We start from the raw sequence: 115,343 nt of genomic DNA on the forward strand, positions 1-115,343 counted from the left end.
GTACGTTGAAAGACAAACTCAACACGCTTTGGTTAAAAAACAAATTACAAAAATTGACTATTAAGGAAATTTTCGAACAACCGGAGCAAACTACCCGAAAGCAACTGGCTGATTATGGTTTTAGTCCAAAAATGATTCAGCGTTTTTATGCTCCGTTCCTTTCGGGTATTTTTCTGGAAAATGAGTTAAGCACTTCTCGAAGAATGTTCGATTTTGTAATGAAGATGTTTTCGGATGGTGATGTGGCTGTTCCTGCTTTAGGAATGGAAGAAATACCAAAACAATTAGTCGCCATGCTTCCCGAAGACAGTTTTCAATACAATACAAAAGTGACCGCAATTGACGGAAATAAAGTAACCACTGCAGATGGAACCGTTTTAGAAGCAAACCAAATCCTTTTGGCTACGACAGCAAATAATCTTACCCAGAAATTCTTTCCGAAACAAAAAATGAATTCGCATCAGGTTACGAATATTTATTTTGAAGCCAATGAAGCGCCAACTAAAAAAGCAGTTGTTATTTTGAATGCTTCGATCACAAAGAAATGGGTAAATAATTTGACTGTGATGTCTAATGTTTCTAAAGCTTATGCTCCAAAAGGGAAAGTACTTATTTCCGTTTCCTATAATGGAATCCCAACTGTTGATGATGCTACTTTGGCCGAAAACATGAAACAAGAATTGAAGAAATGGTACGGCGAAAAAGTAACTTCGTGGAAAATGCTCAAGGCGTATCGCATTGAATATGCTTTGCCAAGTCAGGAAAGTGTAAAGAATGAAATTAATGCTTCTGAAATAAAAATCTCTGATTCTCTATTTATTTGTGGAGACCACTTGCTCAATGGTTCTATAAATGCGGCTTTAAAAACCGGGCGATTAGCTGCGGAAACCATGAAATTGTAATTCTTAGGCTTCTTTAAACGCAAATGCACTTATATTCCAATTTTGGTACAGATTTTAAGTAGAAGAAACATTCGAAAAATGGAATGCTTGATTTTTCGCACGGGCTGGAGAAATATTTTTTTAATCACTCCGTAATTTGGCAAAAATTAATGCTGATGTTTAAAAAAATAAGAGTTTTTGCACTAAATTTTTAAATTCAATCAAAAATATTCATCTTTGCGCAATTTTAATATTTTTAAATTCACAAAAAAAATAACAAACCAATTTGGTCATCACGAACAATTCCTTCAATAAAAAATATTCTATGAAATTATTTATCACCTTTTTTCTTTCCATCTTATTAAATGTTGGTTATTCACAATCCACCAATACCTATTTTGAAAAGATTAGAGACAATGAAGCGGCTTTGACCGCTTTCTTTTCTCAAATGCCAAAAGGAGGCGATTTGCACCACCATTATTCCGGATCAATTTACGCTGAACCTTTATTGGCGCATGCCATTGCTGATAATTTTTATCTCAACATCGAAACGATGGATGTTTTAAAGGAAAAACCATCAACTGGAAACTGGGAACAATTTTCAACCTTAAAAAGTAATGGAACGTTAGACGTTTACAAACAAAAAATCATGCAAAAATGGTCTGTTAAAGACTATAATCATGTTGATTATCCATCGGACAAATTGTTTTTTGAATCTTTTATGAAGTTTGAGCCAGCAATAAAAGGCAATTTTGGGCAAGGATTATTGGAACTGAAAAATAGAGCCATTACAGAAAATGTAAGTTATATTGAAACCCAATTATCTACGATTCCTTGTTCTATGAATACGGCTGATTTGACAAAATTCAATGCGCGATTGCGACAATTGGCGAAGGGAAAAGACGAAAAAGGGATTATGCAGTCTTTGGATTCCGTTTACAATGCATTTCAGCAAAAGAATGCCAAATCATATGCTGCCGATTTCAATACTAATTTTGTAACCAAACTTCACAACGACCTTAAAATTGATGATTCCCGTTTCACGATGCGCTATCAAAATTTTGTGTTGCGTTTTATGGAACCCGTAGATTTATTTAAAAATCTGGTGATTGCCTTTATATCGGCGGATAGCAGTCCGCTTATGGCTGGCGTAAATATCGTTTCTCCTGAAGATGGTGAAACCTCCATGAAAGATTACTGGCTGCACATGGTTATGTTTAAGTACTGTCATTCTCATTTTCCAGATGTGAAATACACGCTACACGCCGGTGAGCTTACTTTGGGACTAGTGCAACCGGAAGACCTGACTTGGCATATAAATGCTGCTGTACATATTGCCGGAGCTAATCGAATCGGTCATGGCGTTGATATGGCCTACGAGAAAGATTCGTATGATTTAATGCGATATATGGCTAAAAAAGACATCCCAATTGAAATAAACTTAGTGAGCAATGAGTTCATTTTAAAGGTTAAAGAAAACCGTCATCCTTTAACCTTGTATAAAGAATTTGGAGTTCCAATAGTGATTAGTACCGATGATGCGGGAATACTACGAACCAATATGACTGAGCAGTATGTTCTTTTAGCTAAAAGATACAAAAACATCACTTATGCGGATATCAAACAATTTGTTTACAATAGCATCAATTACAGTTTCATTCAAGAGAATTCAGTAAAGAAAGAGTTACTAAAAAATTTAGATTCTAGATTTAAAACTTTCGAATCTCATTTTCCAAAAGAATAATTATTTTACGATAATTTTTTTACAAATGCACTAATAAGCCCCAACTCGGGGCTTATTTTATTTTCCATTCAATATTAAAATAAAATAAAATTTCGTTTTTTAAAACTTTTAATTTATTATATTTGACACTACCTACTTAACTACTTGATAGTTACATTTCATAATAAATCCCAATAATTTAGAATTTCGAAGTTTTAATTGTTTACTAACAAGATAAATTATTGAAGATGAGTAGAGCTTTACTTTGGTATTTACGAAGACATCCAGTATTATTTAAAATCCGATTTAAATTAATATCTAAGAACGTCTCGAGTGATCGCGCTGATAGTTTTTGCTATAATGGATTAAATAAGAAAAAGGATATTCCCGCTATTTATTATCAACTAAACAATATCATTTTAGCCAAAAAGAAAGCTCCATTAAGCGATATCGAAAAGGTAAAAAAAATAGCAAAATGGCTGCGAAATAATATTAAAGGAGGACCTGGGCTGGGTAAATCTTCTGAAACTGCGTTACGTAAAATGATTAAAGGCGAAGGAGGAGTTTGTAGTGATTTCTCTCAAATTTTTAATAACTTCTGCGTCATAAATGATTTAAAAGTGAAAGAATGGGGACTAAAAATTAATACCGGAAAACCAAGGCTTTTAGGTGGCCATTCTTTCAACGAAGTGTATTGTAAAGAATTTCAAAAGTGGATTATTATTGATGTATCCAAATCTATTTTTTTTTATCACATCAGTCCAAAACTGCCCTTATCCGTTTGTGAATTAATTCACTTAAAACAAGAAAATAAAGAAATCTATTATTCCAAATTCAACAAAAATTTCACAATAGACAAAGAAAACATAAATGACCTATATCTCATTTCAAAATCCTCTCCTTTTATAATAACAAACTATCGAAACAAAACCTATGACTATTATTTAGACAAACTTGGATTTCTTCCGGAGTCAATTATTCATGGTTTAGTATATCTTACCGGAAATAGTTACGCTTATGAGTTTCCAAAATACAATTAAATAGATTCCTGAATCATTAATTTGATTATATTTGGAATACGTATTTATTTACAATTACTCATGGCAATGGCGAGACCTATTTTTAGAATTTTTGATTACGAAAAAGCCAAAGCATTTTATATCGATTGGCTTGGTTTTACAATTGACTGGGAAAACAAACCAGACAACTCTCCTATTTATTTGCAAATATCTCTTGATGGTATCGTTATTCATTTAACAGAACATCACGGCGATTGCAGTCCTGGCGCACGTATTCATATTACAAACTTCAGCAGCCTTGCAACCTATCACGAAAAACTACTCGCCAAAAACTACAAATTCAACAGACCTAGTTTAGACAAAGCTTCTTGGAGTCCAAATGCAATTTGTATGGAAGCCATTGATCCTTTTGGGAATAGATTGACTTTTACCGAGGAAATATAAAAATACAAAAACACACAAAATGATTCAAAATAATTCTCTTAAAATACAATTCCTTTTATTGGTTTTATCTCTACTTTCATTCAATGGTCATGCCCAAAAGAATATTTCAAAAATAGCTTTTGGATCTTGCGCCAATCAAAGTGATCGTTTACCAATTTTTGATATTGTGGTAAAGCACAAACCGGATTTGTTCGTGTTCCTTGGCGACAACATATACGGAGACACGGAAAATATGAATACTTTGCAATCCAAATACGATAGAATGGCAGCTAAACCTACATTTCAAAATTTGAAAAATAATGTGCCCATAATTGCCACTTGGGACGACCACGATTACGGACAAAATGATGCTGGCAGGCATTATCCTAAAAAAGAAGCTTCTAAAGAAATTTTCCTGAAGTTTTTTAATGAACCTGAAAATTCAAAAAGACGAAAACACGAAGGTGTTTACACTTCCTATATGTATGAAAACAAAGGAAAAAAAGTGCAGATTATCTTGCTAGACAACCGCACTTTCAGAGATAATTACAAGAAATACAACGGTGAAGTCGCTGATGACAAAAGGTATTTTTACAGCTTGGATTATGCCCCACAACAGAATCCGGACTCCACGTATTTAGGAGCGACGCAATGGAAATGGCTGGAAGACGAATTAAAGAAACCTGCTGATATACGGCTGATTGGCTCGGGTTCGCAGTTTGGGATTGAATACAACGGCTATGAAGGCTGGGCTAATTTTCCGCTGGAGCAAAAAAGGTTCTTAGATTTAATCAAAAAAACGAAAGCAAGCGGCGTTTTGTTTTTAAGCGGAGACGTGCATTATGCCGAAATCTCTAAACTTACCGAGCCTGGACTCTATCCTATTTACGATTTCACTTCCAGCGGACTTTCCTCGACCTGGCATTTTGCGACACCCAACAAAAACAGGATTGAAGGTCCTGTCATGGAAAACCATTTTGGCTTAGTAACGATAGACTGGAAAAAGAAAATCCCAGAGATAAAAATGGAGATTTGGGATGTAAATAACAATCAACGAGCGGAATACACGATTGGATTGGATGAAATTACTTTTAAGAAGTAGTTTTTTTGTGAAACCTCATTATTTGGCAGTAGTCTAGAACTATTTGCTTTATGCAAAAATCAACATCCAAATCTCAATCTTAAGCACTATTTCTTTACAAAACACGTATTGCTTTTACAAATCTACGAGTATAGCCCAGTTTTTTTAGACTTGTAATAACCACTTTCATTTCACGACCTGAGGAGGAGTGTATAAAATCACTTTCCATTCCTTTTGGATTTGTCACTATACCCAAATGGCCAATAACGTTTCTGGTAGGACTCATAAACAATAGAATATCACCTTTTTTCACACTGCCGATCGGGATTTCTTTTCCAAAATTCTTAAATTCTGAAGAGCTTCGCGGTACCTGAATTTTAAAATGATTAAAAACAAAGTAAACAAATCCTGAACAGTCAAATCCTTTCTTGCTGGAGCCGGCTGCAACATAAGGCGTCCCTAATAAACTCATTCCAAAGCTCACAATCTTATCTCCCAAGTACACATCACTTTCAGTTGGAATTATCACTGTGTTTTTGACTTTAGTTACATTCCCATGTGGTAAAAAGGTAGAAGCTCTCGACGAACCATACGCAAAGCCGCATAAAATAAGAAGGTATAAAACAGTGAAAGCAGCAGGTTTTAATAAATTTATCTTTTTAAATGTCATAATAGTAGAATTAAATTAACATACTTTACGTTATAAAATGCATGCAGCTACTTTCAGTATTTCATAATTAAAAAAGTAAGATGCTCACTTACTTACTCCATACAAATCTAGCTATTTTATATGATTTAAGGACACTGGAATCTAAAAAGCACATATTCTCAAAGATATACAATAAACATACCAAGAAACCAAACTTCCCAATCTGACAATCGTATGGACACAAAAAATTGGATAAGATATTAAACACTAATTTCACTAATTTCCACAAATTAATTTGTGGAAATTAGTGAAATTCATGTTTAACTTTTTAAAATCAGTGTAAATCTGCTTAATCAGTGTTATCTGTGTCCTATTTTAAACTTGTGACCAGACGGCACAACATAAAGCGAATTTTATATTTTAACTTTCTTCTTCTTCCGTGCTATGGGATTTTGAATACCCTCGCCATTTCTCGATACAATCCTGGAAATCCTGCGGAAGTTCCGTATCAAAACGCATCATTTCTCCAGTAGTAGGATGCACAAATCCCAAAGTTTTGGCGTGCAATGCCTGTCTTGGTAATGCTTTGAAGCAATTTTCTATAAACTGTTTGTATTTGGTAAACGTAGTCCCTTTCAAAATCAAGTGTCCACCATAACGCTCGTCATTAAATAAAGTGTGACCAATATGTTTTAAGTGAACACGGATTTGATGCGTTCTACCGGTTTCCAGTTGGCATGAAATCAAAGTCACATAACCAAAACGCTCCAACACTTTATAATGTGTCACAGCAGGTTTTCCTATTTCGGGATCAGCAAAAACCGCCATTTGCATACGGTCTTTTACGTGGCGCGCCACATTTCCTTCAATCGTACCTTGATCAGCAATTACATTTCCCCAAACCAAAGCGATATATTCCCTTTCAGAAGTCTTGGCTTCAAATTGTTTGGCAAGATGCGTCATCGCCGCTTCGGTTTTGGCAATAACCAGTAAACCCGAAGTGTCTTTGTCAATTCTATGAACGAGTCCTGGACGTTCGCTGCTGTTCATTGGCAAATTATCAAAATGATACGCCAAAGCATGCACTAAAGTCCCTGTATAATTACCATGCCCGGGATGAACCACCATTCCTGGTTCTTTGTTTATCAATAACAACGCATCGTCTTCATAAACAATATCAAGCGGGATATTCTCCGGAATGATATGATTTTCAAACGGTGGATGCGATAACATTACGCGCACCACATCATTGGCTTTTACTTTGTAATTAGACCTCACAATAACGTCATTTACAAAAATATTTCCTTCAGTGGCAGCTGTTTGTATTTTATTCCTCGTCGCATTTTGTATCAAACTCATCAAATATTTATCAATTCGCAAAGACGCTTGGCCCTTAGGAACTTCAAATCTGAAATGCTCAAATAACTCCTCTTCTAAATCTATTGTTTCTATATTATTGTTCATTTGCTGGTACTTGTTCTTCTACTGGTATTGCTACACTATCTACTACTACACTTTCATCTACATAACTCGCTTTTCCGTCTCCTAAAACCAAATCAATTTTGGATGATTTCAGTACTCGGTCCCCTACTTTCAAGTTTCTTCCTTTATAACGCATTTCAAGAACCATATCTTTTCCTAGATTTGGAATGTAAGTAATCGTCCCTTCTTCCAGTCCCAAAGCTTTCAATGTTGGAACCGCTTCACGGTACGTTTTCTCAATTAAATCGGGAATTTTCACTGATGAAAACCCTGACGCATTGATTTTAATATATACTTTCCTGCCCACTTTTACTTTAGCTCCAGGCAAAGGATCTTGCTCTACCACACTAAACTTAGGAAATTCACTTCTAAAATCTACACTATCCAAAAGCACATAGTCTAAATCCAGCTCATCCAGCTTCTCCTCTACTTGTTCCACGGTCAATTTTCTCAAATCTGGCACCATAATTTCATGACCATGATCAGTAGTAAATGTTAACCAATGCATAAACAAATAGCCCAAAACGGCAATAATAGCAAAAGCTGATAATAATTGTAGAAAAAATACACGGCTAGTAAGATACTTACGTAAACTCATAAATTTATTTTTATATGCGGCAAAGATAAACCTATTTCGTTCCAAAAAAAATGATAATTTTGTTTAATGCTTATTAGGAGCTATTTCCCGCTATACGCTATATCTTTTTCTGGTTTCGTCTCGTCTTTTGGGACGAGACGAAACCAGAAAAAGGATGCCGCTGCTATCGGGGCTAAAAACAAATCGTTATTACAACATATAATTTATAAAATGAAAAACATTGCAATTATCATGGGCGGCTATTCCAGCGAGTACAAAATCTCACTAATTAGCGGAAACGTCGTGTATCAGTTTCTGGACAAAAATAAATTCAACGGATTCCGAATCCATATTTTTAAAGAAAAATGGGTCTACGTCGATGCTAATGAAACCGAATTTCCTATTGATAAAAATGATTTTTCAGTAACAGTAGACGGAGCAAAAATCACTTTCGACTGCGTTTTTAATGCCATTCACGGTACTCCGGGCGAAGACGGATTGATGCAGGCTTATTTCGAATTGCTGAATGTTCCGCAATCGTCTTGTGATTATTACCAAGCCGCATTAACCTTCAACAAACGTGATTTATTATCCGTATTAAAACCATACGGAATCAAAACAGCTATTTCCTATTATTTAAATAAAGGCGATAAAATCAATATCGAAGAAATTGTAGGAAAAGTAGGTTTGCCTTGTTTTGTAAAACCAAATAAAGCTGGTTCAAGCTTCGGAATTTCAAAAGTGAAAACGGCCGCCGAATTGCCAATCGCCATAGAAGTCGCTTACAAAGAAGACAACGAAATCATCATAGAAAGCTTCCTTGATGGTACAGAAGTTTCCGTTGGTGTCATTAATTACAAAGGAACCATAACCGTTTTACCAATAACCGAAATAGTTTCCGACAATGATTTCTTCGATTATGAAGCCAAATATTTGGGGAAATCACAGGAAATCACACCTGCGAGAATCTCGGATGAAATGACCCAAAAAGTGAGCGAAATAGCCAAACGCGCGTACGAAGTACTAAAAATGAAAGGCTTCTCCAGAAGTGAGTTCATAATTGTAAATAACGAACCACACATGTTGGAAATGAACACCATTCCTGGATTAACTACTGAAAGTTTGATTCCCCAACAAGCAAAGGCGGCAGGAATTTCATTGGAAGATTTGTTTTCTAATGCGATAGATTTGGCTTTAAATAACTAAATTTCCAATATGACAGAAATCTTTGAATGGAACCGATTATTATACAATGATTTACCAGAATCCTTTCTTTTAGAAGTCATTTTCCGTTCCACCATAATGTTCACCGTTCTACTTTTGACATTAAAAGTAGCAGGCAAACGGGGTGTCAAGCAATTATCCGTTTTTGAAACGGTGATTATTATCGCTTTAGGTTCAGCAGCTGGAGATCCCATGTTTTATGAGGAAGTTGGAATAATTCCGCCCATAACCGTATTTCTGGTTATTATACTTTTATATCGATTAGTAACCTGGTTAACCGGAAAAAGCAAAAAATTTGAAGAGTTCATTGAAGGAAAAACAGAATGCATAATCAATGAAGGGAAATTTTCAATTGCTACTTTCAAGAAGGAAAGTTTGGCACAAGATGAATTCTTTTCGGAACTTCGCTTGAAATCAGTGGAACATTTAGGTCAGGTAAAAAATGCTTTCATGGAAACCAGTGGTGAAATCAGCGTTTTCTATTATGAAGATAATGAAGTGAAACCAGGATTGCCAATTCTTCCTTTTTTATTTAAACTAAAAAGTAATACTATACCTGTTGAAGGTATTTATTCCTGCACCTTTTGCGGAAATACGGAAAGCCATAAACCTGGAAATGCTGAATGCAGCGTTTGTGAAAAATTAGAATGGGTAGAAGCCATAAAAACACTCCGAAAAACGTAATTAAACATTTGAATAAAGCATCAGTTTGATGTAATTATATCTTATAAAATGAGAAAAGCCATATTTCCCGGATCATTCGATCCAATCACATTAGGTCATGAAGACATCATAAAAAGAAGTATTCCGCTATTTGATGAAATCGTAATTGCCATTGGAATCAATGCCGAAAAAAAATACATGTTTTCACTCGAAGAAAGAAAACGTTTCATTGAAGAGACCTTCAAAAACGAACCAAAAGTTTCGGTGATTACCTATGAAGGTTTGACGATCGATTTGTGTCATAGAATAAAAGCAGATTTCATACTTCGTGGTTTGCGTAATCCCGCCGATTTCGAATTTGAAAAAGCTATTGCGCATACCAATCGCCGTTTGTCAAAAATAGAAACCGTCTTTTTATTGACTGCAGCCAGGACTTCCTATATCAGTTCCAGTATTGTACGAGACGTTATTCGCAATGGCGGACAATACGAAATGCTGGTTCCCGATGCCGTAAGAGTAAAAAAATAGTAGTCCGAATAAATTTGTAAAATGAACTTTAATTCAATTTTATTTATTCACTACATTCAAAAAAGTTTGGGATGTATAAGTATTGTTATATCACAAAACTTTTGCATCCCAAACTTTTTGAAATTTACATAAAGCCAAATCCCTAAATTAATACGTGATTTTTCCAACAGCATTATGCGTAGACGTGCCGATTCCCGTATCTCCATTGATACTATATGCGCCATTAGCAATAGATAAATATCCTGTTGCTCCAACAAATCTTCCTGTGCCTCCTGCTACAGTAAAACCTCCAACATAGGTCGCTTCTAATGCCGAACTAAAGGTTAAAAAAACATTTGTTTGTGTATATAATTCATCTCGATTTGCAGCAACGAGAACATCATTGGATGCAAAATTAACAGTGCCGTCACCATTATCTACAAGAGCGGTGGCTGTAACAACACCATGAATTTTTCCAAGATGTGTCATTGTGCCTACGAATGTCGATCCAGTTGGAGTGTCAGTAGCAACAACTGAATTGGAAACATCCCTTTCCACCGGTTTGGCTTTTATACTTTTTGCATTTGTACTTAAAGAAGCAGCAGCTAGTTCAGACTCATCAATTGAAGATGAATCACAAGATCCGAAAATCATAAAAATGAAACTCGCGAATAGTAATGTTCTGTTTTTCACAATGTTATCCTTTTAATTATTAAAAAGATTAAATATAAATATAATAATTCACCAAAAAGCAAATTTACCAAATAAAGTGCTCTATTTCAGTTCTTTATGATATTTAACAAGGTTTTATATATAAATTATAATTGTTGTAAAAAACATTATTTAGCATTACTTTCACCAAAAATAAAAGCCTTTAATCATGAGTGTAGAAAGAGAATTAAATAAACGCAGCGGATCAAAATGTGAACTTTGTGGCGCAACGGAAAACCTAAAAGTTTATGAGGTGCTTCCCACAAAAAAAGGTGGACTCGATGAAAGCATCATGTCTTGCAGTACTTGTATTGATCAAATAGAAAATGCAGGGCATGAAGATTTAAACCACTGGAGATGTCTAAACGACAGCATGTGGAGCGAACATATTCCGGTACAGGTCGTTTCTTGGAGAATGTTAAGCCGATTACGTAAAAATGGATGGCCGCAAGAGTTGTTGGAGCAAATGTATTTTGACGAAGATACTTTAGCATGGGCTCAGGCAACTGGTGAAGGAGAAGATGATGAAAATAAAATTATACACCGCGATAGCAACGGAGTAATTTTGGAGCATGGTGATTCAGTAGTTTTAATCAAAGATTTGAAGGTAAAAGGATCGAGCATGGTTGCCAAACAAGGTACAGCAGTTCGTAACATTCGTTTAGATCATGAAAACGCTGAATATATAGAAGGAAAAGTAGATGGTCAGACTATTGTAATTATTACACAATACGTCAAAAAAACATAGTCAAATTAGTTTGCAGTCCCGATATTTCGGGATAAGTGATCAGTGACTTATTTATAATAAAAAATCGTTAACAGTAAATCAAATTTACTGTTAACGATTTTTTATTGGCATAATGTTTTTTTTACTGAGCACTAAAAACTTTATTAAATGTCTTCTTCCTTTTTAACCACTTTTCGAGCCACTTCAATTTTGAACTTCTTGCCTTTCATTTTTTCATCTTTAATGGCATGAAGCAAGTCTTTCACTTTGTTGAATTTCACGGCAGCAAAAGAGATAAAATCTTTTACTTCGATTAATCCTAAATCTCCTTTTTCCAGTTTTCCTTTTTGAGAAAAGAAACCTACAATATCAATTTTATTCAGTTTATTTTTCTTTCCGCCGCTGATGTAAATAGTCTGAAATTCTGGCGGTTTTGGCAATGATGTAGAATTTTCCACTTTCAAAGCTTCCATACCATAATCAATATAGTCCATCTTTTTCTCGCTTTCGTGAGCAATGATGTAAGCGGTTCCAGAAGCAAGCATACGCGCCGTTCTACCGTTTCTATGCGTAAATTCGTCTTCTTTTGATGGCAAATGATAATGAATTACATGATTCATTTCAGGGATATCAAGTCCACGAGCCGCTAAATCTGTTGTGATTAAATAACTAACACTTCCATTACGAAATTGGATTAGCGCCCGCTCTCTTTCGTCCTGATCCATTCCGCCATGATAGTAGGTAGAATAAATGCCTTTTTCGTTCAAAGTATCACTGATGCGTTCAGCAGCATCACGATGATTACAAAAAACAATAGCCGATTGTGATTTCAAAGAACAAATCAAGTTGAACAAACTTCCTATTTTGTCTTTTTCTTTCGAAACGACCATTTTCATGGACAGGTTCGATTCTTCCACGTTTTCTGGAATAAAGTCCAAAATTGTTGGATTTACCACTCTGGTATATCTTGGAATCTCAATATCAGAAGTTGCTGAAACCAAAACTCGTTTATTCAATTTCGTTAATTTCCCAATGATAAAAGACATTTGCTCATGGAAACCCAATTGCAATGATTTATCAAATTCATCCAGAATCAACGTTTGTATTTTATCCGTACGGAAAGTTCCTCTGTCAATATGATCTGCAATTCTTCCTGGCGTTCCTATTAAAACAGCTGGTGGATTGCTTAAATTCTTTATTTCAGTATCAATGGAATGTCCGCCGTAGCACACATTGACTTTATAATCAGTTCCCATTTTTTTCCATACTTGTTCAATCTGCAATCCTAATTCACGAGATGGAACTAAAATCAGACACTGAACCGATTGGAATTCCGGCTGTAACATTTCTAAAATAGGCAATAAAAAGGCCAGAGTTTTACCAGAACCTGTTGGCGAAAGCAATAAAACATTATTATCATTCAAGATAGCATCTTGGGCTACTTCCTGCATTTCGTTTAGGCTTTCAATACCTAAATTCAAAAGTATATTGTTGGAATGGTGTTTCTTATTCATTTTGCAAAGGTAATTTATAATTTTGAGTTATGAATTCTCATTTTTACTATTATTTTTTTTGAAATTGGTATTTACAGAGTCATCGAAAATATAGTATATTTGGTTTCCGTTTTTTAAAACTTAGCTATGAGATTTTTCACTATTCCATTATTGTTTCTTACCATTTCCCTATTTGCACAAAACACCAATAAATACGATACTTTTTTCGAAAAAGGAAACGGAAACCAATCGGCCACCTATCAAGAAACAATCGCGTATTACAAACTTTTGGCCAATGATTTCCCTACCATAAAAATGCAGGAAATGGGCCTGACTGACAGTGGAGAACGTTTGCACATAGTGACTTTCAACCCTGAAAAACAATTTGATTTTAAAGAAATTCAAAAAAACAAAGCTGTGATTCTCGTTAATAACGGAATTCATGCCGGCGAACCAGACGGAATTGATGCAAGCATGCAGTTGTTTCGTGATTTGGCTGTGGGAAAAATAAAAACGCCAAAAAACACGGTCATCGTTTGTATTCCCATTTATAACATTGGCGGAGCTTTAAATAGAAATTCCACTTCAAGAGTCAATCAGGATGGCCCTGAAGAATATGGTTTTCGCGGCAACGCCAGAAACTATGATTTGAATCGAGATTTCATCAAATCAGATACACGAAACACAAAAAGTTTTGTAGAAATTTTTCATAAAATAAATGCAGATGTTTTTATCGACAACCATGTCAGTAACGGTTCCGATTACCAATACAAACTAACATATATCATGACGCAACACAATAAATTAGGCACTATTTTAGGTAATTTTCTAAATACCGAAATGATGCCTGCGTTAGTCAAAGACTTGCAAAAAAAGAAAATAGAAATAACTCCCTATGTCAATTCTTTTTCAGATACGCCAGACAAAGGTTTTGGTCAGTTTTTTGAAAGCCCACGATTTGCAACGGGTTATACTTCCCTATTCAACACCATTGGATTTGTGGTAGAAACGCACATGCTGAAAAAATATGCAGATCGCGTGAAAGTAACTTACGAATATATGAGATCTGCCATTGATTATACGGATGCTAATTTTGAAAAAATCAAAGACTTGCGTTTGAAAAATGAGGAACAATACCAACCCAAAAAATCATACACCTTACAATGGGAAATTGACAGCACAAAAAAAACAACCTTTCCGTTTTTAGGATACGAAGCCATTTATAAAAAAAGTGATGTAACATCAGGAAACCGTTTGTTTTATGACCGAACAAAACCATACAAAAAAGACATTCCGTATATCAAGGAATTCAAATCTGTAAAAGAGATAATTATCCCGACTGCATATATTATTCCCAAAGGGTTCTGGCCCGTAATCGATTTATTAAAAAGTAATACAATAACATATACGCAACTAAAAAACGATACCATAATTGAAATAGAAAGTTATAAAATTGCCGATTTCAAAACAACAACATCGGCTTACGAAGGTCATTATTTACATCGAAATACAAAAATAACTTCTAAAATAGAAAAAGTAACTTTCGCCAAAGGGGATTATATTATTCCAACGCAACAAAAGGGAATTAAATACTTGCTAGAAACTATGGAGCCAGAAGGAATTGATTCTTTTTTTAATTGGAATTTTTTCGATACGATGCTACAGCAAAAAGAAGGATATTCCGACTATGTTTTTGAAGATACTGCGGCGAAAATTCTAGAAGAAAATCCAACGCTAAAATCCGAATTTGAACACCAAAAACAGACTGATAGTTCGCTTATCAATAAACCTGAAGAACAACTGGACTGGGTTTACAAGCATTCCGTTTATTATGAAAAGGCACATTTACAATATCCCATTTACCGTATTTTACAATAAAAACAATCCTTTTGGAACGTTAATTAAACACGAATTTCACGAATTCACACGAATAAATTTGTGATAATTCGTGAAATTCGTGTTTAACTTTAAATATCTACTTACAAAGCAATGTAAAACTGTTTAATCAGTGTTATTGGTGTCCAGAGCGTAACTCTTATCTCAGGAGTTTTTCTTCTTCAAATAATAATTTTATGTTTTCATAGGAGTTTTTTAAAGCCTCCGGGATTTGATCTGGATTTAACCAAGCCACTTTTTCAATTCCTTCTTCCAGTTGTCCCTGAGGCGTGCCTTCAAAATCAGAATGCATTTCGAACCAATGCGTAATTTTCAGTTTATATTTTCCATTACGTCTAAAAACGTGATACGTTTTTTGCAGTTTGTGTTTTATGGATAAGAGATTAACTCCGGTTTCTTCCTCTACTTCACGCATGGCCGTGTCTTCAATTTCTTCCCCTTTTTCAATTCCGCCTTTGGGTAAATCCCATTTTCCGTTTCTAAAAATAAATAAAACCTCTCCTTTTTTATTGTAAACCAAGCCTCCTCCAGCTTTAGTAACCGGAATTTTAGCTTTCAAAGTCTTCATAATCTCCCTTTCATCAGGATGATATAAGTAGGCTTTTTGAATTTTATTTTGAAATATTTTCACTATAAGTTGCTCTATGTCAATACTCTCTAACAAGAATAATTGAAAATCTGTCTCTTTAGAGATGTGATTTGTCAAAAAAAGTGGTTTGTCGTTAACAAAAACTTTATACATTTGTACTATGATTTTTAATAAAGAGACAGCCGAAAAAACAGCCGAATTGCTTTTGCAAATAAATGCAATTAAATTGAATCCAGGAAATCCTTTTACATGGGCTTCCGGATGGAAATCGCCAATATATTGCGATAACCGTTTAATCCTCTCATTTCCAGCCATAAGAAATTATGTCCGCGATGAATTTGCCAAAAATATTGAAAAACAATTTGGTAAACCTGATGTTATTGCTGGTGTTGCCACTGGAGCAATAGGAATTGGTATGCTAGTTGCAGAGAGTTTAGGATTACCGTTTGTGTATGTTCGCCCAGAAGCAAAAAAACACGGACGATTAAACCAAGTGGAAGGTTTTTTGCAAAAAGGACAAAATGTAGTCGTTGTAGAGGATTTGATAAGCACTGGAAATAGCAGTTTACTTGCCGTTGAAGCTTTACGCGCAGCAGGAGCAAACATAAAAGGGATGGCAGCAATATTCACTTATGGATTTGATGTTGCAGAACAAAATTTTAAAAATGCCAATATCGATTTATTGACATTGAGCAATTATCAAAATTTGTTGAATTTGGCCGTTGCCAAAAAATATATTACGGAACAAGAAGAACAAACTTTAAGAGAATGGAACGTGAGTCCATCAACTTGGAACATCTAAATAGAAATTCAATACTATAAAAACATATGAACTTAGAAAGTCCAAAAGTTACTGTCGAAAAATCAGCACAAGAATTATTTGATTTATTGAGCAATGTCCAAAATTTCGAAAAATTAATGCCTGAAAATATTGCGAAATTTGAAGTTATCGGTGACGATGCTTTTATTTTTGGATTGAAAGGTATGCCGGAAATAAAATTAAAAATGAAAGAAAAAGTAGCACCAAACAAAATTGTTTTGGGAGCTGCAAGTGATAAACTTCCATTTACATTAGTTGCTAATATTAATGCAATTACTGATAATTCGAGTGATGTTAAACTTGATTTTGAAGGAGATTTTAATCCTATGATGGCAATGATGATAAAAGGTCCAATTGGGAAATTTATTGAAACTTTAGCCACTAATATGGTAAAATTGTAGTCAATACAAAACCTGAAATGAAGATGTTTAAGATTGAAATCGAAATTCAATCTTAAACATTTTTTTTTAATACAGCATTTGAATTTCTTTAATATCAAATTCAGAAACACGATCATCTTCCAAGAGAATTTCGAGTTTACCAATTGAAGAAATGCCTTGAATAATTCCCATAAATTTTTGATTATTCGAATCTGAAAAAGGCATCGGAATTCCTTTTTTAAATAACTTATTGGTATAATCTGACCATAGCATTTCAGAATGTTGTTCCCATGATTTTAAATTATATTCAATTTTATCAATAATCGTAAATAGCAAGTCGTCCTTATTATATTTTGTGTCACAAATCACCGCCATTGATGACGCTTTAGGCAAATTTTCAAAATTAGTTTGGTTCACATTTAAGCCTAAACCGACAATAGAAATAATACTTCCGTCACTTTTGATGCTATTTTCAATCAAAATGCCACCTATTTTTTTATTGTATGACATTATGTCGTTTGGCCATTTGATACTAAGATCTGGAATCTTATAGTATTCAAGAGCCTCAATTACCGCAAGCGAGACTATAATATTGAGATTATAAATCTGACAAATATCTGATAAAAAGTCCTTTACCAAAACACTCAATATTAAGTTTTTACCTGTCTCAGAAGCCCATACGGCACCCATTTGTCCTTTTCCTTTTGTTTGACTCTCAGCTGTAACGACCGTAAGATTTTCAAGTTCTTGTTTGTTCGATAATCCTTTGAGAAACTCATTTGTTGAATCTATGGCATCGAGTTTGATTAGTTTCATATAACGTATTTTGTGAAACAGAATTTAATATTGTGTTAAGGTTCAAAAATAATCACAAAAAATGGTAACTTTACAAACTTATTTAAAAATAATTCATGGCGAAAAAGACTATAAATAATGATGACCTGTTGGCAAACATCATTAAGGGGATTGAAGAGGTAAAAGGAAATGATATCGATATTCTTGATTTAAGAGAAATAGACACGGCAGTTTGTGACTATTTTATCATCTGCAATGGTAATTCAAATACACAAGTTAACGCGATCGTTAACTCTATTCAAAAAACAGTATCAAAAGAATTGAAAGACAAGCCTTGGCATGTTGAGGGAACGGATAATGCTGAATGGGTACTGATGGATTACGTTAACATAGTGGTACATGTTTTCCAAAAACACATCCGTGAATATTACAATATTGAGAGCCTTTGGGGTGATGCAAAAATCACTACAATCCAAAACAAATACTAAAGAAATAACTTATAATGGCTAAAGATAATAATCCAAATTCGAATAAATTTAAAGTAAGTCCTTGGTTAATTTACACTGCAATATTATTAATTTTTCTGTTTATAAGTTTTATAACTGGGGGATCTAGCTTACAGGAACCCGCACAATTGACATCTTCTAAATTTAACACCTATTTAGAAAAAGGACAAATTGAAAAAGTTATCGTTTACAATAAAACAGAAGCCGAGGTATATCTTAACGCAGCAGCTTTAAAAGATGCTGTACATAAAAAAGTAGCAAAAGACGTTTTTGACAGGCCTAATAAAGGTCCGCATTACTCTTTTGATATCGGAAACGATCAAATATTCCAAACTAAGCTTGAAAAAGCAGTTGCGGAAGGAAAATTAAAAGACTTTAATTTCCTACCAAAAAACAACTGGACTGACATTCTTATAAGCTTATTACCAATTATTATAATTATTGGTGTATGGATTTTTATCATGAGAAAAATGTCAGGCGGCGGCGGTGGCGGTGGCGGACAAATTTTCAATATTGGAAAATCGAAAGCTAAACTTTTTGACGAAAAAACAGATATTAAAACAACATTTAAAGATGTTGCCGGACTTGAAGGAGCAAAAGAAGAGATACAAGAAATTGTTGAATTCCTTAAAAATCCTGAAAAATACACCAACCTTGGGGGAAAAATTCCAAAAGGAGCGTTATTGGTTGGACCTCCCGGAACTGGTAAAACTTTATTGGCAAAAGCCGTAGCAGGTGAAGCACAAGTTCCTTTTTTCTCATTATCAGGTTCTGATTTTGTTGAAATGTTTGTAGGAGTTGGTGCATCCCGTGTACGTGATTTATTTAAACAAGCAAAAGAAAAATCACCAGCAATCATTTTTATTGATGAAATTGATGCTGTAGGTAGAGCTCGGGGAAAAAGTAATATGTCAGGCGGAAATGACGAACGTGAGAATACATTAAACCAATTGCTAACAGAAATGGATGGTTTTGGTACTAATTCTAACGTTATTGTTTTGGCCGCTACAAACAGAGCCGATGTTCTTGACAAAGCCTTGATGCGTGCTGGTCGTTTTGATAGACAAATTTTCGTTGATTTACCGGACATTCGTGAACGTGCAGAGATTTTCAAAGTTCACTTAGCTCCTTTGAAAAAAATTGAAGGACTTGACACTGACTTTTTAGCAAAACAAACTCCTGGTTTTTCAGGTGCGGATATTGCTAATGTATGTAATGAAGCTGCATTGATTGCAGCAAGAAATAATAAAACAGCCGTAGACAAGCAAGATTTCTTAGATGCTGTTGACAGAATTGTTGGTGGTCTTGAAAAGAAAAATAAAATTGTAACTCCAGAAGAAAAGAAAGCAATTGCGATCCACGAAGCTGGTCACGCTACTGTAAGTTGGATGCTAGAGCACGCAGCACCATTAATCAAAGTCACTATTGTTCCTAGAGGACAAAGTCTTGGAGCGGCATGGTATCTACCAGAAGAGCGCTTAATTGTTCGTCCTGATCAAATGCTAGACGAAATGTGTGCTACAATGGGTGGAAGAGCTGCTGAAAAAGTAACTTTCAACAGAATTTCAACCGGAGCATTAAGCGATTTAGAAAAAGTAACCAAGCAAGCACGAGCTATGGTCACAATATATGGTTTGAATGAAAAAATTGGTAATGTTACCTATTATGATTCAACTGGACAAAGTGAGTACAGTTTCTCAAAACCATATTCTGAAGAAACGGCTAGAATTATAGATGAAGAAATTTCATTACTTATTGAAAGTCAATACCAAAGAGCTATTGAAATCTTAGAAGAAAATAAAGATAAGCTAAATCAGCTAGCCAATATTCTAATTGAAAAGGAAGTTATATTCAAAGATGATTTAGAAGCAATTTTTGGAAAAAGAACTTTTGATAAAAATCTAGAAGAAGTAGTATCTTAGAAAAACACATATAATTTAATTATTTTTAAAATCTTAATTCAAAAACCTCTTTTGAATTAAGATTTTTTTATCTTTGGACGTTTTCAAATAATAAATTAAGTAGTTTAAAAGTATATGAGTCTTTTTAGAAAATTTTTTGGTTCTATTAATCCAGCCTCTGACGAAGATAAAGAGAGTGAATTTAGTAAATCCTTTACTGACAATGCTACCTCTGTAGATGAAAAATTTATCTATAATTTTAAAAAAAATGGTGGTAAATTTTTATACTGTGAAAATTCAGAAGAAGTGAGCGAACATTTTGAAAATATACTCGAAGAAAATGACTGGTTTGAAAGTGCAGTAATGTGCTACGACCCCACTCTTTTCAAGATTCTTGATGATAATAAACTTACTTATGACAAATCCGTAAATCCAAAATTTCTTCTTGCAAGTTGTGAAAACTTAATTGCCGAAGAGGGTTCTATTTTATTTTCTTCAAAACAAATAAAACAACACAAACCAAACGAATTACCTGCTAACATTATAATTTTAGCTACCACAAGCCAGATTCTTGCTACAAAAAGCGATGGTCTTAGTGCTATAAAAAAGAAATACGAGAGAGACTACCCTACCAATATTACTACAATAAAATATTTCGAAAAAGCAAAAGAGGAAGATTTTACTCAATACGGAAGTTCAGCAAAAAATCTTTATTTATTGCTTTTAGAAGACCAGTAAGATGAATGAAACACTCAAGAGAGCAATATCTGGTGCTGTATACATAATATTATTAATAGCCTCTATATTATATTCTACTGAAAGCTTTTTCATATTATTTGGAGCTTTCCTAATTATAGCTGTTTATGAATTTTGCAATTTAGTTCAGATAAACAAAGTATTTCCAATTCTGCTCGGAACAGTTTTATACAGCGCAGTAACTTTAGTGAGTCATTACAATAAAATCACTGCAGATACTATCAATCAACTATTCAATACTGATTTAGAAATTTCAATTAACATACAGCAGTTAGACATCGTTCTATTAGTTGTAGCGTTGGTTGTATCCATAAAATGTATCCTTTTCTTATTTTATGATAACATTCAAAAAATAAGCACTTCGTCAAAATACTTGTATTTATTGGGGTACATTATTCTGCCATTTGTGTTTATTACTAAAATTTCTTTTGGTATAAATGACTATAATCCCAAAATTATAATTGGATTGTTCATTTTAATATGGACGAACGATACCTTTGCTTATATTGTAGGGAAATCTATAGGTCGCACTAAATTATTAGAAAAAATATCCCCTAAAAAAACAGTTGAAGGATTCTTAGGTGGAATTGTTTTTGCAATTTTAGCAGGCTACCTTATCTCAAAATATTATATCAGAGCCAATCCGCAGTTTAGCGAAAGATCTATCTTAATTTGGACCTCAATCGCTGTAATTGTTGGAGTTGTAGGTACAATAGGAGACTTAATAGAGTCAAAATTCAAACGTATTGCTGGCGTAAAAGATAGCGGCAGTATAATGCCTGGTCATGGAGGCATTCTAGATCGATTAGATAGTGTTATATTTGTAGCACCAATTATATTTTTATTTTACCAAATCTTAAACTATGTTTCATAAAGAAGGAACCCCGTCTATATTGCTAGGCATTATTTTCAGTACTACGGTACTTTTATTGTCTGATAAATTTATCGACACTAACTGGATTAAAATGTTAATTCAGATAAGTGCTTTTTTAGTGCTAATTATCATTTTGCAATTTTTCAGAAATCCAAAAAGGACTGTAATACTAAATGACAATCAAATCCTTGCTCCTGTTGATGGCAAAGTAGTTGTTATTGAAGAAGTGTTTGAAGGAGAATATTTTAAAGACAAACGTCTGCAAATATCTATTTTTATGTCACCAATAAATGTGCATGTAACTCGTTATGCTCTTAGCGGAATTGTAAAATTCAGTAAATATCATCCTGGAAAATTTTTAGTGGCTTGGCATCCAAAAGCAAGTGAAGAAAACGAACGAACTACAGTAGTCATTGAGAACAATACATTTGGTGCAATTTTATACCGCCAGATTGCTGGTGCTTTAGCGCGGCGAATTGTAAATTACGCCGAAGAAGGAATGCAGGTTATTCAGGGAACTGATGCTGGTTTCATTAAATTTGGTTCAAGAGTAGATATATTTTTACCTCTTGGGACTCCTGTCAATGTAGTACTTAATCAAAAAGCCATTGGCGGAAAAACAATTATTGCTACAAAAGGATAATGATCGAAAAAGATTTAGATACACGATTTCAAGAAGCGGTGGAAATCGCTTCTGACATGACTCAGGCATCTTTGCCGCAAGATGTTCAACTGAGACTTTATGCTTTTTATAAACAGGCTACTCTGGGAATTTTGGATTTAAAACAAGCGTCGAACTATCATCTGAGAGATGCTTTCAAAACAAATGCATGGATGCAAATTAGCCATCTTAGTTCTGATGAAGCCAAGGAACAGTATATAGAAATTATCAACTCTCTTTTGAAAAAGTAAATTCCAAATGAAAAAAAATATTTTTTTACTATCTAACTTACTGTTAGTTTCATTATTACTATCCTGTAATAATAAAAAATTAACTGAAGTTGTAGACGTTCCGCTTCCTACAGTTCAAGAAAAACTAGCGATGGGACTTCCTGAAGATGTCAAAGCTAACGAAGGTTCTTTTCAGTTGGAAAAACTACCTTATTCATACGATGCATTAGCCCCAAATATTTCGGCTGCAACATTAGAAATGCATTATTCTAAACATTATCTAACGTATACCAATAATTTAAACAGGGCGTTAGCAGGAACACCATTGGAAAACCTAACGATTGAAGAAGTGTTAGCTAAATTAGACTTGAATGATGCGAGCATCCGGAACAATGCAGGCGGTTATTACAATCATACCTTATACTGGCAATGTATGGCTCCAAAAGCTGGTGGACAACCTAAAGATGTTTTAGCAGACGCAATCACCAAAAAATTTGGAACATTTGAAGATTTTACGTCATTATTCAAAAACGAATCCGTTAAACTTTTTGGTTCTGGCTGGGTATGGCTAGTGGTTGACAGAGCAGGTGAGCTACAAATTACAAGCACTCAAAATCAAGACAATCCGTTAATGGTGAATGCAGTAATTCAAGGAAAACCTATCCTAGCCTTAGATATTTGGGAACATGCTTATTATTTGGATTACCAATACAAAAGAAAAAATTATGTAGATGCTTTTTTCAATGTAATCAATTGGAACAAAGTTTCCGAAAACTATGATGCCGCTGTAAAGAAGTAGTCAATTCAGTTTTAAGATAAAAAAAATGCTGTTACAAAATTTGTAACAGCATTTTTTATAAATAGAAATTAAGAATTAAAAAACGTATTACAGTTGAGTTATTTCAACTGATAAATAAATGATTCTGATGGAGCAATAGTAATTTGGGCTTTTCCTTCACCCTTTTTAACCTGCAATTGTACAGCACTCTTTTTATACAATTGGTCAGTCAATGTATAATTTCCGTCTTTCAAATTCCATATTTGGATAATATCTGAAGGAATTTTTAATTCGAAATTGCTCGTGGTAAGCCAAGAAAAATTTGCAATCACAATCAATTTTTGAGTGTCAGACCAACGTGTGAAGGAATAAATTCCAGGATCATACCCTTTTGTATTGTGACGATTTACAGTTTGAATTTCTTCGAATTTCCCCATTAATGCAGAACTATTAATTGAAAAATTAAGCAATCGCTTATAAAAATCACGCAAGTCTTTTTCGTCTTGTGTGAGTTGGCCTCCGTCAAATTTTCCACCGTTCATCCAACGTTGATGATTTGGCACACCAACATAATCAAAAATTGAAGTTCTGGAATGTGTACCGAAACCAGCATTTTCGTTTCCTTCTTCTCCTACTTCCTGTCCAAAATAAACCATAGTTGGCGAAGTGCTTATCGCAGTTGAAACAATCATCAATGGTTTTCCTTTTTGCGGTGTTCCTGCAAATTCAGGGCTTGCTAAACGTTGCTCATCGTGATTATCCAGAAAATGTAACATATGATGTTCAATGTCTTGCATCCCCTTTTGAATATCAGATAGTCCATCAGGCAATGATTTTCCTTTAATAATATCTTTCAGTTTATCATAAGTTTCTACTTTATCATACAAATAATCCATTTTCCCCAGATGAATGTAATTTCTATATTCCTTGGGATTGTAAACTTCAGCTAATAAAAAAGCATTTGGATTAGCCATTTTTACAGCTGAGTTCATATAACTCCAAAATTCATAAGGAACCATTTCTGCCATATCATATCTGAAACCATCTACTCCTTTAGCAGTCCAGTACAAAGCAATGGAACGGAATTTTATCCACGAATCAGGAACGTTTTTATCTTTCCAAAAATTGTAATGCTCCTGATACGATTTAGTATCAAAACCAGTTGGAAGCTCTGGAAAATCCTTAGAACCGTCGGGGCGAATTCCGTAATTTACTTTTACGGTTTCGTACCAATCGTTCTTATCCGGCTTTGCCATTCGAGAACCATTTCCAGTCCATTTCGCTGGATATTCTTCGAATTTTCCATCAACTAAAGGATTCTTTTCTCCATTTAAAGGTTTGGCAGTATTTGGTATTTCAAAGCGAGTATTTGGAATATAATAGAAATTATTATCTCTTTTATATCCAACTGAAACATCATCATCAGCACCAAAATCTTTAACTCCAGCTGGATTATTTTTCCCTTCGTATTTGCGTGCGATATGATTAGGAACAATATCAATAATCACTTTTAATCCCGCTTTATGGCTTCTGGCAATTAATGCTTCAAATTCTTGCAAACGATTTGCAGGATTTACGGCCAAATCTGGATTTACATTATAATAATCTTTTACTGCATATGGAGAACCTGCCCGTCCTTTTACAACTTCCGGATCATCAATAGAGATTCCTATTGCAGTATAATCCCGAATCAAAGCATGGTGTGGAACTCCGGTATACCAAATATAAGTTGCGCCCAAATCCTTTATTTCGTGAAGGGCTTTGTCGGTGAAATCATTAAACTTCCCAACTCCATTTTCTTCTATGGTTCCCCAAGGTTTATTAGTGGTATTTTTATTTCCGAATAATCGGGTGAAAACTTGATATACTACAATCTTTTTATCAGAGACTATCTCTTTCTTTTCTGCATTCATTTTTAAATCTTTTGTTTTGCAAGCGGTTGCCAAAAGCACTACGCTAATCCCTGCAACTATAATCGTTTTTTTTATCATATAAAATTATTTATGCTGGTTTCAATTCGCTTTTTTGAGATAATTTAACTTATTTATTTATTCAATTTTTAAATTTAATATAATTTAGAGAAAGAAGAGAAGATCGCTCTAAATTTAAACGAATACACGCTTTGAAAGAACTACTACAACGAAAGAGTAGCTTTATTTGTTAATAACTTTAAAACCGAAATTACATCGTTTTTTCAGCGTTTTTCAAGTATTATAAATAAATCCTAATATCGATTAGGATTGTAACCTTTTTCATAAATTTGACAAAAAATAAATCCATTGAAGAAATTCCTATTTCGCTGTTGTTTAATTCTGCTTGGTACACATTTAGTTTTGGCTCAAGCCCCAAAAAAAATCATTGTTGAACATTCTGATTTTGCCGATGTAAATCAGGTAGAAATACCAGATGCTTTTTTGCTAACGGGAAATGTTCGTGTCAATCATGACGGTGTCGTTCTGACTTGCAACAAAGCCTATTACTTTCAAAAAGAAAACTATATAAAAGCTTTTGGAAATGTGCAATTAGTTCAAGGGGATACTTTATTTTTAAACAGTAGATATGCTGAATACAATGGTAACGTAAAAAAAGCTTTTGCTACCGGAAATGCTGTAATGAGTTCTCCAGATGCAACTTTAGCAACAGACACCATCAACTTTGACCGAAACACACAAGAAGTGTTTTACAACACGCAAGGCACAATTACTAATAAAGAGAATACTTTAAGCAGTAAATCCGGAAAATATTACGTTGCACAAAAAAAGTTTCAGTTCCTTACAGCGGTTACGATTACCAATCCAACATATGTAATAAAATCCAATCATTTGGATTATTACAGTAATTCCGGTCACTCCTACCTTTTTGGACCTTCGACAATCACCAGTAAAGCCAACTATATATATACCGAAAAAGGATTTTATGACACTAAAAAAAATCTGGCTCACTTTGTAAAGAAATCCTATATAAAGTACGACGATCGTGTAATAAGAGGTGACAGTTTATATTATGACCGAAACAGGGAATTTGCATCTGCAACACGAAATGTAAAAATAACGGATTCCATTAATCGAGGAATTATTAAAGGACATTACGCCGAATTATATAAAAAAAAGGATTCTGTTTTTGTAACCAAAAGAGCGGTGGCAATAAACTTTGTCGAAAATGATTCGGTTTACATTCATGGAAAAAAATTGATGGTAACCGGTAAAGAAGGTGATCGTATCATACGCGCTTTTAACAATGTCCGTTTTTTCAAAACCGACATGAGCGGTAAATGTGATTCGATACATTCGAGTTCAAAAACAGCCCTGACAAAAATGATCGGAACCCCAATACTTTGGAATGGAGAAAGCCAAATTACAGGCGATATCATGCATCTTGTTGGAAATAATGCGACCCAAAAACTTGATTCTCTCAAAGTACTCAACAATACGTTTCTGGTCTCCAAAGACACATTGGGAACGGGATACAATCAAGTAAAAGGGCAAAACCTTTATGGAAAATTCGAAGAAGGAAAACTCCATGATGTTGATATTGTAAAAAATACTGAGGTCATTTATTATATGCGTAATGATGCCAAGGAACTCATTGGTATCAATAAAAATGTCAGTAGTAAAATCAATCTTATTTTAGAAAAAAATGCCATAGAAAGTATTACTTTTTTCAAACAAGTGGATGGGGACATTTACCCTGAAAAAGATTTGCCTGAAAATGCCCGAAAGTTAAGAGGATTAGTTTGGCGTGGTGACGAAAGAATTAAATCAAAAGATGATATATTTCCACCGGAAGAAAATGAAGATAATGCTAAAATAGCCAAAGCTACTAAAGCTGACGAAGCCAAAAAAGATGTTCCTATGAAAATCCGAAAGGAAACATTGAACTACGATAAGAAGAAAGGCAAGAAATAGTGTTCAGTTTTCAGTCTCAGTTTTCAGTCTGAAGTAACTGATAACAGATTGTAGATTTAAAAAACACTTTTAAAAACTTCGTGAACTTTGCGGAAAACTTCGTGAACTTTGCGGTTAAATTTCAAAAAAATTGAATACCGATTTCTTAAAATACCAAGCGCAAACCTCCCCTTATCCATTAGGAATGGAAGTTTCACATGCTGTAGGTTCCTATATTTACGACACCAAAAATAAAAAATACTTGGATTTTGTGGCTGGAGTTTCCGCTTGTCCGCTAGGACATCAACACCCAAGAGTCAATCAAGCGATTAAAGATCAGCTGGACAAATACTCGCATGTGATGGTCTACGGAGAATATTCACAAAGTCCGGCAGTCCAATATTGCAAATTGTTAGCCTCACTCCTGCCCGCACCATTAGAAAAAACCTATTTGGTGAATTCCGGAACAGAAGCCATTGAAGGAGCCTTAAAACTCGCCAGACGAACCACTGGAAGAAGCCAGTTGATTTCTTGTCACAATGCATATCATGGGAACACCATGGGCTCGATGAGTGTGATGGGATTTGAAGAACGCAAACGAATTTTTCGTCCACTGATACCAGATGTCGATTTTATTACCTTTAATAACGAAGAAGATTTACAAAAAATAACAACAAAAACAGCAGGAATAATTCTTGAAACCATTCAAGGTGGTGCTGGATTTATTCAACCTCACAATAATTTCCTTAAAAAAGTGCGTCAACGTTGTACCGAAGTTGGTGCGATGATGATTCTGGATGAAATTCAACCGGGTTTCGGGAGAACAGGAAAACTCTTCGGATTCCAAAATTACGATGTCGTCCCTGATATTGTGGTAATGGGAAAAGGAATGGGCGGCGGAATGCCTGTGGGCGCTTTTACTGCTTCATCAACAATGATGGATTTGTTGAGTCATGACCCAAAACTGGGACATATCACGACTTTTGGAGGCCACCCTGTCATTGCGTCAGCCTGCTTGGCGACTTTGCAGGAAATTACTGAGACCAATCTAATGGCCGAAGCGATGGTGAAAGAAAACCTATTCCGATCACTTTTGGTACATCCTTTGATAGTAGATATAAGAGGAAAAGGATTAATGCTGGCCGCGATGACAAAAAGTGCCGATATTACAAATGAAGTGATTCTCAAATGTCAAGACAAAGGACTAATTTTATTTTGGTTATTATTTGAAGAATGTGCCATAAGAATAACACCTCCTCTTACCATTTCTGAAAAAGAAATACGAGAAGGTTGCGACATCATCCTTGAAGTAATGAATGAAATTTTGAACAAAAATATTTAAAAATATCGCAATTGGGAGCTTTTTCCTGCTATCCGTTGCAAATGAAATTCACTGAACTCCAATAAAAACATGAGTATTGTGAAGTAATCTTTCCTGCCCTGAACGAGTTTTGGGAACCTGAAAACAATGTCAGGTCAGGAAAGGATTTACACTTCAAACGAAGTTCACTGAACTCCAATTAAAATAAAAGTACAGTGAAGTAATCAGGGCTATGGCATCAGTTTAAACCAAAGCTATTTTTGTTAATTAAATTGTTCACAACAATTCTAACTTTCCCTCACATTACAAGCACGATTCCCTAAATTTATTTAGGCTAAATTAAAAACACACAGTATGCAATTAAGCAACGAAGAAGAAGACTATAACTTATCCCTGTCCAAATTTGAGTCCATGTTGAAAACCAACAAAGTTCTCTTTTTTGACTCCGAAGAATTTGAAGAAATTATTCTTCATTATATCGATATGGGTAAGGCCGCCTTGGCAAAAAAAGCTCTAAAACTGGCATTGGATCAACATCCAAAATCTACAGGACTAAAATTAGTTCAGGTAGAAATGCTTGTTTACGATGACAAACTTGAAATAGCTGAAAAGCTATTAAATGAGTTGTATGCTATCGAACCTACCAATGAAGAAATTTATATTCAAAAAGCAAATATTTGTTCTAAAAGAGACCAACACGAAAAAGCAGTTGAGCAATTGAAAATTGCTTTAAAATTCACGGATGATTACGCCGATGTTTATAACTTAATAGGCATGGAATACCTTTTTATGGACAATCTAGAATTGGCCAAAGAAAGTTTTATTAAATGCCTTGAGGAAGATTTTGAAGACCAATCCGCATTGTATAACGTAGTGTACTGTTTCGAATTTTTAGATCAAAATCAAGAAGCGATAATGTATTTGAATAAATACATTGACAAAAATCCATATAGCGAAATCGCTTGGCATCAGCTGGGCCGTTTACATTATGGGGTAAAAGAGTATGAAAATGCAATACGTGCTTTTGATTATGCAACCTTAATTGATGATGAATTCCTTGGTGCATTTATGGAAAAAGCCAAAGCACACGAGCGATTAAAAAAATACGCCGAAGCAATTGAAAGTTATGAAAGAACCATCGAATTAGACGATGCCACTTCTTATGCTTTACTCCGAATAGGAAAATGCCACGAGAAATTAGGAAACAAGGCTTTAGCGTTGAAATATTTCAACAAAACAGTGCACGAAGATCCACTTTTAGACAAGGGTTGGATTGCCATAACTGATTTCTATGTTCGACAAAAAAACTATCAGAAAGCACTTTTTTATGTCAATAAAGCATTGGCTATTGACAATCAAAATCGATTATATTGGAAACGATTTGCTTCTATAAACAAACAGTTGAACTTCTTTGAGGAAGCTGAATTTGGTTATAGAAAAGCAGTAGAATTTGGTGATTACCAACTGGACACTTGGTTGTTTTGGGTTGACATTCTTCAGTTTTTAGGTGAATTCGAAAGTGCCATACAAACTTTATTGCAAGCTTCAGAATATTTCCCTGAAGAAAATGAAATCGAATATCGTTTGGCTGGACTGTACTTTATGATTCAGGACAATACAAAAGCGAAATTTCATTTAAGCAACGCAATGAGGTTAAACTTTGAAAATTACATTATTATTGAAGATTTATTTCCAGTGGTTTGGACCAGAAAAATGGTGCAAAATTATATCGCAAAACATAAAAAATTGTAATGATTGAAGTAGTAAGAAAACGTTTTGGTTTATTGGGAAGAAATATTCATTATTCCTTTTCGAAAGGGTACTTTACAGATAAATTCAATAGCGAAAACTTTGAAGGTTGTACGTATGAGAATTTTGACATTCCCGAAATAACGGCATTTAATGATATTATAAAAAACACACCCGACCTAAAAGGTTTAAATGTTACAATTCCGTATAAAGAAACAGTGATTCCTTTTTTGAATAAGCTATCAAAAAAAGCAACAGTGATCGGTGCTGTTAACACAGTAAAAATCACAAAAAAAGGAAAACTGAAAGGATACAATACCGATTATTATGGTTTCAAAAAATCATTAGAGCCCTTGTTGGAATCACATCATAAAAAAGCCTTGATTTTAGGAACAGGAGGTGCGTCAAAAGGGGTGGCATATGCATTAGATGAATTGGGTATCTTCTACACTTTTGTATCAAGAGAAGCAACGGAAAATGCAATTGACTACAATAGAATTAATGCCACTACATTTGATAACTACCAAATAATTATCAATTCGACTCCTGTAGGTACAAGTCCTAATATTGATGCTTTTCCAGCAATTCCTTACGAATATTTTACGGAAAAACATATTGCTTTTGACTTGATTTACAATCCGGAAGAAACTCAATTTCTTAAAAAAGCGAAAGCCAACGGAGCACAAATAAAAAATGGTTTGGACATGCTAATTTTTCAAGCAGAAAAAGCTTGGGCAATCTGGAATAAATAATATTAAATCCTATTAATCAATTCGTCTCAAAATTTAATTTTAGAACTGATACATAATAGCCAACATCTAAAACTACAACCAGGAAAAGTTGTAGTTTTTTTATTTATAGAAAATCAATCGCAATATAATTAAGCACCTTTTTCTCCCATATTATAAAAACTCCTTTGCTGAAAAATTAAAAAAATTGCCTGCAAGATTATTATTTCATATAATTCATAACGAATTTAAATCAATGATTTTCAACAAAATTAATTGGTAATCAAAGGATTTATTTTGTAAATTAGTACTGCTTTCACTATCTTTCGCACTCGAAAAAAAAAATAAAAACCTTATACATTGAAAAAATGTTAGAAGAAATGAATGATAACCTGTCCCATAAAGAAAATGAGACAGATGGAAATTTAGCACAAGATTCAGCTGAATCAAATCAATCCGAAACAGAAGTATTGGAGACGAAACCATTAGCTGAACCAATTGATGTGCCTGCAGAAGATAATGTTGTAATTCCTTCGGCCGAAGAATTACCGGCCGCTGATGCTGCTTCAGAAAGTGATAACCAAACGGCACTAAACGCCATTGCTGATACAAACGCAGAAGAAAGTGAGGACGAGACTCTTAAAGACCGTCATGACATTCCTATGCAGGATTATGACACACTCACTTTAGAATCTCTGGTAGATGAATTGAAAAATCTGGTAAGCAATGAAAAAGTGCTGTCTGCTAAAGAGCATATTGAAGAAATTAAAAAATCATTCTTAGCAAAATACACCCATTTATTAGAAGAGAAAAAAGAAGAGTTTCTTGCCGAAAATCAGGATCCAAATGAAGAATTTCAATACCACTCTCCACTAAAAAGTAATTTTGATAAATACTACTCTATCTTTAGAGACGCAAAAAATACTCATTTCAAAAGTTTACAAACGAACCTAAAAACTAATTTAGAAAATCGTTTAGCGATTGTTGAGGAATTAAAAGAGTTAATTAACCCACAAGAAAACATCAAAGACACCTTAAAACATTTTAATGATTTAAGAGAAAGATGGAAAAATGCAGGACCAATTCCAAAAGACAAGTACAATCACGTTTGGAATAATTTTCACTTTCATGTAGAAAATTTTTACGATTATTTACATCTTGACAGAGAAGCGAGAGATTTAGATTTTAAACATAATTTAGAGCAAAAGCAAAAAATCATTCTTCGAGTTGAAGAATTGGTTAATGAAGCGGATGTAAATAAAGCTTTTCGCGAATTACAAGATTTGCACAGAATTTGGAAAGAAGATATCGGTCCGGTTTCTAGAGAACATCGTGATGAGATTTGGAACAAGTTCAGCGACTTAACAAAAAAAATGCACGATAAACGCGAAGTTCTTTTTGAAAAATTAAGAGGGACCGAAGCTGAGAATTTAGAGAAGAAAAAAGAAATTATTTCTAAAATTGAAGTTTTAGCAACTGAAAAAGTAAATGCTCATTCGCAATGGCTCGCTCAAATTGAAAAAGTAGAGGCATTACGTACCGCTTTTTTCTCTGCAGGAAAAGTACCTTCTGATGTAAATGAAGAAACTTGGAATAGTTTTAAAACTGCTGTCAGAAATTTCAATACTTTCAAAAATGCTTTTTACAAAGACATTAAGAAAGATCAAAATGACAATTTAAGTAAAAAAACAGCTCTCGTTGCCAAAGCTAAAGAATTACAGGAAAGTCTTGACTTTGATGCCACAACTCCCATCATGAAGCAAATTCAAGAGGAGTGGAAACAGATAGGACACGTTCCTAGAAAATATTCTGATAAAATCTGGAAAGACTTTAAAGACGCGTGTAATCATTATTTTGAAAAATTAAAAGAGCAAAAAAACGAAGAAAATGTCGAAGAAGTACAGGCTTTTAATAGTAAAAAAGCCTACTTGGAAACGTTGCGCGAATACCAATTGACTGGTGACCATAAAACGGATTTGGATGCAATCAAATTGCACATTGAAACCTGGAAAGGTTTTGGAAAAGTTCCTTTTCCGAGAAGACATATAGAAGGAAAATTTAATAAAATCCTGGATGCCCTTTTTGAAAAATTGAGCTTAAGTAAAAAAGACACTGAAATGCTACGTTTTTCTAATAGAATGGACCATTTATCAGAAAGTAATGATACCAGAAAATTAGATAATGAAAAGATTTTCTTAATGCGTAAAATCGAAGAAGTTAAGAATGAAATTTTTCAATTGGAAAATAATATACAGTTTTTCACCAATACCAGAAATGCTAAAAAAGAAAATTCAATTGTTTTAGAAGTTCGTAAAAACATTGCGCTACACAAAGAGACTTTGGATGTTTGGAAAGAAAAACTGAAACAAATCAGGAATTTAAAACAAGAATAAAGTTTTAAAAAAAGTTAAAAAAATTGAACCTCGATATAAATTCTATTTCGAGGTTTTTTTATGCAGAAATCTTACTGATATGATAAATATCATTTTAAATAATTAGCTGTAGCATTACTTTTGGTAGATGATAAATGTCGTTTCCATGAAAAATTCTCTAATTCAAAAGTACAATGTTCCGGGCCCCAGGTATACGAGCTATCCAACCGTTCCTTACTGGGACGAATCTGATTTTTCTAATGAAATTTGGACTGAAACTTTAAAAAAATCATTTGCAGCCAGCAATACTCCAGAAGGAATAAGCCTATATATTCACTTGCCTTTTTGCGAAAGCTTATGTACTTTTTGCGGTTGCAACAAACGTATCACAAAAAATCACACGTTAGAAAATCCATATATAGAAGCCGTTTTGAAGGAATGGACGATCTATTGTAAAATTCTTGATGAAAAACCAACAATAAAGGAAATCCATTTGGGCGGAGGAACACCCACTTTTTTTTCTCCAAAGAATTTAGAAGATTTGATCAATGGGATTTTAAGTCATGCTAATAAAGCTGTCGATTATGAATTTAGTTTTGAAGGACATCCCAATAATACGACACATGAACATTTACAAAAACTATATGATTTAGGTTTCAGAAGAGTAAGTTTTGGCGTTCAGGATTACTCCGAGAAAGTACAAAAAGCAATTCATAGGGAACAACCCTTTCACAATGTGGCGAAAGTTACCTTCTGGGCAAGAGAAATTGGGTATACTTCAATTGGTCATGATATCATTTTTGGATTACCTTTTCAAGAAATTGAAGATATTATCGATACTATTGAAAAAACAAAATCTTTGCAGCCCGATAGATTAGCGTTTTATAGCTATGCCCATGTTCCTTGGATAAAAGGCAATGGACAGCGTGGATTTAATGATGAAGATATTCCTAAAGATGATAAAAAGAGAATGCTCTACGAAACAGGCAAAAAATTATTATATGAAAATGGGTATCATGAAATAGGAATGGATCATTTTGCATTGGAAACTGACAGTTTGTATAAAGCCTTTCAAAATGGAAAACTACACCGTAATTTTATGGGATACAGCTCCTCAAAAACTAAACTGATGATTGGTTTGGGGGTTTCTTCAATAAGTGACAGTTGGCTTAGTTTTGCCCAAAATGTAAAGAATCTGGAAGATTATTACCAGATTTTAGAATGGGGGAAATTACCTGTTTACAGAGGGCATTTACTAACCGATGAAGATCTAATCATTAGAAAACATATTCTGAATTTAATGTGCCAATTTGAAACTTCGTGGGGAAATGATGAATCTTATTTTGAAGAGATTCCGGATATTCTAATTCAATTAAAAGAAATGGAAAAAGACGGACTTCTTATCATTAAAGACAATATAATCCAGGTTACTGATGCAGGAAAACCCTACGTAAGGAATATTTGCATGGCATTTGATCTGCGTTTAAAACGAAAAGCTCCGGAAACTGAACTGTTTTCTATGACAATTTAATACACTTTAAGGTCTGATGTCTGTACACAAGTTTAAAACAGGACACAGATAAAATTGATTAAGCAGCCTTACACTAATTTTAAAGTTGATATTGAAAATTAAAACACGAATTTCGCGAATTTGCACAAATTAATTCGTGAAAATTAGTGAAATTCGTGTTTAATATCCTAACTAATACTGTGTCTTGGCGATAACCTTTCAGTGTACTTTAATATGTTATGAATTTTAAAATTTAATGACAATCCGGGTTTTGCTGTACAAACAAACTCATATTTGAAGGAGATACGTAAGGAATCCCTAATCCTAGACCCCTTAAAATAAACAACACACCAATTATAACCGCAACATAAGGAATTGCTTTTTGAATTTTATTTCGGATGGGAATAGTCAAGAATGAATTCAAATATATTAAACTGCTCATCAATGGAACGGTGCCTAATCCAAATAAAACCATATACAAAACACCAAAACCAGCACTTTGCATTGCAATTGCACCAAACAAAGCAACGTAAACCATTCCGCAAGGCAAAAATCCGTTGAGCAAACCTATTGTAAACAACGATTTGTAACTCTTGTTTTTAAACTGACTTCCCAGTTTTGTTTTAATTTTTGAAATCAAATTAAAAACAGGTTTTGAAAAATTATATTTTGCAAAAGCTCTCTCAGGAATTAAAATTACTAAAATCATTGCTATTCCAATGAATATAGATAATTTTTGTTGTAAGCCAGCCAGAAAAAAACCTTTGCCTAATAAGCCAAAAACTAAACCAATAGTAGCATAAGCAGATACTCTTCCTAAATGATACGTGAAAATCTGAATAGCTTTTTTCGTTGGATTATTTCTATCAACAGGTAGCATCATAGCAATTGGGCCGCACATTCCTATGCAGTGCAAACTACTGATTAAACCGAAAATGAAAGCCGTGTAAAGCATTGTTTTAGCCTAATGTCATAAAGTCAAAAACCTTAAAGTCAAACGAGAGACTTTAAGGTTTTGATTTTAAGACTAATTGATATATACTGTTTCCTTGGTCAAATATGATTTCCCATCATATTGCCATTCCATATTAATGTCCCATCGACCGCCTACCAGACTTTTTTTAGGTATGAGCAAAGTAGAATTAGATAATGAAATTGCAACTTCAAAATCTAATTTTTTGTTAGACGGTCTATATAGGGACACATTTCCTTTAATATTTTTTGGAACAAATACAACTGGAAATACAATTGTAATTCCTTCTGGAGTATTTGTAATTATTGGCTTTTGAGCCAAATCATGTGCGTTTTGAATTCGCACCATCTCATCGCCAAAATGAACATCATGTTTGTAATATTCTTCTACAACCAACTCATTGTCATATTTTGAATCCGACTGAACTTTGAAAACAAAGTATAAAATGAAGGTCATAAATAATGCAAATGCAATCACGATTCCTGTACCCCAATTAATTTTCATGTCTTTTTATTTTTATGTTTAAAGCTCAGAACCGATGGTATTAATCAAAGCTTCTCGGACTTAAAAAACTAGTTGTACTAGTCTCAATTTTTTCATTTCCGTTGAAAACTTCAATTTTCAATTTGGTCTTATCGCTATCTAATAAATTCTGATTGATTTCAATAAATAAAGTTCCTCCGTTCATCCCTTGTTTTGTCACTTTTAGATCTTGTTTTCCAACTACTTTCAAAGTTCCTTTTATGCCAACTAATTTAAAATGAATGTCATTAAAATCATCATTGGTTTTATTGATAATCTTAAAAGTATAAATATTACTGATGTTATCACCTTTGTGTTGGAATAATTGACCCGGCAAACGTAAAATGCTTGCTTCAACATCCGTTCTCAAAAACAACAATCCTATTAAAATTCCTGTCAAAATAAGTAATATGGCCGAATAACCTTTCATTCTTGCCGTGAATTTGAACTTCGCTTTTTTCTCGATTTCATCTTCAGAAGCGTAGCGAATTAACCCTTTTGGCAATCCGATGCCATCCATAATGGTATCACATTCGTCAATACAAGCGGTACAATTCACACATTCCAGTTGAACGCCGTTTCGAATGTCAATTCCTGTTGGGCAGACATTTACACATTGTTTACAATCAATGCAATCCCCTTTTCCTGATGAGGCTCTATCTTCTTGTTTATTGAATTTAGCTCTGCCCACTTCTTTTTCACCGCGAACAAAATCGTAGGCAACATTAATCGATTTGTCATCTAATAAAACACCTTGCAATCTTCCGTAAGGACAGGCTATAATACAAACCTGCTCTCTAAACCAGGCAAAAATAAAATAGAAAACTCCTGTGAAAATCAACAATGAGACTAAGGTACTTACATGGTTTTCGGGTCCTTCTTCAATCATTAAAGACAACTTATCGCTACTGATAAGATAAGCGAGGAAAACATTGGCTATAAAAAAAGAAATTATTAAAAACACAGTCCATTTTAAGGCTTTCTTTCTAATTTTCTCCGCATTCCACTCTTGTTTTTCTAAACGAATCTGGGCACCGCGATCCCCTTCGATCCAATATTCAATTCTACGGAACACCATTTCCAGAAATATGGTTTGCGGACAAATCCACCCACAAAATATTCGTCCAAAAATAACTGTAAAAAGGATGACGAAAACAACGCCAACAATCATAAAAACAACAAAGAGATAGAAATCTTGTGGCCAAAATGGAAATCCAAAAATATTAAATCTTCGCTCCAAAATATTGAACATCATAAACTGATTCCCATTAATCTTAATAAAGGGATTCGCAACAAGTACAATCAACAAAAAGTAACTAACCCACTTTCGATACTCATAAAATTTACCTGAAGGTTTTTTAGGGAAAATAAATTTTCGATTTCCTTCTTCGTCAATTGTTCCAATGGTATCTCTAAAAGCTTCGTCTGGTAATTTTGACATTTTATTTTTATTTAAATATTTAATCTCAAAATATCAAAGACAAAGTTGTTTAGACAGTGACGATGGCATTTTGAGATTAATTTATTATTTATTTTGAAGCAGTTTCATCTACCCAAATCTCACCATCCGGGGCTTTTGGATCTTTAGGATTACTTCCTTTTAAAGACAAAATATAACTGGCTACTTTTTGCATTTCTTTTGGTTTCAATGTTCCTTTCCATGCAATCATTCCTTTTCCGTCACGGCCACCATTAGTAATTGTATGGAATAAATTTTTAATTCCTCCTCCCAAAATCCAATTATCATCCGTTAGATTTGGACCAATTTGACCTCCGGCATCTGCTCTGTGACATGCAGCACAATTAGTAGTGAAGATTTCTTTTCCCGCAGCTAAATCAGTCGGTTCAGTTAACAAAGTCACCGTTTTTTCATCCATCATATCCGGAGCAGTTTTCATATATTCCGCTACTTCAATTTTGGCTTGAGCCAATTCTTTTTTAAGCTCAGTTTCTTGGTTATCAGCACCTAATATTTCATAACGCACCATATAAACCACCCCAAAAACAATACCTGCATAAAATAAATACACCCACCATGGAGGTAAATTATTATCTAATTCTTTGATCCCATCGTAATCATGATCTAATAATAGTAAGCCTTCATTTTCTATTGGTTCTGATTTAGTTAAACTTTTTATCAGTTTTTTATACCATTCGGTATCTTTGAAACTTATACTATTTACTTCATTAAGTTTGGCTTTCTGTTCTTCTGTCAAAAGATGATACGTAATATTATCAACAGCGCTCAAAGTTATTTCTATTGCTATCAATAGGAAAAGAAACACGAATAAAAAGACAGAAACCATTGGGAACTTTAAGAAAGCAGGTCTGTCTCCAGAGTCTATAAAATATTCCATTGCCGCAAAGACAGCAAAGAAAATAAGTGGGACTCTAACATATACTGGAATTAATTTTTTCATTTTCTAAATTTTAAAAAATTGCACTTTTTAATTGTCGTTTAATGGCATTTGACTCATTTCATTGATTTTTTCTTTTTTATATGTTAGAACCCAAAAACCGAGTCCTACAAAAAAAATGAAGAAAATCAACAACGAAAGAATTGGATAAGTCGCAACTCCTTCGATTGTTTCCATATTGTGCTTAATTTGTTCAAACATGACTTTTATTTTTTAGCTATATCTTTTACTTTAATATCTGTTCCAAGCCTTTGTATGTATGCAATCAAAGCAATAATTTCTCTTTCATTCATTGGAACAAATTTTTCTCCTCTTGCCTCTGCTTTTTTCTTACTGTCATTATAACTTTTTACAAAATCAGGATCATTTTTCAAGCTTTCTTCAATTTTTAGTGCTTGTGTTCTTAGATCTTTAACTCCATTTGCAACTTGAAGAGCCGTGTATGGAACTCCAAGACTAACCATAGCTTCCATTTTCTTTTGCGTCAAAGAAATATCCATTGGTTTATTATCAAACAACCATTTGTAACCTGGCATAATAGAACCTGCAGAAATACTTTGAGGACTCCAAAAGTGATTAAAATGCCAATTATCATTATATTTTCCACCTTCTCTTTGCAAATCCGGACCTGTACGTTTTGATCCCCAAAGAAATGGGTGGTCATAAACAAATTCTCCTGCTTTAGCTTGTGGACCATATCGTTCAACTTCACTACGGAAAGGACGAACTGATTGAGAGTGACAACCCACACAGCCTTCACGAATATATAAATCACGTCCTTCTAATTCTAAAGGAGAATACGGTTTCACACTAGCAATTGTAGGGATATTCGATTTTACCATTATGGTAGGTACAATTTGGATAACTCCACCAATTAAAATAGCAACTGTTGCCAAAATAGTTAATTGAATAGGTTTTCTTTCTAACCAAGGGTGAAATTTTTCTCCCTGAACTCTTCCAGAACTAATTTTCAATAATGCCGGAGCTTCGGCTAATTCATCTTCAATTGCAGAACCTTTTCTCAATGTTTGAACAATGTTATATACCAAAGTCAGCATTCCAATTAGATAAAGACTTCCACCAATAGCTCTCATCCAATACATTGGCATGATTTGAGTTACTGTTTCTAAGAAGTTACCATAGGTTAAAGTTCCGTCTGGGTTAAATTGTTTCCACATAGAAGCTTGTAAAAACCCGGCAACATACATCGGAATTGTATATAAAATAATCCCTAACGTTCCAATCCAGAAGTGAAAGTTAGCCAGTTTAAGAGAGTACAAAGTGCTTTTAGTCATTCTTGGAATCAACCAGTAAATCATACCAAAAGCCATAAATCCATTCCACGCTAATGCACCTACGTGAACGTGAGCAATAATCCAATCCGTATAATGCGCTATAGCATTTACATTTTTCAGAGACAACATTGGACCCTCAAAAGTGGCCATTCCGTAACCTGTGATTGCTACTACAAAGAATTTTAAAACTGGATCTACTCGTACTTTATCCCAAACTCCTCTCAAAGTTAATAATCCGTTTATCATTCCACCCCAAGATGGTGCGATCAACATTATTGAAAAAGCAACACCTAAATTTTGTGCCCAGTTTGGCAAAGCAGAATATAATAAATGGTGTGGCCCTGCCCAGATATAAATAAAAATTAATGACCAAAAGTGAACGATTGATAATCTATAAGAATATACTGGACGATTCGCTGCTTTTGGAACAAAATAATACATCAATCCTAAAAAGGGCGTAGTTAAGAAAAATGCAACCGCATTATGTCCGTACCACCATTGCACTAAAGCATCTTGAACGCCTGCATAAACGGAATAACTTTTCATTGCAGAAACAGGCAATTCTAAACTGTTGAAAATATGCAAAACGGCTATGGTAACAAAAGTTGCCAAATAAAACCAGATGGCTACATACAAATGTCGCTCTCTTCTTCTTATCAAGGTTCCAATCATATTGATACCCATTACTACCCATATTAGGGTAATAGCAATATCAATTGGCCATTCTAATTCGGCATATTCTTTTGATGTACTGAAACCTAATGGTAAAGAAATCGCTGCCGCAACAATAATTAATTGCCAACCCCAAAAATGAATATTACTTAAAAGATCACTGAACATTCTTGCCTTAAGTAATCGTTGCATCGAATAATACATTCCCGCAAAAAAAGCATTTCCTACAAAGGCAAAAATAACGGCGTTAGTATGTAAAGGTCTCAATCTACCATAACTTAACCACGAAATTCCGTCAGTTAGGTTTGGAAAAAGGAACATGATGGCCAGCGTAAGACCGACCAACATTCCTACTACACCAAAAAGGATTGTAGCGTAAATGAATTTCTTTACAATTTTGTTATCATAATAAAACTGCTGCATTTCCATAATTAAATTTGTTTTTCTTCTATTGTTTGTATTGGTTTTGGGCTTTCAATTTTGAGCTCATCGTCAAAAAGCATTCTGACAGATGGCGTATAATCGTCGTCATATTGACCTGTTTTTACTGCTCTTATAAAAGCAATAAAAAAGCCGATAGCAACTACTATACTGATGGAGATTAATAAATAAATGACACTCATACCTTAATTTGTGTTAACAAAGTTACTCAGACGTTCTCTAGCAAAATATGACATTTGTCATATATGTTGTATTATGTTAAAATTATGTGAAATCAAAATCTAAAAGTTATATAATTCTATTTTTTACTTGCATAATAGCTACTCATAGCCGTCACAAAACTGACTATGGTTACAGTACTTAATGGCATAATAATAGCCGCAACCAAAGGCAATAAATTTCCTGTAATGGCAAATGATAATCCAACTACATTATACAATAAGGACAAGGTGAAACTCATTTTGATTGTTGTGATAGAATTCTTAGACAGTTTTAAAAAATAATCCAATTTTGGAAACTCATTGGCATCCAAAATAGCATCACAAGCCGGCGAGAAAACATTGACATTCTCTGAAATAGAAATTCCAACATTACTTTGTGCCAAAGCTCCCGCATCATTCAATCCATCGCCTACCATCATTACATTTTTACCTTTTTCTTGTAAATTCTTGATGAATTCTAATTTTTGTTCCGGTTTTTGATTAAAAATTAACTCAGTGCCTTTCGGCAAAAGTTTTTCAAGAGTTGATCTTTCTCCTTCATTATCACCAGACAAAACTTTGATTTGATACTTGTCGCTTAAATTCTTAAAAAGTTCCTCTAATCCTTCTCTATACTGATTATTGAAAATATATTTTCCGTAATAAACTCCGTCAATCTTAATATGAACAGAAGTTTGCTGAATGCTATTATCCTCGGATTTTTCTACAAATGAAGCAGAACCAATTTGAATTTGGTATCCAAAAATTTGAGCTTGAATTCCTTTTCCTGTAATCTCTTCAAAAGAATCAACTTTTAACTTTTTAGTTTCCTCTGCCGATTTGCTTTGCAAGATTACAACAGGTAAATAATCATATAACATTCTACTTAGCGGATGATTTGAAGCCCGAAGTACATTTTTAATTAACAGTAAATTTTCATCTGAAAGACTCAGTCCTTCATAAGATATATTCGATTTTTTATTGGTGGTAATTGTCCCTGTTTTGTCGAAAACGATGGTGTCAACTTTTGCCAGTTGTTCGATAACTAATGCATTTTTCAGATAAAATTTTTGTTTCCCTAAAATCCGCAATACATTCCCAAAAGTAAATGGAGCAGTTAATGCCAATGCACAAGGACAAGCGACAATCAGTACTGCCGTAAAAACATTGAAAGCGATATTAGCATCTATAAAAATCCAATATCCAAATCCTGAAAAGGCGATTAGTAAAAGAATGGGAGTAAAATAACGAGAAATTCGATCTGTTATCGTTTTATGCTTTTGTTCGACATTTTTTTGAAAAACATCGTTACTCCATAATTGTGTCAGGTAGCTTTGTGAAACGGAGTGAAGGACTTCCATTTCTATCACTTTACCCATCTGTTTTCCTCCTGCAAATACTTTGTCACCCGAATGTTTGGTAATTGGAATAGCTTCACCGGTGACAAAACTATAATCAATCTCCGCTTTTTCTGAAATCAAAATACCGTCAACAGGAATTAGTTCTTGGTTTCTAATCAATAATCGGTCACCTTTTTCAACTTCATAAATTGGAACACTTTCCTCTGAAATATCCGAATTGATTTTGGTAATCGCTATTGGAAAATAAGATTTAAAATCTCTTTCGAAACTCAAAAAGCTGTACGTTTTTATTTGAAACATTTTGCCAAGAAGCATAAAGAAAATCAAACCGCAAAGGCTGTCAAAAAAACCGGAACCATAATCCATCACGATATCAACCGTACTTCGCACAAACATCACAATAATTCCCAAAGCGATTGGGATATCGATATTGAGCATTTTAGATTTGATACTTTTATAAGCCGAAACATAATAACCACTCGCCGAATAGAAGAAACTTGGCAAAGACAAAGCGAAAATCAACCAACGGAAAAACCCGCGATATTGATCGAGCCAAAATTCTTTAACTTCGAAATATTCAGGAAAGGAAAGCAACATGATATTTCCGAAACAAAAAAATGCAACACCAAGTTTATAAGTCAAACTCCTGTCTACATTATTTTTACCCGTTTCATAGTTTTCTAAACTAATATACGGTTCATATCCAATGGAACTCAACAAATAAACAATCGTTTTTATTGAAACCGTTTCGGGATTGTATGTGATTCGAACTGTCTTTTCAGGAAAATTAACCTGAGAAGTACTTATTCCTTTTTGAAGACGCTGTAAATTTTCCAGAATCCAAATACACGAGCTACAATGTATATGTGGAATGTTAAGTGAAATAATAGCGGTTGAACTCTCTTGGAATTCCAAAAGTTTTGAAACGATACTTTCATTGTCTAAAAAATCATATTTACCATTAATATCTTGAGGGGTTGCTCCAGGTGATTTTTCGAAATCATAATAACAAGTCATATCATTAAGACTGAAAATTTCGTAAACGGTCTTACAACCGTTGCAACAAAATCCTTTTTCATCAAAAATAATTTCTTCTGCTATTATAATATCTAAACCACAATGGAAACAGTTTTGTCTGTCCATAATTCTTTGCTCATTTTACCTACCACAAAGGTTGTAAATAGATTAAGTAAAAAATATGACATTTGTCATATAAATGCCTAAATTTGTTGTGTTATTAAATCCCTTTTTATTATGAGTAAATGTGAACAATGTATTGTTAGAGAATTCAGCTCATTGAAAGCACTTTCGAAAAACGAATTAGTACATCTTTCTGACTGTAAAACATCTCATACTATAAAAAAGGGTGAAGTTATTTTTGAAGAAGGTGAAAATGTAAATGGAATTTTTTGCATAAAAGACGGTGTATGCAAACTAACTAAATTGAGTCCAAACGGTAAAGACCATATTGTAAAACTGGTTACCAAAGGGGAATTATTAGGACAACGCTCGATGATTAGTGAAGAACCCGTTAATTTAAGTGCTGTTGCTCTAGAGGACATGGAGGTTTGCTTTATCCCTAAATCTGAGGTAATGAGTTTCTTTGACAAAAATAATCAGTTTTCAATGAATGTGATGAAAACTATTTGTGGAGATTTAAAAGAAGCCGATGATCACATGGTCAATTTAGCCCAAAAAACAGTAAAAGAAAGATTAGCCGAAACGCTTCTTTACTTGCATGATACCTTTGGCAAAAATGAAGATAACTCTTTGAAAGTTCAACTTTCAAGAGACGAATTAGCCAGTATGATTGGGACTGCTACAGAAAGTTGCATTCGTTTATTATCTGATTTCAAAAAATTAGGTTTGATTGAATTAACCGGTAAAAAAATCCTTTTGAAAGACATCAGCAAACTAAAAAAATTGGCCGAATAATTATCGGTTAGGTCTCTATTTTAAGCAATAGAAATTTTATTAATAAAAACAGGTTCCTATTAAATAATTGACAATTTAATCATTTAGTACTGTTCACTAAAAACTGAACGCTATAGTTTCTTCGCTTCGTTCCAAAACACATCCATCTCGGCAAGTGTCATATCCATCAATGGTTTTCCCAATTCTCCTGCTTTACTTTCTAGATATTGAAAGCGTTTGATAAATTTTTTATTCGTTCGTTCCAAAGCATCTTCGGGATTCACATTTAGGAATCGGGCGTAATTAATCATTGAAAACAAAACATCACCAAATTCGGCTTCAATCTTATCTTGATCACCCGCTTCAACTTCAACTTGCAATTCCTCTAATTCTTCTTGTACTTTATCCCAAACCTGATGTGATTCTTCCCAATCAAATCCAACACCTTTTACTTTATCCTGAATTCGGCTAGCTTTCACCAATGCTGGCAGACTTTTCGGCACACCTTCTAAAACTGATTTTTTACCTTCCTTAAGTTTGAGTTTTTCCCAGTTTTGTTTGACTTCCTCTTCATCTTTAACAACAACATCACTGTAAATATGTGGATGACGATGAATAAGTTTATCACAAATTTCATTGCAGACATCCGCCATGTCAAAATCATTTGTTTCGCTTCCAATTTTAGCATAAAAAACAATATGCAATAGCAAATCACCTAATTCTTTCTTTACCTCACTTAAGTCATTATCTAAAATGGCATCACCCAACTCGTACGTTTCTTCTATGGTAAGATGGCGTAGCGTTTGCATGGTTTGTTTTTTATCCCAAGGACATTTTTCCCGCAAATCGTCCATGATATCTAATAGTCTTTCGAAAGCCTGAAGCTGAGTTTTTCTTGAATTCATTGCGCAATTGGTTTTTGTAAAAATAAAAAAATCCTGCTAAGAAATCATCTTAACAGGATTAAATATAATTTATTAAAGTATGTATTACTATTTTTTTGCTGGAGCTTTTTTAGCTACCACTTTTTTTGCTGGAGCTTTCACTTCTGTAACTGGAGCTTCTTCTGCGACAGCAACAACTTCTTCTGCAACCGGTGTTTCTTCCGTGGTAACCGTAGCTGCTACTTCATCAGTAACTAATCCTTTTGCCTGAAGCATATTATACCAGTTTAAAACTTTTTTAATATCTGATGGATAAACTCTTTCTTCATCATAGTCAGGTAAAATTTCTTTGAAATAAGCCGTTAGTTTAGCATTGTCTTCTTTATGAGAAAGTGCTGGACCTTTACTTTCTTTATCTGCAATTTTTTGCATGATTTCAGCTAATGGTTTTTCGCCTTCATAGGTATAAATTGAAATCTCAGACAATAAACTCACATTGCTTTTTAAATTTACTGTGATTTTTTTTCCGTCTAATAATGATTCTGCAACAAACCCTGTACGTGTTTGTACTTTTAATACGTATAAACCTGGTTTCCCAGAAATGGCTAATATTTTTTCTAAATTCATGTTTTTCTAATTATTATTAAGAATTCAATTTATTTTTACTTTTCACTAATCAACTAAAACCATACCAATATTAAAGAATAATACTAGTTTATCTACCCTTTTTGGCAAAAAATTTCATTCGGTAATCCTGAAATGTTTTTCCTTCAAGGATATTTTTTAGTTTCTTTTGAATCAAACGTTTTTTAAGAGATGAAATTTTATCGGTAAATAAAACGCCTTCAATATGGTCGTACTCATGTTGAATTACTCTGGCGATCAATCCATCAAAAACTTCGGTTTTCATTACAAAATCCTCTTCGCAGTACTCAATAGTTATCGTTGGATTACGAAAAACATCCTCCCGAACATCAGGAATGCTCAAACAACCCTCGTTGAAACTCCATTCTTCTCCTTCTTCTTTTATCATTTTTGCATTGATAAAAGTTTTTTTGAATCCTTTAAGCTCTTTTTGTTGAGCATCTTCGAGATCTTCATCATCGCTAAAAGGCGTTGTATCGATTACAAATAAGCGAACTGCCAATCCTACTTGGGGTGCGGCAAGACCTACGCCATAAGCATTATACATGGTCTCATACATATTAGCGATGGTTTCTTTTAAGTTGGGATGTTCTGGCGAAAGAACTTCACCTACTTTTCTTAAAACTGGATCACCATATCCTATAATTGGTAAAATCATTAGTGTTGTATTAAGTATTATCTACTATATGTCTGAAATCAATTTACTTTTAATTCAGTCTGCAAAAATAGTAAAAAAATAGACAATGAATAATCCTCCAATGATTATTAGTGATTTTTTAGAATTTAAGTTAAAACCCACTTAAATATTCTTTATATAATTCTTACAATTCTTACCTTTACCAGCAATCCAATTGTATGATTTACGAAATCCGAAAATTTACCGATAGTACTTATTTTACGAATGCTTTAAAAGTAACAATAGCCGCAGTTATTCCAGTCTTGCTATTTTCTTTTTTGGACAATTTTGAAATTGGATTTACAATAGCTCTTGGAGCTTTTTTTACGTATCCAAGCGATATTCCCAGTAATCTAAAACATAAAATTAACGGTATTCTCTTCACTTCATTTCTTGTAGCGGGTGTCAACCTGCTAGTGAATATTGTACATCCTTATTCATGGGTTTTCTATCCTTTTTTAGCTTTGTTAATATTCTTGCTATCAATGATTTCAGTATATGGACAAAGAGCCACTATGGTTTCTTTCTCCGCATTACTTGCGGTTTCACTGGCATTTGCACACTTACACACGGGCTGGGAAATGCTCCAATATTCTGGATTAATTCTTGTTGGCGGTTTATTTTATCTACTTATTTCGCTTATTTTTCACTATATCAGACCTCACCGATATATCGAATTACAAATTGCTGAATGTATTAAACTCACAGCAAAATACCTGAAATTAAGAGGCGATTTATGGACTATCAATGCTGATAAAAAGGCGATTATCGAAAAACAATTGCATCTTCAGGTAGAACTGAATACGATTCGACAAAACATTCGAGAAGTGCTAATTAGCAGTCATACAACTTCCGGTTCTTCAAATCAAAACCGAAAGATGCTTATCGTTTTTATTTCATTAACAGAAATACTCGAGCTGGCACTATCTACATCTTTTGACCACGATAAATTACATCAAAAATTTGATGACCATCCAAAGGTGCTGTTAACATATCAAAGCCTAGCGTACAATCTTGCGGCCAGTTTGAAGCAATTGTCCAAAAGTATTCAAAATAAAACGAAGTATATTTCTAAACATACTTTGCTTAGCGATTTAAATGCGTTGCAACTTGCTATCACAGATTATGAAAGTGACTTAGGAAAAAATTCAGCTTCCGAAGGTGTTTTTATGCTGACAACCATGCTTCAATATGCCGAAAAACAAGTTGAAAAAATAAAAATTGTAGAACGTGCTTTTACGTTGGCAATCAATTCACTTGACTTTAAAGGAAAAGATAAAGATTTAGAAAAATTTCTTACGCCACAATATTATCCTTTAAGCACTTTAATTCAAAATCTTAGCTTCTCCTCCACTATTTTCAGACATTCGCTACGATTAACCATAACTATTCTGATTGGTTTTATAATTGGTAACATACTCCCTTTTCATAATGTATATTGGATTTTATTGACTATTTTGGTAATCATGCGACCTGGATATGGCTTGACAAAACAACGCTCTTTCCATCGGATTTTTGGTACTATTTTAGGCGGATTAATTGCATTTGGAGTACTTTCATTGGTACATAATAGTATTGCAATCAGTGTTTTATCGATTATTTGTATGCTTTTGGGATTCTCCTTTACGCAAACAAATTATAAAATCAGTGCAACATTTGTGACTATGTACATTGTTTTCATATACGGAATATTGGCACCTAATATTACTGATGTGATTCAATATAGAATTTTGGACACCATTGTAGGTGCCACTTTAGCTTTTCTTGCCAATCATTTTTTGTGGCCTTCATGGGAATTTTTAAACATTCCCATTTATTTGGAAAAATCTATTAAAGCCAATCAAAATTACTTGAAGGAAATCTCTATATTTTATAATAAAAAAGGTTCCGTTTCGACTTCCTATCGATTAGCGAGAAAAAATGCTTTTATAGAAATTGGTAATTTAATGGCGTCCTTTCAAAGAATGGTGCAGGAGCCTAAATCAAAACAAAAACAATTACCTCAAGTATATAAACTAGCGATTCTTAATCATTCACTGCTTTCCTCTTCCGCTTCATTAGGGACTTATATCCAATCACACAAAACAACATCAGCTTCTGATGCATTTAACGTGGTGGTGGATACCGTTATTAAAAACTTGGATAATGCAATTGCACTACTGAAAGAGAATGATTTAGACTTAAAAGAAAATCTTGCAAAGGAAGATTTAGCCATGCGTTTTTCGGAGTTAAAAAATATTCGAGCCAAAGAATTGAAAGAAGGAATTCCAATTGATGAAGAAGCATTCCAATTGAAAATGCAGGAAGCACAATTGGTAATCGAACAATTAATCTGGCTTACTAATTTATCCGAAAATATTGTAAAAACGACTAAAGAATTAATCGCTACTTAAACCAAAAAAGCTGGATTTAGACGTTCAAATCTAAATCCAGCTTTTTTGATTGTATTGAAAAATTTCTAATTATTCAATTTTAGAATTTCAGCGGTATTTTTTCTAATTTCTTCCAATAAAGAAGGTTTATCATTTAATGTTTGTCCATATGATGGTATCATTTTTTTTAGTTTTTCTTGCCATTCCGGATTAACAATTTCATTTTTGAAACATTTTCCAACCAAATCTGTCATGATAGAAACTGCTGTAGAAGCACCGGGAGAAGCACCAAGCAATACAGCTAAACTACCATCGGCAGTTGTAATTACCTCGGTACCAAATTCAAGTATTCCGCCTTCTTTTTCATCTTTCTTTATAACTTGTACCCGTTGCCCTGCTCGTTCTATTTTCCAGTCTTTAGATCTGGCTGTAGGAACATATTCTCTTAACGCATTAATCCTATCTTTAGGAGATTGACGTACTTGTTCTATCAAATATTTTGTAAGTGGTATATTCTTAATCCCTGCAGCTATCATCGGAATTATATTATCCGTTTTAATAGACAAAGGCAAATCAGAATAAGAACCATTCTTTAAAAACCGAGTAGAAAACCCGGCAAAAGGACCAAAAAGAAGTGCTTTTTCTCCATCTATCATTCGGGAATCAATATGTGGTACAGACATTGGTGGCGCTCCTACGGAAGCTTTACCATAAACTTTAGCCTGATGTTTTGCAATTACTTCAGGATTGGTACACTTTAACCATTGTCCGCTAACCGGGAAACCTCCAAAACCCTTTCCTTCTGGAACGTCTGCTTTTTCTAGTAAGGGCAATGACCCACCTCCAGCACCGATAAAAACAAATTTGGTATATGCCTTTCTTTTTTGGCCGGTAGCCAAATCGGTTATTTTTATTCTCCAAGATTTATCTTCCCGTTGTTTCAATTTTTGAACTTCGTGATGAAAATGCATGGTAACACCATCTAATTTAGCCAAATAATTAAACATACTTCTGGTTAATTCCCCAAAATTCACATCCGTACCAATTGCCATTGAAGTAGCTGCAACTTTTTCATTTTCGTCTCTACCCTCCATGACCAACGGCATCCACTTTTTTAATTCTGAAAAATCAGTACTAAAAATCATTTTTTTGAAAAGCGGATTAGAATGTAAAACTTCGAATCTTTTCTTTAGATAAGCTACATTTTTTTCACCCCAGACATAACTCACATGAGGAATACTTTTTATAAAATTTTCAGGAGATGTAATCTTTTTTTCTTGGACTAAATAGGCCCAAAATTGGCGGGAAACCTCAAAGGATTCAGCAATACTGATTGCTTTTTTGGGATCAATAGTGCCATCAGCACTTTCAGGAGTATAATTGAGTTCACAAAAGGCAGAATGTCCAGTTCCTGCATTGTTCCAAGCATCAGAACTTTCAGCAGCTGCAATATCTAATCTTTCGTAAATTTCAATTTTTAAATCAGGTTGTAATTCTTTTAGAATTAAGCCAAGAGTGGCGCTCATTATTCCAGCTCCTATAAGAACTACATCACTACTTGAACGAATGGTTGTGTCAGACATAACAAAATTTTAAAGTGCAAAGATACTTCATATGATTGCAAAAAAAACCTTAAATTTTGTGTGAAAAGTTACATAATTACGAAAACGTTTTAGAAACCTGAATTACATTTATAACACTTTTAGAACAATTTTCTTGTCAAATAATCTTGCAACATTATAGTTGCCGAAATTTCATCTATAAGTGCCTTATTTTGACGCTGTTTCTTTTTGAGTCCGCTGTCGATCATTGTTTGGAAAGCCATTTTTGAAGTAAAACGCTCATCTACCCGAATAACTTTCATTTCCGGAAAATGATTTGTGAAATGTGTTACAAAACCTTTAATCATAGATGCACTTTCTGAAGGTTCACCGTTCATTTGTTTAGGTTCGCCTATAAGAACTGCTTCAACTTTTTCTTTGGAAAAATAGTCCTTAAGAAAAGCAATTGCGGTTGTGGATGGAACAGTAGTTAATCCTGATGCAATTATTTGCATTTCATCGGTAACAGCTATTCCTGTGCGTTTTTGTCCGTAATCTATGGCGAGTATTCTTGGCATTTATTTATTTTTTACAAAGGTAACTATTTTAATTTTCCGATGTATAGCAGTAGTAGAAAAGTCACCTTGATATTACTTTTTTTGAAAAATTTATTTGTTTCACATTTCAATAATAAGGAAAATTCTCATTTCAAAGTTAATTAATCGAACAAGAAGTTAAATCTGTAACATTTTCAAATCATTTTGCTTTCTTGCTTTTAGCTAAAAATCCTATCTTTGCCAAAAAACTAATTAAAATGAATCCATTACAAACTATCATAGAGCAAGCATGGGAAAACCGTGCTTTACTACAGGAAAAAAATACTACCGATGCTATAAGAGAAGTTATCGAGTTGCTTGACACCGGAAAATTGCGTGTAGCAGAACCAGTTGCTGACGGATGGCAAGTAAACGAATGGGTTAAGAAAGCCGTGGTAATGTACTTCCCTATTCAAAAAATGGAAACATGGGAATCTGGAATTTTCGAATACCATGACAAAATGCTATTAAAAAGAGGCTATGCCGAAAAAGGAATTCGTGTGGTTCCTAATGCCGTAGCGCGTTACGGCGCTTACATTTCAAGCGGTGTTATCTTAATGCCAAGTTATGTAAATATTGGTGCGTATGTTGATGAAGGAACTATGGTAGATACATGGGCAACCGTAGGAAGTTGTGCTCAAATTGGTAAAAACGTCCATTTAAGTGGTGGTGTTGGTATAGGTGGTGTTCTAGAACCTTTGCAAGCGGCTCCTGTAATTATTGAAGACGGTGCTTTCATTGGCTCCCGTTGTATCGTAGTTGAGGGAGTTCATGTTGGGAAAGAAGCCGTTCTTGGTGCCAATGTTTGTTTGACTGCCTCTACAAAAATTATTGATGTTACTGGTGAAACTCCTATTGAAATGAAAGGATTTGTTCCTGCTCGTTCGGTAGTAATTCCGGGAAGTTATACTAAAAAATTCTCTGCTGGTGAGTTCCAAGTGCCTTGCGCTCTAATTATTGGAACCCGCAAACCTTCGACAGATTTGAAAACATCTTTGAATAATGCTTTACGCGAATATGACGTAGCGGTATAATCCGTTTCGTATAAAAATCTTTATAAAAAGACCTATTGGATATTTCAATAATTATTGTCAATTACCGTGGTTGGAAAGCCTTAGACGAGTGTTTAGAATCTATTGATGCAATTATTTCAAAAACATTCTCATTTGAAGTTATCATTGTTGATAATTTTTCTAATGACGGACAATTTCCTGTTTTTAAACAAAAATATTCCAAGTTTACATTTATAGAAAATTCTGGTAATAATGGTTTCTCAAATGGTTGCAACTTTGGTGCAAGCATTGCTAAGGGAAACCATTTTCTTTTTTTAAATCCAGATACAAAACTTACTCTTGAAGCTCTGGAAACCCTATTGCAGACAGAAGTTTCACATCCTGAAATTGGAATTTTGTCTTGTCTGCAAATAAATGAAAACGATGTTTTTTACAAACAGAATAATTTATTTCCGGCTTTAGGACGCTTTTTTGGAATCTCAAGAGCCATTTTTAGAAAGCTGAATAAATCAAAACTGGAAAAACGTTTCAACAATACTAGCGATTTGTTTTACCCAGATTGGGTGACTGGAGCAGTTGTTTTTATTAACAGAGAATGGTTTGACAAAATTAAAGGTTGGAACGAAGATTACTGGTTGTATTTTGAAGATGTTGACCTATGCAAAAAAGTTGCTGATAGTGGAGGAAAAGTTGCCGTAACCAGAAAAGCGACGATTTTCCATCAGCATGGTGGTGCATCCCGATTAAATGTCAAGACAAAAGCACTCACAAAAACCGAAGTAATTATTTCTAAACACGTTTATATCAGCAATCAATTCTCAATTGGAATTCAAATCTATTTGCAAAGTCTATTGATTATAGGAGTCGTTCTTGAGAAAACAATTTTATCTATTTTAAGCCTATTTTTATTTTTTATTCCAAAATTAAAAGTGAACCGATTGATGTTAAAAAACTTATTCGTTTATTATTTTAATGCGCTTCAAAAACAAACCTGGATTAGTCCTCGTGCGATGAATTACTTGAAACCAAAAGCTTAATTTTTCTAATAATGAAAATACTTGTAATTCAACAGAAAATGATTGGCGATGTTTTAGTAAGCTCCATTTTATGCGATAATTTGCGCAAAGCCTATCCAAAAGCGCAAATTGATTATATGGTTTACGAATCGACTATTGCTGTTTTACAAGGAAACACAAGTTTTGATAATCTAATACTTTTTCAGGAAAAACATCAAAACAGCAAATGGGAATATTTTAAGTTACTGAAATCTATTCGAGCAGAAAAATATGATATTGTCATTGACGCTTATTCTAAATTAGAAAGTTGGCTGGTCGTATTATTTTCTGGTGCCAAACAAAAAATATCGTATTGGAAAAAAGGAAGAGATTTTCTTTACACGGATACTGTTAAACGAAAAAAAACATCCAATACCAATTTGGGTTTAATAATCGAACAGCGATTAGCATTGCTAAATCCTTTGCATCTGGATATAGAATTAGAAACTTTCCCCCGAATTTACGTCACGCAAGAAGAAAATAATTTTGCCGCTTCACTTTTTGAATCCCATGGAATAGACCAATCCAAAAAAACGATAATGGTCAGCATAATTGGAAGCAGTCCAGACAAAACCTATCCGTTGCAATACATGTCAAAATTAATTGATTTTATCGCAGATAAAGGTGATGTGAATATTCTTTTTAACTATTTTCCAAAGCAAATTGAAGAAGCGAAAACAATCTATGATGGATGCAAAGAAAGCACAAAACAGAAGATTTACTTCTCCGTTTTAGGCAAAAGCATACGAGAGTTTATTGCCATTATGAATCAATGTAACATCATTATTGGTAACGATGGCGGCGCGATAAATATGGCCAAAGCTTTAGAAAAACCTTCTCTTATTATTTTTTCTCCATGGATTGATAAAAAAGGCTGGGCTACATTTGAAGATGGAATCAATCATGTTTCGCTACATTTAAAAGAGTTTAAACCCAATCTATTTGAAGGCAAAACCCCTAAAATCGTAAAAAAAGAAACCGTTTCATTCTACACAGAATTTACTCCTGAATTAATTTATCCTGCATTAAATACTTTTTTAGAAACACATTTAAAATAAACTTTTAAAGTAAAAAATTGAATTTAATCCGAATGATATATTTTTGTAAAACAGTAAAAAATTAATGAAAGACAATCACAATAATAACATTTCAGTTTTAATAATCACCTTAAACGAAGAAGCAAATATGCAAGCGCTTTTGGTAGATTTGGATTTTGCTGATGAAATTATTGTTGTCGATTCATTTAGTACCGATAAAACAGAAGCTATTTGTAAATCATTTGAAAAAGTCACTTTCATTCAAAATAAATTCGAAAATTATTCTTCACAACGGAATTTTGCGATTTCTCAAGCAAAAAATGATTGGATTTTATTTTTGGATGCAGATGAAAGACTAACTCCTGCATTAAAAAATGAAATTATAGCCACGATAAAAACTAATAAAACATTTTCGGCTTTTCTTTTCAGCAGAACTTTTATGTTTGAAGACAAAGTACTGCATTTCAGCGGAAATCAAACTGATAAAATATTTAGGCTTTTTAATAAAAATCAAGCTGAATATACTAAAGACAGGCTCGTACATGAAAAATTAAAAGTGAATGGAAAAATAGGTGTTCTAAAAAATAAACTAATTCATTACTCCTATTCCAATTTTCAAGCTTATAAAGGAAAAACAATACGTTACGGAAAATTTAAGGCCCAGGAGAAGTTTATAAAGAAACAAAATCCTTCAATTTTATTACATTTTTTGCATCCTGCCTATAATTTTTTGTTTAATTATATTATCAGATTAGGTTTTCTTGATGGAAAAAGAGGATTGATTATTTGTTATTTAAACGCAAATTCGATTTATGTTCGTTATCAAGAATTAAAACGGCTTTGGAATAGAAAACAGCAGCTACCTCCAAAACAATAATTTCTTTTTTCGTGCGATTTTTCTATGGAATTTCATCTGAAAATCATTGGTATAAAAGCACATTTTAGAAAAAACTTCCTCGTATTTCTTATTGTAAAGTTTGGCATATTCATCACTCATTACTGCCAGCATTTCTGTTTTTGGCGTAAGCCTGTTAAAATTTTTCATACGGGAATCAAAATCCATCACATCATGAAAATTCATACGGTTTAAATCCACCAAATAGAAATGATAGGTTCCTTCGCTTCCTTCTTCTATTAAGGTATTTCCCGGCGAATGATCTAAAAACTCAATTCCTTTTTGATGTAAATCAAATGTAAATCGGGTAAACTGTCGCAAGATATTCTCGTGATCCGGATAATAAGGTTGCAGCACTAATTCTCTAAAAGTAAGTTCAGCCTGAAGATGCTCACTTACATAAAAACTTTTTTCTAAGCCTGTGAATGTAAAATTTTCCGCATATGCTATAGGCTGAGGAGTACCTATTCCGTTTTCCAATAACTTATTGGCATATTCATAAGACCGCCTCGCCTTTGACTTTCGAAAATATTTATAGGCTACTTGATTAATTAAGTTAGGAACTTTAAAAGATTTAATATTAATCGCTTTACCATCTAAATCAAATAGTTTAATTTTATTTCTTTTACCATCACCAAAGAGAATTCCGGAAGTAATAAAATCACTAATGTTTTTTTTAATCTCCTTTTCTTTAGAAAGAAAATCTTTATGTATAACTATTGTACTCATGGATTATCTAGAATATATATCAGCGACAAAAATAGTTAAATGTATTTTTAGTTTTATAAAAAAATAGTGTTACTTCAAATAAACTAAAAAACAAATTAAACCTTTTATCCCTTGTATTGTCTAAACAAACACAATTAACATTACTAAACTAATGTGTGTTTTTAATTTTATTAAAAAATATTAAATGTCAAAGTCCGTCTTTATCGAATCTCACAATTTAAAAAATAAAGCAACTGGTTTAGGAACATTCAATTACGAACTGATAAAAGGGTTTTCACAATTAGAATTCAGCAATTTAGAATTGATATTAAACGCGAAAAACCCTACCGTTCTTGAGACCGAATTTGGAAACAAGTTTACCTACCATAAATACTCTGACTTATCAAGACTCAATTTATTTCGCACTAGAAAAAAAAATGATTTATGGCATTCGCTTAATCAAAATACAAAAATTGAACCTTATAAAGTAAAAAAATATTTATTAACGGTTCATGACGTAAATTTTGTGGAGGAAATTTCATTTGACATGAATCATAAAGTAAATAGGCTGTTTAGGGAAAAATTAGAAAAATCAACTGCAATCACTTACATATCAGAATTTGCAAAAAAGCAAACCCATCAATATTTTAATGTTCCAAATATTCCTGAATATGTAATTCATAACGGAAATCCTATTACCACTATTTTAGACACTTCGGGATTTATATCAAGCGTCCCAACTGATAAACCTTTCCTCTATTCTATTGGCGACTTCCTGGAACGAAAAAACTTTCTTTCCATAGTGAAAATGATGGTTCATATTAGTGACTTTAATTTGATCATTTCGGGGAATAATAACAAAGAATATGGTTTTGAAATCGTGAAATTCATACAGGACAATAATTTGCAAAATCGAGTTTTTCTGACCGGAAAAGTAGATGATGTGGCTAAACAATATTATTTATCAAATTGTCATGCCTTTTTATTCCCGTCAATAAGAGAGGGTTTTGGACTTCCTCCCATTGAAGCGATGCGTTTTGGTAAACCCATATTCTTATCCAATAAAACTTCTTTACCGGAAATTGGTGGAGAACATTGCTATTATTGGGATAATTTTGATCCTGAAAATATGAAGACAGTTCTCTTTGATGGATTAAATCATTTTTTCAATAATCAAATCAAAATGGAAACATTTATCAAAGAAAGGGCGGATCGTTTTAATTGGAAAACGGCAGCATCAGAATACTTAAACGTATATAAAAAGTGTCTTTATTGATATCGAAATACACTTCCATTTTCTATAAATTAATAAGTCAATAACCCAAAATAAAAATTCTAAAATATTTTTTTTCTACCAAGAACAACTTTCTTTTTAAAGTCTTCCATTGAGTCAGTACCGCGAATATCAATACGTTGTACTACATATTTATTTTTTAAAGGAAAGATATTGATTCTATTTCCTATTCGTAACGCGTACTTAATGCCATAATTATTTAACAATTCAAAAAACAGTTTCTGTTTTTGTCCTTTTTTTCGGTAATAACCACCGTAAGTATATGCTAATGCTGGGAAAACATTCAAATCCTCTTTTTCAATTATTTCCTGACAAAGCTGTAGGTCTTTTTCGATTTCCTCTAAGGTTAAATCAGCATAATTATCATGCTTAAAAGTGTGATAGCCCAACTCAATGTGCGACCCAATTGCCAATAATTGTTCCTTATTCATCAACTTCATATTCGCATTGACGTATTTTCCGTTCCAATCAACATCTTGTCCTATTCTACCTAAAACCATAAAGCAAACTGCTTTATAGTTGTACTGTTGCAATAAAGGATATAACTCGGTATAATTATCTAAAAAGCCGTCGTCAAAAGTAAGAACAACAGTTTTGGGAGCCAATTTGAGATTCTTGTTTTTGAGCTCGTCAACTTCTGACATCCATAATGTTGTATAATTATTGTTTTTTAAATATTCAAATTGCTCAATTATTTTCTCTTTGGTAATTGTAATTTGATCTTCAAAACCATTTGTAGAAATAGAATGATATTCTAAAATTCTAAGCTTTTTCGAAGAAGAATACAGCAATTTAAACTGCATGTTAAGAAAAATCAAAAAAACAAACAACAATAAAAAGAATGCTATTATTATAAAAACCATATCGTACAATTTTAACCTAAACTAAATTAGAATTAGTCACTTCATTCAAAACCTCTAAAAATTTTGCTCCAATTACAAAACGAGTAGACGTTGCCATTAAGAAATCAAAACCATTATTGACAAATTTATCCTGCATGGTTTTGTCATTTAATAAAATTTCTACTTTATCTGCAAAATCAATTGGATTACCCACTTCTGCCAATAAACCCGTTTCATTATCCGTTAAAACTGTAGGAATCCCACCAGCCTTTGCTGCTACCACAGGAACTTTACAGGCATAACTTTCTAATACTACACCGCCTGTTGCCTCATTTTTTGATGTAAACAAAAACAAGTCTAATTCTGGGAGGCATTTATGTACATCTGCTCTGAAGCCAGCAAAAATAACTTCATTTTCTAATCCTTTTGATTTAACATAAGCCTTAATCTCCTCCTCTAAAGATCCTTCACCTATTAGAATATATTTGGCTTTCAATCCTCTTTTATGCAACACTTCTACCGTATCAATCCAGGTGTAATGATCTTTTACTTTGCAAAAAGCAGAAACATTACCAATAATTTTATAGTCTGATGGAATATTAAATTCTCTATGAAGAAACCCATTTTTAGCATTATTTATAAAACGATCTGTATCAACAACACTGCCTATTACAGTCATTGACTCATGATTTTTTATAGAAGGTTTTAGGATTTCAACGACGGCCTCAGATACACACACAATTTTTTTAATTCCTTTGTAATTGTATTTGTATTTTCTTAAAAAATTAGTGCCAATATTTTTTATTAACGTCCTACATAAAACTAAAGGAACTTTTAAACCATAAAATACAGCTGACAGAACACTTATGGTATGTGCTTTACTATTATGAATAATAACCACATTCGCACTGTAAGAGTCAACAATTTTTTTAAATTTCTTTGCGAATTTTAGATCATATTCTGATTTAAAATCAAAAGTCAGAACCTGTAAATTTCTTTCTGTGGCGACTTTATACAGTTCAGAATTAGCAGGGCATATAATTAATTGATTCGCAATAAATCTGTTATCCCTAAATGATTCGTATAAATCAACAATCATCTGTTCATGACCTCGCCAAACAGTTGAAGTAGTAAAATGGATTAGTTTCATCAAATAGTATTTTATCGACAAATGTACTCTTAATAGTAAAGTAAAAAATTAAAAAAGTGCTTAAAAACTTAACAATTAATTATTCTCCACAATATTGATTTTAAAAACTTCAAAAATCCAATTGTCTAATTTGTAATTATTAAGAATGGCACTATTAATTTCGACAAAATCTGTTTCAAAAAAGCTAGGAGGAACTTCATAATTACTTTCTGAAATAACAAAAATATTATGAGGATTATAAAAATCATAAGTGACAATATCTTGATTATTAGTAATTAATTTTTTCTTATACCCCAAGGCCTCAAACACACGAAAAGTCAAACCATCCTGATTTTTCTGTTGGATATCTACTAAAACTAAACTGCTTGCAATTATTTTTTTGACTTCACTTATCGGTAAATATCGATCAGAAATTTCAATATTTTCATGTGTAAATCTCCTGTCTTTCTTTACTATAAAACGAAAAGAAATTCGCTTTTTAGCAAAATAATCAGCAAGCTTTTCTAAAAATGGGAAACGCTCATCAAACGAAGATATATTGAATACCAGATTAGTTATTTCTTTAGTTTCAATTTGATCATCATAAATGTAATTCGTCAAAAATTGAAAATTATATTTTTTAACATCTGCTTTATCATAACTATAAATCGTATCAAAAAAAGACAATGTTTTTTTTTGATCTTTAAAATTTTCAATACCATCGAACAAAAAGCAACTCATTTGAATTGCATTTTCCCTTAAAAATAACAAAGCTTTTTGCTCCAATTTATCAGGCCTAATAATTAAAATCTGATCAAATAAATCTCCATTTTGAATTACTGTTTTTATATACTTTGTTTTATTTTTTTCTTTTAAACTGGGGAAACGCAGTAATTTTAAAAGGGAATTAGTAATTCTTGAGATTTTATTTTTATAAGAAAAAGGAATAGTATCAATATTAACGTAAGTCAAATCAACATTCTGTGCTACAATAAGCTTACTAACTAAAAAGTCAATATAACCAAATGAATGTGTAGTTATTATTGCTATTCGCTTCCGTTTTGTCATTATTGCTATCTTTGTGAAGTAATTATTTTTACAAAAATAGAATCTTAATTACAAAATATAATCTAAATAAAGGTTTAAGTTTATTTAAAATTATTTATCCGGAAACTATATCCTGCATTTAATTCCAAATTATATTAAAAAATGTTCCAATTAAGCCTGCATTAATCCTAAAATACCTTCTAAAATCAAGCAGCGTCGGTTTTTCTTAGAATATCTAATAAAAAACGTATAATTTTGCAAACGCAAAATCCTTTAATTTGAAATTAAAATGAGAATTGTAGCATGTGTACTATTATACCATCCCAAAGAAAATGATTTAAAAAGCATATTAAGCTATTTATCAAAGGTAGATAAATTGTATATCTATGATAATACGGGAATAAAAAGACAATAATCTCCTTCGAAAATCTCAATAAAATTGTTTATTTTTCTGATTGTGAAAGCAAAGGACTGTCCATCCGTTTAAATCAAGCAAGTAAAAAAGCAATTCCGATGGTTTTAATTTTTAATGACAAGGATCAAGATTCTTACTTTGTAGCGGAAAATCTGCAAGACTGTTTAGAATTCATAATAAAGGAAATAAAATATGAAAATATCTGTTGCAATGTGTACCTATAATGGTGAGAAATATATTAAAAAACAAATTGAGAGCATTTTAAATCAATCACTTGCTATTGATGAAATAGTCATTTGTGATGATGGATCAAATGATAAAACTATTGAAATCATAGAGCAATTTCAATTAGAAAACCCTAAATTAATATCTTTACAAAAAAACGAAGTTAATTTAGGAAGTAATAAAAATTTTGAAAAAGCAATTTCCATTTGTGATGGTGATTATATTTTTTTAAGTGACCAAGATGATATTTGGAAAAAAGATAAAGTAAAAAAAATTATTCAATATTTTTATGAAAATGAATCTTTAGAAGCTATTTTTACAAATGGTGAATTGATTAATGACAAAAATGAAAAGTTTACTGAAATTAGTCTTTGGGATTCTGTAAGTTTTATGGAAGATCAATTAAAAAATTTAAATGATTTATATCTTCATCTAATATTTAAATCAAACATGGTAACTGGTGCAACTCTATGCATTAAAAAAGAAATAAAAAATTTAATTTTACCATTTCCTGATATAAAAAATTTACATCATGATGAATGGATTGCTGTTATAATCGCCTCAAGAAAAAAAATAGGTTATTTAAAAGAAGATCTAATTTCATATAGATTACATTCTGAGCAACAAATTGGTACTAAATTAAGAATCAAAAAAAACAGATTAAAAAATAATCATTTAATTATAGACCATATTTTAGGTAATTCAATCCCAAAATCATACGTAGATCATAGACGATTAGCTAAAGCTTATTATAATAATTATTTAAAATTTAAAAAATTTTCCAATAATCAAAAAAACGATTCTCATTTTATTTTTAAAGAGATATCAGAGCTCAATTTAGAATTGTTTAAAAAATGTAATTTTTCTTTAAAAAAAGCAAACCCAGTTTTTTATATTTTTACAAACATAATAGACAAAATAAGAGGAAAAAGGCAATTACATAAACAACAGACTGTCTAATTAAATAAAAAAAATGGATATCAACCAAGAAATACATAATGCCTACGAAGTCATAAAAGAAGGCGGAATTATACTCTATCCTACGGACACTGTTTGGGGAATTGGATGTGATGCTACCAATCCGGAAGCAGTTGCCAAAATTTACAAACTCAAACAAAGAGCCGAAACCCAAAGCATGATTGTTTTGATGAATGGAGAAAAGATGATGTACAATGTATTCAAGGATATTCCTGAAGTTGCATGGCAGATTATGGATTTATCCGAAAATCCGACCACTTTAATTCTAGACAAACCTAGAAACGTGGCTCCCAATTTAATAGCAACCGACAACACACTAGGAATCAGAATTATAAAAGAACCTTTCTGCTTTAAATTATTGGAGAAAATGAAAAAGCCATTAGTTTCGACATCGGCAAACATATCAGGGAAACCTACTCCAAAAAGTTTCAAAGAAATCAGCCCTGAAATTATAAAAGGCGTGGACTATGTTGTAAATTTGCACCACGAAAAAATTTCCGGAAAACCTTCTACAATTATAAAATTGACGAATGATTCTCAGGTAAAAGTGATTCGGAAATAGTTTGCAGTATTCAGTTTTCAGTTTTCAGTTTAGCAACTTTAGACTATAGACTTTAAACATTTTTAAAATGAGCATCAAAACTTCATACAAAGAAGCCTTAAATAATAAAATTTTTGAAGTCATTTCTCAAGCTTCCCAAGAACTTAACGTCGAAAGTTATGTTATTGGTGGTTTCGTGAGAGATTTGATTTTGAATAGAGATTTCAAAAAAGATATTGATATTGTTGCTGTGGGCAGCGGGATAGAATTGGCTTTAAAAGTTTCCCAATTACTTCCAAAAAAGCCAAAAGTTCAGGTTTTCAAAACCTATGGAACAGCCATGTTGCGCTTTGAAGATACAGAAATAGAATTTGTTGGCGCCAGAAAAGAATCCTATCATTTTGAAAGTCGAAATCCGGTTGTAGAAAACGGATCCCTAGAAGATGATCAAAATCGTCGTGACTTTACTATTAATGCGTTGGCTTTGTCCTTAAACGAAAAGAATTTTGGCGAGTTATCCGATCCTTTTAATGGACTTGAAGATTTAAAAAATAAAATAATCAGAACACCTCTTGATCCAGATATTACTTTTTCTGATGATCCTTTGAGAATGTTGAGAGGAATTCGTTTTGCAAACCAGTTGGGTTTTGAAATAGAAGAACACTCTTTGAACTCAATCACAAAAAATGCTGAGCGAATTAAAATTATTTCAGGGGAACGTATTGTTGACGAACTTAATAAAATTCTTTCGACAGACAAACCTTCGATAGGATTTTTGCTATTGTTCAAAACGGGACTTTTAGATATCATTCTACCCGAATTGACTGCTTTAAATCAAGTAGAAGAAATAGAAGGCCATACCCACAAAAATAATTTTTATCATACCTTAGAAGTAGTAGATAATATTTGTCCAAATACAGATGATGTATGGTTACGCTGGGCTGCATTATTGCATGATATTGGGAAAGCACCAACCAAACGTTTCAATAAAAAGCAAGGATGGACGTTTCATGGTCATGAGTTTCTGGGTGGAAAAATGGCAAAGAAAATCTTTGAGCGTCTTCACATGCCTTTGAACCAAAAAATGAAGTTCGTACAAAAAATGGTTATGATGAGTTCGCGTCCTATCGTCTTGTCACAAGATACCGTTACGGATTCCGCGGTGCGTCGTTTAGTCTTTGATGCGGGAGAAGATGTAGAAAATCTAATGACGCTATGTGAGGCCGATATTACTACAAAAAACCCTAATAAATTCAAGAAATACCATAGCAACTTTGAAATTGTTCGAAAGAAAATTGTGGAAGTAGAAGAGCGCGATCATGTTCGTAATTTTCAACCGCCAATAACTGGTGAAGAAATTATGGAAATCTTCAATTTGAAGCCATCAAAGGAAATTGGAATGCTTAAAGAAGCAATCAAAGAAGCCATACTCGAAGGAGAAATTCCGAACGAATACCAAGCAGCGTACGATTTCATGTTGAAAAGAGCCACGAAAATTGGATTAAAGATTAACGCTTGTTGAATTAACAATTTATCAAATTTCAAATATCTTTGTACAAATTAATTACAAACAATGAAAAAAGAGAATAATTACGTTATCATTTGGTTATTATCAGGATGCTTATTATTGTTTATGATGGTTGTAGTAGGAGGAATTACCCGATTGACCAATTCTGGCTTATCAATGACCGACTGGCATTTAGTTACCGATACCTTCCCTCCTTTGACAGAGGAAAAATGGACACAGGCTTTTGAAGAATATAAAAAATTTCCGGAGTATCAAAAAATAAATATCCACAATGATTTTACGCTAAGTGATTATAAATTCATCTATTTCTGGGAGTGGTTTCACCGTTTTATAGGAAGAATTATAGGTTTGGCATTTATTGTTTCTTTTGTCTATTTCTTGTTCAGGAAACGTCTTTCAGCTGCAACCATCAAAAAATGTGTTATTTTACTTTTCATGGGAGCTTTTCAAGGTTTTCTAGGTTGGTTTATGGTAAAAAGTGGTTTAGTAAATGATCCAGATGTAAGCCACTTCAGACTAGCATTGCATTTAACTTTCGCATTTATTACATTCGCTTATACACTTTGGGTTGCTTTGGATCTTATCTACCCTGAAAAGAAAAAAATTGAAAAATCATTACGCACCATTGCCCGCATTGCATTAGCCTTATTATTATTGCAAATTATCTACGGTGGATTCGTAGCCGGCCTCAATGCAGGTTTAATTCACAACCACTGGCCATTAATGAGTGATGGACAATTCATCCATGACAGTGTTTTTCTCGAACAAAAAAACCTGTTTTTGAGTTTTACCGAAGGAAAAAGCGGTGTGCAATTTGTACATCGAACATTGGCTTATTTTGTAGTAGGAATGATTGTTCTATTGTATTTTAAAAGTACCCATTTCACTTTGGATAACTCCCAAACAAATGGTATAAAAGCACTTTTATTTCTTGTTTTTGTTCAGTTTGGATTAGGAGTATTAACTTTACTTTACGGTGTTCCTTTATGGTTGGGGTTAACCCATCAAGTTAGTGCATTCTTTTTGCTTACTGCTATGACATATACTTTACATCGACTAACAAAATAATTTTTATCGTATTTTTATACTGACTATATTGTCGCATTTCCTTTGTTCATAAACTTAAATGTCTAAACTTGCTACTCAAGATAAATTTTTGGATTTATCCGATTACGGAAGGCCATTCGGGAAATTTTTAGCCAATCAATTAAAAAATACCCGATTTACTCCCATTCATGTTACGCTGCTTTTTGGGCTTACAGGTCTTATCGCCATCTATTGTATTTTACAAAATCAGTACCTATTAGCCGGTTTTTTTATCGTTTTGAAATCAGGAATTGATGCCGCCGATGGAGAATTGGCTAGGATAAAAAACACACCTTCTTACACCGGAAGATACCTCGACAGTATCTTTGACATCATCTTAAATTTTCTGCTTTTAATGACGATTTGTTATGTTTCAAAAGGGAATATTTGGATGACAATTTTGGCTTTTATTTGTATTCAATTACAAGGAACTTTGTACAATTACTATTATGTAATTTTACGCAATAAATCAGTTGGAGGAGACACCACCAGCAAGATATTTGAATACAAATCACCCCGAGCTTTACCCGGAGAAAACCAAAAATCCGTTGATGTTTTATTTCAAATTTACACAATCGTTTATGGCACTTTTGATAAAATAATTCACACTCTTGATAAAGAGGCATACAAGGTAAAAACATTTCCACATTGGTTCATGACCGCGCTATCCATTTACGGTTTAGGCTTTCAATTACTTATAATTGCCATTATGCTACCAATGAATTTAATCGAATATATCGTTCCGTTTTTCATCGTTTATACATTGTTTATTTTCATTTTGATTGCTATAAGAAAGACCATTTTTAAGGTTTAAAACCACTATAACTATAATCTATAGTAACCAATCATGATATTCATTATCAACTCATTAAAAACAATTACTTTATAAATAGATTTAATAAATAATTACCCTTCAAAATAGTACCCAAATCTATAAACCATAGCACTCACCAACAAAATTAAGCAACTTTTACAATTAATTATATAACAATTTAACCTCTTATTCTCCCCAACTTTGTAATAGAATAAATTTTAATTTAAAACTATACGTTATGCCAAATTCAACAGAGATTAAAGGAAATTACAATGAATTGAAAGGTAAACTTAAACAAAAGTTTGCTGAACTAACAGATGACGATGTGTTATTTGAAGAAGGTAAAGAAGATGAAACTTGGGGAAAATTGCAACAAAAATTAGGAAAGACAGAGAAAGAAATTAAATCGTTATTTGAATAATTTCAGATTTCTAAAATTCATTAAAACTGTTTCAAAAGCTACGTTGAATATTTTCCATTTTTTGGATTTTATTTGTGCTTTTGAAACAGTTTATTTTTTATCCTTTTATTACCCAATCCAAGTTTTAAAATCGGAGACTTTCTCTCTGCTTACGATTACCTCATCATCCTTAAAAGAAGGCAGAATTAGCTTCAATCGAGAGTTACTATAAAGGACTATTTCTTTGATCGCTTTCAGCGGAATTATAAATTTCCTGCTCACTCGGAAAAAGTCTTTCGGATCTAAGTCTTGCTCCAAAACTTCCAATGTATTTTCGATTAAATAATTCCTATTATCGAAAGTATGAATGTACGTTCCTTTATTTTCGCTGTAAAAACATTCCACCTCATCAATAGAAATAACTTTTAAATGTTGCCCGATTTTCACCGTAAACCGTTTTTTATAATTTTTTTCAAATGGGTTCGTCAACATTCTTTTGATTTGCTCAAAATCCAATTGTAGAGTTTCTTGTTTTGGTAACCGGGCTTTAAACTTAGAAACCGCTACTTCCAAATCATCCTCATCAATGGGTTTCAAAAGATAATCAATGCTGTTTAATTTGAATGCTCGCAACGCATATTCATCATAAGCCGTTGTGAAAATTATAGCACTTTTGATAGCTACTTTTTCAAAGATTTCAAACGACAATCCATCCGATAATTGAATGTCCAAAAAGATCAAATCCGGATGTTCATTTTTAGAAAACCAATCAATAGATTCTTCCACGGAATGCAGCATCACTCCTACTTGAATATTTAACTTTTCGAGTTTTCTTTGAAGCAATCTGGCTGCTGGTTTTTCGTCTTCAATTATTATTGTGGTCATCATTTATATTTAAGTTTTCAAAAAAGGATACTGTCTATTTTGCTATTTACTAATCAAACACATGCATCTCCAATGATTTCCATTTTTGTTGAAGATTTATTTTTGGATTTCGGCAAAGATACACTGGAATATTATTTTCTTCTTCGATTGCATATTTGTGTTTTATAATCTTCACTAATTTATAATGTGCAAAAACCCTTTCGACGACTTCTTTTTCATTACCAATACTTATACAAACTTGTCCAATTGTTTTCCCAGTTCCCCAAAGCCAAAAACTTCCGTTGCTACAAATTGGATTTGGCAATCCATACTTTTTTCCAATGATTTCTATTGCTCCGGCTTCACCATAATTTTTAGCCCAAATAACGCAATTATCTTTGTCTTTTGCGGGCAATGATTGGTATACACTATCAACTAATTTCAATTGTTCTTCCCAACCAAACATATCAGCATAATCATCTGTGAGTTGAATGCGCCCATTTTTTTTCATTTCTAAACCAGAGTAACTAACATAGGTTTCTATTGGCAAAATAGCAATCGCGTGAGGCAAAAAAGGTATTATTGGAAGAAATAAAACAGAGGCTATTGCATAATTCCATCTTGGTTTATTTTGCAATAATTTTTCAATTTTCACCGCTCCAGCGGCAAATAACACAGGATAAATAGCGAAGAAATAATAGGCCTTAGACTGCATGATCCACATGCTGAAAAATATCAGCAAAGCTGCTATTCCAAACGTTTTATACTTTTTTAAATCTTTGTCAAAAAAGTAAGCAAAAAGTCCTATTAGGCTTATTGTTAATGTGAAAGGATGTTTTAATTGCTCTATTGCAAAATCAAAACGACCATTCTCATCCAACTGACTTTCTTTTAACTTTTGCAAATGCAGTAACAGTGGAAAATGATGGTTTATTTGCCAAATCAAATTAGGCAATACAATTAAAAAAGTGATTATTCCTGAAAGATAAAACCATTTATTCTTGAATAATTTGCCTTTTTCATAAAACAACAAACCCACTACGACTCCTAATCCCCAAACTAATATGGTATACTTATTCATTAAACCAAAACCAGCAGAAACTCCAAGTAAAAGAAGGAATTTTACATTTCTAGTATTAAAATATTTAATCAAAAAATAAAATCCAAGTGTCCAAAAAAACTGATCGAAAGCTACAGGCTGGAACAACATATGATTGCGATAAAAAGGAACGAAAGCTAAAACAGAAACTCCAGCTAACAAAATTGCTTTTATCTTCCCACCCAATTCTTTGGCAATCAAACAACAAATTACAAGAATACCAACTCCCGCCAACGTAGAAAAAAATCGAATACCTGATACCGAATATCCAAAACTAAAATGGGCAATTTTACCAATAAAAGCTATAAAAGGCGGAAATTCAAAATACCCCCAATCTAAGTGCTCGCTTACAGATAAATGCAATAATTCATCCCGATGAAATCCATAATTCCGATTTCCGATTAAGTGAATAGAAAGTTTTATAAGCGCTAAAATAGTTATGACCGGTAGATATTTTCTCAAAGTGTAGTTCTTGTTTAAGGTTTAAAATAGTAAAGAGTCACAACTGAAAACTGCTCCCGAAGCTTCGGGATGAAAACTTATTATTATTCCCATTTTTCACTTTTTTCTTTTTCCATTAATTCTTGAATTTTTTTCTCTTCCCAGTTTGCACCAAAAAATATATTTCTTCCAAAAACAGATAATCCATGAGCTGTCAATCCAATCCCCCAAAACAATGCCGTTGAGAAATTCTCCCAACTCCAAAAAAGATGATTGCTGGGTATACTTTCATTGCTATTTGCAATAATAATAAATGCATTTACAACTACATATACCAATAAATGAATATAGAACCCTTTGATTCTTTTTACTCTTTTATAAGCTAAGTTATAGCGTTCATCAGGATTACCAGCATCTATATTATAATCATTGCCCATTTTATTTCTATATCTTGCCATTGCTATACTATTTAAAATTATTCCCAAGTTTCCTTGTTTCCCTTTTCCTTATCCATAAACTCCCTTATCTTTTTTTCTTCCCAGTCCTTTGTGACAAAAGGCATGTACTTAAAAACTCTGAGACCGTGGAAAACAACTCCCATTCCCCACCATAACAATGGCCAGTAAAACCACAAATGATTTGGTGATGTCATTAAATTTACAATAACTAATCCTATATTTACTACAATGTAGGAAATCAAGTTACCATAAAACCCTTTTATTTCCTCAACTTGCTTTTTTGCACTGTAGTAACGCTCGTTGTTTTGATTAATATTTTCCATACTGTTTTTTTATAATTTATTTCAAGATTAAAATTTAAAACTCAAAATTATTTCCAAGATTGTTCACTGTTTTGTCTTTGCAAAATTTCCTTAATTTTTCTTTCTTCCCATTTTGAACTGTATCCAAAAACCTTCAATGCATGCATAATTAATCCAAATCCCCAGCCTCCAGCCGAAAACCAAAACCATTGAAATTGTGGCGAATAAGTGAGATTAATAAAAATCAAAATTGGAATCACACAACAATAAGATATTAGATTTCCATAAAACCCTTTTAGCTCTTCTACTCGCTTCTTAGCTCTGTAATAAGCTGAATTTTCGTTATAATTGGCGGTTGTTTCCATAACAGTAATTTGTTCGGTTAAAATAGGTATTTTGACCGTAAATGTTTTCTCGTTTTGTTCAATCAATACTTTTCTGTTAGTAATAATTCCATAGCGATTGATTATGTTTTGCAATCCTACACCTTGACGATCCTGCAACACCTCTTTCTTTTGATAGTCGTTTTGAACAGCAAGATAATCTCCTTCAATTGTTATGCGAATGTGCAGCGGTCTTTGCTCACTAACTACATTGTGTTTTACGGTATTTTCCAATAAAAGTTGTAATGAAAGCGGCACTACTTTGGCTTCTGAATTAATTCCAGTTGTTGGCAATTCATAGAACAAACTGTTTTCAAAACGCATTTTGAGGAGGTTCATATAGATTTTGGCAAAAGCCAATTCTTCTTCTACCGAAACCAACTCTTTGTCTTTTTGTTCCAATACATACCTATAAATTTTTGATAAGGAAGTCGTAAATCGCTGCGCATTGTCCGGATTTTCTTCAATCAAAGAACTTAAAACATTCAAACTATTAAAAAGGAAATGGGGATCGATTTGATTCTTTAAACTTTCGAACTTTGCCGAGGCTGTTCCTGCGATGATTTTTTGTTCTTTGACTTCTTTTTTTGATGCAAGCTTCCAATTAGCCATAAAACTTCGTGCATGCATGAAAGTTGACACCCCTAAAGAAAGTATGATGTAAAATAAATGAACCCAAATCATTCTGTTATTAAAAAACTCATTTGGATTCATTTTTTGAAAAATCACAAAAGTGATATAATTAATTCCCAAAACAACGGGAACCGTGTACAAAACCGTAGCTATTATTCCGAAATATACTCTCAAATTAGTATGTTCCAGCCAATCCCATTTCTTGTCTAATAAAGAATTGATTACTCCATTACCAAAACCAATACCAAATGAATACAAGGAACTTACCCAGAAAGTGGTCAGAACAGTTTCTATATCGAAACTACCTTGAACTAACGAAAAAACAAATGTAAAAATCAGAGCAATTTTAAGAGAAATTATTGTTCCCTTTTTAAATTCTGTGAATGTATGTATCCTTTGATTTTCCATTTTTTAGTTTTTGAATTTTATTCTGTAAATTTTATTTACAGTTTTTCAATGCTTCGGTCGCTCTGTCTAATCCCCATTTTGGAGAGAAAGGCGTTTCTGGTTTAAAAGTAGCAAAAAGTCCGATTGATTTTTCAATTTCTGCACATAAAGGTTTCGTATCAATACCAGTCCATTTTGCACCTCCAATTTGAAATTCAGCTTTACCAAAAACTACTCTCGGATTTTGTGGAGCAATGGCTTCTGCTTTAGCATACATTTCCATTGTTTTCCCAGATAATTTCATTCCGTTTGTCATAGGATCAAAAACAATCCAGGCGGTATTAATCATGGCTTGCATTACATATAATTCAGCATTGTTTTGATCTTTTATCATTTCAATGTCTAATGCATTTTGCGCTTTTGTAAGCAACAAATTCATTTTATCTTTGTCCTGTGTTCCAAAAGCTGTAGTTGTATTTACCAATGCCACATAATAGTTTGGCAACCAACTTGCTTTTTCTGCTCCTGCAATTCTTTCGAATAAATCCGAAGCTTCCGTGTTCTTTCCTTCTTTCCATAGTCCGAATGCTTTTCCCATTCCTTGCTCAAATTGCCCTTGAGCTGATAATAAACTACATACAAATAATGCGATTGCGGTGATAACTTTTGTCATGATTTTTAATTTTTAGTTGTTGATTAATTGTTCACCAAATTTACATTGGTTGTATCTTTTTTGAAATTTATACTTACTGAACTGTTGATTTTGATGGATGAGTTGTTCTTTGGGTCGAAAGTGGTAAAGTCGAAAGACATAAAGTTGAATAAATTCACGATAACGAGGGCTTTAGACCTTTGACTTTAAAACCTTATGACCATTTTTAAAGATTCCTCAACTGATTTTCCTTTTTGTCATTGCTAATCGTCCAGAAGAACCCAAGAAAGAAAAACCGATCCGCTGTGGGAGTAATTGCTGCTCTATTGTAAACTCCTGTAGCATCTGGATTTTTTGCATAATCGTACCCGAATACATTTTGACTCCCTAAAATATTAGAAACAGAGAAATACAAAATCTTTTGTGTAGTCAATAAATAAGCCCAGTTGAAACTTAAACTATTATATGATTTGGTTTTTCCGTTCATGAATTTAGTTTCATTTGGATTGTTATAAGGTCGTCCCGAACTGTATAAATTAGTAAAGCCAATTTGTGATTTCCAATCGTTTATCCAATATTTGGTAACAATCGATAAACTATGATCGGCAACAAAATTAGGAGTAACCTGAGCACTGAAGTTTTTATAATCTCTCTCCGTATCGATATACGAATACGAAACCCAATATTCTAAATTCTTGATTGATTTTCCGTCTCTCCAAAACAAATCCAAACCTTTGGCATAACCGGCACCATTGTTATTAAATACTGAATTGTATTGTATTGCTGGGGTGTCGTATTTTACCAAATTACTGTAATCTTTGTAATAGGCTTCTGCTCTGAAGGTTTTCCCGTTTTTATTGTACTGATAATTCAAAATATAATGGGAGGCTTTCTCACTTTCAAACTGATGAAATTTAGAATATTTGATATAATCAACACTTGGTGTTTGTGAAAAATCTCCGTACGCCATGGAAAGCTGACTGTTTTTAGCCATTTTATAAGCCAATGAAACTCTGGGAGAAATAGCCGTTTCATTTAGCAAATCATTATAAGAAGCTCTCAAACCCGCTTTTGCAGCAAACTTTTTAGAGAAGAAAATATCAGCTTCGGTGTAAACAGCTCCGATATTTGAATTATATCCATTTGTGTTTGTTGTACCTAAATTTTCTTTGAAATCCTCATTGAATTTGGTAACAAAATAATCCGCTCCAAAGGATAATTTCACTCTGTCTGAAAAACTTTTCTTTAATTTTAGTTTCAAATGTGCCGCATTTTCTTCATTGTCAACGCTATTTAAATCAACACCAATTTTATTTTTTGCATAGCCATAACTTAATCCTGAAATAATCTGCCAATTATTCCCAAAACCGCCTTTATACGAAGAATTAAAATAGAAGTTATTGTTGTTGAGATTGACTCTTATCTTTTGAGGTGAATTAATATTTTCCTGATTAATATCAAATTTTGAAGAATCGAAAGCGGCATATAATTTCAAAATTCCATTGTTGAAATTATAGCGATATACGGTTTCCCCAGACAAAGATTGGTAAGGACTGTTCCAATCTACGTCCTGCTTAATTAGAGCTTGATAAGGCGCTAAATTGATGTAAGCGGTATTCACACTCAAGGAGCTTTTTTTCCATTTCTGAGTATTTCCTAAACCCAACCCAACAGTCATTAACGAGATTTCGGTTTTGTTTTGGTCGGGTTCATCTTGCGTATTCAATAACAAAACACTGGATAAAGCTTCCCCATATTCAGCAGAATAACCACCTGTAGAGAATGATATTCCACTAAAAAGGAACGGAGAAAACCGACCTCTTGTTGGCAAATTTTGAGCAGAAGCGCCATAAGGTTGTGCAACACGAATACCATCTACAAAAGTTTGAGTTTCATTAGCTTCTCCCCCACGCACAAATAATCGACCATCTTCACCCACATTTTGTGTTCCTGGCAATGTTTGCAAAGCCGCAATAATATTTCCTGCCGATCCCGCTGTAGTTACAATATCAAGTGGTTTCAAGACCGAAACTCTGGCTTTGTCACCTGCTTCTAAATTTCCTGCTGTAATAACTACAGTATCCAACGCGTTGATATTGTCTCTTAATTTTATAGTTTTATTTTTAAAATTTGAAACATCTACAACCGTTTTTAAAGTCTCATAAACAAGAAAACTCACTACTAAAGTTTGATTTCCAGTTGTAGTTGTTGTGAAACTAAAATCCCCCTTTTCATCGCTGGAAGCTCCATCGTATGTTCCCTCAATAAAAATATTAGCTCCTGATATAGGATTTCCTTTTTCATCAACCACTTTTCCGGATAGTGTCGTTTGCGAGAAAAGAGCAATTGAAAATAAAAAAATGGTAAGAGTATAAATAAACTTCATAATATTTGATTTTGATGAAGCAAATATATTTCGGAGATTAAACTTAAAAAATAATAGTTAACTGAACTGTTGAAATTATAGGATGAGTTGTAATCATCTTCAATTTATTTTATATTTACGCTAACTAGATTACATTTTATGAAAACTGAAAAAGAAAAAATGATAGATGGAGAATATTATTTGGCTGGAGATCCTGTTTTAGTAAAAGACAGACGAAGGTCAAAAAATCTTCTTCACAGATTAAATGTTACTGAGTATAGAGTAACTAAAAAAGCACGAGAAATACTAAAAGAGCTAATCCCTAATTCAGGAGCCAATCTTTATATTGAACCCCCATTTTTTTGTGATTATGGATACAATATTAGTTGTGGAGAAAATGTTTATTTCAATGTAAATTGTGTTGTTTTAGATTGTGCCAAAGTAACCATTGGTTCTAATGTACTATTTGCTCCAGGCGTTCAACTGTATACTGCATCACATCCGCTTGATGCTGAACTGAGAAAGACCCATGAAAATGCATTACCTATAACTATTGGAAATGATTGTTGGATTGGCGGTAACTCCGTAATTTGTCCTGGTATTACGATAGGAAATGGTTGTGTGATAGGTGCTGGTTCAGTTGTCACAAAAGACATTCCTGACAATTCACTTGCAGTTGGAAATCCGGCTAAAGTGATTCGGAAACTTAACGAATAAATTAAAATTATGCCACACGTTCTAGCAAAACTCAAAAATGTCCCTTTGGAAATTATCAAAGATATTTTAGAAAAAGACAAAGCGTTTCATGCATCCCAAGGAATGTATTTAGAATACCTTTGGCAAAATGCTGATGATGAAAATGAAGTGCAATTCCTTTTTAGAATTGATAACATCGACAAAACAAAAACGGTAATCTATAAACTTCATTCAGAGGCTTTGGCGCAAGATCCTAAAGCCAATCTCCCTGAAATGACTTATTTAAAATAAACGCAATCAACTATGATTTCTATCAACAAAGTACACCATATCGCTATTATTTGCTCTGATTATCAAAAATCAAAAACGTTCTATACCGCCGTTTTGGGCTTAACGATTATTAGGGAAATTTACCGTGAGGAAAGGGAATCCTACAAACTTGATTTGGCTTTAAATGGTATTTATATCATTGAACTTTTCTCCTTTATAAATCCACCGCAGCGCACTTCAGGACCAGAAGCTACTGGATTACGCCATTTAGCATTTGAAGTAAATGACTTAGATCAAACAATTGATTTTTTATCTTCAAAAAATATTGAATCAGAAACTATACGCTTAGATCCTACCACAAACAAACGTTTTACCTTTATTGCTGACCCGGACAACCTCCCGATTGAGTTTTATGAAAAATAAAAGCTTTTGCATAGCGTTAAAAAGTATAATTCATAAAGAAATCACAAAAAATGATGATTATAGGTAGTTTTTAATTTAATTCCTGGATTGTTTCATTAAATTTGTAATACCCTCAAAAACTCCTTTTTTCAATATTATAGTTATTATTTTATTTTAGAATAAGTTTTACAAAACATCTTTATAATGAACAATACTGCCCGAATTAAAAAAAAATACCAATTAATCAAATTTCAAAAATTAGTAATTGTTTCCCTTCTAATTGGTTTTCTCTCGGCATTTTTAGGGATTTCACTAAAAAAAATTACCGAATATTACGAGGAGATATTTTTTCATCAAGCATCAACAAACCCATTATTCTTTGTTTTATTTCCAATTTTCGGACTATCGATTATTTATTTTCTTAGGGAATACCTTTTTAGAAAAAAAGAAAATAAAGGAATTAAGGAAATTTTTGAAAGCACCAACTCCAAATCAAAGAACTTACCCAATTATAAAATTCCATCCCACTTTATCAACGGATTGCTAACTGTAGTTTTTGGAGGATCCACTGGAATTGAAGTTTCTACTGTTGTTGCTTCTGCAACTATTGGTTCCGTTGCCCAAAGAAAACAAAACGTATTCAGACAATACAAAACTGAATTGATATGCGCTGGAGTTGCTGCCGGAGTCACCGCTTTATTCAGTAGTCCTATTGCCGGAATTCTTTTTGCGATTGAAGTCATTTCCAGAAAAGTAACCAGAGCGTTTTTAATCAGTAATTTGATTGCGGTTGCCATAGCTTTTGGGCTTGTTTTTTTATTGGATGAAAAACCTTTGTTTGCTGTAACTATTACAACTTGGCATTTAAGAGCGATTCCGTATTTTATACTTTTAGGGATTTTAGCCGGTATCAATTCCGTTTATCTCACCCGCTGCGTTTTATTGTTTAAATCTCAATTTTCTAAGATAAAAATTCATTATTATAAAATTCTGATAGGTTCGATAATCCTGAGTATTTCCTTATTCTTCTTTCCACAACTTTATGGAGAAGGATATCATGCCATCAAAGGAATATTTGCTCATTCGAATGAGGTGACACTATCATTTTCACTGGTACTGACATTTATTGGAATCATCCTTTTAAAACCAATAGTAACTTCGGCAACGCTTGCTTCGGGTGGTGATGGAGGTGTTTTTGCGCCAAGCCTTTTCATTGGTGCCTTTTTAGGATTATTGGTTGCTTTGCTTTTAAATACCTATTTAAATGCTAATGTAATTCCTGTAAACTTTATGGTTATTGGAATGGCAGCGGTTTTAAGCGCCAGTATTCATGCGCCTTTTACATCGATTTTCTTAGTATGTGGATTAACTAATGATTATACTTTATTTCTTCCCATTTTGGTTGTTTGTCTGATTTCAAAATACACAGCAAAAAAGATATTTCCGTTTACCGTATACTCCTATTCTGCCAGTTTATCAAAATAATAGTTTATGCCAATTGAAAAAATAAAACGGAATTATCGCAAAACTAAATACATTCTTTACAAAGAAACTTTAGTTGATTTCAAAGAACATTTTTGGGCTTTTTTAGGATCATTTATCGGTATAGGTATAATGGCTTATATGCAATCCAACACATTACTTCATTCAGATGTTGTTTTTTTGATTGGCTCTTTTGGTGCTTCCAGTGTTTTGGTTTATGGTGCAATCCAAAGTCCATTATCCCAACCCAGGAATCTTGTTGGCGGTCATCTTGTATCAGCCATAGTAGGAGTGACAGTAGCTAAATTTGCACCCGATATTTTATGGATAAGCGCTCCTCTAGCCGTATCGTTTTCAATTGTTTTGATGCAAGCAACTAAAACACTGCATCCTCCTGGAGGCGCAACCGCATTGATTGCCATAATTGGCTCCCCTAAAATTACAAATCTTGGCTATTGGTATGTATTGTATCCTGTTCTAAGTGGCGTGCTTATTCTACTGATTGTGGCTTTAATTTTCAATAACATGACAGTGAACAGAAGCTATCCAAATCATAAAAAGTACCACATTATCAGAAAACGAATTACAAATAAATTCAAAAACAGCTGATCCAAATTTATAAAAGGCATTACTATATTAGAAAACATGACTCTCAACTGCTTACATGCCTATAGAATCATACGCAAAAATCTTATCAACAAATCTGAAATCTGTCCCGAAACTTCGGGATAAAATCTAAAATTAAATTTTACCTTTGACCTTTCAACAAAAACAAAGATTATGGTTTATAAATTTAGAGTAATTCTAGACGCAGAAGATGATGTTTTTAGAGACATTGCAATACTTGAAGACGATACTTTAGAAGATTTACACAATGCTATCTTTAATTCCTTTGGTTTTGACGGAATGGAAGTGGCTTCGTTCTATACTTGTGATGAAACATGGAATCAGGAAGACGAAATTTCGCTTTTTGATACTGGAGATATTCCTGGTGAACAAAAAGTAATGAGTGATTATCCATTGTCTGATATTTTGGATAAGGAAAACACAAAAATCATATACGTTTACGACTTCATCAACATGTGGACATTCCTTGTAGAACTCGCAGCAGTAGAAGATCAAGTAACTGGTAATCAATATCCTGAAACTATATTTTCACATGGTGAAATACCTGATGAAGCGATGGAGAAAAATTTTGAAGCTGATAATGCAGATCACTATAATGACGAATTTGAAGATGGACTGGATGAAGATGATTTAGACATGTTTGAAGGAGATGATAGTTTTGAAGACTACGGGTTTGAAGAAAATTGGAATTAAACAACAAAGCGACTAAGCATCAAGAGCCAAGATGAAAGACTTAAAAATTGTCATTTATCTTGGCTCTCTCATCTAAAATAAAAAAATAAAAAATATGATCAATCTGTATAATACGCATATCGAAAACTTATCGATTCACAGAGTTGGAAATAAAAGTAGAAACGAAGCCATTTTTTTATCAGAGCAGCCATTTAATTTAAATGATGAAATTGTTCCCTTGATGAAGGAATTTTTCTTTAAACCTTTTAGAGAAAAAGAAGAAAACTATTTTCAGTTTGCCCATGAAATCGATTTGGATTATAATGACATGTTCAAATTTGCATCGGAAGTTTTTGAGAATCCATCTACTATTCACGAAACTTCAAAAAAAATAACACAGCATTTATTTGAGCAATCCAATCACCCGCACATCAAGAATGGAGAAGTATATGTTACGTATTTAACAAACGTAAGCATTGACAATAATGTAGTGGATGCCATTGGAATCTTCAAAAGTGAGATACAAGCTGATTTTTTACAATTTGAAGAAAAAGCCACACACTTAGAAATGATTTTACAACAAGGTGTAAGTTTAAACAAGTTAGATAAAGGTTGCATCATTTTTAATTATAAAAAAGAAGAAGGATACAAAATCCTAACTGTTGACAGTAACCGATATGATGCAAGATATTGGCTGGAACATTTCCTCTCTGTAGATGCTTTTGAGGACGAAAATTTCATTACTAAAAAATATTTGAAATTTTGCCAGAACTTTGCCAAAGACGTTGTTTTCCCAGCAGAGGACAAGAAAGAAGAGGTGATGTTTATGAATCGTTCCGTGAATTATTTTGCAAAAAATGATCAATTTGAAGAAACTAATTTCTTAAATGAAGTTTTAGACAATCCAGATTTGATTCCAGAGTTCAAAAACTATAAAATAGACAAAGGAGAAAAATACAGCATTGAAGATGTAACCTCATTCCCGATTGCTAATGCTGCTGTTTCTGACGCAAGAAAATCAATCAAAAATGTCATCAATTTAGATACTCATATTCAAATAAAAATGGATTTTATCAATCCTGAAAGTGCTGAAAAATATGTAGAAAAAGGTTGGGATGAAGAAAAGCAAATGTACTATTACTTAGTATATTTCAACAAAGAAGAGAAGAGCTAGAATATACTATTGTTCAAGAAATAAAGATGCAATCCTCAACTACTTTCGTAATTGAGGATTTATTTTGATTTCAAATTATAAAAAAAAATTTTTGTAAGATTTATTATGTTTTATTTGAAATATAATGCTTTTAATCGATTTTATTAGTCGTTTCAGCAGTTATTAGTTACATTTAGCTCCCCCCAAATCCTACTATTATGATTACAACTGAATTCAAAAAAAAATTTCTCACGAAAGAAATTTTGTGTTTATTGCTTGGACATAAATTTATAGTAACTAGAACTGTAACAGACCACTTTAAAGAATATAAATGTACGGTTTGTCAAATCGAATTAACTAACGATGAAAATGGACATAAAACATTTCTCACACCAGAATTAAAGGAAATAAATGAAACCCTGATAGGTTTTCATAATAAAAAGCTTCATTTAGTTTAATTTTCAAATAGAGATTTTACAAATTAATTTCTGCGTACTCCTAAAACCTACCTAAACTCTACAAAGATGCTAATCCTATTATTAATCCAATCTATTATCATTTTTAAACAAAAAATGAAAGAAAAAAAGACTGTTAGAACTAATTTGCATTCCCGTTAACTGGCTTTTTATTTTCTAAGATCTTTTGTTTTATGTTACTTCAATTCAATACTATATTGCTATAATTACAAAGTTGTTATTTTTTAAAATAAAATACAAAATCAGTAACTTAAATTCCCTTATTTAGTAAATTTGCATTTTAAGTAAAGAAAAAAATGACTCATAATTTTTTTAAAAATAGCCCATTCCAAACCCTTATTTCGTTTCATAAACTTATTGAAACTTTAGAAGAAATTGTAGAAAAAAAACTGGACCATAAAGTTAATTATGCATCAGCATTAATCAAAGAAATAGAGCCTTTTCCTGAATTTAGGACGGGAATTAAAAATTTTTCTTTAATTAAAAAAAATGAAAAACTTATTAAATCATTACTTGGAGATTTATTTCCTACTGCTTTAACAAATAACGAAATTAAGGCGATAACCATCCCGTTTCAGAATTTTACTTTCAATTATTCGGAGCGATTTAATAAAATATTGCAAGATGCAGGTGGGAAATTTGATATGAGCATTAGGAATTTTGATGAAAATCAGTTCTATATAATGAGCTGTAGCCTCATATTAAATAGTTATTACAATCAAAAAATTGAGTTCAGCAAGCCTTTATTTTACGACATCCCTGATGCTAATGGTATCTTGAAGCATTATCGTATTTTATATAATGCTGATTTTATAGATATACTGCCTACTGAAAAATCAATTTCTTTAACTACTGAGGATATTGAATTATTAATGGATAATTACGATGATATCGATTTATGGAAAGAAAAATTTCCCAAAGAAAGCTGGATTTTAAAAGGATTTGCCATAGTTGTGCTATTTGATGCAACTATTGAAAGTGCCATATCAAAACTAAAAAGTAATCTATTAAAATCTGAAACAGAGTACTCGGATATAAATAAAAATTTAGAAACAATATTTAGATCTATTTTTAAGGTCGCAGATTTAAAAGTAGGATTAATTGTTTATAATGAGGAAGACGATAAATTCACCAGACCTCTTTTTAATCAAAATGAAATTGGTAGCTTTATCCTTTTTGGAAATGAACTGGAGGAATGCAACGATACTATTTTTGGGTCAACCGTAGAGACATTATTAAAAAAGAAGAAGACATTTGCGATATCAAATATCAATAAATTTTCTAGAATTCCAGGAAATGAGAAACTTGGTACTCATTTATTACAACAAGACATTAAAAGTTGTATCCTAGCACCAGTTCTTAAAAACAACAAATTACTGGGAATTATAGAATTAGTGTCCTCCACTCCCAATGAATTAAATAGTGTCAACGCTAATAATTTAGACTTACTATTGCCCTATGTTGTTGATACCTTAGACCGTTACAACATTGAATTACAAAACCAGATTGAAGCCGTTATACAAAGAGAATATACTTCTATTCATTCCAGTGTATATTGGAAATTTAGGGAAGAGGCTAAGAAGTACAATCAAACTTATAACCCAAATAAAGATTATATTTTTAAAGAAATTGTATTTAAAGAAGTTTACCCTTTGTATGGACAAATTGATATAAAAGGTTCGTCTGAACATCGAAATGAGACTGTAAAAGAAGATTTAAAAAATCAACTTGCAGCGCTTATTAATATCTTCGAAAATTTAAAAGAGAATAGTACATTACCGTTGCTAGACCAGAGAAAATTTGAAATGCAATCTTACTTTGATGATTTAGATTTAGATTTAAAAGCAGATACAGAACAACAAATTCAAAATTACATTCAAAAGGAAATAAATCCTATCATTACTAAATCTACTATTGACAACGAAAATAAAGCATTGATAGACAAATATTTTGCAGATCTTGATGATAAAACACAGCTGTTTTATCACTCCAGAAGGAAATTTGATGATGCAATGTCAATTGTCAATAAGAAAATGACTTCGATTCTAGATAAGGAGCAAAAAGAAGCGCAAAAAATATTCCCTCATTATTACGAGAGATTTAAAACGGATGGCGTGGAGCACAATTTATATATAGGAGCTTCTATTTCTCCCTTGCAGACTTTTGATGCAATGTATCTAAACAATTTAAGGCTTTGGCAATTACAAACATTGTGCAAAATGGAATTAGAACACCATCAAATTAAATCTGTTCTTCCATATAAACTTGAAGTAACCTCTTTAATTTTAGTTTTTAGCTCTGCTCTAACAATACGTTTTAGAATGGATGAAAAACGATTTGATGTTGATGGAACGTACAATGCAAGATACGAAGTTGTAAAAAAACGCATCGATAAAGCTAACATTAAAGGGACGGAAGAAAGAATCACCCAAAAAGAGAAAATTACAATTGTCTATTCTCACAGTAATGAAGAAGCTGAATATTTGAAATACATCAAATTTCTTCAATTTAAAAAAATACTTGATCCTAAAATAGAGAAATTTGACGTTGAAGAATTACAAGGCGTTTCTGGTCTAAAAGCGCTCAGAGTAAAAGTAATCAATGTTGGCAAAAAAGCACTCTCAAAGAAAATAACATATCAAGAATTATTAAATGAACTGAATTAAAATCTGGATATATTAAATGCGATAATAAAAGCTATTGCAGAAACTATTATTCCAACCATAAATATATTGTAAGTAATTCTCAACAACTTGTATTTTCGCTCTAAAACTAATCCTAAAAAATATAAATCTTTGATCATGGAATTGTAAAGATAAGTTCTATCATTCATCATTTCATTTACTGCCCATTCATATTCCTCTAAAGGCATTTTATAGAAATTACCAAAAAAAAGTAAATTAACTTTCTGGTCAACAATATCTTCTCGAGTAAATGTGCCGCTTGTCACTTTCGGACGAGTTGAAAGAATTGCAAATATTATTGAAACAACACTGAATATCAACATAATAAAAGTCGGAATAATTAAGTGTCTGTTGGTAATACTATCCAGTTTAGGTATTATTGATGAAAGTGCAATAGATATGATGATTGCGTTTACAGAAAGTAAAATATTAGCTTTACTATCAGCAATACCACTTAGTCTGGTATGATTGCTTAGTGTAACGCGAAATAAAGTATCAATCCCTCTTTCTGGTTTTTTAATTTTCAACTTCTTTTTTAACTCTTTTTTTTTCTCTTTATCAGATTTTTCCGGATCTTGCATTTGGTTTATAATTTTTTGAATTTTATTCTGAACCCCTTCTATGTTTTTCTCTTTCAATATTTGCCAATTTGCCAACGCATAATCAGTATAATAGGTATGCTCTTTTGTTAAAAATTGCAAATTACTTTCCTCCCATTCTAAATCATTATAAAAAATTTCCTCTACCATCTCCCATTCTTTTCGTAAATGGTCGCAGGTAATATTGTATGATTTACTTATCAAATGTGCGTAATCAGCATCTTTGATAATTTTTTCAAAAGTAGTAATAGGAATGTAATTAAACGTTGTTGCGGTAATTAAATTTGAAACCTTTGAAATATACTCCTCTGATTGCGCTCTATCTCTCAAAAATTTAGAAGCAATTGTAATACTTAATTTCTCATGATTTAATGAGCCATTGATATATCCCGCATCGTGAAACCATGCAGCCATAAGAAGCATTTCTTTATCTATGTTACTTAAGTTTTCATGTGCAGAAATTTCTTCCACTCCATTTACTACGCTCAGAGTATGATTAAAATTATGGAATGTATATGAGGAAGAAAGATTATCTTTGAATAATTTTTCAATATATTGCTCAGCTTGTTCTATCAGATTCATAAAAAATATATTTACACCCCTAAAATATGAAATTGTTTCCGGAAAATCATTTTATCTTAAATAAATTAAATTTTTACTTATTTATTCCTCTTTTAATGCTTCAGGCTTGTGCAACACATACTGCGCAATATGGATCGGATACGAAAAAAAGTATCGTGACCACAGAGCCTGACACATCAAAAATTTCACATACTTTTTTTCTAATTGGCGATGCCGGTAATGCAAATGAACCAAACTCCATAAAAACACTTAATTTACTTGAAGAACAGCTAGTTAAATCCGATAAAAATGCAACACTTCTTTTTCTTGGAGATAACATCTACCCTTATGGAATGCCTAGTGAGAGTAACACAAAAGAGCGAAAATTAGCCGAAACCATATTATTAAATCAACTGGCATTATCAAAAAACTTCAAAGGAAAAACAATATTTATTCCAGGTAATCATGATTGGTATAACGGAATTAAAGGTCATGAAAGAGAAGAAAAATTTGTTACTGATTATTTAAAAGATAAAAAATCATTTTTACCCAGAAAAACTTGCGCTATTGAGGAACTCGAAGTAAATAAATTCGTCTCACTAATTACTGTTGATAGCCAATGGTTTTTGGAGGATTGGGACAGAATTCCTACTATAAATGATGAATGTGACATTAAAACCAGAGAAAAATTTTTAGAAGAGTTAGAAAGTTTAATCAATAAAAACAAAGACAAAACCATTATTCTTGCCTTACATCATCCGTTAATGAGTAATGGAAGTCATGGTGGGCAGTATTCATTAAAAAAGAATTTATTCCCATTTCAACAAAAAATTCCTTTACCAGTTATTGGGTCTTTAATCAATTTATTTAGGGAAACATCCGGAACTAATCCTCAAGATGTTCAAAATAAACAGTACATCCTTTATGCTAACCGTATTAAGGCTCTTATAAAAGGAAAGGATAATATCATTGTGGTTTCTGGACATGAGCACAATCTGCAATACATACAAAATGAAGAGATCAAACAAATTATTAGTGGATCTGGATCTAAAATTGAACCCGCAAAAATTGATAATTCAAATGACTTTTCATACGGTAACAATGGGTTTGCCTCTTTAGACGTTTATAATACAGGAAAAGCAATCGTTTCTTTTTATGGTGTAGAAAATGAGAAATCAAAGCTTCTTTTAAATAAGACGATACAGGTTCCCAAGCCGACGGTCGTTCTTAATTTCCCAACTACGTTTCCTGCAACTACAAAGTCATCCGTATATTCTGATGGAATGGTTAAGAAAAATTTTTTACATAATTTATTTTTAGGTAAACACTATAGAAAATATTACGGTACTAAAATTGAAGCTAAAACTGTTTCATTAGACACTTTAATGGGTGGAATGACTCCAAAAAAAGCAGGCGGTGGTCATCAATCAATTTCGTTACAGCTTGAAAATAAAGACGGAAAAGAATATGTTATGAGAGCATTGAAAAAAAGTGCTTCACGGTTCTTACAAGCGGTCGCATTTAAAGACCAATATGTAGAGGATAAATTTAAAAACACCTTTGCAGAAGATTTTTTATACGATTTTTATACCACGGCTCACCCCTACACGCCTTTTGCAATAGCTAACCTAGCGGAAAAGATTGAAATATCTCATAGTAATCCCGTGATATATTATATTCCTAAACAAAATGCTTTAAAAAATTATAATACTGAATTTGGTGATGAATTGTATATGTTTGAAGAGAGACCTGATAAGTCACAAAAAGACTTGAAAAATTTTGGTAAACCAGATGACATAATTAGCACTGACGATTTATTAGAAAATATCCACAAAGATCAAAAGTATTCCGTTGATGAGGATTCTTATATTAAGGCACGCTTATTTGATATGCTAATTGGAGATTGGGACAGACATTATGACCAATGGAGATGGGGGGAATATAAAAAAGGAGAAAAAGTAATCTACAAACCTATTCCACGAGATAGAGACCAGGCTTTCTCAAAATATGATGGTATATTAACTTCTCTTTTGATGAAAATAGCAGCTTTACGCCATATGCAAACTTTCAAAGATGATATTAAAAACATAAAATGGTTTAATAAGGAAGCTTATCCGTTAGACTTGGCGTTTTTGAGAACTTCATCAGAAAAAGAATGGGTTACTCAGGCAAAATATATCAAGGAAAACCTCACTGATGAAGCTATTGACAATGCTTTTTTAAACTTACCTAAAGAAGTTCAAGATGAAACTATTGAAGGAATAAAAGAAAAACTGAAATTAAGAAAAGCTAAACTGGAAAATTTTGCTTTTGATTATTTTAAAGTTTTGCAAAAAACTGTTTTAATAGTGGGAACAAATAAAAAAGATAAATTTGTAATCAATCATATATCAAAAAACAAGGTAGAAATTGAAGTTTATAGTTTACAAAAAGAGGGCTCTGAATTAGCTTTTAGCAAAGTGTATAACGGAGGTAAAACAAAGAAAATCTGGATATTTGGTTTAGATGATGATGATGTATTTGAAGTAAAAGGAAATGCCAAATCAAATATAAAAATTAGACTAATAGGCGGACAGAACCATGATGTTTACAATATTGAAAACGGTAAAAAAATTAAAATACTTGATTTTGCAACCAAAGAAAATACTTATTCTGTCAATGATAAAACTAAAATTATATTAACTGACGATTACATTTCGAATTTGTACAATTATCAAAAACCTAAATATAATGCGTTTTCAGGATTACCTCTTATTGGGTTTAACCCCGATGATGGAATTAAACTAGGGGTAACGACTAATTATGTGGTAAATGGATTTAATCAAAATCCATATTCACAAAAACATTCTATTAATGCTAATTATTTTTTTGCCACAAATGGTTTCGAATTAAACTATAATCTTGAAATCCCGAAGGCAGTAGGCCTATGGGATTTTAATCTCGCATTCCTATTCACTAGTCCTAATTTTGCAATAAATTATTTTGGAAGCGGTAATGAAAGTAGTAACAATGACGATACTTTTGGGCTGGATTACAATCGTGTTCGCATTAGAATGTTGAAGGTATCTCCGCAGATAAAAAAAAAAGGACGTTATGGTAGTTTGTTAACAGTTCAATCTAATTTTGAAAATATCGAAATTGAAAGAACAGAAAATAGATACATTTCTGTTCCAAACGCTGTCAATAGTCGTGTTTTCGAAAATCAACAATTTGCAGGTATCAACTTAAAATACAGTTATGAAAATTACGATAACGCATCATTTCCTACTAATGGCGTAGGGGTTTTCTTTGATGCTGGGTGGAAAATTAATTTAGAAGACATCAGTCGCAATTTTCCTTCCTTTGAGGCTAAGCTAAATTTTAATCATAAGATTGATCCCAATGGAAAGTTGGTCGTAGCAACTTTATTAAAAGGAAAAGCTATTTTTAATAATAATTTTGAGTTTTATCAAGGAGCAACACTGGGCGGTGATTATGATTTAAGGGGCTTTAGAAACGAACGTTTTTTAGGCAATCAATCTTTTTTTCAAAGTAGCGATCTCCGCTGGAATATAGGAAAAATAAACAAAACGATTGTCCCAATGTCCTACGGTATTTTAGCTGGTTTTGATTATGGTCGCGTTTGGTTAGACGGTGAAAAATCAAACAAATGGCACCAATCCTTTGGTGGTGGAATATGGCTCAACGGATTAAATGTGATTACGGCTCGAATTACTTATTTCAAAAGTGCTTATGAAATAGCTCGACTTGCATTTGGTTTAGGATTTGGATTTTAGTTTTTTGAGAGTTACTTCGTAAACGTTTCCTCCTATTTTTTTTGTTTTTTCATCCGCAATAATCAAAGTTTCATTATCCTTAAAACAGATCGCTTCCTTTTGAGAAAAATGGTTTAAAGACAATTGTGTTTTTATACCTTTGAGAAAATTATCTCCTGTGAAATTTTCAAAAAGCCAAATTTTGTCGTGGCTTAAAACAACTACTTTAGAATCATCAGGGCTTATACTTGCGCTCGTTATGGCGCAATGATTGAAATCGTCACATGTTTTGAATTCTCCCAAAAATTGCGCTTGATGAAAACCTGCCACGTTTGGCACTTTGTATAAATAGCTGGTGCCATCAAAGCCTTTACTGCGGTTTTTAGTAAAAAGGTAAAAATTATTTTTGAACTCAAAAAAACCTTCTACATCAAATAGCAATGCCGACTTTTTAGGCGGAAACTCTTTTTGTTGCGGATAAGCAAATGAGATTTTGTAGGCTGGGATGGCATTTCCGTTATCTAAGGATTTTTTATCCATTTTATAGATACACAAATCCTGACGTATGTTCTCATTGTTTCCAAAATCACCCACGTATAGATTACCTGCTTTATCCTTTGTGATATCTTCCCAATCAATATTTTTTGTGTTTTCGATTGTTACAGTTTTTACAATTGTCCCAGAATTATTTAGAGCATAAATTGCATTTGCATTACCGCTATCTTCAAGTGTCCATAACATATTATTATCAGGGGAATAACTAACTCCAGACACTTCTTTTAAATTTTTTGGTAAGGAAAAAATCTTTTTTAATGAATTAGAAGACTGTTGACAAGATAATAAAACAAATAAAGCTAATAACAAAATGTAGTTTTTCATAATCAATATGGTGTATTAAACAAATTAAAATCCGGTGTTAAATAAATTGGTGTTTTTAAAGTTTCTGGTTATAAATTCAAATGCGGCACTCATGACATTTCCCATCGACTTTGCTTTTTTAAAATTCAAATCATTGGTATAACTATACAGTTCCAATTTCAGCTGATTCAAATGTTCATCGGTCGAAATAACATCCGACCCCATTATTTGCAATAGTCTTTTGATACGATTTTCGGCAGAATGTATTCTTTTGGCTAAAACAGCCCGCTCTTCATCTTTATACTGTTCTATCGAACTATGTTGAAGTTTGTCTTTTACCAATTTTACCATTGGATAATTCTCTTTAAAAAACTGCGGACGATAGACCTTAAAATTTCCTTCAAAGCATTGTTGATCAAAATCAATAGCACGAATTCTATACACCACCTGATCAAAATCGTGAATTGGAATAATGACATAATTATAAGAACGCATATCCCCTAATAAACGTATCATACAGCGTTCATTAAACTTAACAAATTCTTTGGCGATTTGTGATTTTTCTGTTTCAGTACAGTCAGCGAGAAGCGTTTTTATAAAAACATCTCCCGCAATTCCCATAATATGTTCTTCGATCAAAGTATCTTTGTAAACTAAAAAATTTATCTTATCCGGTGACAAAATATGCTCCAACTCCAAGCCGTAAACACGGGACGCATCTGCCCGCTTAATATAAAAATGCGTGTAATTATCATTTAAAATATTTCTTACTTTTATTCGAAAAGGTTTAGAATTTCCAAAAGTGCAATAGTCGATTGAATCCACATTCAAAAACTTAATAATCCCTAAGTTACCATCAGAATGCAACAATGAATAGATTTTCATTAAAGTCAAATCAATTTCACTTCTTTCGAATTCAGTGTAATACACCCTAACCCATAAAGTATCCTGATCGTGTTTATCATACACATTTATGGAACCTGAAAAGCGCAACAAATCATCGTAGAAAATGGGTACTTTAGAGATACGGTCAAATCGTTCCAAATAATCCAGTAAGGAATTATTTATAGGATAAGACGGTTTTTTTAAAAGCATTAATGGATCACTCATTTTTTAATAATAATTAAACACAAAATTACAACAATTTAAAGCTCAGTTAGGATAAAATCATTAACTTATTGAAGCCTGTAAAGGTTAGGACGTTAACATGATAATATTATTCGGCCTTTTTTTATAAATAGCTATATAGAGAAAAACCAACCCCAAAATAAAAAACTCAATTATAAAAATAATCTTTCAAAATACAGTTCAATTACAAAATCATAATCAATTAATTTAAAGCATATTAAGAATTACATCTCTACATATTCATCTACAAAAGCATCTTTATAGTGGTAAAAAAATCAAAACATACAAATTTATTATATATTTGATTGTCCCCAAGACATTTAAACCTACAAACCTACTATGACGAATAAGCTTGAGCTTTACTGCAAAGCTGCCCAATCTGCAAAGATTGGTATATGGAAAATGAATATTATAACTAACGAGGTCTTTTGGGATGCCGTAACTAAACATATTCTAGAAGTTCCTGAAGACTTTGACCCTATTAATGGTAGTGGTGTTAACTTTTACACAGAAGGTGAAAATAGAGACAAAATCAAAATGCTTATTAATCAAGCAATTAGTGATGGAATTTCATTTGAGGACAAATTTCAAATTACAACAGGCAAAAACAATATCAAATATATTGAATGTGTCTGTCAAGTTGAAATAATTGATGGAATTCCGACCCAATTATTAGGTACTTTCCAGGATATTACCAAAGAACAGAATCTAATTCAGGAACTTCAATTGAGTGTTGAAAAATTTTCTTCTATTTTTTCAAGCGCTAATGATGCTATTTTTATAATAGACACTTCAAATGGAATTATTACAGATTATAATCCCCGAGCAGAAGAGCTTACCGGATACAATAGCACTGAATTAAAAGGTTTGCATAATTCTGAATTATTCCCATTAGAAAATAGAAAACAGGTCGCATTTTTCCTCAATTACAACTTAATAAAGGATGATTATGTTGTAAATGAGACTTCTATAAAAAATAAGTTCGAAAAATTAATCCCTGTTGAAATAGCTTTTGGTAAAAAGTTTAAAATGAATAAAATAACTTATTTAGTTTGTTTTTTCAGAGATATCAGTGAGCGGAAAAATGTAGAAGAGAAATTGAATATGTTATCTCTTGCAGCTTCAGAAACTACAGATACAATTGTAATTGCAAATCCTAATGGTGATGCTATTTGGGCAAATAATGCTTATTTAGAACTGACAGGGCTATGTTTAGAAGAAGTAATTGGCAAGAAACCAGGCTATCTATCCAAAGGTCCAGAAACGGATTTGCAATCAACAGCCAAAATGAGAAAAGCAATTCAGGATAAAGAAAGTATCAAAATTACAATTCTGAATTATAACAAGAAAAAAGAAAAATATTGGTTCGAGCTGAATATTACAACACTATTTGATTCACAAAATAACTTCATCAATTTTGTGGGTGTAGGTCGAGATGTTACTTCCAGAATTGAAAAAGAAATTGAACTGCAACGACTACTAGATGTTACCAGTCAGCAGAATAATAAATTATATAATTTTGCCCATATCGTTTCTCATAATATTAGGTCTCACACCAGTAATTTAACAATGGTTGTTGATTTAATCGAAAATACCGAAACTACAACTGAAAAACTTTCCTATTTTGATTTATTTAAGGAAGGAACAGAAAAACTATCAGAAACAATTGAATATTTGAATGAAATAATTACTATTCAACAAAAAACAAGCATTGAAAAAACGAAGATTCTTTTAAAAGATGAAATCGAAAAAACTAAAATGGCTTTAAGTTTAGTTATTAAACAAAGTCAAATTACAATAACCCATACCATCCCAGAAGATTTAATAGTGTATGCTGTTCCAGCATATCTGGATAGTATTTTACTTAATCTCTTTACTAACGCAATAAAATATAAATCCCTTAACCGAAAAGCTTTTTTGGAGATTGGTTACGAAGTGAATGAAAACTATACCGTTATTAGCTTCAAAGACAATGGTCTGGGATTAAATTTAGATAAAAACGGTCATAAAATTTTCGGAATGTACAAAACTTTTCATGGCAATGAAGATGCAAAAGGAATTGGATTGTATATAACCAAAAATCAATTGGAAGCCATGGACGGTAAAATTGAAATCGAAAGTAAATTAGATCTTGGTTCTACATTTAAAATTTATTTGAATGAAAAATAAAATAACCTATATCATTGATGATGATCAATTATCCGTAAAATTGGTCAGTATGCTTATTATTAAAAATGAGTTTTGCGAAACAATCAATCCGTTTTTTAGTCCGCAAATAGCATTAGAGGAATTAAAAAAGAATTGTACAGAGAACAAAAACCTACCCGATGCAATTTTACTTGATCTCAATATGCCTGTTATGGATGGTTGGCAATTTCTAGATGAGTTTAATGATTTATCTATAAAAAAAGAAATTCCCATATTTATTATTACTTCATCAATTGACCCCGTTGATATTGAAATGTCGAAAAAATATAAAATGGTAAAAAGTTATATCATGAAACCGATTAATGCTGAAAAATTACAAGCAGCATCCATACTCATTGGTAAAAAACAATTTCCCGATCAGCAGTAACAAATTTCTATTTTGTTCGTCATATAAAAACATATCAAAAACGAACATTTTGGAAATTATTCTCTCTATTAAAAATCTTAACAAACGTTACGGCAGTTTACAAGCCTTAAGTAACGTTTCATTCGAAATACACAAAGGCAATGTTTACGGTATACTTGGTCCAAACGGAAGTGGAAAATCGACAACCTTAGGAATTATATTAAATGTAGTCAACAAAACGTCTGGAGAATACAGTTGGTTTGGCGGCACCATGCAAACTCATGAAGCACTTAAAAAAGTGGGGGCAATTATAGAAAGACCCAATTTCTATCCTTACATGACCGCAAAAGAAAACCTAGAATTGGTTTGTAAAATCAAAGGTATCAACTACGCAAAAGTAAACGAAAAGTTAGAATTAGTAGGTCTGGTAGACAGACAGAACAGCAAATTCAGCACTTTTTCTCTTGGAATGAAACAACGGTTAGCTATTGCATCTGCCCTGCTAAACGATCCCGAAATTTTAATTCTTGACGAACCCACAAATGGCTTAGACCCACAGGGTATTCATCAAATTCGCGATATTATCAAGCATATTGCTGCTCAAGGAACCACCATTTTATTGGCTTCTCATTTATTAGATGAAGTCGAAAAAGTATGTACACATGCATTAGTTTTAAGAAAAGGAGAAGTCTTATATTCCGGATTGGTTGATGGAATGTCAGCGAATGAAGGATTCTTTGAGCTTCAAGCTGATGACAATGAAAATCTAATGTCTGCTTTAAAAACTCATCCAGCGGTTAAAAATAGTGTAAAGGAAGAAGGAAAAGTATTGGTTTATTTAAAAGATAAATTGGAGGCAAGGGAACTGAATCAATTTCTCTTTGAAAATAATATTATTCTGAGTCATTTAGTAAAACGCAAAAACAGTTTAGAAGAACAATTTTTGGCATTGACTAAAAACAAATAACCCATTCTTTAAAAAATCTGAATTTATAAATCTGATCTACAAAATATCTCTAATAAAATGAAACGACTTCTCTCAATAGAACTTCAAAAAATATGGAAAAATAAAGCGAGCCGTGTTTTGACTTTAACTTATTTTATTCTCTTAACTTTTATTGCATTAATTGCTTCAATAAAGTTTGATTTAGGAGTTTTTAAACTTCATCTTGCCGAAATGGGAATTTTTAATTTTCCTTTTATATGGCATTTTAACACCTATATCGCTGCAATACTAAAATTATTTTTAGCTATTGTCATAGTTTCCATGATGGCGAACGAATATAGTTACGGTACTTTGAAACAAAACTTAATTGACGGTATGAGTAAAAAAGAGTTTATTCAATCTAAATTTTTGACCATTTTATTATTTGCATTTGCATCGACGGTTTTTATTTTTGTACTGTCCCTGATTTTAGGGTATGGATTTTCTTCATACACAGAAATTGGAATTGTTTTTTCTGATTTAGAATATCTGCTGGCCTACTTTATAAAACTAATTGGATTTTTCTCTTTCTGTTTATTTTTAGGAATATTAGTTAAGCGATCTGCATTTGCGCTGGGATTCCTTTTAGTTTGGAGTATTATTGAGGGTATTTTAAAAGGAATTTTGACTTTTAAAATTTTTCCTGACAGTAAAATAGCAAGCTATATTACACAATTTTTTCCATTGGAATCAATGTCGAATTTAATTGTGGAACCATTCTCCAGACTATCTGTCGTAAAATCCATAGGGACGCAAATAGGAATAGAAAACAACAAGGACTATGGAGTACCTTTTCTATCTATTTTAATTGTTTTGGCTTGGACGCTGATTTTCAATTTCTTATCCTATAGATTATTAAAAAATAGAGATTTGTAGTATCTTTACTGAGCTATGAAATCTATAAATAAAATAATAGTTTATATTTTCATCTGTTGCTACAGCTATTTTGCAACTGCACAATCTATATCGGTAAACGATTCCTACACCGCACAACAACTTGTTGAAAATGTTTTGGTAAATAACAGTTCCTGCGTTTCAATTTCTAATCCAATTGCAACGGGAGACAATTCTACTCCAGGCAAAAGGAGTTATGGCTATTTTAATAATCAGGGAGGAAGTTTCCCTTTTACGGAAGGAGTACTATTAAGCACTTGGAGTAGCACCAATTCAGAAGCTCCTTATGTTGCAAACGTTCCTGCGGGAGACAGCAATGCATGGTTAGGTGATTCCGATTTAAATACAGTTTTAGGCAAATCTACTCTAAACGCAACGGTTTTAGAATTCGATTTCACACCTCTAACCAATTTTTTAAGTTTTGATTATATATTTGCGTCCAATGAATACCAGAGTTTTTTCCCTTGTAGCTATTCAGATGCTTTTGCTTTTTTAATAAAAGAGGCAGGAAGCGCTGGACCTTATCAAAACCTAGCTATTATTCCAAATACCACCACGCCCGTTTCATCTACAAATGTACATCCCCTAATTACTCCAGTAAATCCTCCTCCTGCTTTTGGAATAAATGGATGTCCTGCAATAAATGATGCTTTTTTTGGAGCATTTAATACCTCTTCAAGTCCCATAAACTATGCAGGACAAACTGTTGTTCTGAATGCTAAAACTACTGTAATACCTAATAAAAAGTACCACATAAAACTAGTTATCGCCGACAATGAATCTACAACATTTAACTCTGCTGTTTTTATAAAAGCAGGAAGTTTTACTTCCAAAATCGATTTAGGTTCTAATCGACTATTTCCAAATAATCCCATTTGTTATGGAGAAAATTTCATCATTGACACTAAACTATCGGGAGCATATTCTTATAAATGGTATAGAAATGGTTCCCCAATTCCAATTTTAGGAGAAATAGGTCCTTCCCTAAAAGTTACTGACACTGGCGTTTATAAGGTTGAAGTTGAATTAGGAAGTCCCAATTGTATTGCTACAGGTGAAATAAAAATTGATTTTACGCCACAAATTGTACTAAAAAACACCTCTATATTTCAATGTGATGAAAATGGGGATGGAATTGCAATTTTTGATTTAAATAAAGCTGAAGCAATCATAAAAAACAATAATAGCAATTTAAGTCAAATGTTTTTTTTCGAAAACAGCATTGATGCCCAAAAAAATCAAAATCCAATTCCAAACCCAAATAGCTACACAAACAAGTCTAATAATCAAATTGTAATCGCAAAAGTTCTAGATACTTATGGATGCCCCATATATGCAGAATTGACATTGTCTATTTCGAACAAAACCATTACACCACTAGCGCCAATAATAGTTTGCGATGATGATGGATCCAGTGATGGAATATATCAATTTGATCTAATGGGTATTGCTACGTCAGGTTATTTTTCTGGTATAGGAAATAATATTTTTGTCTCTTTTTATTCAAACTCAGCAGATGCTTATCTTGAAAAAAACGCATTATCTTTTTTATTCAAAAATACGATCCCTTTTCAGCAAACGCTGTATGCAAGAGTGCTTACCGGATCTGATTGCTATGCGATTACTCCAATTACTCTTGTTATAAACACATTTAATCCTCCTAACTTTGAAAATGAAAACATCCCTTTATGCGAAGGAAGTGCACTTAATTTATCTGTAAGCAATAATTTCTTAAGTTATTTGTGGAATACTCTTGCAACTACTAATTCCATTTTAGTCAGTACACCGGGAGACTATTCGGTAAAAGTTACCAATACAAATGGATGTACCGCTACAAAAAAATTTAATGTTTCAGCATCTGGAATCGCAACAATTACAGATGCAATAGTTACTGATTTTGCAGCAAATGAAAATTCAGTTTTGGTCGAATATTCTGGAGTCGGTAATTATGAATTTTCATTAGACGGCTCTTTTTTTCAAGATAATCCTTTATTTACGGGAGTAGCTGCGGGAGAATATTTAGTTTATGCCAATGATAAAAACGGTTGCGGTTTATCTATTCCTTTTAAAATTTATGTTTTGGATTATCCTCGTTTTTTTACTCCAAATGGAGATGGATATAATGATTTTTGGGAGATTAAAAATCTGGACCTTTTACCAAAATCTACAGTAACTATTTTTAATCGATACGGTAAATTATTGAAGCAGTTTAATTCAGTTAGTTCTGGTTGGAACGGAACATTCAACGGATATTTACTACCCGCAGATGATTATTGGTTTAACATAACTTTTGAGGAAAATAAAACCATAAAAGGTCATTTTTCGCTAAAAAGATAATAGTTATTTTCCTATTTTTAGACCATGAAAAAAACTTTACTTATTTTCTTTATTTTTTTATCAATAAGTTGCTTTGCCCAATTTAGTAAAACACATTACATACCTCCATTAACTTCTGGAACTTCCACCGGAGTTGCTCCGCAAGATCATTATTTATACATTTCTACCCCTAGCCTACTAGATGTCAAAGTAAAAGTAATTGAAATTGGAGGAAGTGTATTTACACGTTCAGTAAGCAAAAATAATCCTTGGATTTACTTTATTGGATCGGGTAACAATACGCAAATATTTACACCCAATACAACTATCGGAAAATTAAGCAACAAAGGTTATATTGTAGAAGCCGACGATTTAATTTATACCAGCTTACGAACAAATGCTGGAGGATATAATCAAGCTGGGGGATTAGTTTCGAAAGGAAATAGTGCCTTGGGGAAAGAGTTTAGAATTGGAGCGATGCTAAACAAATATAACACTAGTGGCTTAATGAATTTCGCGTCAATTTTAGCTGTTGAAAATGGTACCAATATAACGATATCCAATATCCCTAATGGTACAGTTTTAACCAACGGAACAATTATTACGGGCCCATTATCATTCACCTTGAATAAAAATGAAAGTTATGTTTTAGCTATAGAAAACAACGGTTCAAACTTTAACAGTACTAACATTATAGGTAGTTTAGTAAATTCTGATAAAGATATTGTTGTAAACGCTGGTTCATTTGGTGGTTCTAATTATGAAGGACCAACTACTGCCTTTTCAACAGGAAGAGATGTTGGTTTTGATCAAATAGTTTCTTTTGAAAAAACGGGAAAAGAATATATTTTTATAAAAGGATTAGGTACTGATGTTTTGGAACGTGTCTTGTTAATTGCACACAAAGACAATACTAAAATTTACGTTAATGGAAATACTACGCCAATTATTAAAAATGCGGGGGAATATTTAATACTAGATGGTAGTTATTACAGTAATAATAATCTATACGTTACCAGTTCCGAAAATATTTTTGCCTACCAAAGCATAGGTGGTACAGATTCGCCTGCCAATCAAAATCTATTTTTTGTGCCACCTATAAATTGTTCTACACCTACTATCGTTGACAATATTCCTTTCATAGATTCAATTGGCAATACTTCTTTCGGCGGAAGTATAAATGTTGTGACAGAAGCTGGCGCCATTGTTTTAATAAATGATGCACCAATCCAATCCAGTCCAATAACTATAAATGGAAACCCCGGTTTTGTATATTATTCTGTCAATGGATTGTCTGGAAATGTAAGTGTAAAATCCACCAAACAGGTTTATGTTTCTTATTTGGGCACAAATGGTACCGCAACTTATGGAGGTTACTATTCTGGTTTCGATTTAAAACCAGAAATTATTTCCGATAAACTTGCGGTATCCACTACCGCCTGTATTCCAAATATGATATTAAAAATTAATGAATTAACCTCTTATGATACTTTTCAATGGTTTTTTAACGAGGTAGCTATCCCTGGAGCAACCACTAATAAATTTACTCCTACCCAATCTGGATATTACCAAGTAAGAGGAAGCATTTTGAACTGCGGTTCAACTGTTTTTTCGGACAAAATACCTGTGAGTAATTGTCCCGATGATTCTGACAATGATGGCACCAATAACAATATTGACATTGATTTAGATAACGATGGAATAACTAACCAATTTGAAGCATTTATTTCATTAATTAACCAGTCTAATCCAGTTTTAGGCACAGGCTATAGTGGTTTAATAAACGGATCTGGTAGTATTATGGGTAAACCATTATATGGATTTGTATCTGAAGTGCCCGCTGGTAAAACCAAAACAACAAGTTATACCCTAAACTTAAATCAGCCTGAATCGTTAAATTTTAGTTATATCAGTCAAGACAATGCCAGTCAAGCAACGCTTGTTTCTGATTATATGAATAGTGACGGAGATTTTATAGTACGCGTACCAACTGACAAAACCATTACAATTACCGATCCTAATGGCCAATTATTGATCGACACCAATTATGATGGAATTTATGAAAGTGGTGTAAAGGAATTTTCATCTTTCGAAATCCGTTTCAGACTCAATAGCACAACTCCATTAATTCCCGGAACTGGTTTATTCAAATTTCAAACGTATTTAACAAGTTCACTTACTTTTTCTCACAGCAATTTATCTGACTTAAATAGCAACAAAGCAACATTTGCTATTGAACATATCCAAACATTTGATTCTGATTCTGATGGCATTCCAGATTTATTAGACATTGACAGCGACAACGATGGAATTCCTGACACTATTGAAGCACAAGGAAAAGGTTTTAAAGTTTTTTCAGGAATAGATTCCAATAAAAATGGACTAGACAATGTTTTTGAACCAGGTCTAACAAAAATTAATACAGATAATGATATTTATAACACTTATTCTGTACATGATGTACTCGATCTAGACAGTGACAATGATGGTATTTATGACTTGGTCGAATCAGGAAGTAATGCAATTGATACAAATAAAGATGGAGTTATAGATGGGTTAGCATCTTCTTTTGGTGCCAATGGCTTGTTTGACGCACTTGAAACGAGTCCAGATAGCGGCAAATTAAATTACACCATTACAGATACTGACTCCGATGGAAATTTTAACTACATAGATTTGGACAGCGATAATGATCTTTGCAATGACGTCACAGAAGCTGGATTTGCAGACCCTAATTTTGATGGATTATTGGGAAACAATCCAATTACAATCAATACAAATGGTATAGTAAAAAGCGGTACAAATGGTTACACAGTACCCAATTCAAACTATATCACCGCAGGTCTTATCATTATTACATCACAACCACAAAACAAGTCACAATGTGTTTTACAAAATGTTAGTATTACAATTGCGTCAAATGTGGACACATTCCAATGGCAGGTTTCTACCGATGGAATCTTATGGAATAACATTGTAAATAATTCAATCTACTCTAATTCGAATACAAATTCGCTTTTAATTACAAGTGTCAGTGCCTCAATGAATGGCTATCAATATCGTGTAATTTTAAATAAAATAGGCAATTCATGCGGATTAACTTCTTCGTCGGCAACATTAACAACTTTGGCATTGCCTGTAGTAGCCAATTCTATTATATTAAAACAATGCGATGATGACACAGATGGCATCTCCGATTTTAACTTAACCCAAAAAAATAGTTTTATTTCTACAAACTACATAAATGAGACTTTCAGTTATTTCACAACTTTCAACGGAGCAAACACTAATGATCCAACATTAAAAATCGGAACACCTACAGCTTTCAGAAGTGGAAGCGGCGCGGTATGGGCTAGAGTTGAAAATGCAAATGGATGTTTCAGTACCAGTAAAATCAATTTAATCGTTTCAGCAACCCAAATTAATCAAACAACATTTCATAAAAATTTTACAATTTGCGATGATTATGTAGATGCTTTAAATGATGACAGGGACGGAATAGCCACATTTAATTTCAGTAGTGTTACGGCTAATATTCAGGCAATTCTTCCTTCTCCAAGTTCAGCATACACTATTAAATATTATAAAAATGAGGCTGATGCTTTAGCAGAAACCAATGAAATAACTAATACTGCCACTTATAGGAATATTGGTTTTCCGAACCAACAACAAATTTGGGTGAGAGTAGACAGTAACCTAGACAATGCCTGTTTCGGATTGGGTAATTATGTTACTTTAACAGTTGAAAAACTTCCTGTTGCCCATGCAATTCCAAGTTATAAAGAGTGTGATGAAATTAGTAATGATGGTCTCTTTACATTTAACACAAGTACTTTACAATCTAATTTATTAAATGGACAAAGCAATGTAATAGTTACTTATCTTGACCAAAACAACAATCCGTTGCCAAGTCCTTTCCCAAATTCGTTTGCAACAAGGTCACAAATCATAAAAGCAAGAGTTACAAATAATACTACTAACACTAATAATGCCATTCCATGTTATGATGAAACGAGCATAACTTTTATTGTAGATAGGCATCCGGTTGCTAATCCAGTTGTGATTCTTCCAGCTTGTGATGATGCTGCACCCAGCGATACTGATGGTTTAAATAAATTTGATACTTCCTTAATAGAAAGTAGAATCCTTAACGGACAAGTAGGAATGGTAGTCAAATATTATGACAGCAAAGGTAATTCATTGTCCAGTCCATTACCAAATCCATTTATTACTGCCACTCAAAATGTAAAAGTAACTATTGAAAATCCATTAAATACAGCCTGTACAGAAGAAACTATTTTACAATTCATAGTCAATTCGTTTCCCATTATTAATATTAATGCAAATGGTGATGATGATGAATTAGTTTGCTCCAACCTACCCACTTTTTATGTACAACTCCATGCGGGAGTACAAAACGGAACTCCTCCCAGCAATTATACGTATCAGTGGAAAAAAGATGGAATTAATATCGCTGGGCAAACACAGGAAATTTTAAATGTTAATACTGAAGGTAATTATACTGTAGAGGTAAGCACCGTTTCGGGATGCAGCAGAACCCGCACCATAAAAGTTACCGCTTCGGATATTGCTCATTTAGATACCATAAAAATCATAGATTTAGTAGATATAAATTCAATCACTGTAAATGTTACCGGACAAGGACAATACGAATATAGTTTAGACGAACCATACGGGCCTTTCCAATTATCTAATTTATTTAATAATGTTCCTGCGGGAATTCATGAAGTTTTCATTAATGACAAAAATGGTTGTGGAATAGTCAGTCAAACTATTGCTGTGCTTGGACTTCCCAAGTATTTTACTCCCAATGGTGATGGCTATAATGACTATTGGAGCGTAAAAGGAGTGAATGCTAATTTCAACGCTAATTCGATCATATTTATATACGACCGCTACGGCAAATTATTAACGAAGATAAACACCAATAGTGAAGGCTGGGACGGAAATTTTAATGGAAACCCTTTACCTTCAGATGATTATTGGTACACTGTAAAATTAGAGGACGGAAGAGAAGCTAAAGGCCATTTTAGTTTAAAAAGGTGAAAAAATTTAAACAAAATTCATCTTTGCTGTTAAAATTTAATTCTCTTCATATTAATATTAACTATATTTGTTAGTTTAAAATAAACATGAAATACAGTGCATTATTTATCTTTATTCTTTTATTTTTTACAATCCCTTCTTTTTCCCAAAAAGAAGCAGCAAACTGGTACTTTGGTGTAAAAGCTGGTTTAGATTTCAATTCTGGAAGTCCCGTAACTTTAACAAACGGTCAACTAAATACTGCAGAAGGATGTACAACTATTTCTGATAAAAATGGCAATTTACTTTTTTATACGGACGGTTCTATTGTTTATGACAAATCACATCAAATTATGCCCAACGGATATGGCTTATTAGGGCATAACTCAAGCACGCAATCAGCGATTATTGTTCCAAAACCGAACAATCCCAATTTGTATTATATTTTCACAGTAGATCAACCACTTCCCGCAAATATAGATGATGACCCCTTAAATAATGAAGACCCGCCTAATAATGGATTAAACTATTCCCTAGTTGATTTAAGACTGAATAATGGTTTAGGAGACGTATCCACTACTGAAAAAAACATACCTCTTATAACCTACGATGTAAATAATGCTGAAGATGTAAAATTCAAATGTTCCGAAAAAATTACGGCAGTACAACATGGAGACGGAGTTTCTTTTTGGGTAATCACCCATTTTAAAAGCACTTTTTTTTCCTTCAAAATAAGTAATCAGGGTGTTGATAAAAAACCTATCCAATCAAATACGCCACTAAATATACCTACAGGTGGTTACCTTTCAAACGCAATTGGATATTTAAAAACATCGCCTAATGGAAAAAAAATTGCTATCGCAAATAGTGCTTTAAAGCCCAATGATGATTTAGGCCCAAAAAACAATGTAATTAGAAATACAGGCAATGTATGGCTATTTGATTTTGATGCTTTAACTGGAAAAGTAAGTAATGGGATTTCAATTCTTAATGGATCAAATCCTTATGGATTAGAATTTTCAGCTAGATCTAAAAAGTTATACGTGACTACAAATCTATTTAGCAATGATGATGTCTCTCTAGGAAGTTTGTTAATTCAGTATGATCTTAAAAGCTCTAATATTATTGGATCAAAAACCACAATAAACTCTTCGACAAATGTTGCTGGTGCCTTACAATTAGCTCTCGATGAAAAAATATACCGTTCTGGATATGCATTTGGAGCTGATAGCAGCAATAAGTTATCGGTAATTAACAATCCCGAATCAGATGGATCCAGTTGTAATTTTCTACAAAACCAGATAGATTTAGGTACAGGAAAAACTAAATTAGGCTTGCCTCCCTTTATCACCTCTTTGTTTTTATATGCCTTCAATTATGAATTCAATTGTTTAGGACAGGCTACACATTTTTACATCAATTCTGTCGAAAAAATAGATGCTGTTATTTGGGATTTTGGAGATGGTGCAACTTCCAGAGACCGAGATGCATATCACACCTATACAAAAACTGGTGATTATAAAGTAACTTTAATAAAAACTGTAAATGGGGAGGATAGAGAACCCCTCGAAAAAATAATTACTATATATGATGTTCCCAAAATACTTGCAACGACTTATAAATTAATTCAATGCGATACGCAAGATAGCTTATCTACAGATGGCCTAGCCATGTTTAATTTAGCTCTTGCTAATGATCCAATTAGTTTAGGCCAAAAAGAGTACGAGGTATATTATTACCATAGTAAAAGTGATGCAGATAATGACATTACAAATTCCCTATCAATACCCCAAAATTACAGAAACACTATTCCTGACGAGATTCTATTTGCAAAAGTAACTCAACCCAACTCATCCTGCTACAGTATTGGATCAGTAATGTTACATGCCAATAAAAGTGTCCTATTATTACCTGAAGCAATGCATGAATGTGATCTGGACAATGGAAAAGGTTTGTTTGATTTAAAACAGAAAAAAACTTTAATAAAAGCTGAATTAAAATTGCCTTCAGACGTGCGGTTGTTTTTTTATGCTACTGAAGATGATGCATCATTAGGAAGGAATGAACTCGAAGAACAATATGCTTCAATTTCAAAAACAATATTCATTCGAGCTGAAAATGATCAAGGCTGCTATGGAACGGGACATTTTGAAATTATTGTAGAACCAACACCAAAAGTTTCTATTTTAGAAAATAGAATTTTATGTGAGGGTGCAACCAATACTTCTATAGTATTAGATTCTGGAATAACAGCTCCCGCAACCACAAGTGATTTTACCTATTTTTGGTCTACAGGTGAAACAAGTCCAACAATATTAGTAAATAAAGAAGGTGAATATAGTGTTATTATAAAAAATAAATTTGGTTGTTCTACAACTAGAAAATGCATTGTGACATTATCTTATTTAGCCAAAATAAATAATATAATAATTCAGGATTTACAACCGCTAAACCAAGTGATAATTGAAGTAGCTAATCCAACCGATTACAGGTATATGATATATTTTGAAAATGGAACAGAAACTCCTTTTCAAAATTCACCTATTTTTGAAAACATACCAGGCGGTTTTCATGAATTAATTGTCGAAAACAAAAATGGATGTGGTCAAAAATTAAAAGGTTTTGCCGTATTAGATGCTCCTAAATTTTTTACTCCAAACGGCGACGGATACAATGATTACTGGAATTTAAAAGGAATAAATTCCATTTTATATAAGAATACGGCTATATATATTTTTGACCGATATGGAAAATTACTCAGACAATTGTCTCCCTCAAGTCAAGGTTGGGATGGAATTTATAATAGATCAGCAATGCCTTCAGATGATTATTGGTACACTGTAAAATTAGAGGACGGAAGAGAAGCTAAAGGCCATTTTAGCTTGAAAAGATAATCAAACTCAAAGTAAAAAACATCTATACTTCCCGCTTCTCTCAACATAAAAAAATACGTAGTCGGGATTCAAAAAAATAAAATAGTAAGAAAAAATAACCATAAAAAAAGCCATTCTTTCGAATGGCTTTTCTTTTATAAAATATAAAATTAGATTTTAAATCTTTTTCTATCAGTTTCAGTCAAATAGATTTTTCTCAAACGAATAGATTTTGGTGTAACCTCTACATATTCATCTTTTTGAATGTATTCTAAAGCTTCCTCTAATGAGAAAATAATCGGAGGAATAATCCTTGCTTTTTCATCATTTCCAGATGAACGAACATTCGATTGTTTTTTCTCTTTAGTTACGTTTACACACATATCATCACCACGAGAGTTTTCTCCAATTACCTGACCTTCGTAAATTTCGGCATTTGGTTCAACAAAAAACTTACCACGATCTTGCAATTTATCAATAGAATAAGGAATAGCTTTTCCTTTTTCCATAGAAATCAAAGAACCTTTGTTACGTCCAGCAATTTCTCCTTTGTAAGGTTCGTATCCGATAAAACGGTGTGCCATAATAGCCTCACCTGCAGTAGCAGTAAGCAATTGATTACGCAATCCAATAATTCCACGTGATGGAATATTAAATTTTACAATCATACGGTCACCTTTAGTTTCCATACTTAGCATTTCACCTTTACGCATAGTAACGAACTCAACCGCTCTTCCAGAAAGTGTTTCTGGTAAGTCAATTGTTAATTCCTCAATAGGCTCACATTTTTTACCATCAATTTCTTTGATAATAACTTGTGGCTGACCAATTTGCAATTCATAACCTTCTCTTCTCATTGTTTCAATAAGAACAGACAAGTGAAGTACACCACGACCAAAAACCATAAACTTATCAGCTGAATCAGTTTCACCCAATTTCATTGCTAAGTTTTTCTCTAATTCTTTTGTCAAACGGTCTCTAATATGACGAGAAGTTACAAATTTACCCTCTTTACCAAAGAATGGAGAGTCATTAATAGTAAACAACATACTCATAGTAGGCTCGTCAATATCAATTGTTTTCAACGCTTCCGGGTTTTCAAAATCAGCGATAGTATCTCCAATTTCAAATCCTTCAACACCTATAATTGCACAAATATCTCCAGCAATTACTTCTTGTACTTTCTTACGACCAAGTCCTTCAAAAGTATGAAGTTCTTTAATTCTAGATTTCATTATTGTACCGTCTCTTTTTACTAATGAGATTGGCATCCCTTCTTTCAATACACCTCTTTCAAGACGACCAATAGCGATACGACCTGTAAAAGCAGAGAAGTCTAATGAAGTAATCAACATTTGTGGTGTTCCTTCAGAAACTTTAGGAGCTGGTACATTTTCAATAACCATATCCAACAATGCTTCCACATTATCAGTTACGTTTTCCCAATGGTCAGACATCCAGTTATTTTTAGCTGAACCGTATACTGTTGGAAAATCCAACTGCCACTCTTCTGCTCCTAATTCGAACATTAAGTCAAAAACTTTCTCATGAACTTCCTCAGGAGTACAGTTTTCTTTATCAACTTTATTAATAACAACGCATGGTTTCAAACCAAGGTCAAGTGCTTTTTGTAATACAAAACGAGTTTGAGGCATTGGGCCTTCAAATGCATCCACAAGTAAACAAACTCCATCAGCCATGTTCAATACACGCTCTACTTCACCACCAAAATCGGCGTGACCAGGAGTATCGATAATGTTGATTTTTGTTCCTTTGTATACTACAGAAACATTCTTTGAAGTAATGGTAATACCTCTTTCACGCTCTAAGTCGTTGTTATCAAGGATTAAGTCACCTGTGTTTTCGTTGTCACGAAATAACTGACAGTGATACATAATTTTATCAACCAAAGTTGTTTTACCGTGATCGACGTGGGCAATAATTGCAATGTTTCTAATAGATTCCATCTGTGATTTTTAATGGGTGCAAAGGTACACTTTATTTTGATATAAAAAATATTTATGCAATAGTTTACATATTGTTAACGCATTACATTAAAAATAAAGGAGCAAAAAGAGACAAAATAAGTTTCAAGTGTTGATTAGTATTTTAACATTATTTCTATATATTTGAGTAATGAAAAACAAAACCAATCAAATAACACTAACTTATATCCTCATCTCTTTATTTGTGGCAATCATTTGCCATAAATTATTACAAAATTCAACCTACGACACTAATTACCAAAACTATAACTTCATAAAAGATTTACTATTTATAACCTTTACTGGAATAGCCTACAAATTAATTTTATCAAAAAATGACAATCGGAACTCTGAAATTTTTGAAAAACTTAAAAATACAAACGATGAAATTAAAGAGTCAAACGAAAAATATGACATTGTAGCTAAAGCAACAAGCGATACTATATGGGATTGGAAAATACAAGAAGACAGTTTGACTTGGAACAAAGGAATCGAAGTGATTTTTGGATATTCGCAAGATGAAGTTGGCAGCAGCTCCACATGGTGGTTTGAAAAAATCCATCCAGAAGACAGTATTAAAATGTCCATTAAATTATATTCATTTATAGAACAAAAAACCGAAAATTGGCAAGATCAATATCGTTTTAAATGTGCCAATGGTTCCTATAAATATGTTTTAGACCGAGGATTCCTCTTAAAAGATGAGGAAGGAAAAGCAATACGAATGATTGGTGCGATTCAAGATATTACAAAACAAAAAGAAGAAGAACAACGCCTTAAATTATTGGAAACGGTTATTACACAGAGCAAAGATTCTATAATTATTACCGAAGCAGACTCCAAAAATACCCGGATTCCTAAAATAATTTACGTAAACCCAGCCTTTTCGATTATGTCCGGATACCATTCTGATGAAATTATTGGAAAAACACCTAATATTTTCAAAGGTCCGAATTCTGATCAGCAAGAATACAAAAAATTAATCAGCGCCTTAAAAAAGAAACAAGAGTGCCTAATTGAAACTATAAGTTACAAAAAGAATAAAGAAGAGTATTGGGTACGTTTCTCGATGGTACCAGTCTACAACACTGAAAACGAACTCTCACACTGGGTTTCAATACAAAGGGACGTTTCTGAGGAAAAAAAACAAGAAAAAGAAAAAGAGCAATTGATTCGAGAATTAACACAAAATAACAAGGACTTAAAGCAGTTCTCTTATATTACATCACACAATCTCAGAGCCCCATTATCTAACCTGACCGGTCTTTTAAACTTAATCGAAGACATCCCCATTGAAAATCAAGAATTAAGTGAAATCATAAACGGCTTTAGCAAATCAACCCATTTATTAAATGACACCATCAATGACTTAGTAAAAGTCATTATCATTAAAGACAATCCTTCTATAAAAAAAGAAGATGTACCACTAAATGAAATCTTTGAAAACGTATTTAGTCAATTAAGTTTTCAAATCGAACTACACAAACCCATAATCAAGCTTAATTTTGAAAAAGTTTCTGTTTTAAACACTAATAAAGCTTATTTTGAAAGCATATTGATTAATCTATTAACAAATTCTCTAAAATATAAATCCGAAAGTAGAAAACTCAAAATAACCATTACAGCCAATCAAACTGATGACACTGTTTATTTAATATTCAAAGACAATGGGATAGGAATTGATTTAGAAAGAAATCGAGATAAAGTTTTTGGACTGTATCAAAGATTCCATAATTACCCTGACAGTAAAGGATTGGGATTATACTTAGTCAAATCACAAGTCGAAACCATGGGAGGCACCATTAGCATTGATAGCGAAGTAAACAAAGGAACTACATTCACATTAACATTCAAAAACAAACAATAATGTTAGAGCAAATATTATGCGTTGATGACGACCCTATAACACTTATGTTATGTAAAAAAGTTATCGTTAAAGCTTCCTTCTCCAAAGAAATTATCACTTCACAAAATGGCGAGGAAGCCCTTCAATACTTTAACACCTTGAAATACGCTAATACTGAACACCCAACAAAAAAGCATCCTCAGTTAATTTTTCTGGATTTAAATATGCCTGTTATGGGAGGGTGGGAATTTCTCGATCATTTCAATAGCTTGGAGTTTTCAGAATTTAAAAACATAAAGGTCATAGTACTCTCCTCTACAATAGACCCGGAAGACATTGAAAAATCTAAAACCTATCCAATGGTAATTGATTTTCTATCGAAACCAATTACCTCAACCATGCTTGAATACTTAAAAAACAAACTCTAAAAATAGTAAGTTATACCTGAAAACTTAAAAATACAATCCAATAAAATACATATAAAAAAAGCTCCCAATACAATTGGGAGCTTTTTTTATGTGCAGATAAATTATAGTAATTACAATTTAGCAACGTGTTTCGTTAATTTAGATTTTAAATTAGAAGCTTTGTTATCATGAATGATGTTTTTCTTAGCTAATTTATCAATCATAGATATTACATTTGACAATTTAGAAGTAGCGTCAACTTTATCAGTAGCTATTCTTAATGCTTTAATTGCATTACGAGTAGTTTTGTGTTGGTATCTGTTTAATACTCTTCTCTTTTCGTTACTTCTAATTCTTTTTAGAGCTGATTTATGATTTGCCATTTTACTTTATTTTTTTTTAATTGTAATAATTGTTATAAACTATTAGTTAAAAAAGAAAAACCTCCCACAATTGTTAATCAATCACTTTGGTTTTAACTAATAAAACAACGATTGGAGACACCAACCTCTGTTTTACAAAACTTATTTACAACTAATTGTAGTCCGTAAGGGAATCGAACCCCTGTTACCAAGACGAAATCTTGGCGTCCTAACCCCTAGACGAACGGACCATTATCCTCCTAAGTTTTTATCAATATAAATTGAATTGTAGCCCGTAGCGGAATCGAACCGCTCTTACATGGATGAAAACCATGCGTCCTAACCGATAGACGAACGGGCCATTTTTCCTTCTAAGTTCAGGAAAACTTTAACATGCAAAAAAATAGTAGCCCGTAGCGGAATCGAACCGCTCTTACATGGATGAAAACCATGCGTCCTAACCGATAGACGAACGGGCCCTGCTTCTCTAATGCGGATGCAAAAATACAACTATTTTTGAAACGTACAATAGTAGATGCGAAAAAAATTATTTTTTTTTAATATGCCTTCGCAAACAAGACTCTTCCTATGGACTCACCACCAGTAAAGACACAGCTTCCCGCCTCTTCTACTCTATCCAAAGGAATACATCTGATGGTCGCTTTAGTCAAGTCTTTAATCTTCTCTTCAGTAGCTGCAGTTCCATCCCAATGAGCTGATACAAAGCCTCCTTTAGTGTCTAAAACTTGCTTAAATTCATCAAAACTATTTACTTCAGTAATGTGCGTATTTCGATAATTTAATGCTTTTTCAAACAATTCTTTTTGAATTTGCTCTAATAAATCGCTGATATAAGTCACAATTCCATCTTTAGAAACAACTTCTTTTGACAATGTATCTCTTCTTGCAACTTCAAAAGTTCCATTTTCCAAATCTTTAGGACCAACAGCAATCCTAACAGGAACTCCTTTTAATTCCCATTCAGCAAACTTAAATCCTGGTTTTTGAGTTGTTCTGTTGTCGTATTTTACAGAAATATTCAATTTCTTAAATGCTTTCACCAAAACATCTACTTCAGCCGTTATAGCTTCTAGTTGTTCATCTGTTTTATATATAGGAACAACAACCACTTGAATTGGCGCCAAATTAGGAGGCAAAACTAATCCTTGATCATCAGAATGCGTCATTACCAGAGCTCCCATCAAACGAGTTGAAACACCCCAAGAAGTTCCCCAAACATGTTCTTGTTTTCCTTCGGCATTGGCAAATTTAACATCGAATGCTTTAGCAAAGTTTTGACCTAAAAAGTGAGAGGTTCCGGCTTGTAATGCTTTTCCATCTTGCATCAAGGCTTCAATACAATAAGTTTCTTCTGCTCCGGCAAATCGTTCTGTTTCAGTTTTAACACCTTTTACAACTGGAATCGCCATGAAATTTTCAGCAAATTCAGCATATACATGCATCATTTTTTCAGATTCCTCAACAGCTTCTGCTTTTGTAGCATGAGCAGTATGACCTTCCTGCCATAAAAATTCTGCAGTACGCAAAAACAATCTTGTTCTCATTTCCCATCGAACCACATTTGCCCATTGATTAATTAACAACGGTAAATCTCTATAGGATTGCACCCATCCTTTGTATGTAGACCAAATAATAGCTTCACTCGTTGGCCGAACGATTAATTCTTCTTCCAATTTCGCATTAGGATCAACCATAAGCTTACCTGGCTTATCTGGGTCATTTTTTAATCTATAATGAGTAACAATCGCACATTCTTTTGCAAATCCTTCCGCATTTTTCTCTTCTGCCTCAAACATGCTTTTTGGAACAAATAAAGGAAAATAGGCATTTTGATGACCTGTTTCTTTAAACATTCGATCCAATTCCGCTTGCATTTTTTCCCAAATTGCATAACCGTAAGGCTTGATTACCATACAACCTCTTACACCTGAATTTTCGGCTAAATCAGCCTTGACAACCAGCTCGTTATACCATTTTGAATAATCTTCTGATCTTGTAGTTAAGTTCTTACTCATATTGAATAGTTTGGCACAAATTTTGTTTTAATTATTTTAACTAAATAGTTCCGCAAAACTAACTATTTTTGTATTGTCCAACAATAAAAAACCCCATAGATATGAAAACTAGTACTTTTTCCTTCAGAAATGCATCAATTTATTATATTGTTGGGTTTTTGAGCATTCTCTTGTCCTCTTGTGGCTCCTATCAAAACAGCTCTTATTACGATAGAGACGGTATATATGGAACTACTGAGACTGAAAATATTCAAAGAGAGCCTCAAGTTGGCACAAACAATCGCTATAAGGATTATTTTAGTTCTTTGCAAAATGACAATCAGTCTACTCAAATTTTCACTGATATTGATAGTTACAATGATTCAAATCAAAACAATCAACAAACTAGTTCCGGCTACAGCGATTGGGGAAGTAATTATCAAAAAGCGGATATAAATATTTATCCAAATCAATGGGGTCTTTCGTTAGGATATGGATATGGCTCGCCTTATGGATACGGATATTCAAATTACGGTTATGGGTATCCTTATGAATATGGATATTCAAATTACGGTTATGGCTATCCTTATGGATATGGTTATTCTAGTTTCGGCTGGGGATTTCCTTATTATGGGTTTGGATTTGGATACTCAAATTACGGATATCCTTATTATGGTGGTGGATATTCATCCGGATATTACAACAATAACAATTATTCTTACAACCCGAGCAGAAGAGGCTCTAATTATTCGAACAATATAAATAGCACCCGAAACTATAGCAACAACAGAAGCTCAAGTGATTATTCTCAAAACCAAGTAAATGGCACTAGAGGAGGAAACTATAGAAATTCTCCTTACAACAACACTAGAACAAGTCCTACGTTTTCTAGAAACCAATTTCAAAATCAAAACAATTCTAGCTATACACCCAGCAGAAGATCAAATACAACAAACTCTCGCAGCGATAGCAATACCAGAACCTACACGCCAAGCCCTAGAAGCGACTCTAATTCATCCTCAAGATCATACAGCCCTTCAAACTCTGGCAGCAGCAGTGATGGTGGCAGATCATCGGGAGGCGGAGGAAGAAGAAGATAATTTTTACTTTAAATTGAATATAAAAAACAAATTTAAGCTGATATAAAATGAAAAAAATTTTATTCCTATTACTAACTGGCTTCACTTTTACTGCAGCTCAAGCACAAGAGATAACGGATGCCATGCGATATGCACAAGACAACTTGAATGGTACCGCCCGTTTTAGAGCTATGGGTGGCGCTTTCGGAGCACTTGGTGGCGATTTATCCTCTTTAAATATAAATCCTGCCGGTTCAGCAGTTTTTTCAAATAATCAGATAGCGGTAACTTTAAGCAGCTACAATACAAAAAATAATTCAAATTATTTTGGTACAACAACCTCTGAGAAAGATAATTCCTTTGATTTAAATCAAGCGGGAGGTGTTTTTGTTTTTAAAAACGGAAACCCAAACAGCAATTGGAAAAAGTTTTCTTTAGGCGTGAATTATGATAACGTAAACAATTACAATAATTCAATATTTTCCGCAGGAACTAATCCAACCAACTCAGTTGACGGCTATTTTTTGAGTTATGCAGATGGAATTCCATTAAGCAAACTAAGAGACTCTAGCTATAGAAGTTTAGATAATGGAGCACAACAAGGATATTTAGGATACCAAGGATACATCATAAATCCAGTTGATCCCAATAACAATAACAACACCCAATATACCTCGAATGTTCCTGCCGGAGGAAATTACTATCAAGAAAATACAGTAATAACAAACGGATACAATGGGAAATTATCTTTTAATGCCGCTACGTCTTACAAAGACAAACTATATATAGGACTGAACCTAAACTCTCATTTTACAGATTACAGACAATCTTCGAGTTTTTACGAAGACAATAGCGCTCCGTTAAGTACTGATTATACCGTTACAAGATTGCGTTTTGACAATGAATTATACACATACGGAACTGGATTTTCATTTCAAGTGGGCGCTATTGCAAAAGTTACTAATGAAGTTCGCTTAGGACTGGCTTACGAATCATCCACTTGGTATCATTTGAGTGATGAATTTTCTCAAAAACTGGTTGCAGTAAGCAGTGCAGCAAACCAACCAGATACAAATGACGTTGTAGATCCTCAAGTCACAAATCTATACGAACCTTACAAGTTACAAACACCCAGTAAACTGACAGGAAGTTTTGCTTATGTTTTTGGCAAATCCGGATTGATAAGCTTTGATTATGCGATGAAAGATTACAGCAACACCAAATTTAAACCTGAAAATGATTCGTATTTTAATAGTGTAAATAATTATATGAGTTCCGTTTTAGATAAAACTAATGAAGTAAGAGTGGGTGCCGAATATAAAATTAACGCTTTGAGTTTAAGAGCGGGTTATCGATACGAACAAAGTCCTTATAAAAATAAAACCACCGTTGGTGACTTAACTGGCTATTCAGCAGGTTTAGGCTATAATTTTGGTTCAACCAAGGTAGATTTGGCTTATTCAACTGCAGAAAGAAGTTCACAACAAGGTTTTTTCAATCAAGGATTCACTGATGGTGCTAATATTAAAACTATGAATAACAATGTCTCTTTGACTTTATTATTTGAATTGTAATATCTAAAAAACAATGTCCAAAATCCGTTTCGTTATTATGAAACGGATTTTTTTAGCCCTAATAGCAGCGGCATCCTTTTTCTGGCTTCTTTAGCCAGGAAAAGATAGAGCGGATAGCAGGAATAGCTCCATAAAACACTTGAAAAGAAACTGAAACAAGTTCAGTTTGAATAAAAAATCGTAATTTTGCAAACTTCCCAAATTATCGGGAGTATAATACTATGAGAACGAAGTCCTTAAAAAAGAATAAAATCAATGTGATCACTCTTGGGTGTTCAAAAAATGTGTATGACAGTGAAGTGCTTATGGGCCAACTCCGTGCCAGTGGCAAAGATGTTGAGCATGAAGCGCCAGCAGAAAGCGAAGGGAACATTATTGTAATAAATACTTGTGGATTTATCGATAATGCCAAGGCAGAATCAGTAAACATGATATTAGAATATGCAGACAAAAAAGAACGAGGTTTAGTAGATAAGGTTTTTGTTACTGGATGTCTTTCAGAACGCTATAGACCTGATTTAGAAAAAGAAATTCCAAATGTAGATCAGTTTTTTGGTACTACGGAGTTACCACAATTATTGAAAGCATTGGGAGCCGATTATAAACATGAATTATTAGGAGAGCGCTTAACAACAACTCCAAAAAATTACGCGTATTTAAAAATTTCTGAAGGTTGTGACAGACCATGCAGTTTTTGCGCGATTCCATTAATGAGAGGAAAAAATGTTTCTCAAACTATTGAAAAATTAGTAAAAGAAGCAGAAGGTTTAGCAAAAAATGGCGTTAAAGAACTAATTTTGATTGCTCAGGATTTGACTTATTACGGTCTTGATCTATACAAAAAACGTAATCTTGGAGAATTACTGGAAGCATTAGTAAAAGTAGAAGGAATCGAATGGATTCGATTGCACTACGCCTTCCCTACTGGTTTTCCTATGGATGTTTTAGAGATCATGAAACGCGAACCTAAAATTTGTAACTATATTGATATTCCTTTGCAACATATTTCAGATTCTATCTTGAAGTCAATGAGAAGAGGAACTACGCAAGCAAAAACAACAAAATTATTAAAAGATTTCCGTGAAGCAGTACCCGGAATGGCCATTCGTACGACATTAATCGTAGGATATCCAGGAGAAACTCAAGAAGATTTTAACATCCTTAAAGATTTTGTTCAAGAAATGAAATTTGACAGAATGGGTTGTTTTGCATACTCTCACGAAGAAAATACACATGCATACTTATTGGAAGATGATGTTCCTGATACAGTAAAACAAGAGCGAGCCAATGAAATAATGGAATTGCAATCTCAAATTTCTTGGGATTTAAATCAAGAAAAAGTAGGTCAAATTTTCAAATGCATTATTGACAGAAAAGAAGGCGGACATTTTGTAGGCCGAACTGAATTTGACAGTCCTGATGTTGATAACGAAGTACTTATTGATGCCTCCAAACATTATGTAAAAACTGGAGAGTTTGTTATGATAAAAATTATCGAAGCTACTGAATTTGATTTGTACGGAGAACCTGTTTAGATTTCTAATTCACATCCCAACCTTTATAAAATATTCAATATGAAAATAGTTCAATCGTTAGCTATAAGCGCTTTAGTGTTATTGTCAATTCAAACTGTTTCTGCTCAATACGGAAACAACGGATATGGAGGCGGAGGTTATGGAGGTAATGGCTATGGCAATAGTGGCCGAATGAATAGCGGAATGAGTCAGGACAGAAGTCATGATAAACCAAGAGAAATTCCTGCCGAAGAAACGATAAGCAAAGTAATGATTAAACTAAAACCGGCTGTAGGCCTGGATGAGCTTCAGGAAATCGCCATCTCAAATATCCTGTTAGAAAGCATCAAACGACAAGGTGTTATTTTGAAACAAGAAACGAATCAAAGCGATCAGATGAAAGACCTTCAAATACTTTCAGAAAATACGGAAAGAAAAGTTATTGAATTATTGAATGAAGATCAAAAAGAAAAGTATAAAATATTTTCAGAAGAAAGTAAAAATCCAAAAAGATCCAAAA

The 115,343-nt window shown here is 32.9% G+C and carries 99 protein-coding genes and 3 tRNA genes (2 of these 102 cut by a window edge); 61 read left to right on the plus strand and 41 right to left on the minus strand.

All coding sequences use genetic code 11. The annotated features are described in order from the left end of the window. The 5 genes from BUC23_RS06185 to BUC23_RS06205 all read left to right on the plus strand — a co-directional run. Positions 1–902 carry the 3' portion of an NAD(P)/FAD-dependent oxidoreductase gene (locus BUC23_RS06185; RefSeq protein WP_073207111.1) on the plus strand. The gene continues 337 nt to the left of window position 1, outside the view, so only the last 902 of its 1,239 coding nucleotides appear in the window; the start codon falls outside the window, past its left edge; its stop codon occupies positions 900–902. Positions 903–1,206: 304 nt separating this feature from the next. Further along, the gene (locus BUC23_RS06190; RefSeq protein ID WP_073207115.1) at positions 1,207–2,625 is read left to right on the plus strand and encodes an amidohydrolase family protein; all 1,419 of its coding nucleotides are present in this window, start codon (positions 1,207–1,209) and stop codon (positions 2,623–2,625) included. Positions 2,626–2,852: 227 nt separating this feature from the next. Next, positions 2,853–3,644 carry a transglutaminase domain-containing protein gene (locus BUC23_RS06195; protein ID WP_073207118.1) on the plus strand — a complete coding sequence of 264 codons (792 nt, stop codon included), beginning with the start codon at positions 2,853–2,855 and terminating at the stop codon, positions 3,642–3,644. 60 nt (positions 3,645–3,704) lie between these two features. Then, positions 3,705–4,067, plus strand: a complete 363-nt coding sequence (locus tag BUC23_RS06200; RefSeq protein WP_073207121.1) for a glyoxalase superfamily protein — start codon at positions 3,705–3,707, stop codon at positions 4,065–4,067. Between the two features lie 19 nt (positions 4,068–4,086). Continuing rightward, the gene (locus tag BUC23_RS06205; RefSeq protein WP_073207124.1) at positions 4,087–5,148 is read left to right on the plus strand and encodes an alkaline phosphatase D family protein; all 1,062 of its coding nucleotides are present in this window, start codon (positions 4,087–4,089) and stop codon (positions 5,146–5,148) included. Positions 5,149–5,242: 94 nt separating this feature from the next. On the opposite strand, the gene BUC23_RS06210 is transcribed toward BUC23_RS06205, so the two are convergent. The 3 genes from BUC23_RS06210 to BUC23_RS06220 form a co-directional block, all read right to left on the minus strand. Further along, positions 5,243–5,797, minus strand: a complete 555-nt coding sequence (locus BUC23_RS06210; protein WP_084538307.1) for a C40 family peptidase — start codon at positions 5,795–5,797, stop codon at positions 5,243–5,245. A gap of 399 nt (positions 5,798–6,196) precedes the next feature. Beyond that, positions 6,197–7,240: an RluA family pseudouridine synthase gene (locus BUC23_RS06215; protein ID WP_073207126.1), complete on the minus strand. Its 1,044-nt coding sequence runs from the start codon at positions 7,238–7,240 to the stop codon at positions 6,197–6,199. Beyond that, positions 7,230–7,856, minus strand: a complete 627-nt coding sequence (locus BUC23_RS06220) for a PASTA domain-containing protein (protein ID WP_073207129.1) — start codon at positions 7,854–7,856, stop codon at positions 7,230–7,232. Before BUC23_RS06220 ends, BUC23_RS06215 begins: the two co-directional genes overlap by 11 nt. Before the next feature lie 210 nt (positions 7,857–8,066). On the opposite strand from BUC23_RS06220, the gene BUC23_RS06225 reads away from it, so the two are divergent. From BUC23_RS06225 to coaD, 3 genes are read left to right on the plus strand one after another with little or no spacing between them, the layout of a single operon-like run. Continuing rightward, positions 8,067–9,041: a D-alanine--D-alanine ligase gene (locus tag BUC23_RS06225; protein ID WP_073207132.1), complete on the plus strand. Its 975-nt coding sequence runs from the start codon at positions 8,067–8,069 to the stop codon at positions 9,039–9,041. 9 nt (positions 9,042–9,050) lie between these two features. After that, positions 9,051–9,743 carry a DUF421 domain-containing protein gene (locus tag BUC23_RS06230; protein WP_073207135.1) on the plus strand — a complete coding sequence of 231 codons (693 nt, stop codon included), beginning with the start codon at positions 9,051–9,053 and terminating at the stop codon, positions 9,741–9,743. A gap of 48 nt (positions 9,744–9,791) precedes the next feature. After that, complete coding sequence (gene coaD / locus BUC23_RS06235; RefSeq protein ID WP_073207139.1) at positions 9,792–10,250, plus strand: pantetheine-phosphate adenylyltransferase; 459 nt, start codon at positions 9,792–9,794, stop codon at positions 10,248–10,250. 147 nt (positions 10,251–10,397) lie between these two features. Here coaD and BUC23_RS06240 read toward each other — a convergent pair whose 3' ends face one another. Then, entirely contained in the window at positions 10,398–10,922 is a 525-nt protein-coding gene (locus BUC23_RS06240; RefSeq protein WP_139259785.1) for a hypothetical protein, read from the minus strand. Between the two features lie 187 nt (positions 10,923–11,109). On the opposite strand from BUC23_RS06240, the gene BUC23_RS06245 reads away from it, so the two are divergent. Then, positions 11,110–11,688, plus strand: a complete 579-nt coding sequence (locus tag BUC23_RS06245) for a PhnA domain-containing protein (protein ID WP_073207146.1) — start codon at positions 11,110–11,112, stop codon at positions 11,686–11,688. 143 nt (positions 11,689–11,831) lie between these two features. Here BUC23_RS06245 and BUC23_RS06250 read toward each other — a convergent pair whose 3' ends face one another. Further along, positions 11,832–13,181 (minus strand): DEAD/DEAH box helicase, encoded by a 1,350-nt coding sequence (locus BUC23_RS06250; RefSeq protein ID WP_073207149.1) that lies wholly within the window; start codon positions 13,179–13,181, stop codon positions 11,832–11,834. Between the two features lie 126 nt (positions 13,182–13,307). Here BUC23_RS06250 and BUC23_RS06255 point away from each other — a divergent pair, with 126 nt between their 5' ends. Then, positions 13,308–15,038 (plus strand): M14 family metallopeptidase, encoded by a 1,731-nt coding sequence (locus BUC23_RS06255; RefSeq protein ID WP_073207151.1) that lies wholly within the window; start codon positions 13,308–13,310, stop codon positions 15,036–15,038. Between the two features lie 157 nt (positions 15,039–15,195). On the opposite strand, the gene BUC23_RS06260 is transcribed toward BUC23_RS06255, so the two are convergent. Then, positions 15,196–15,798, minus strand: coding sequence for an NUDIX hydrolase (locus BUC23_RS06260; RefSeq protein ID WP_073207155.1), 603 nt, complete (start codon positions 15,796–15,798; stop codon positions 15,196–15,198). A gap of 7 nt (positions 15,799–15,805) precedes the next feature. Between BUC23_RS06260 and pyrE the strand changes: the two genes are divergently transcribed. Both pyrE and BUC23_RS06270 read left to right on the plus strand, forming a co-directional pair. After that, a complete protein-coding gene (gene pyrE, locus BUC23_RS06265; RefSeq protein WP_073207158.1) occupies positions 15,806–16,447 on the plus strand; it encodes an orotate phosphoribosyltransferase in 642 nt (213 codons plus the stop codon). A 26-nt stretch (positions 16,448–16,473) separates the two neighbouring features. Then, positions 16,474–16,866 carry an SRPBCC family protein gene (locus BUC23_RS06270; protein ID WP_073207161.1) on the plus strand — a complete coding sequence of 131 codons (393 nt, stop codon included), beginning with the start codon at positions 16,474–16,476 and terminating at the stop codon, positions 16,864–16,866. A 66-nt stretch (positions 16,867–16,932) separates the two neighbouring features. On the opposite strand, the gene BUC23_RS06275 is transcribed toward BUC23_RS06270, so the two are convergent. Beyond that, complete coding sequence (locus BUC23_RS06275; protein ID WP_073207163.1) at positions 16,933–17,661, minus strand: biotin--[acetyl-CoA-carboxylase] ligase; 729 nt, start codon at positions 17,659–17,661, stop codon at positions 16,933–16,935. Between the two features lie 95 nt (positions 17,662–17,756). On the opposite strand from BUC23_RS06275, the gene rsfS reads away from it, so the two are divergent. The 7 genes from rsfS (at position 17,757) to BUC23_RS06310 (ending at position 23,367) form a co-directional block, all read left to right on the plus strand. Then, positions 17,757–18,128: a ribosome silencing factor gene (rsfS, locus tag BUC23_RS06280; RefSeq protein ID WP_073207166.1), complete on the plus strand. Its 372-nt coding sequence runs from the start codon at positions 17,757–17,759 to the stop codon at positions 18,126–18,128. A 14-nt stretch (positions 18,129–18,142) separates the two neighbouring features. Beyond that, complete coding sequence (gene ftsH, locus BUC23_RS06285) at positions 18,143–20,068, plus strand: ATP-dependent zinc metalloprotease FtsH (protein ID WP_073207169.1); 1,926 nt, start codon at positions 18,143–18,145, stop codon at positions 20,066–20,068. 114 nt (positions 20,069–20,182) lie between these two features. After that, positions 20,183–20,785, plus strand: a complete 603-nt coding sequence (locus tag BUC23_RS06290) for an LUD domain-containing protein (protein ID WP_073207172.1) — start codon at positions 20,183–20,185, stop codon at positions 20,783–20,785. Position 20,786: 1 nt separating this feature from the next. Next, positions 20,787–21,677 (plus strand): phosphatidate cytidylyltransferase, encoded by an 891-nt coding sequence (locus tag BUC23_RS06295; RefSeq protein WP_073207175.1) that lies wholly within the window; start codon positions 20,787–20,789, stop codon positions 21,675–21,677. Further along, positions 21,667–22,320 (plus strand): phosphatidylserine decarboxylase family protein, encoded by a 654-nt coding sequence (locus BUC23_RS06300; protein WP_073207178.1) that lies wholly within the window; start codon positions 21,667–21,669, stop codon positions 22,318–22,320. The genes BUC23_RS06295 and BUC23_RS06300 overlap by 11 nt, the downstream gene beginning before the upstream one ends. Beyond that, positions 22,320–22,589: an acyl-CoA-binding protein gene (locus tag BUC23_RS06305; protein ID WP_073207180.1), complete on the plus strand. Its 270-nt coding sequence runs from the start codon at positions 22,320–22,322 to the stop codon at positions 22,587–22,589. The genes BUC23_RS06300 and BUC23_RS06305 overlap by 1 nt, the downstream gene beginning before the upstream one ends. A 7-nt stretch (positions 22,590–22,596) precedes the next feature. Beyond that, positions 22,597–23,367: a superoxide dismutase gene (locus BUC23_RS06310; RefSeq protein ID WP_073207185.1), complete on the plus strand. Its 771-nt coding sequence runs from the start codon at positions 22,597–22,599 to the stop codon at positions 23,365–23,367. 98 nt (positions 23,368–23,465) lie between these two features. On the opposite strand, the gene BUC23_RS06315 is transcribed toward BUC23_RS06310, so the two are convergent. Beyond that, entirely contained in the window at positions 23,466–25,337 is a 1,872-nt protein-coding gene (locus BUC23_RS06315) for an alpha-amylase family protein (RefSeq protein WP_073207187.1), read from the minus strand. A gap of 288 nt (positions 25,338–25,625) precedes the next feature. On the opposite strand from BUC23_RS06315, the gene BUC23_RS06320 reads away from it, so the two are divergent. The 6 genes from BUC23_RS06320 (at position 25,626) to hemN (ending at position 34,931) form a co-directional block, all read left to right on the plus strand. Continuing rightward, entirely contained in the window at positions 25,626–27,251 is a 1,626-nt protein-coding gene (locus BUC23_RS06320) for an OstA-like protein (protein WP_073207190.1), read from the plus strand. A gap of 130 nt (positions 27,252–27,381) precedes the next feature. Continuing rightward, positions 27,382–28,572: an aspartate aminotransferase family protein gene (locus BUC23_RS06325; RefSeq protein ID WP_073207193.1), complete on the plus strand. Its 1,191-nt coding sequence runs from the start codon at positions 27,382–27,384 to the stop codon at positions 28,570–28,572. Between the two features lie 333 nt (positions 28,573–28,905). Continuing rightward, entirely contained in the window at positions 28,906–30,303 is a 1,398-nt protein-coding gene (locus BUC23_RS06330; RefSeq protein WP_073207196.1) for a tetratricopeptide repeat protein, read from the plus strand. Beyond that, the gene (locus BUC23_RS06335) at positions 30,303–31,052 is read left to right on the plus strand and encodes a shikimate dehydrogenase family protein (protein WP_073207200.1); all 750 of its coding nucleotides are present in this window, start codon (positions 30,303–30,305) and stop codon (positions 31,050–31,052) included. The genes BUC23_RS06330 and BUC23_RS06335 overlap by 1 nt, the downstream gene beginning before the upstream one ends. 356 nt (positions 31,053–31,408) lie before the next feature. Next, complete coding sequence (locus tag BUC23_RS06340; RefSeq protein ID WP_407918675.1) at positions 31,409–33,421, plus strand: DUF349 domain-containing protein; 2,013 nt, start codon at positions 31,409–31,411, stop codon at positions 33,419–33,421. A gap of 145 nt (positions 33,422–33,566) precedes the next feature. Further along, positions 33,567–34,931 (plus strand): oxygen-independent coproporphyrinogen III oxidase, encoded by a 1,365-nt coding sequence (gene hemN, locus BUC23_RS06345; protein WP_073207205.1) that lies wholly within the window; start codon positions 33,567–33,569, stop codon positions 34,929–34,931. A 232-nt stretch (positions 34,932–35,163) separates the two neighbouring features. On the opposite strand, the gene BUC23_RS06350 is transcribed toward hemN, so the two are convergent. The 8 genes from BUC23_RS06350 to BUC23_RS06385 form a co-directional block, all read right to left on the minus strand. Beyond that, a complete protein-coding gene (locus BUC23_RS06350) occupies positions 35,164–35,865 on the minus strand; it encodes a sulfite exporter TauE/SafE family protein (protein WP_073207208.1) in 702 nt (233 codons plus the stop codon). Positions 35,866–35,937: 72 nt separating this feature from the next. After that, positions 35,938–36,387: a FixH family protein gene (locus BUC23_RS06355; RefSeq protein ID WP_073207210.1), complete on the minus strand. Its 450-nt coding sequence runs from the start codon at positions 36,385–36,387 to the stop codon at positions 35,938–35,940. Positions 36,388–36,427: 40 nt separating this feature from the next. Continuing rightward, complete coding sequence (ccoG, locus tag BUC23_RS06360; RefSeq protein ID WP_073207213.1) at positions 36,428–37,846, minus strand: cytochrome c oxidase accessory protein CcoG; 1,419 nt, start codon at positions 37,844–37,846, stop codon at positions 36,428–36,430. An 88-nt stretch (positions 37,847–37,934) separates the two neighbouring features. Continuing rightward, positions 37,935–38,825 carry a cbb3-type cytochrome c oxidase N-terminal domain-containing protein gene (locus BUC23_RS06365; RefSeq protein WP_073207214.1) on the minus strand — a complete coding sequence of 297 codons (891 nt, stop codon included), beginning with the start codon at positions 38,823–38,825 and terminating at the stop codon, positions 37,935–37,937. Positions 38,826–38,852: 27 nt separating this feature from the next. Then, positions 38,853–39,023: a CcoQ/FixQ family Cbb3-type cytochrome c oxidase assembly chaperone gene (locus BUC23_RS06370; RefSeq protein WP_073207217.1), complete on the minus strand. Its 171-nt coding sequence runs from the start codon at positions 39,021–39,023 to the stop codon at positions 38,853–38,855. A 5-nt stretch (positions 39,024–39,028) separates the two neighbouring features. After that, a complete protein-coding gene (gene ccoN, locus BUC23_RS06375) occupies positions 39,029–41,218 on the minus strand; it encodes a cytochrome-c oxidase, cbb3-type subunit I (protein WP_073207220.1) in 2,190 nt (729 codons plus the stop codon). Between the two features lie 2 nt (positions 41,219–41,220). After that, positions 41,221–41,412, minus strand: coding sequence for a cbb3-type cytochrome oxidase assembly protein CcoS (ccoS, locus tag BUC23_RS06380; RefSeq protein ID WP_073207223.1), 192 nt, complete (start codon positions 41,410–41,412; stop codon positions 41,221–41,223). A 116-nt stretch (positions 41,413–41,528) separates the two neighbouring features. After that, on the minus strand, positions 41,529–43,934 hold the full coding sequence (locus BUC23_RS06385; RefSeq protein ID WP_073207226.1) for a heavy metal translocating P-type ATPase: 2,406 nt from the start codon (positions 43,932–43,934) through the stop codon (positions 41,529–41,531). A 111-nt stretch (positions 43,935–44,045) separates the two neighbouring features. Here BUC23_RS06385 and BUC23_RS06390 point away from each other — a divergent pair, with 111 nt between their 5' ends. After that, complete coding sequence (locus tag BUC23_RS06390) at positions 44,046–44,726, plus strand: Crp/Fnr family transcriptional regulator (RefSeq protein ID WP_073207229.1); 681 nt, start codon at positions 44,046–44,048, stop codon at positions 44,724–44,726. A 110-nt stretch (positions 44,727–44,836) separates the two neighbouring features. Here BUC23_RS06390 and mazG read toward each other — a convergent pair whose 3' ends face one another. The 3 genes from mazG to def form a co-directional block, all read right to left on the minus strand. Next, positions 44,837–45,610, minus strand: coding sequence for a nucleoside triphosphate pyrophosphohydrolase (gene mazG / locus BUC23_RS06395; RefSeq protein WP_073207232.1), 774 nt, complete (start codon positions 45,608–45,610; stop codon positions 44,837–44,839). 87 nt (positions 45,611–45,697) lie between these two features. Beyond that, a complete protein-coding gene (locus BUC23_RS06400; RefSeq protein WP_073207235.1) occupies positions 45,698–46,216 on the minus strand; it encodes a DUF5606 family protein in 519 nt (172 codons plus the stop codon). Positions 46,217–46,304: 88 nt separating this feature from the next. Continuing rightward, positions 46,305–46,892 carry a peptide deformylase gene (gene def, locus BUC23_RS06405; protein WP_073207238.1) on the minus strand — a complete coding sequence of 196 codons (588 nt, stop codon included), beginning with the start codon at positions 46,890–46,892 and terminating at the stop codon, positions 46,305–46,307. Between the two features lie 197 nt (positions 46,893–47,089). Here def and BUC23_RS06410 point away from each other — a divergent pair, with 197 nt between their 5' ends. Then, positions 47,090–49,303, plus strand: coding sequence for an FUSC family protein (locus BUC23_RS06410; protein WP_073207240.1), 2,214 nt, complete (start codon positions 47,090–47,092; stop codon positions 49,301–49,303). Between the two features lie 65 nt (positions 49,304–49,368). Here BUC23_RS06410 and BUC23_RS06415 read toward each other — a convergent pair whose 3' ends face one another. Continuing rightward, on the minus strand, positions 49,369–50,865 hold the full coding sequence (locus tag BUC23_RS06415) for a malate:quinone oxidoreductase (protein WP_073207242.1): 1,497 nt from the start codon (positions 50,863–50,865) through the stop codon (positions 49,369–49,371). Positions 50,866–50,984: 119 nt separating this feature from the next. Beyond that, positions 50,985–51,401: a Holliday junction resolvase RuvX gene (gene ruvX / locus BUC23_RS06420; protein WP_073207245.1), complete on the minus strand. Its 417-nt coding sequence runs from the start codon at positions 51,399–51,401 to the stop codon at positions 50,985–50,987. Between the two features lie 236 nt (positions 51,402–51,637). Between ruvX and BUC23_RS06425 the strand changes: the two genes are divergently transcribed. The 4 genes from BUC23_RS06425 (at position 51,638) to BUC23_RS06440 (ending at position 55,401) form a co-directional block, all read left to right on the plus strand. Further along, entirely contained in the window at positions 51,638–52,453 is an 816-nt protein-coding gene (locus tag BUC23_RS06425; protein ID WP_073207732.1) for a 2,3,4,5-tetrahydropyridine-2,6-dicarboxylate N-succinyltransferase, read from the plus strand. 35 nt (positions 52,454–52,488) lie between these two features. Further along, the gene (locus BUC23_RS06430; RefSeq protein ID WP_073207247.1) at positions 52,489–53,469 is read left to right on the plus strand and encodes a glycosyltransferase family 2 protein; all 981 of its coding nucleotides are present in this window, start codon (positions 52,489–52,491) and stop codon (positions 53,467–53,469) included. A gap of 11 nt (positions 53,470–53,480) precedes the next feature. Beyond that, complete coding sequence (locus tag BUC23_RS06435; RefSeq protein ID WP_073207250.1) at positions 53,481–54,545, plus strand: glycosyltransferase family 9 protein; 1,065 nt, start codon at positions 53,481–53,483, stop codon at positions 54,543–54,545. A 64-nt stretch (positions 54,546–54,609) separates the two neighbouring features. Next, complete coding sequence (locus BUC23_RS06440) at positions 54,610–55,401, plus strand: glycosyltransferase family 2 protein (RefSeq protein WP_073207252.1); 792 nt, start codon at positions 54,610–54,612, stop codon at positions 55,399–55,401. On the opposite strand, the gene BUC23_RS06445 is transcribed toward BUC23_RS06440, so the two are convergent. Further along, positions 55,384–56,148 carry a lipopolysaccharide kinase InaA family protein gene (locus tag BUC23_RS06445; RefSeq protein ID WP_073207255.1) on the minus strand — a complete coding sequence of 255 codons (765 nt, stop codon included), beginning with the start codon at positions 56,146–56,148 and terminating at the stop codon, positions 55,384–55,386. The two genes, BUC23_RS06440 and BUC23_RS06445, sit on opposite strands and share 18 nt — an antisense overlap. A gap of 184 nt (positions 56,149–56,332) precedes the next feature. Between BUC23_RS06445 and BUC23_RS06450 the strand changes: the two genes are divergently transcribed. Next, positions 56,333–57,403, plus strand: coding sequence for a glycosyltransferase family 4 protein (locus BUC23_RS06450; RefSeq protein ID WP_073207257.1), 1,071 nt, complete (start codon positions 56,333–56,335; stop codon positions 57,401–57,403). 59 nt (positions 57,404–57,462) lie between these two features. Here BUC23_RS06450 and BUC23_RS06455 read toward each other — a convergent pair whose 3' ends face one another. The 3 genes from BUC23_RS06455 to BUC23_RS06465 form a co-directional block, all read right to left on the minus strand. Beyond that, a complete protein-coding gene (locus BUC23_RS06455) occupies positions 57,463–58,284 on the minus strand; it encodes a polysaccharide deacetylase family protein (protein WP_084538308.1) in 822 nt (273 codons plus the stop codon). Between the two features lie 16 nt (positions 58,285–58,300). After that, on the minus strand, positions 58,301–59,413 hold the full coding sequence (locus BUC23_RS06460) for a glycosyltransferase (protein ID WP_073207278.1): 1,113 nt from the start codon (positions 59,411–59,413) through the stop codon (positions 58,301–58,303). A 75-nt stretch (positions 59,414–59,488) separates the two neighbouring features. Further along, on the minus strand, positions 59,489–60,460 hold the full coding sequence (locus tag BUC23_RS06465; protein WP_073207281.1) for a WaaS/CpsH family glycosyltransferase: 972 nt from the start codon (positions 60,458–60,460) through the stop codon (positions 59,489–59,491). 586 nt (positions 60,461–61,046) lie between these two features. Here BUC23_RS06465 and BUC23_RS06470 point away from each other — a divergent pair. From BUC23_RS06470 to BUC23_RS06495, 6 genes are all read left to right on the plus strand, one after another. Beyond that, the gene (locus tag BUC23_RS06470; protein WP_073207284.1) at positions 61,047–62,039 is read left to right on the plus strand and encodes a glycosyltransferase family 2 protein; all 993 of its coding nucleotides are present in this window, start codon (positions 61,047–61,049) and stop codon (positions 62,037–62,039) included. Positions 62,040–62,052: 13 nt separating this feature from the next. Continuing rightward, positions 62,053–62,619 carry an L-threonylcarbamoyladenylate synthase gene (locus BUC23_RS06475; protein ID WP_073207288.1) on the plus strand — a complete coding sequence of 189 codons (567 nt, stop codon included), beginning with the start codon at positions 62,053–62,055 and terminating at the stop codon, positions 62,617–62,619. Positions 62,620–62,686: 67 nt separating this feature from the next. Beyond that, entirely contained in the window at positions 62,687–64,120 is a 1,434-nt protein-coding gene (locus BUC23_RS06480) for a CCA tRNA nucleotidyltransferase (protein WP_073207292.1), read from the plus strand. A 51-nt stretch (positions 64,121–64,171) separates the two neighbouring features. Continuing rightward, positions 64,172–65,194: a COX15/CtaA family protein gene (locus BUC23_RS06485; protein ID WP_073207296.1), complete on the plus strand. Its 1,023-nt coding sequence runs from the start codon at positions 64,172–64,174 to the stop codon at positions 65,192–65,194. A gap of 58 nt (positions 65,195–65,252) precedes the next feature. After that, entirely contained in the window at positions 65,253–66,026 is a 774-nt protein-coding gene (locus tag BUC23_RS06490; protein ID WP_073207298.1) for a CDP-alcohol phosphatidyltransferase family protein, read from the plus strand. A 238-nt stretch (positions 66,027–66,264) separates the two neighbouring features. Continuing rightward, positions 66,265–66,447, plus strand: coding sequence for a CsbD family protein (locus BUC23_RS06495; RefSeq protein ID WP_073207301.1), 183 nt, complete (start codon positions 66,265–66,267; stop codon positions 66,445–66,447). Between the two features lie 108 nt (positions 66,448–66,555). Here BUC23_RS06495 and BUC23_RS06500 read toward each other — a convergent pair whose 3' ends face one another. The 7 genes from BUC23_RS06500 to BUC23_RS06530 form a co-directional block, all read right to left on the minus strand. Beyond that, entirely contained in the window at positions 66,556–67,311 is a 756-nt protein-coding gene (locus BUC23_RS06500) for a LytR/AlgR family response regulator transcription factor (protein ID WP_073207304.1), read from the minus strand. A 49-nt stretch (positions 67,312–67,360) separates the two neighbouring features. Beyond that, positions 67,361–68,851, minus strand: a complete 1,491-nt coding sequence (locus BUC23_RS06505; RefSeq protein WP_073207307.1) for an ArnT family glycosyltransferase — start codon at positions 68,849–68,851, stop codon at positions 67,361–67,363. An 83-nt stretch (positions 68,852–68,934) separates the two neighbouring features. Beyond that, positions 68,935–69,288 carry a 2TM domain-containing protein gene (locus tag BUC23_RS06510; protein WP_073207310.1) on the minus strand — a complete coding sequence of 118 codons (354 nt, stop codon included), beginning with the start codon at positions 69,286–69,288 and terminating at the stop codon, positions 68,935–68,937. A gap of 17 nt (positions 69,289–69,305) precedes the next feature. Continuing rightward, positions 69,306–69,611, minus strand: coding sequence for a 2TM domain-containing protein (locus tag BUC23_RS06515; RefSeq protein ID WP_073207313.1), 306 nt, complete (start codon positions 69,609–69,611; stop codon positions 69,306–69,308). 47 nt (positions 69,612–69,658) lie between these two features. Continuing rightward, entirely contained in the window at positions 69,659–71,014 is a 1,356-nt protein-coding gene (locus BUC23_RS06520; RefSeq protein ID WP_073207315.1) for a histidine kinase, read from the minus strand. Between the two features lie 31 nt (positions 71,015–71,045). Beyond that, positions 71,046–71,666: a hypothetical protein gene (locus BUC23_RS06525; RefSeq protein ID WP_073207318.1), complete on the minus strand. Its 621-nt coding sequence runs from the start codon at positions 71,664–71,666 to the stop codon at positions 71,046–71,048. Between the two features lie 205 nt (positions 71,667–71,871). Next, positions 71,872–74,031, minus strand: a complete 2,160-nt coding sequence (locus BUC23_RS06530; protein ID WP_073207321.1) for a TonB-dependent receptor — start codon at positions 74,029–74,031, stop codon at positions 71,872–71,874. A 138-nt stretch (positions 74,032–74,169) separates the two neighbouring features. On the opposite strand from BUC23_RS06530, the gene BUC23_RS06535 reads away from it, so the two are divergent. From BUC23_RS06535 to BUC23_RS06575, 9 genes are all read left to right on the plus strand, one after another. Next, on the plus strand, positions 74,170–74,727 hold the full coding sequence (locus BUC23_RS06535; RefSeq protein ID WP_073207324.1) for a sugar O-acetyltransferase: 558 nt from the start codon (positions 74,170–74,172) through the stop codon (positions 74,725–74,727). Between the two features lie 9 nt (positions 74,728–74,736). Beyond that, entirely contained in the window at positions 74,737–74,997 is a 261-nt protein-coding gene (locus BUC23_RS06540; RefSeq protein WP_073207327.1) for a hypothetical protein, read from the plus strand. Positions 74,998–75,009: 12 nt separating this feature from the next. After that, positions 75,010–75,399: an SMU1112c/YaeR family gloxylase I-like metalloprotein gene (gene gloA2, locus BUC23_RS06545; protein WP_073207330.1), complete on the plus strand. Its 390-nt coding sequence runs from the start codon at positions 75,010–75,012 to the stop codon at positions 75,397–75,399. Positions 75,400–75,582: 183 nt separating this feature from the next. Continuing rightward, on the plus strand, positions 75,583–76,863 hold the full coding sequence (locus BUC23_RS06550; protein WP_073207333.1) for a chloride channel protein: 1,281 nt from the start codon (positions 75,583–75,585) through the stop codon (positions 76,861–76,863). 6 nt (positions 76,864–76,869) lie between these two features. After that, positions 76,870–77,469 carry an HPP family protein gene (locus BUC23_RS06555; RefSeq protein ID WP_073207336.1) on the plus strand — a complete coding sequence of 200 codons (600 nt, stop codon included), beginning with the start codon at positions 76,870–76,872 and terminating at the stop codon, positions 77,467–77,469. A gap of 171 nt (positions 77,470–77,640) precedes the next feature. Further along, complete coding sequence (locus BUC23_RS06560; RefSeq protein WP_073207338.1) at positions 77,641–78,180, plus strand: IS1096 element passenger TnpR family protein; 540 nt, start codon at positions 77,641–77,643, stop codon at positions 78,178–78,180. Positions 78,181–78,274: 94 nt separating this feature from the next. Continuing rightward, the gene (locus tag BUC23_RS06565) at positions 78,275–79,333 is read left to right on the plus strand and encodes a nucleoid-associated protein (protein ID WP_073207340.1); all 1,059 of its coding nucleotides are present in this window, start codon (positions 78,275–78,277) and stop codon (positions 79,331–79,333) included. A 197-nt stretch (positions 79,334–79,530) separates the two neighbouring features. Next, entirely contained in the window at positions 79,531–79,770 is a 240-nt protein-coding gene (locus BUC23_RS06570; RefSeq protein ID WP_073207343.1) for a hypothetical protein, read from the plus strand. 314 nt (positions 79,771–80,084) lie between these two features. Continuing rightward, positions 80,085–82,454: a GAF domain-containing protein gene (locus BUC23_RS06575; RefSeq protein WP_073207346.1), complete on the plus strand. Its 2,370-nt coding sequence runs from the start codon at positions 80,085–80,087 to the stop codon at positions 82,452–82,454. Here BUC23_RS06575 and BUC23_RS06580 read toward each other — a convergent pair. After that, entirely contained in the window at positions 82,451–83,653 is a 1,203-nt protein-coding gene (locus BUC23_RS06580; protein ID WP_073207349.1) for a Pycsar system effector family protein, read from the minus strand. The genes BUC23_RS06575 and BUC23_RS06580 overlap by 4 nt on opposite strands. Before the next feature lie 26 nt (positions 83,654–83,679). Here BUC23_RS06580 and BUC23_RS06585 point away from each other — a divergent pair, with 26 nt between their 5' ends. Continuing rightward, entirely contained in the window at positions 83,680–87,408 is a 3,729-nt protein-coding gene (locus tag BUC23_RS06585) for a metallophosphoesterase (RefSeq protein ID WP_073207352.1), read from the plus strand. On the opposite strand, the gene BUC23_RS06590 is transcribed toward BUC23_RS06585, so the two are convergent. Both BUC23_RS06590 and BUC23_RS06595 read right to left on the minus strand, forming a co-directional pair. Continuing rightward, entirely contained in the window at positions 87,391–88,266 is an 876-nt protein-coding gene (locus BUC23_RS06590; protein ID WP_073207354.1) for an SdiA-regulated domain-containing protein, read from the minus strand. The genes BUC23_RS06585 and BUC23_RS06590 overlap by 18 nt on opposite strands. A 24-nt stretch (positions 88,267–88,290) precedes the next feature. Beyond that, positions 88,291–89,355: a hypothetical protein gene (locus tag BUC23_RS06595; RefSeq protein WP_073207357.1), complete on the minus strand. Its 1,065-nt coding sequence runs from the start codon at positions 89,353–89,355 to the stop codon at positions 88,291–88,293. 420 nt (positions 89,356–89,775) lie between these two features. On the opposite strand from BUC23_RS06595, the gene BUC23_RS06600 reads away from it, so the two are divergent. From BUC23_RS06600 to BUC23_RS06630, 7 genes are all read left to right on the plus strand, one after another. Continuing rightward, positions 89,776–91,542, plus strand: coding sequence for a PAS domain S-box protein (locus BUC23_RS06600; protein ID WP_167365563.1), 1,767 nt, complete (start codon positions 89,776–89,778; stop codon positions 91,540–91,542). After that, a complete protein-coding gene (locus tag BUC23_RS06605) occupies positions 91,532–91,948 on the plus strand; it encodes a response regulator (RefSeq protein WP_073207362.1) in 417 nt (138 codons plus the stop codon). Before BUC23_RS06600 ends, BUC23_RS06605 begins: the two co-directional genes overlap by 11 nt. A gap of 49 nt (positions 91,949–91,997) precedes the next feature. Continuing rightward, positions 91,998–92,894 carry an ABC transporter ATP-binding protein gene (locus BUC23_RS06610; RefSeq protein WP_073207365.1) on the plus strand — a complete coding sequence of 299 codons (897 nt, stop codon included), beginning with the start codon at positions 91,998–92,000 and terminating at the stop codon, positions 92,892–92,894. Between the two features lie 57 nt (positions 92,895–92,951). Further along, positions 92,952–93,788 (plus strand): ABC transporter permease, encoded by an 837-nt coding sequence (locus BUC23_RS06615; protein WP_073207367.1) that lies wholly within the window; start codon positions 92,952–92,954, stop codon positions 93,786–93,788. A 15-nt stretch (positions 93,789–93,803) separates the two neighbouring features. Next, positions 93,804–96,143 (plus strand): T9SS type B sorting domain-containing protein, encoded by a 2,340-nt coding sequence (locus BUC23_RS06620; RefSeq protein ID WP_073207369.1) that lies wholly within the window; start codon positions 93,804–93,806, stop codon positions 96,141–96,143. A gap of 24 nt (positions 96,144–96,167) precedes the next feature. Then, positions 96,168–101,189, plus strand: coding sequence for a T9SS type B sorting domain-containing protein (locus BUC23_RS06625; RefSeq protein ID WP_073207372.1), 5,022 nt, complete (start codon positions 96,168–96,170; stop codon positions 101,187–101,189). An 86-nt stretch (positions 101,190–101,275) separates the two neighbouring features. Further along, positions 101,276–104,062 carry a T9SS type B sorting domain-containing protein gene (locus tag BUC23_RS06630; RefSeq protein WP_073207375.1) on the plus strand — a complete coding sequence of 929 codons (2,787 nt, stop codon included), beginning with the start codon at positions 101,276–101,278 and terminating at the stop codon, positions 104,060–104,062. A gap of 149 nt (positions 104,063–104,211) precedes the next feature. Here BUC23_RS06630 and typA read toward each other — a convergent pair whose 3' ends face one another. Continuing rightward, complete coding sequence (gene typA / locus BUC23_RS06635) at positions 104,212–106,008, minus strand: translational GTPase TypA (protein WP_073207377.1); 1,797 nt, start codon at positions 106,006–106,008, stop codon at positions 104,212–104,214. A gap of 169 nt (positions 106,009–106,177) precedes the next feature. On the opposite strand from typA, the gene BUC23_RS06640 reads away from it, so the two are divergent. Together BUC23_RS06640 and BUC23_RS06645 are read left to right on the plus strand one after the other, a co-directional pair. Further along, complete coding sequence (locus BUC23_RS06640; protein ID WP_073207379.1) at positions 106,178–107,893, plus strand: PAS domain-containing sensor histidine kinase; 1,716 nt, start codon at positions 106,178–106,180, stop codon at positions 107,891–107,893. Beyond that, positions 107,893–108,300, plus strand: coding sequence for a response regulator (locus BUC23_RS06645; RefSeq protein WP_073207382.1), 408 nt, complete (start codon positions 107,893–107,895; stop codon positions 108,298–108,300). The genes BUC23_RS06640 and BUC23_RS06645 overlap by 1 nt, the downstream gene beginning before the upstream one ends. Before the next feature lie 110 nt (positions 108,301–108,410). Here the strand turns inward: BUC23_RS06645 and rpsT are convergent, their stop codons facing one another. The 5 genes from rpsT to proS all read right to left on the minus strand — a co-directional run bounded on the left by rpsT (position 108,411) and on the right by proS (position 110,677). Continuing rightward, entirely contained in the window at positions 108,411–108,662 is a 252-nt protein-coding gene (gene rpsT, locus BUC23_RS06650) for a 30S ribosomal protein S20 (RefSeq protein ID WP_073207384.1), read from the minus strand. A gap of 158 nt (positions 108,663–108,820) precedes the next feature. Beyond that, a tRNA-Glu gene (locus BUC23_RS06655) sits at positions 108,821–108,892 on the minus strand. A gap of 38 nt (positions 108,893–108,930) precedes the next feature. Beyond that, positions 108,931–109,002: transfer RNA gene (locus BUC23_RS06660), tRNA-Glu, on the minus strand. Positions 109,003–109,048: 46 nt separating this feature from the next. Continuing rightward, positions 109,049–109,120: transfer RNA gene (locus BUC23_RS06665), tRNA-Glu, on the minus strand. A gap of 78 nt (positions 109,121–109,198) precedes the next feature. Further along, a complete protein-coding gene (proS, locus tag BUC23_RS06670) occupies positions 109,199–110,677 on the minus strand; it encodes a proline--tRNA ligase (protein ID WP_073207387.1) in 1,479 nt (492 codons plus the stop codon). A gap of 101 nt (positions 110,678–110,778) precedes the next feature. Here proS and BUC23_RS06675 point away from each other — a divergent pair, with 101 nt between their 5' ends. From BUC23_RS06675 to BUC23_RS06690, 4 genes are all read left to right on the plus strand, one after another. Beyond that, a complete protein-coding gene (locus BUC23_RS06675; RefSeq protein WP_073207390.1) occupies positions 110,779–111,756 on the plus strand; it encodes a hypothetical protein in 978 nt (325 codons plus the stop codon). 47 nt (positions 111,757–111,803) lie between these two features. After that, positions 111,804–113,309, plus strand: a complete 1,506-nt coding sequence (locus BUC23_RS06680; RefSeq protein ID WP_073207393.1) for an OmpP1/FadL family transporter — start codon at positions 111,804–111,806, stop codon at positions 113,307–113,309. Between the two features lie 221 nt (positions 113,310–113,530). Further along, positions 113,531–114,844: a 30S ribosomal protein S12 methylthiotransferase RimO gene (rimO, locus tag BUC23_RS06685; protein ID WP_073207396.1), complete on the plus strand. Its 1,314-nt coding sequence runs from the start codon at positions 113,531–113,533 to the stop codon at positions 114,842–114,844. A gap of 39 nt (positions 114,845–114,883) precedes the next feature. Continuing rightward, a protein-coding gene (locus BUC23_RS06690) for a hypothetical protein (protein ID WP_073207398.1) crosses the window boundary here: on the plus strand, positions 114,884–115,343 show its 5' portion. The gene runs 8 nt beyond the window's last position; only the first 460 of its 468 coding nucleotides appear in the window; the start codon lies at positions 114,884–114,886; the stop codon falls past the right edge of the window.

The sequence above is a fragment of the Flavobacterium xinjiangense genome (genome assembly GCF_900142885.1).
GTDB classification, from domain to species: Bacteria; Bacteroidota; Bacteroidia; order Flavobacteriales; family Flavobacteriaceae; genus Flavobacterium; species Flavobacterium xinjiangense.

Coding starts and splice junctions, on each gene's coding strand:
- BUC23_RS06640 (WP_073207379.1), top strand. CDS start 106,178: ATGAAAAACAAAACCAATCAAATAACACTAACTTATATCCTCATCTCT.
- BUC23_RS06195 (WP_073207118.1), top strand. CDS start 2,853: ATGAGTAGAGCTTTACTTTGGTATTTACGAAGACATCCAGTATTATTT.
- BUC23_RS06300 (WP_073207178.1), top strand. CDS start 21,667: ATGTTTCATAAAGAAGGAACCCCGTCTATATTGCTAGGCATTATTTTC.
- rpsT (WP_073207384.1), bottom strand. CDS start 108,662: ATGGCAAATCATAAATCAGCTCTAAAAAGAATTAGAAGTAACGAAAAG.
- BUC23_RS06580 (WP_073207349.1), bottom strand. CDS start 83,653: ATGAATCTGATAGAACAAGCTGAGCAATATATTGAAAAATTATTCAAA.
- BUC23_RS06550 (WP_073207333.1), top strand. CDS start 75,583: ATGAACAATACTGCCCGAATTAAAAAAAAATACCAATTAATCAAATTT.
- rimO (WP_073207396.1), top strand. CDS start 113,531: ATGAGAACGAAGTCCTTAAAAAAGAATAAAATCAATGTGATCACTCTT.
- BUC23_RS06540 (WP_073207327.1), top strand. CDS start 74,737: ATGCCACACGTTCTAGCAAAACTCAAAAATGTCCCTTTGGAAATTATC.
- BUC23_RS06230 (WP_073207135.1), top strand. CDS start 9,051: ATGACAGAAATCTTTGAATGGAACCGATTATTATACAATGATTTACCA.
- BUC23_RS06560 (WP_073207338.1), top strand. CDS start 77,641: ATGGTTTATAAATTTAGAGTAATTCTAGACGCAGAAGATGATGTTTTT.
- BUC23_RS06275 (WP_073207163.1), bottom strand. CDS start 17,661: ATGAAACTAATCAAACTCGATGCCATAGATTCAACAAATGAGTTTCTC.
- BUC23_RS06605 (WP_073207362.1), top strand. CDS start 91,532: ATGAAAAATAAAATAACCTATATCATTGATGATGATCAATTATCCGTA.
- ccoN (WP_073207220.1), bottom strand. CDS start 41,218: ATGGAAATGCAGCAGTTTTATTATGATAACAAAATTGTAAAGAAATTC.
- BUC23_RS06470 (WP_073207284.1), top strand. CDS start 61,047: ATGAAAATATCTGTTGCAATGTGTACCTATAATGGTGAGAAATATATT.
- BUC23_RS06480 (WP_073207292.1), top strand. CDS start 62,687: ATGAGCATCAAAACTTCATACAAAGAAGCCTTAAATAATAAAATTTTT.
- BUC23_RS06575 (WP_073207346.1), top strand. CDS start 80,085: ATGACTCATAATTTTTTTAAAAATAGCCCATTCCAAACCCTTATTTCG.
- BUC23_RS06500 (WP_073207304.1), bottom strand. CDS start 67,311: ATGACCACAATAATAATTGAAGACGAAAAACCAGCAGCCAGATTGCTT.
- BUC23_RS06630 (WP_073207375.1), top strand. CDS start 101,276: ATGAAATACAGTGCATTATTTATCTTTATTCTTTTATTTTTTACAATC.
- BUC23_RS06620 (WP_073207369.1), top strand. CDS start 93,804: ATGAAATCTATAAATAAAATAATAGTTTATATTTTCATCTGTTGCTAC.
- BUC23_RS06215 (WP_073207126.1), bottom strand. CDS start 7,240: ATGAACAATAATATAGAAACAATAGATTTAGAAGAGGAGTTATTTGAG.
- BUC23_RS06250 (WP_073207149.1), bottom strand. CDS start 13,181: ATGAATAAGAAACACCATTCCAACAATATACTTTTGAATTTAGGTATT.
- BUC23_RS06220 (WP_073207129.1), bottom strand. CDS start 7,856: ATGAGTTTACGTAAGTATCTTACTAGCCGTGTATTTTTTCTACAATTA.
- coaD (WP_073207139.1), top strand. CDS start 9,792: ATGAGAAAAGCCATATTTCCCGGATCATTCGATCCAATCACATTAGGT.
- BUC23_RS06570 (WP_073207343.1), top strand. CDS start 79,531: ATGATTACAACTGAATTCAAAAAAAAATTTCTCACGAAAGAAATTTTG.
- BUC23_RS06190 (WP_073207115.1), top strand. CDS start 1,207: ATGAAATTATTTATCACCTTTTTTCTTTCCATCTTATTAAATGTTGGT.
- gloA2 (WP_073207330.1), top strand. CDS start 75,010: ATGATTTCTATCAACAAAGTACACCATATCGCTATTATTTGCTCTGAT.
- proS (WP_073207387.1), bottom strand. CDS start 110,677: ATGAGTAAGAACTTAACTACAAGATCAGAAGATTATTCAAAATGGTAT.
- BUC23_RS06365 (WP_073207214.1), bottom strand. CDS start 38,825: ATGAAAAAATTAATTCCAGTATATGTTAGAGTCCCACTTATTTTCTTT.
- hemN (WP_073207205.1), top strand. CDS start 33,567: ATGAAAAATTCTCTAATTCAAAAGTACAATGTTCCGGGCCCCAGGTAT.
- BUC23_RS06385 (WP_073207226.1), bottom strand. CDS start 43,934: ATGGACAGACAAAACTGTTTCCATTGTGGTTTAGATATTATAATAGCA.
- BUC23_RS06450 (WP_073207257.1), top strand. CDS start 56,333: ATGTCAAAGTCCGTCTTTATCGAATCTCACAATTTAAAAAATAAAGCA.
- BUC23_RS06335 (WP_073207200.1), top strand. CDS start 30,303: ATGATTGAAGTAGTAAGAAAACGTTTTGGTTTATTGGGAAGAAATATT.
- BUC23_RS06520 (WP_073207315.1), bottom strand. CDS start 71,014: ATGGAAAATCAAAGGATACATACATTCACAGAATTTAAAAAGGGAACA.
- BUC23_RS06355 (WP_073207210.1), bottom strand. CDS start 36,387: ATGAAAATTAATTGGGGTACAGGAATCGTGATTGCATTTGCATTATTT.
- BUC23_RS06270 (WP_073207161.1), top strand. CDS start 16,474: ATGAACTTAGAAAGTCCAAAAGTTACTGTCGAAAAATCAGCACAAGAA.
- rsfS (WP_073207166.1), top strand. CDS start 17,757: ATGGCGAAAAAGACTATAAATAATGATGACCTGTTGGCAAACATCATT.
- BUC23_RS06565 (WP_073207340.1), top strand. CDS start 78,275: ATGATCAATCTGTATAATACGCATATCGAAAACTTATCGATTCACAGA.
- BUC23_RS06460 (WP_073207278.1), bottom strand. CDS start 59,413: ATGAAACTAATCCATTTTACTACTTCAACTGTTTGGCGAGGTCATGAA.
- BUC23_RS06415 (WP_073207242.1), bottom strand. CDS start 50,865: ATGTCTGACACAACCATTCGTTCAAGTAGTGATGTAGTTCTTATAGGA.
- BUC23_RS06455 (WP_084538308.1), bottom strand. CDS start 58,284: ATGGTTTTTATAATAATAGCATTCTTTTTATTGTTGTTTGTTTTTTTG.
- BUC23_RS06435 (WP_073207250.1), top strand. CDS start 53,481: ATGAAAATACTTGTAATTCAACAGAAAATGATTGGCGATGTTTTAGTA.
- BUC23_RS06475 (WP_073207288.1), top strand. CDS start 62,053: ATGGATATCAACCAAGAAATACATAATGCCTACGAAGTCATAAAAGAA.
- pyrE (WP_073207158.1), top strand. CDS start 15,806: ATGATTTTTAATAAAGAGACAGCCGAAAAAACAGCCGAATTGCTTTTG.
- BUC23_RS06585 (WP_073207352.1), top strand. CDS start 83,680: ATGAAATTGTTTCCGGAAAATCATTTTATCTTAAATAAATTAAATTTT.
- BUC23_RS06440 (WP_073207252.1), top strand. CDS start 54,610: ATGAAAGACAATCACAATAATAACATTTCAGTTTTAATAATCACCTTA.
- ccoS (WP_073207223.1), bottom strand. CDS start 41,412: ATGAGTGTCATTTATTTATTAATCTCCATCAGTATAGTAGTTGCTATC.
- typA (WP_073207377.1), bottom strand. CDS start 106,008: ATGGAATCTATTAGAAACATTGCAATTATTGCCCACGTCGATCACGGT.
- BUC23_RS06495 (WP_073207301.1), top strand. CDS start 66,265: ATGCCAAATTCAACAGAGATTAAAGGAAATTACAATGAATTGAAAGGT.
- BUC23_RS06200 (WP_073207121.1), top strand. CDS start 3,705: ATGGCAATGGCGAGACCTATTTTTAGAATTTTTGATTACGAAAAAGCC.
- BUC23_RS06590 (WP_073207354.1), bottom strand. CDS start 88,266: ATGAAAAACTACATTTTGTTATTAGCTTTATTTGTTTTATTATCTTGT.
- mazG (WP_073207232.1), bottom strand. CDS start 45,610: ATGAATTCAAGAAAAACTCAGCTTCAGGCTTTCGAAAGACTATTAGAT.
- BUC23_RS06350 (WP_073207208.1), bottom strand. CDS start 35,865: ATGCTTTACACGGCTTTCATTTTCGGTTTAATCAGTAGTTTGCACTGC.
- BUC23_RS06530 (WP_073207321.1), bottom strand. CDS start 74,031: ATGAAGTTTATTTATACTCTTACCATTTTTTTATTTTCAATTGCTCTT.
- BUC23_RS06290 (WP_073207172.1), top strand. CDS start 20,183: ATGAGTCTTTTTAGAAAATTTTTTGGTTCTATTAATCCAGCCTCTGAC.
- BUC23_RS06205 (WP_073207124.1), top strand. CDS start 4,087: ATGATTCAAAATAATTCTCTTAAAATACAATTCCTTTTATTGGTTTTA.
- BUC23_RS06595 (WP_073207357.1), bottom strand. CDS start 89,355: ATGAGTGATCCATTAATGCTTTTAAAAAAACCGTCTTATCCTATAAAT.
- BUC23_RS06485 (WP_073207296.1), top strand. CDS start 64,172: ATGAAAAAAGAGAATAATTACGTTATCATTTGGTTATTATCAGGATGC.
- BUC23_RS06400 (WP_073207235.1), bottom strand. CDS start 46,216: ATGAATTTAGAAAAAATATTAGCCATTTCTGGGAAACCAGGTTTATAC.
- BUC23_RS06315 (WP_073207187.1), bottom strand. CDS start 25,337: ATGATAAAAAAAACGATTATAGTTGCAGGGATTAGCGTAGTGCTTTTG.
- BUC23_RS06295 (WP_073207175.1), top strand. CDS start 20,787: ATGAATGAAACACTCAAGAGAGCAATATCTGGTGCTGTATACATAATA.
- BUC23_RS06340 (WP_407918675.1), top strand. CDS start 31,409: ATGAATGATAACCTGTCCCATAAAGAAAATGAGACAGATGGAAATTTA.
- ftsH (WP_073207169.1), top strand. CDS start 18,143: ATGGCTAAAGATAATAATCCAAATTCGAATAAATTTAAAGTAAGTCCT.
- BUC23_RS06410 (WP_073207240.1), top strand. CDS start 47,090: ATGATTTACGAAATCCGAAAATTTACCGATAGTACTTATTTTACGAAT.
- BUC23_RS06305 (WP_073207180.1), top strand. CDS start 22,320: ATGATCGAAAAAGATTTAGATACACGATTTCAAGAAGCGGTGGAAATC.
- ruvX (WP_073207245.1), bottom strand. CDS start 51,401: ATGCCAAGAATACTCGCCATAGATTACGGACAAAAACGCACAGGAATA.
- BUC23_RS06210 (WP_084538307.1), bottom strand. CDS start 5,797: ATGACATTTAAAAAGATAAATTTATTAAAACCTGCTGCTTTCACTGTT.
- BUC23_RS06370 (WP_073207217.1), bottom strand. CDS start 39,023: ATGTTTGAACAAATTAAGCACAATATGGAAACAATCGAAGGAGTTGCG.
- def (WP_073207238.1), bottom strand. CDS start 46,892: ATGATTTTACCAATTATAGGATATGGTGATCCAGTTTTAAGAAAAGTA.
- BUC23_RS06555 (WP_073207336.1), top strand. CDS start 76,870: ATGCCAATTGAAAAAATAAAACGGAATTATCGCAAAACTAAATACATT.
- BUC23_RS06425 (WP_073207732.1), top strand. CDS start 51,638: ATGAATCCATTACAAACTATCATAGAGCAAGCATGGGAAAACCGTGCT.
- BUC23_RS06255 (WP_073207151.1), top strand. CDS start 13,308: ATGAGATTTTTCACTATTCCATTATTGTTTCTTACCATTTCCCTATTT.
- BUC23_RS06525 (WP_073207318.1), bottom strand. CDS start 71,666: ATGACAAAAGTTATCACCGCAATCGCATTATTTGTATGTAGTTTATTA.
- BUC23_RS06445 (WP_073207255.1), bottom strand. CDS start 56,148: ATGAGTACAATAGTTATACATAAAGATTTTCTTTCTAAAGAAAAGGAG.
- BUC23_RS06645 (WP_073207382.1), top strand. CDS start 107,893: ATGTTAGAGCAAATATTATGCGTTGATGACGACCCTATAACACTTATG.
- BUC23_RS06310 (WP_073207185.1), top strand. CDS start 22,597: ATGAAAAAAAATATTTTTTTACTATCTAACTTACTGTTAGTTTCATTA.
- BUC23_RS06465 (WP_073207281.1), bottom strand. CDS start 60,460: ATGACAAAACGGAAGCGAATAGCAATAATAACTACACATTCATTTGGT.
- ccoG (WP_073207213.1), bottom strand. CDS start 37,846: ATGTCAAAATTACCAGACGAAGCTTTTAGAGATACCATTGGAACAATT.
- BUC23_RS06260 (WP_073207155.1), bottom strand. CDS start 15,798: ATGTATAAAGTTTTTGTTAACGACAAACCACTTTTTTTGACAAATCAC.
- BUC23_RS06600 (WP_167365563.1), top strand. CDS start 89,776: ATGAATATTATAACTAACGAGGTCTTTTGGGATGCCGTAACTAAACAT.
- BUC23_RS06510 (WP_073207310.1), bottom strand. CDS start 69,288: ATGGCAAGATATAGAAATAAAATGGGCAATGATTATAATATAGATGCT.
- BUC23_RS06615 (WP_073207367.1), top strand. CDS start 92,952: ATGAAACGACTTCTCTCAATAGAACTTCAAAAAATATGGAAAAATAAA.
- BUC23_RS06680 (WP_073207393.1), top strand. CDS start 111,804: ATGAAAAAAATTTTATTCCTATTACTAACTGGCTTCACTTTTACTGCA.
- BUC23_RS06675 (WP_073207390.1), top strand. CDS start 110,779: ATGAAAACTAGTACTTTTTCCTTCAGAAATGCATCAATTTATTATATT.
- BUC23_RS06330 (WP_073207196.1), top strand. CDS start 28,906: ATGCAATTAAGCAACGAAGAAGAAGACTATAACTTATCCCTGTCCAAA.
- BUC23_RS06225 (WP_073207132.1), top strand. CDS start 8,067: ATGAAAAACATTGCAATTATCATGGGCGGCTATTCCAGCGAGTACAAA.
- BUC23_RS06245 (WP_073207146.1), top strand. CDS start 11,110: ATGAGTGTAGAAAGAGAATTAAATAAACGCAGCGGATCAAAATGTGAA.
- BUC23_RS06490 (WP_073207298.1), top strand. CDS start 65,253: ATGTCTAAACTTGCTACTCAAGATAAATTTTTGGATTTATCCGATTAC.
- BUC23_RS06390 (WP_073207229.1), top strand. CDS start 44,046: ATGAGTAAATGTGAACAATGTATTGTTAGAGAATTCAGCTCATTGAAA.
- BUC23_RS06535 (WP_073207324.1), top strand. CDS start 74,170: ATGAAAACTGAAAAAGAAAAAATGATAGATGGAGAATATTATTTGGCT.
- BUC23_RS06515 (WP_073207313.1), bottom strand. CDS start 69,611: ATGGAAAATATTAATCAAAACAACGAGCGTTACTACAGTGCAAAAAAG.
- BUC23_RS06625 (WP_073207372.1), top strand. CDS start 96,168: ATGAAAAAAACTTTACTTATTTTCTTTATTTTTTTATCAATAAGTTGC.